The 105165-nt window shown below is 70.3% G+C and carries 125 protein-coding genes and 2 tRNA genes (1 of these 127 only partly in view); 68 read left to right on the plus strand and 59 right to left on the minus strand.

Going from position 1 to position 105165, the window contains the following annotated elements:
- Positions 1-94: 94 nt before the first annotated feature.
- Complete coding sequence (locus B4V06_RS13660; RefSeq protein ID WP_498170226.1) at positions 95-1450, minus strand: putative ATP-dependent zinc protease; 1356 nt, start codon at positions 1448-1450, stop codon at positions 95-97.
- A gap of 144 nt (positions 1451-1594) precedes the next feature.
- Between B4V06_RS13660 and B4V06_RS13665 the strand changes: the two genes are divergently transcribed.
- From B4V06_RS13665 to B4V06_RS13690, 6 genes are all read left to right on the plus strand, one after another.
- Positions 1595-2878, plus strand: coding sequence for an eIF2B alpha/beta/delta subunit family protein (locus tag B4V06_RS13665; RefSeq protein WP_498170227.1), 1284 nt, complete (start codon positions 1595-1597; stop codon positions 2876-2878).
- A gap of 95 nt (positions 2879-2973) precedes the next feature.
- A complete protein-coding gene (locus B4V06_RS13670) occupies positions 2974-4011 on the plus strand; it encodes a succinylglutamate desuccinylase/aspartoacylase family protein (protein ID WP_498170228.1) in 1038 nt (345 codons plus the stop codon).
- 87 nt (positions 4012-4098) lie between these two features.
- A complete protein-coding gene (locus B4V06_RS13675; RefSeq protein ID WP_498170229.1) occupies positions 4099-4554 on the plus strand; it encodes a YbhB/YbcL family Raf kinase inhibitor-like protein in 456 nt (151 codons plus the stop codon).
- 109 nt (positions 4555-4663) lie between these two features.
- Complete coding sequence (locus B4V06_RS13680; protein ID WP_498170231.1) at positions 4664-5524, plus strand: TatD family hydrolase; 861 nt, start codon at positions 4664-4666, stop codon at positions 5522-5524.
- On the plus strand, positions 5521-6684 hold the full coding sequence (locus B4V06_RS13685) for an SDR family oxidoreductase (protein WP_123112555.1): 1164 nt from the start codon (positions 5521-5523) through the stop codon (positions 6682-6684). Before B4V06_RS13680 ends, B4V06_RS13685 begins: the two co-directional genes overlap by 4 nt.
- Before the next feature lie 104 nt (positions 6685-6788).
- A complete protein-coding gene (locus B4V06_RS13690) occupies positions 6789-7370 on the plus strand; it encodes a DUF2150 family protein (RefSeq protein WP_123112556.1) in 582 nt (193 codons plus the stop codon).
- A 75-nt stretch (positions 7371-7445) separates the two neighbouring features.
- Here B4V06_RS13690 and B4V06_RS13695 read toward each other — a convergent pair whose 3' ends face one another.
- The gene (locus tag B4V06_RS13695) at positions 7446-8336 is read right to left on the minus strand and encodes a universal stress protein (RefSeq protein ID WP_498170234.1); all 891 of its coding nucleotides are present in this window, start codon (positions 8334-8336) and stop codon (positions 7446-7448) included.
- 142 nt (positions 8337-8478) lie between these two features.
- Here B4V06_RS13695 and B4V06_RS13700 point away from each other — a divergent pair, with 142 nt between their 5' ends.
- Positions 8479-8898, plus strand: coding sequence for a universal stress protein (locus B4V06_RS13700; RefSeq protein ID WP_123112558.1), 420 nt, complete (start codon positions 8479-8481; stop codon positions 8896-8898).
- A 97-nt stretch (positions 8899-8995) separates the two neighbouring features.
- Entirely contained in the window at positions 8996-9478 is a 483-nt protein-coding gene (locus tag B4V06_RS13705; protein WP_498170236.1) for a DUF456 domain-containing protein, read from the plus strand.
- A 94-nt stretch (positions 9479-9572) separates the two neighbouring features.
- Here B4V06_RS13705 and B4V06_RS13710 read toward each other — a convergent pair whose 3' ends face one another.
- The 5 genes from B4V06_RS13710 to B4V06_RS13730 all read right to left on the minus strand — a co-directional run bounded on the left by B4V06_RS13710 (position 9573) and on the right by B4V06_RS13730 (position 12759).
- The gene (locus B4V06_RS13710) at positions 9573-10388 is read right to left on the minus strand and encodes a DUF63 family protein (RefSeq protein ID WP_498170238.1); all 816 of its coding nucleotides are present in this window, start codon (positions 10386-10388) and stop codon (positions 9573-9575) included.
- The gene (locus B4V06_RS13715; protein WP_123112561.1) at positions 10388-10837 is read right to left on the minus strand and encodes a universal stress protein; all 450 of its coding nucleotides are present in this window, start codon (positions 10835-10837) and stop codon (positions 10388-10390) included. The genes B4V06_RS13710 and B4V06_RS13715 overlap by 1 nt, the downstream gene beginning before the upstream one ends.
- 86 nt (positions 10838-10923) lie before the next feature.
- Positions 10924-11844 (minus strand): DNA adenine methylase, encoded by a 921-nt coding sequence (locus B4V06_RS13720; protein ID WP_498170241.1) that lies wholly within the window; start codon positions 11842-11844, stop codon positions 10924-10926.
- A 44-nt stretch (positions 11845-11888) separates the two neighbouring features.
- Positions 11889-12191: a DUF7344 domain-containing protein gene (locus tag B4V06_RS13725; protein WP_123112563.1), complete on the minus strand. Its 303-nt coding sequence runs from the start codon at positions 12189-12191 to the stop codon at positions 11889-11891.
- Positions 12192-12354: 163 nt separating this feature from the next.
- The gene (locus tag B4V06_RS13730; RefSeq protein ID WP_123112564.1) at positions 12355-12759 is read right to left on the minus strand and encodes an abortive infection protein; all 405 of its coding nucleotides are present in this window, start codon (positions 12757-12759) and stop codon (positions 12355-12357) included.
- 263 nt (positions 12760-13022) lie between these two features.
- Here B4V06_RS13730 and B4V06_RS13735 point away from each other — a divergent pair, with 263 nt between their 5' ends.
- Positions 13023-13301, plus strand: a complete 279-nt coding sequence (locus B4V06_RS13735) for a hypothetical protein (protein WP_321169503.1) — start codon at positions 13023-13025, stop codon at positions 13299-13301.
- A gap of 102 nt (positions 13302-13403) precedes the next feature.
- Here B4V06_RS13735 and B4V06_RS13740 read toward each other — a convergent pair whose 3' ends face one another.
- Both B4V06_RS13740 and B4V06_RS13745 read right to left on the minus strand, forming a co-directional pair.
- Positions 13404-14441 carry an NAD(P)/FAD-dependent oxidoreductase gene (locus B4V06_RS13740; RefSeq protein WP_498170244.1) on the minus strand — a complete coding sequence of 346 codons (1038 nt, stop codon included), beginning with the start codon at positions 14439-14441 and terminating at the stop codon, positions 13404-13406.
- 85 nt (positions 14442-14526) lie between these two features.
- Positions 14527-15162, minus strand: coding sequence for a universal stress protein (locus B4V06_RS13745; protein WP_255212502.1), 636 nt, complete (start codon positions 15160-15162; stop codon positions 14527-14529).
- A gap of 431 nt (positions 15163-15593) precedes the next feature.
- On the opposite strand from B4V06_RS13745, the gene B4V06_RS13750 reads away from it, so the two are divergent.
- From B4V06_RS13750 to B4V06_RS13765, 4 genes are all read left to right on the plus strand, one after another.
- The gene (locus tag B4V06_RS13750) at positions 15594-17330 is read left to right on the plus strand and encodes an L-lactate permease (RefSeq protein WP_255212501.1); all 1737 of its coding nucleotides are present in this window, start codon (positions 15594-15596) and stop codon (positions 17328-17330) included.
- 1 nt (position 17331) lies between these two features.
- Entirely contained in the window at positions 17332-17514 is a 183-nt protein-coding gene (locus B4V06_RS13755) for a hypothetical protein (protein ID WP_123112568.1), read from the plus strand.
- A gap of 180 nt (positions 17515-17694) precedes the next feature.
- Positions 17695-19107, plus strand: a complete 1413-nt coding sequence (locus B4V06_RS13760; protein WP_123112569.1) for an OFA family MFS transporter — start codon at positions 17695-17697, stop codon at positions 19105-19107.
- Positions 19108-19159: 52 nt separating this feature from the next.
- Positions 19160-19939, plus strand: a complete 780-nt coding sequence (locus B4V06_RS13765) for a pirin family protein (protein WP_498170247.1) — start codon at positions 19160-19162, stop codon at positions 19937-19939.
- An 84-nt stretch (positions 19940-20023) separates the two neighbouring features.
- On the opposite strand, the gene B4V06_RS13770 is transcribed toward B4V06_RS13765, so the two are convergent.
- From B4V06_RS13770 to B4V06_RS13780, 3 genes are all read right to left on the minus strand, one after another.
- The gene (locus B4V06_RS13770; RefSeq protein WP_123112571.1) at positions 20024-20869 is read right to left on the minus strand and encodes a DUF7260 family protein; all 846 of its coding nucleotides are present in this window, start codon (positions 20867-20869) and stop codon (positions 20024-20026) included.
- A gap of 107 nt (positions 20870-20976) precedes the next feature.
- On the minus strand, positions 20977-21348 hold the full coding sequence (locus B4V06_RS13775) for a hypothetical protein (protein ID WP_123112572.1): 372 nt from the start codon (positions 21346-21348) through the stop codon (positions 20977-20979).
- A 56-nt stretch (positions 21349-21404) separates the two neighbouring features.
- On the minus strand, positions 21405-23864 hold the full coding sequence (locus tag B4V06_RS13780) for a penicillin acylase family protein (protein ID WP_498170249.1): 2460 nt from the start codon (positions 23862-23864) through the stop codon (positions 21405-21407).
- Between the two features lie 111 nt (positions 23865-23975).
- Here B4V06_RS13780 and B4V06_RS13785 point away from each other — a divergent pair, with 111 nt between their 5' ends.
- Complete coding sequence (locus tag B4V06_RS13785; protein WP_123112574.1) at positions 23976-24719, plus strand: competence/damage-inducible protein A; 744 nt, start codon at positions 23976-23978, stop codon at positions 24717-24719.
- A gap of 58 nt (positions 24720-24777) precedes the next feature.
- Here B4V06_RS13785 and B4V06_RS13790 read toward each other — a convergent pair whose 3' ends face one another.
- The 3 genes from B4V06_RS13790 to B4V06_RS13800 all read right to left on the minus strand — a co-directional run bounded on the left by B4V06_RS13790 (position 24778) and on the right by B4V06_RS13800 (position 27761).
- Positions 24778-25845 carry a DUF4350 domain-containing protein gene (locus B4V06_RS13790; protein ID WP_498170250.1) on the minus strand — a complete coding sequence of 356 codons (1068 nt, stop codon included), beginning with the start codon at positions 25843-25845 and terminating at the stop codon, positions 24778-24780.
- Positions 25842-26825: a S49 family peptidase gene (locus tag B4V06_RS13795; protein ID WP_498170252.1), complete on the minus strand. Its 984-nt coding sequence runs from the start codon at positions 26823-26825 to the stop codon at positions 25842-25844. The genes B4V06_RS13790 and B4V06_RS13795 overlap by 4 nt, the downstream gene beginning before the upstream one ends.
- Before the next feature lie 150 nt (positions 26826-26975).
- On the minus strand, positions 26976-27761 hold the full coding sequence (locus B4V06_RS13800; protein ID WP_123112577.1) for a TSUP family transporter: 786 nt from the start codon (positions 27759-27761) through the stop codon (positions 26976-26978).
- 151 nt (positions 27762-27912) lie between these two features.
- Between B4V06_RS13800 and B4V06_RS13805 the strand changes: the two genes are divergently transcribed.
- From B4V06_RS13805 to B4V06_RS13825, 5 genes are all read left to right on the plus strand, one after another.
- A complete protein-coding gene (locus tag B4V06_RS13805) occupies positions 27913-28428 on the plus strand; it encodes a redoxin domain-containing protein (protein ID WP_498170253.1) in 516 nt (171 codons plus the stop codon).
- 124 nt (positions 28429-28552) lie between these two features.
- A complete protein-coding gene (locus B4V06_RS13810; RefSeq protein WP_498170645.1) occupies positions 28553-30013 on the plus strand; it encodes a dihydrolipoyl dehydrogenase in 1461 nt (486 codons plus the stop codon).
- A gap of 146 nt (positions 30014-30159) precedes the next feature.
- A complete protein-coding gene (locus B4V06_RS13815) occupies positions 30160-31872 on the plus strand; it encodes a hypothetical protein (RefSeq protein WP_123112580.1) in 1713 nt (570 codons plus the stop codon).
- A 43-nt stretch (positions 31873-31915) separates the two neighbouring features.
- Positions 31916-32488 (plus strand): twin-arginine translocation signal domain-containing protein, encoded by a 573-nt coding sequence (locus B4V06_RS13820; protein ID WP_123112581.1) that lies wholly within the window; start codon positions 31916-31918, stop codon positions 32486-32488.
- A gap of 118 nt (positions 32489-32606) precedes the next feature.
- A complete protein-coding gene (locus tag B4V06_RS13825; protein ID WP_498170256.1) occupies positions 32607-32963 on the plus strand; it encodes a DsrE family protein in 357 nt (118 codons plus the stop codon).
- A gap of 42 nt (positions 32964-33005) precedes the next feature.
- Here the strand turns inward: B4V06_RS13825 and B4V06_RS13830 are convergent, their stop codons facing one another.
- Positions 33006-33290, minus strand: a complete 285-nt coding sequence (locus B4V06_RS13830) for a DUF5789 family protein (protein WP_498170257.1) — start codon at positions 33288-33290, stop codon at positions 33006-33008.
- Between the two features lie 124 nt (positions 33291-33414).
- Here B4V06_RS13830 and B4V06_RS13835 point away from each other — a divergent pair, with 124 nt between their 5' ends.
- From B4V06_RS13835 to B4V06_RS13845, 3 genes are all read left to right on the plus strand, one after another.
- Entirely contained in the window at positions 33415-33855 is a 441-nt protein-coding gene (locus tag B4V06_RS13835; protein WP_255212500.1) for a hypothetical protein, read from the plus strand.
- A gap of 173 nt (positions 33856-34028) precedes the next feature.
- Positions 34029-34283, plus strand: coding sequence for a hypothetical protein (locus B4V06_RS13840; RefSeq protein WP_123112585.1), 255 nt, complete (start codon positions 34029-34031; stop codon positions 34281-34283).
- Between the two features lie 70 nt (positions 34284-34353).
- Positions 34354-34659, plus strand: a complete 306-nt coding sequence (locus B4V06_RS13845; protein ID WP_498170259.1) for a putative quinol monooxygenase — start codon at positions 34354-34356, stop codon at positions 34657-34659.
- A 21-nt stretch (positions 34660-34680) separates the two neighbouring features.
- On the opposite strand, the gene B4V06_RS13850 is transcribed toward B4V06_RS13845, so the two are convergent.
- The 4 genes from B4V06_RS13850 to B4V06_RS13865 all read right to left on the minus strand — a co-directional run bounded on the left by B4V06_RS13850 (position 34681) and on the right by B4V06_RS13865 (position 38926).
- A complete protein-coding gene (locus tag B4V06_RS13850; RefSeq protein ID WP_498170260.1) occupies positions 34681-35400 on the minus strand; it encodes an SDR family NAD(P)-dependent oxidoreductase in 720 nt (239 codons plus the stop codon).
- A gap of 68 nt (positions 35401-35468) precedes the next feature.
- Positions 35469-36965 carry a carotenoid oxygenase family protein gene (locus B4V06_RS13855; RefSeq protein ID WP_498170262.1) on the minus strand — a complete coding sequence of 499 codons (1497 nt, stop codon included), beginning with the start codon at positions 36963-36965 and terminating at the stop codon, positions 35469-35471.
- 154 nt (positions 36966-37119) lie between these two features.
- Entirely contained in the window at positions 37120-37548 is a 429-nt protein-coding gene (locus tag B4V06_RS13860; RefSeq protein ID WP_498170264.1) for a dCTP deaminase/dUTPase family protein, read from the minus strand.
- An 88-nt stretch (positions 37549-37636) separates the two neighbouring features.
- Positions 37637-38926, minus strand: coding sequence for an MFS transporter (locus B4V06_RS13865; RefSeq protein ID WP_176329411.1), 1290 nt, complete (start codon positions 38924-38926; stop codon positions 37637-37639).
- A gap of 386 nt (positions 38927-39312) precedes the next feature.
- Here B4V06_RS13865 and B4V06_RS13870 point away from each other — a divergent pair, with 386 nt between their 5' ends.
- Positions 39313-39573 (plus strand): HalOD1 output domain-containing protein, encoded by a 261-nt coding sequence (locus B4V06_RS13870; RefSeq protein ID WP_123112590.1) that lies wholly within the window; start codon positions 39313-39315, stop codon positions 39571-39573.
- Positions 39574-39914: 341 nt separating this feature from the next.
- Here B4V06_RS13870 and B4V06_RS13875 read toward each other — a convergent pair.
- The 7 genes from B4V06_RS13875 to B4V06_RS13905 all read right to left on the minus strand — a co-directional run bounded on the left by B4V06_RS13875 (position 39915) and on the right by B4V06_RS13905 (position 42978).
- Positions 39915-39989 (minus strand) — tRNA-Val (locus B4V06_RS13875).
- A gap of 205 nt (positions 39990-40194) precedes the next feature.
- Positions 40195-40473, minus strand: coding sequence for a DUF7553 family protein (locus B4V06_RS13880; RefSeq protein ID WP_123112591.1), 279 nt, complete (start codon positions 40471-40473; stop codon positions 40195-40197).
- A gap of 133 nt (positions 40474-40606) precedes the next feature.
- A complete protein-coding gene (locus B4V06_RS13885) occupies positions 40607-41140 on the minus strand; it encodes a cob(I)yrinic acid a,c-diamide adenosyltransferase (RefSeq protein WP_498170266.1) in 534 nt (177 codons plus the stop codon).
- The gene (locus B4V06_RS13890) at positions 41137-41376 is read right to left on the minus strand and encodes a glutaredoxin family protein (protein ID WP_123112593.1); all 240 of its coding nucleotides are present in this window, start codon (positions 41374-41376) and stop codon (positions 41137-41139) included. The genes B4V06_RS13885 and B4V06_RS13890 overlap by 4 nt, the downstream gene beginning before the upstream one ends.
- A gap of 121 nt (positions 41377-41497) precedes the next feature.
- Positions 41498-41896 carry an acyl-CoA thioesterase gene (locus tag B4V06_RS13895; protein WP_123112594.1) on the minus strand — a complete coding sequence of 133 codons (399 nt, stop codon included), beginning with the start codon at positions 41894-41896 and terminating at the stop codon, positions 41498-41500.
- Between the two features lie 107 nt (positions 41897-42003).
- A complete protein-coding gene (gene phoU / locus B4V06_RS13900; RefSeq protein ID WP_123112595.1) occupies positions 42004-42678 on the minus strand; it encodes a phosphate signaling complex protein PhoU in 675 nt (224 codons plus the stop codon).
- A 225-nt stretch (positions 42679-42903) separates the two neighbouring features.
- A tRNA-Val gene (locus B4V06_RS13905) sits at positions 42904-42978 on the minus strand.
- 239 nt (positions 42979-43217) lie between these two features.
- Here B4V06_RS13905 and B4V06_RS13910 point away from each other — a divergent pair.
- Positions 43218-44339: a M24 family metallopeptidase gene (locus tag B4V06_RS13910; protein ID WP_498170268.1), complete on the plus strand. Its 1122-nt coding sequence runs from the start codon at positions 43218-43220 to the stop codon at positions 44337-44339.
- Positions 44340-44388: 49 nt separating this feature from the next.
- Here the strand turns inward: B4V06_RS13910 and B4V06_RS13915 are convergent, their stop codons facing one another.
- Positions 44389-45810, minus strand: coding sequence for an NAD(P)/FAD-dependent oxidoreductase (locus B4V06_RS13915; RefSeq protein ID WP_498170270.1), 1422 nt, complete (start codon positions 45808-45810; stop codon positions 44389-44391).
- Positions 45811-46010: 200 nt separating this feature from the next.
- On the opposite strand from B4V06_RS13915, the gene B4V06_RS13920 reads away from it, so the two are divergent.
- Positions 46011-47366, plus strand: a complete 1356-nt coding sequence (locus B4V06_RS13920; protein ID WP_123112598.1) for a sodium-dependent transporter — start codon at positions 46011-46013, stop codon at positions 47364-47366.
- 61 nt (positions 47367-47427) lie between these two features.
- Here the strand turns inward: B4V06_RS13920 and B4V06_RS13925 are convergent, their stop codons facing one another.
- The 6 genes from B4V06_RS13925 to B4V06_RS13950 form a co-directional block, all read right to left on the minus strand.
- Positions 47428-48291 (minus strand): glycerophosphodiester phosphodiesterase, encoded by an 864-nt coding sequence (locus B4V06_RS13925; RefSeq protein ID WP_123112599.1) that lies wholly within the window; start codon positions 48289-48291, stop codon positions 47428-47430.
- Positions 48288-48437, minus strand: coding sequence for a hypothetical protein (locus B4V06_RS13930; RefSeq protein ID WP_158606059.1), 150 nt, complete (start codon positions 48435-48437; stop codon positions 48288-48290). The genes B4V06_RS13925 and B4V06_RS13930 overlap by 4 nt, the downstream gene beginning before the upstream one ends.
- A gap of 15 nt (positions 48438-48452) precedes the next feature.
- Positions 48453-49109 (minus strand): AIM24 family protein, encoded by a 657-nt coding sequence (locus tag B4V06_RS13935; RefSeq protein WP_123112600.1) that lies wholly within the window; start codon positions 49107-49109, stop codon positions 48453-48455.
- 206 nt (positions 49110-49315) lie between these two features.
- Positions 49316-49981, minus strand: coding sequence for a cytochrome c biogenesis protein CcdA (locus B4V06_RS13940; protein ID WP_123112601.1), 666 nt, complete (start codon positions 49979-49981; stop codon positions 49316-49318).
- 16 nt (positions 49982-49997) lie between these two features.
- Positions 49998-50543: a TlpA family protein disulfide reductase gene (locus B4V06_RS13945; protein WP_498170274.1), complete on the minus strand. Its 546-nt coding sequence runs from the start codon at positions 50541-50543 to the stop codon at positions 49998-50000.
- On the minus strand, positions 50540-51235 hold the full coding sequence (locus B4V06_RS13950) for an SCO family protein (protein ID WP_123112603.1): 696 nt from the start codon (positions 51233-51235) through the stop codon (positions 50540-50542). The genes B4V06_RS13945 and B4V06_RS13950 overlap by 4 nt, the downstream gene beginning before the upstream one ends.
- Positions 51236-51416: 181 nt before the next feature.
- On the opposite strand from B4V06_RS13950, the gene B4V06_RS13955 reads away from it, so the two are divergent.
- Both B4V06_RS13955 and radB read left to right on the plus strand, forming a co-directional pair.
- Entirely contained in the window at positions 51417-51623 is a 207-nt protein-coding gene (locus tag B4V06_RS13955) for a cold-shock protein (RefSeq protein WP_004046191.1), read from the plus strand.
- 207 nt (positions 51624-51830) lie between these two features.
- Positions 51831-52538: a DNA repair and recombination protein RadB gene (gene radB / locus B4V06_RS13960; protein WP_498170276.1), complete on the plus strand. Its 708-nt coding sequence runs from the start codon at positions 51831-51833 to the stop codon at positions 52536-52538.
- 99 nt (positions 52539-52637) lie between these two features.
- Here the strand turns inward: radB and B4V06_RS13965 are convergent, their stop codons facing one another.
- Positions 52638-53777, minus strand: coding sequence for a CBS domain-containing protein (locus tag B4V06_RS13965; protein ID WP_123112605.1), 1140 nt, complete (start codon positions 53775-53777; stop codon positions 52638-52640).
- Positions 53778-53898: 121 nt separating this feature from the next.
- On the opposite strand from B4V06_RS13965, the gene B4V06_RS13970 reads away from it, so the two are divergent.
- The 4 genes from B4V06_RS13970 to B4V06_RS13985 all read left to right on the plus strand — a co-directional run bounded on the left by B4V06_RS13970 (position 53899) and on the right by B4V06_RS13985 (position 56742).
- Positions 53899-54039 carry a hypothetical protein gene (locus tag B4V06_RS13970; protein ID WP_176329410.1) on the plus strand — a complete coding sequence of 47 codons (141 nt, stop codon included), beginning with the start codon at positions 53899-53901 and terminating at the stop codon, positions 54037-54039.
- A 102-nt stretch (positions 54040-54141) separates the two neighbouring features.
- Positions 54142-54831, plus strand: coding sequence for an HAD family hydrolase (locus B4V06_RS13975; RefSeq protein ID WP_123112606.1), 690 nt, complete (start codon positions 54142-54144; stop codon positions 54829-54831).
- Positions 54832-54890: 59 nt separating this feature from the next.
- Positions 54891-55715: an aldo/keto reductase gene (locus B4V06_RS13980; RefSeq protein ID WP_123112607.1), complete on the plus strand. Its 825-nt coding sequence runs from the start codon at positions 54891-54893 to the stop codon at positions 55713-55715.
- Between the two features lie 106 nt (positions 55716-55821).
- Positions 55822-56742: a bifunctional methylenetetrahydrofolate dehydrogenase/methenyltetrahydrofolate cyclohydrolase gene (locus tag B4V06_RS13985; protein WP_123112608.1), complete on the plus strand. Its 921-nt coding sequence runs from the start codon at positions 55822-55824 to the stop codon at positions 56740-56742.
- A gap of 556 nt (positions 56743-57298) precedes the next feature.
- On the opposite strand, the gene B4V06_RS13990 is transcribed toward B4V06_RS13985, so the two are convergent.
- Positions 57299-58792 (minus strand): bifunctional metallophosphatase/5'-nucleotidase, encoded by a 1494-nt coding sequence (locus B4V06_RS13990; protein ID WP_498170280.1) that lies wholly within the window; start codon positions 58790-58792, stop codon positions 57299-57301.
- A gap of 228 nt (positions 58793-59020) precedes the next feature.
- On the opposite strand from B4V06_RS13990, the gene rpl7ae reads away from it, so the two are divergent.
- The 4 genes from rpl7ae to ndk are packed head-to-tail and all read left to right on the plus strand — an operon-like array spanning position 59021 to position 60286.
- Positions 59021-59383 carry a 50S ribosomal protein L7Ae gene (gene rpl7ae / locus B4V06_RS13995; protein WP_123112610.1) on the plus strand — a complete coding sequence of 121 codons (363 nt, stop codon included), beginning with the start codon at positions 59021-59023 and terminating at the stop codon, positions 59381-59383.
- Positions 59384-59389: 6 nt separating this feature from the next.
- Positions 59390-59614 (plus strand): 30S ribosomal protein S28e, encoded by a 225-nt coding sequence (locus B4V06_RS14000; protein WP_004046478.1) that lies wholly within the window; start codon positions 59390-59392, stop codon positions 59612-59614.
- A 3-nt stretch (positions 59615-59617) separates the two neighbouring features.
- On the plus strand, positions 59618-59806 hold the full coding sequence (locus tag B4V06_RS14005; RefSeq protein ID WP_050024967.1) for a 50S ribosomal protein L24e: 189 nt from the start codon (positions 59618-59620) through the stop codon (positions 59804-59806).
- Complete coding sequence (ndk, locus tag B4V06_RS14010; RefSeq protein WP_123112611.1) at positions 59807-60286, plus strand: nucleoside-diphosphate kinase; 480 nt, start codon at positions 59807-59809, stop codon at positions 60284-60286. It begins immediately after the preceding gene.
- A 167-nt stretch (positions 60287-60453) separates the two neighbouring features.
- Here ndk and B4V06_RS14015 read toward each other — a convergent pair whose 3' ends face one another.
- The 3 genes from B4V06_RS14015 to B4V06_RS14025 form a co-directional block, all read right to left on the minus strand.
- Positions 60454-61728 (minus strand): outer membrane protein assembly factor BamB family protein, encoded by a 1275-nt coding sequence (locus B4V06_RS14015; protein ID WP_498170282.1) that lies wholly within the window; start codon positions 61726-61728, stop codon positions 60454-60456.
- 83 nt (positions 61729-61811) lie between these two features.
- On the minus strand, positions 61812-62498 hold the full coding sequence (locus tag B4V06_RS14020; protein WP_123112613.1) for a carbonic anhydrase: 687 nt from the start codon (positions 62496-62498) through the stop codon (positions 61812-61814).
- Positions 62499-62615: 117 nt separating this feature from the next.
- On the minus strand, positions 62616-62750 hold the full coding sequence (locus B4V06_RS14025) for a hypothetical protein (RefSeq protein WP_255212498.1): 135 nt from the start codon (positions 62748-62750) through the stop codon (positions 62616-62618).
- 184 nt (positions 62751-62934) lie between these two features.
- Here B4V06_RS14025 and eif1A point away from each other — a divergent pair, with 184 nt between their 5' ends.
- From eif1A to B4V06_RS14040, 3 genes are all read left to right on the plus strand, one after another.
- Complete coding sequence (gene eif1A / locus B4V06_RS14030) at positions 62935-63219, plus strand: translation initiation factor eIF-1A (RefSeq protein ID WP_123112614.1); 285 nt, start codon at positions 62935-62937, stop codon at positions 63217-63219.
- A 106-nt stretch (positions 63220-63325) separates the two neighbouring features.
- Entirely contained in the window at positions 63326-64057 is a 732-nt protein-coding gene (locus B4V06_RS14035; protein WP_498170285.1) for a helix-turn-helix domain-containing protein, read from the plus strand.
- 77 nt (positions 64058-64134) lie between these two features.
- The gene (locus tag B4V06_RS14040; RefSeq protein ID WP_123112616.1) at positions 64135-64326 is read left to right on the plus strand and encodes a hypothetical protein; all 192 of its coding nucleotides are present in this window, start codon (positions 64135-64137) and stop codon (positions 64324-64326) included.
- A 34-nt stretch (positions 64327-64360) separates the two neighbouring features.
- Here B4V06_RS14040 and B4V06_RS14045 read toward each other — a convergent pair whose 3' ends face one another.
- The 3 genes from B4V06_RS14045 to B4V06_RS14055 form a co-directional block, all read right to left on the minus strand.
- Positions 64361-65743, minus strand: coding sequence for a M28 family peptidase (locus B4V06_RS14045; RefSeq protein WP_498170287.1), 1383 nt, complete (start codon positions 65741-65743; stop codon positions 64361-64363).
- Positions 65744-65820: 77 nt separating this feature from the next.
- Positions 65821-66528 (minus strand): DUF2270 domain-containing protein, encoded by a 708-nt coding sequence (locus tag B4V06_RS14050; protein ID WP_123112618.1) that lies wholly within the window; start codon positions 66526-66528, stop codon positions 65821-65823.
- A gap of 129 nt (positions 66529-66657) precedes the next feature.
- Positions 66658-66993, minus strand: a complete 336-nt coding sequence (locus B4V06_RS14055) for a DUF7113 family protein (RefSeq protein WP_498170289.1) — start codon at positions 66991-66993, stop codon at positions 66658-66660.
- Between the two features lie 135 nt (positions 66994-67128).
- On the opposite strand from B4V06_RS14055, the gene B4V06_RS14060 reads away from it, so the two are divergent.
- Both B4V06_RS14060 and B4V06_RS14065 read left to right on the plus strand, forming a co-directional pair.
- On the plus strand, positions 67129-69024 hold the full coding sequence (locus tag B4V06_RS14060) for an ATP-binding protein (protein ID WP_123112620.1): 1896 nt from the start codon (positions 67129-67131) through the stop codon (positions 69022-69024).
- A gap of 81 nt (positions 69025-69105) precedes the next feature.
- A complete protein-coding gene (locus B4V06_RS14065; protein ID WP_123112621.1) occupies positions 69106-69567 on the plus strand; it encodes a universal stress protein in 462 nt (153 codons plus the stop codon).
- 54 nt (positions 69568-69621) lie between these two features.
- Here the strand turns inward: B4V06_RS14065 and B4V06_RS14070 are convergent, their stop codons facing one another.
- The 5 genes from B4V06_RS14070 to B4V06_RS14090 form a co-directional block, all read right to left on the minus strand.
- The gene (locus B4V06_RS14070) at positions 69622-69909 is read right to left on the minus strand and encodes a DUF8072 family protein (RefSeq protein ID WP_123112622.1); all 288 of its coding nucleotides are present in this window, start codon (positions 69907-69909) and stop codon (positions 69622-69624) included.
- A gap of 138 nt (positions 69910-70047) precedes the next feature.
- The gene (locus B4V06_RS14075) at positions 70048-70524 is read right to left on the minus strand and encodes a 50S ribosomal protein L11 (protein ID WP_123112623.1); all 477 of its coding nucleotides are present in this window, start codon (positions 70522-70524) and stop codon (positions 70048-70050) included.
- Positions 70525-70601: 77 nt separating this feature from the next.
- Complete coding sequence (locus B4V06_RS14080; RefSeq protein ID WP_498170291.1) at positions 70602-71978, minus strand: MFS transporter; 1377 nt, start codon at positions 71976-71978, stop codon at positions 70602-70604.
- Between the two features lie 54 nt (positions 71979-72032).
- Positions 72033-72848: a TetR/AcrR family transcriptional regulator gene (locus B4V06_RS14085; RefSeq protein ID WP_498170293.1), complete on the minus strand. Its 816-nt coding sequence runs from the start codon at positions 72846-72848 to the stop codon at positions 72033-72035.
- A gap of 251 nt (positions 72849-73099) precedes the next feature.
- Positions 73100-73294 (minus strand): cold-shock protein, encoded by a 195-nt coding sequence (locus tag B4V06_RS14090; protein ID WP_004046659.1) that lies wholly within the window; start codon positions 73292-73294, stop codon positions 73100-73102.
- A gap of 152 nt (positions 73295-73446) precedes the next feature.
- On the opposite strand from B4V06_RS14090, the gene sdhC reads away from it, so the two are divergent.
- The 6 genes from sdhC (at position 73447) to B4V06_RS14120 (ending at position 78215) form a co-directional block, all read left to right on the plus strand.
- Complete coding sequence (gene sdhC / locus B4V06_RS14095; RefSeq protein ID WP_123112626.1) at positions 73447-73872, plus strand: succinate dehydrogenase, cytochrome b556 subunit; 426 nt, start codon at positions 73447-73449, stop codon at positions 73870-73872.
- Position 73873: 1 nt separating this feature from the next.
- Positions 73874-74245 carry a succinate dehydrogenase/fumarate reductase transmembrane subunit gene (locus B4V06_RS14100; RefSeq protein WP_123112627.1) on the plus strand — a complete coding sequence of 124 codons (372 nt, stop codon included), beginning with the start codon at positions 73874-73876 and terminating at the stop codon, positions 74243-74245.
- A 7-nt stretch (positions 74246-74252) separates the two neighbouring features.
- A complete protein-coding gene (locus tag B4V06_RS14105; protein WP_123112628.1) occupies positions 74253-75143 on the plus strand; it encodes a succinate dehydrogenase/fumarate reductase iron-sulfur subunit in 891 nt (296 codons plus the stop codon).
- Between the two features lie 52 nt (positions 75144-75195).
- A complete protein-coding gene (locus B4V06_RS14110; protein WP_123112629.1) occupies positions 75196-77025 on the plus strand; it encodes an FAD-binding protein in 1830 nt (609 codons plus the stop codon).
- A 251-nt stretch (positions 77026-77276) separates the two neighbouring features.
- A complete protein-coding gene (locus B4V06_RS14115) occupies positions 77277-77495 on the plus strand; it encodes a helix-turn-helix domain-containing protein (RefSeq protein ID WP_123112630.1) in 219 nt (72 codons plus the stop codon).
- Positions 77496-77579: 84 nt separating this feature from the next.
- Positions 77580-78215: a uracil-DNA glycosylase gene (locus B4V06_RS14120; RefSeq protein ID WP_123112631.1), complete on the plus strand. Its 636-nt coding sequence runs from the start codon at positions 77580-77582 to the stop codon at positions 78213-78215.
- A gap of 134 nt (positions 78216-78349) precedes the next feature.
- On the opposite strand, the gene B4V06_RS14125 is transcribed toward B4V06_RS14120, so the two are convergent.
- Positions 78350-79549, minus strand: coding sequence for an NAD-binding protein (locus tag B4V06_RS14125; protein WP_123112632.1), 1200 nt, complete (start codon positions 79547-79549; stop codon positions 78350-78352).
- Positions 79550-79725: 176 nt separating this feature from the next.
- Here B4V06_RS14125 and B4V06_RS14130 point away from each other — a divergent pair, with 176 nt between their 5' ends.
- From B4V06_RS14130 to B4V06_RS14155, 6 genes are all read left to right on the plus strand, one after another.
- On the plus strand, positions 79726-81033 hold the full coding sequence (locus tag B4V06_RS14130; protein ID WP_498170298.1) for a potassium channel family protein: 1308 nt from the start codon (positions 79726-79728) through the stop codon (positions 81031-81033).
- A complete protein-coding gene (locus B4V06_RS14135; RefSeq protein ID WP_498170300.1) occupies positions 81030-82421 on the plus strand; it encodes a DUF8167 domain-containing protein in 1392 nt (463 codons plus the stop codon). The genes B4V06_RS14130 and B4V06_RS14135 overlap by 4 nt, the downstream gene beginning before the upstream one ends.
- A gap of 22 nt (positions 82422-82443) precedes the next feature.
- Entirely contained in the window at positions 82444-82728 is a 285-nt protein-coding gene (locus tag B4V06_RS14140; protein WP_498170302.1) for a ubiquitin-like small modifier protein 1, read from the plus strand.
- 39 nt (positions 82729-82767) lie between these two features.
- The gene (locus B4V06_RS14145; RefSeq protein ID WP_498170304.1) at positions 82768-83817 is read left to right on the plus strand and encodes a deoxyhypusine synthase; all 1050 of its coding nucleotides are present in this window, start codon (positions 82768-82770) and stop codon (positions 83815-83817) included.
- Positions 83818-83878: 61 nt separating this feature from the next.
- The gene (locus B4V06_RS14150; protein WP_123112636.1) at positions 83879-84079 is read left to right on the plus strand and encodes a hypothetical protein; all 201 of its coding nucleotides are present in this window, start codon (positions 83879-83881) and stop codon (positions 84077-84079) included.
- A complete protein-coding gene (locus B4V06_RS14155) occupies positions 84079-84291 on the plus strand; it encodes a DUF8015 family protein (protein WP_241996650.1) in 213 nt (70 codons plus the stop codon). The genes B4V06_RS14150 and B4V06_RS14155 overlap by 1 nt, the downstream gene beginning before the upstream one ends.
- 23 nt (positions 84292-84314) lie before the next feature.
- Here the strand turns inward: B4V06_RS14155 and B4V06_RS14160 are convergent, their stop codons facing one another.
- The 3 genes from B4V06_RS14160 to B4V06_RS14170 form a co-directional block, all read right to left on the minus strand.
- The gene (locus tag B4V06_RS14160; protein WP_498170307.1) at positions 84315-85352 is read right to left on the minus strand and encodes an MsnO8 family LLM class oxidoreductase; all 1038 of its coding nucleotides are present in this window, start codon (positions 85350-85352) and stop codon (positions 84315-84317) included.
- 169 nt (positions 85353-85521) lie between these two features.
- On the minus strand, positions 85522-85698 hold the full coding sequence (locus B4V06_RS14165) for a 50S ribosomal protein L37e (protein ID WP_123112638.1): 177 nt from the start codon (positions 85696-85698) through the stop codon (positions 85522-85524).
- Complete coding sequence (locus B4V06_RS14170; RefSeq protein ID WP_123112639.1) at positions 85695-85937, minus strand: LSM domain-containing protein; 243 nt, start codon at positions 85935-85937, stop codon at positions 85695-85697. Before B4V06_RS14170 ends, B4V06_RS14165 begins: the two co-directional genes overlap by 4 nt.
- A gap of 302 nt (positions 85938-86239) precedes the next feature.
- Between B4V06_RS14170 and B4V06_RS14175 the strand changes: the two genes are divergently transcribed.
- From B4V06_RS14175 to B4V06_RS14190, 4 genes are all read left to right on the plus strand, one after another.
- Entirely contained in the window at positions 86240-87592 is a 1353-nt protein-coding gene (locus B4V06_RS14175) for a ribonuclease J (RefSeq protein WP_123112640.1), read from the plus strand.
- A complete protein-coding gene (idsA3, locus tag B4V06_RS14180; protein WP_498170309.1) occupies positions 87589-88635 on the plus strand; it encodes a geranylfarnesyl diphosphate synthase in 1047 nt (348 codons plus the stop codon). The genes B4V06_RS14175 and idsA3 overlap by 4 nt, the downstream gene beginning before the upstream one ends.
- 94 nt (positions 88636-88729) lie before the next feature.
- Complete coding sequence (locus B4V06_RS14185; protein WP_498170311.1) at positions 88730-89656, plus strand: DMT family transporter; 927 nt, start codon at positions 88730-88732, stop codon at positions 89654-89656.
- 145 nt (positions 89657-89801) lie between these two features.
- A complete protein-coding gene (locus B4V06_RS14190) occupies positions 89802-89981 on the plus strand; it encodes a DUF7987 family protein (RefSeq protein WP_148041743.1) in 180 nt (59 codons plus the stop codon).
- A 24-nt stretch (positions 89982-90005) separates the two neighbouring features.
- Here the strand turns inward: B4V06_RS14190 and B4V06_RS14195 are convergent, their stop codons facing one another.
- Positions 90006-90797, minus strand: coding sequence for a hypothetical protein (locus B4V06_RS14195; RefSeq protein ID WP_498170313.1), 792 nt, complete (start codon positions 90795-90797; stop codon positions 90006-90008).
- A gap of 169 nt (positions 90798-90966) precedes the next feature.
- Positions 90967-91434 (minus strand): thioredoxin-dependent thiol peroxidase, encoded by a 468-nt coding sequence (gene bcp / locus B4V06_RS14200; protein WP_123112645.1) that lies wholly within the window; start codon positions 91432-91434, stop codon positions 90967-90969.
- 132 nt (positions 91435-91566) lie between these two features.
- On the opposite strand from bcp, the gene map reads away from it, so the two are divergent.
- Positions 91567-92475, plus strand: a complete 909-nt coding sequence (map, locus tag B4V06_RS14205; RefSeq protein WP_123112646.1) for a type II methionyl aminopeptidase — start codon at positions 91567-91569, stop codon at positions 92473-92475.
- On the plus strand, positions 92475-93026 hold the full coding sequence (locus tag B4V06_RS14210) for an HIT family protein (protein WP_498170315.1): 552 nt from the start codon (positions 92475-92477) through the stop codon (positions 93024-93026). Before map ends, B4V06_RS14210 begins: the two co-directional genes overlap by 1 nt.
- Before the next feature lie 522 nt (positions 93027-93548).
- Here the strand turns inward: B4V06_RS14210 and B4V06_RS14215 are convergent.
- From B4V06_RS14215 to B4V06_RS14225, 3 genes are read right to left on the minus strand one after another with little or no spacing between them, the layout of a single operon-like run.
- Positions 93549-94313 carry an amino acid ABC transporter ATP-binding protein gene (locus tag B4V06_RS14215; RefSeq protein ID WP_498170317.1) on the minus strand — a complete coding sequence of 255 codons (765 nt, stop codon included), beginning with the start codon at positions 94311-94313 and terminating at the stop codon, positions 93549-93551.
- Positions 94313-95071 carry an ABC transporter permease gene (locus tag B4V06_RS14220; protein ID WP_498170319.1) on the minus strand — a complete coding sequence of 253 codons (759 nt, stop codon included), beginning with the start codon at positions 95069-95071 and terminating at the stop codon, positions 94313-94315. Before B4V06_RS14220 ends, B4V06_RS14215 begins: the two co-directional genes overlap by 1 nt.
- Complete coding sequence (locus tag B4V06_RS14225; protein ID WP_123112649.1) at positions 95068-95997, minus strand: ABC transporter substrate-binding protein; 930 nt, start codon at positions 95995-95997, stop codon at positions 95068-95070. Before B4V06_RS14225 ends, B4V06_RS14220 begins: the two co-directional genes overlap by 4 nt.
- 240 nt (positions 95998-96237) lie before the next feature.
- On the opposite strand from B4V06_RS14225, the gene B4V06_RS14230 reads away from it, so the two are divergent.
- From B4V06_RS14230 to B4V06_RS14240, 3 genes are all read left to right on the plus strand, one after another.
- Positions 96238-97032 (plus strand): TOBE domain-containing protein, encoded by a 795-nt coding sequence (locus tag B4V06_RS14230; RefSeq protein ID WP_498170320.1) that lies wholly within the window; start codon positions 96238-96240, stop codon positions 97030-97032.
- Positions 97033-97110: 78 nt separating this feature from the next.
- Entirely contained in the window at positions 97111-97809 is a 699-nt protein-coding gene (locus B4V06_RS14235; RefSeq protein WP_498170321.1) for an SDR family oxidoreductase, read from the plus strand.
- Positions 97810-97884: 75 nt separating this feature from the next.
- Positions 97885-98010 (plus strand): hypothetical protein, encoded by a 126-nt coding sequence (locus B4V06_RS14240; protein WP_255212496.1) that lies wholly within the window; start codon positions 97885-97887, stop codon positions 98008-98010.
- 19 nt (positions 98011-98029) lie between these two features.
- On the opposite strand, the gene infB is transcribed toward B4V06_RS14240, so the two are convergent.
- The gene (gene infB, locus B4V06_RS14245) at positions 98030-99823 is read right to left on the minus strand and encodes a translation initiation factor IF-2 (protein ID WP_498170322.1); all 1794 of its coding nucleotides are present in this window, start codon (positions 99821-99823) and stop codon (positions 98030-98032) included.
- Positions 99824-100017: 194 nt separating this feature from the next.
- Between infB and B4V06_RS14250 the strand changes: the two genes are divergently transcribed.
- The 3 genes from B4V06_RS14250 (at position 100018) to B4V06_RS14260 (ending at position 101901) form a co-directional block, all read left to right on the plus strand.
- A complete protein-coding gene (locus B4V06_RS14250) occupies positions 100018-100263 on the plus strand; it encodes a PRC-barrel domain-containing protein (RefSeq protein ID WP_123112653.1) in 246 nt (81 codons plus the stop codon).
- On the plus strand, positions 100263-100721 hold the full coding sequence (locus B4V06_RS14255; RefSeq protein ID WP_498170323.1) for an NOB1 family endonuclease: 459 nt from the start codon (positions 100263-100265) through the stop codon (positions 100719-100721). Before B4V06_RS14250 ends, B4V06_RS14255 begins: the two co-directional genes overlap by 1 nt.
- Positions 100722-100800: 79 nt before the next feature.
- Positions 100801-101901, plus strand: coding sequence for a DUF2891 domain-containing protein (locus tag B4V06_RS14260; protein WP_123112655.1), 1101 nt, complete (start codon positions 100801-100803; stop codon positions 101899-101901).
- On the opposite strand, the gene uppS is transcribed toward B4V06_RS14260, so the two are convergent.
- Positions 101898-102869 (minus strand): polyprenyl diphosphate synthase, encoded by a 972-nt coding sequence (gene uppS, locus B4V06_RS14265; RefSeq protein WP_123112656.1) that lies wholly within the window; start codon positions 102867-102869, stop codon positions 101898-101900. The genes B4V06_RS14260 and uppS overlap by 4 nt on opposite strands.
- Positions 102870-102933: 64 nt before the next feature.
- Between uppS and lwrS the strand changes: the two genes are divergently transcribed.
- Both lwrS and B4V06_RS14275 read left to right on the plus strand, forming a co-directional pair.
- Positions 102934-103302, plus strand: a complete 369-nt coding sequence (gene lwrS, locus B4V06_RS14270) for an LWR-salt protein (RefSeq protein WP_498170325.1) — start codon at positions 102934-102936, stop codon at positions 103300-103302.
- A gap of 103 nt (positions 103303-103405) precedes the next feature.
- Entirely contained in the window at positions 103406-104059 is a 654-nt protein-coding gene (locus tag B4V06_RS14275; RefSeq protein ID WP_498170326.1) for an HAD family hydrolase, read from the plus strand.
- Positions 104060-104083: 24 nt separating this feature from the next.
- On the opposite strand, the gene B4V06_RS14280 is transcribed toward B4V06_RS14275, so the two are convergent.
- Positions 104084-104212: a hypothetical protein gene (locus tag B4V06_RS14280; RefSeq protein WP_255212495.1), complete on the minus strand. Its 129-nt coding sequence runs from the start codon at positions 104210-104212 to the stop codon at positions 104084-104086.
- A gap of 229 nt (positions 104213-104441) precedes the next feature.
- Between B4V06_RS14280 and B4V06_RS14285 the strand changes: the two genes are divergently transcribed.
- The gene (locus B4V06_RS14285; RefSeq protein ID WP_498170328.1) at positions 104442-104789 is read left to right on the plus strand and encodes a helix-turn-helix transcriptional regulator; all 348 of its coding nucleotides are present in this window, start codon (positions 104442-104444) and stop codon (positions 104787-104789) included.
- Between the two features lie 25 nt (positions 104790-104814).
- Positions 104815-105165, plus strand: partial view of a CopG family ribbon-helix-helix protein gene (locus B4V06_RS14290; RefSeq protein WP_123112660.1) — the 5' portion only. It continues 141 nt past the right edge of the window; the window shows 351 of its 492 coding nt (coding positions 1-351); the start codon lies at positions 104815-104817; its stop codon lies off the right edge, out of view.

A 105165-nucleotide genomic window follows, 5' to 3' on the forward strand; every position in this document is an offset into this window, starting at 1 on the left:
GCGCCGGCGACCTCGCGGTCTCCTCGCGGCCGCCGAGGGCGGCCGCTCGGAGGCGCGCCGCCGTGATTATTTAAATGGTCGACCGCGAACCCGTCTACTCCTCTTCTTCAAGGATCTCGCCGGCCTCGCCGCGTTCGGCCTCGTCGACGTCCGCGCGCTTGCGCACGTCGACCCGGTAGTCGGTGAGGATGTCGCGGCCGAGGAGGAGCGGGTAGTCCATGTGTCCGCGGTCCTCGACGCTCGCGGTGACGGTGTGCTGGTTCCCGCCGATTCCGATGACGAGGTCGACGACCGGGCGGGCCTTCCCGCCCTTCACGCTGCCCGACTTCACTCGGGTCATGCTCTTGATCGGGCCGGCGCCGATTTCGGCCGCGAGCTGGGTGTCGATGCTCGTCCGCGTCGCGCCCGTGTCCGACTTCCCGAGCGCCTGGGTAGAGCCGGAGGTGCCGGTGACGACGACCTCCTCGATGTAGCCGATGACCGGCTGTTCGGACGGCGTCGGCTTCGGGACGGGCGCACAGGAGGGGCGCGAGTCGTCGAGGGTGGCGGCGATACGCTCGACGTCGTCGTCGTCCACCTCGCCGCCCACCGTCTCGATCGCGAGCCGCGCGATGTGCGGCGCGGGGCTCCTGCCGGTCGCCTCGTAGAGGCCTTTAAAGCCGGCCGTCGGATTCACCTCCAGCACGTACCAGCCGTCGTACCCCTCGACGAGGTCGACGCCGGCGTAGTCGAGGTCCATCACGTCGGCCGCGTACAGCGCCGTCTCGGCGGCCTCCTCGGGCATGTCGTCGGTGGCGTCCTCGACCGCGCCGCCGAGCGCGACGTTGGTGCGCCAGTCGCCCTCCGGCGCGTAGCGGTACATCGAGCCGACGATCTCGTCGCCGACGATGTACACGCGCAGGTCGCGGTGCTTCTCGTCGTCGCGGTCGATGAGCTTCTGGAGGAACGCCTGTCGGTTCCCGACCTTCGGGTTCACGCGCTCCGTGAGGTCGACCTTCCACGTGCCGCCGCCGTGGGTGCCGATCGCGGTCTTGTAGACGCCGACCTCCCCGAAGCGCTCGCGACCCTCGTTGAGCCGGTCGTTCGACAGCGCGAGCAGCGCGTCGGGGACGCGGATGTTCCAGTCGGCGAGCGTCGCCGCCGTCGCGAACTTGTGGATCGACGCGAGCACGGCGTTCGGCTCGTTCAGCATCGGCCGGATGCGCTCGAACGTCGCCGCCAGCCCGAGCAGCTCCGCGGGCTGGTCGGTGTTCGAGAGCAGCAGCCGGTTCGCGATGACGTCCACGGCGGGCTCCACCGAGACGTCGCCGTCGTCGACGCTGATCGCGGCGTTCTCCTCGCGGAGCCACACGGGCTCGTGCCCGAGGTCCTCGACCGCGTTGCAGATCGCCTTCGTTTCCTTGCTGTTGTGCAGCGACAGCACTCCCACCCGGACCGGGTCCGAACTCATGGCCCCACCTGCGTTCCCCCACGTAAAAGGTCGCCCGATCGGCGAGCGCGGCGGCGGCGCCGTCAGGTCCGAGTGGCGGGCCGGAGGTGCCGAGCGGCGGGTCGGGGGAGTACGGTTAATGGCGCGTCGCCCGAACACGGGCCCGTGACCGCAGTCGTCAGGGCGTTCGTGCGACGCCGCTCTCGGGTGTTCGCCCGACCCGGTGTCGGACCGCTCGCCGTCAGTCGCGAGGACCCCGAATCGGCGACTAACCCGCTCGACGCGGTCGTCGGCGACGTGCGCGCGGACGAGGCCGATCCGACCGAGAGCGCGCGGCGGGCGCTGCGAGCGGCAGAGCTGAGCGGCGACTTCGAGCTCGTCCGCTGCGGTGAGCCGCTGTCCGTCTCGGACGGAACGGTCGACCGGACGGTCTACCCGTTCCTGTTCGAGGCCGCGGCCGGCCGCGAGACGAGCGATTCGCCCGCCGTCGAGGGGGAGTGGCTCCCGCCGACAGACTTCCTCACGCGCGACGCGGCTCCGGGGGTGTGGGAGAGTTACCGCCGCGTCGCGCCCGACGTCGACCTGGTTCGGACCGACGAGACCCACGGCGCGTCGTGGCTCTCCCTCCGGGCGCTCGAGGCGGTCCGCGACGCGGCCGGCGCGGTCGCGTTCGGGGCGCGCGACGGGGGGATCGACCGGGTCGCGGCGCTCGCGCGCGAGCTCCGCAGCGCTCGGCCGAGCATGATCGTCGTTCGACACCGGATCGACCGGGCGATGAGCGGGACCGAGCGGACGCCCGAGGCGGTCCACGACCGCGCCGTCGACGCGCTCGACGCCGCGCACGACGCGGACCGGCTGGCGGCGGAGCGGGCGGCGACCCCGATCGCCGACCTGCCCGGGAGCGTCGCGACGCTGTCGCGGTCCGGAACCGTCGCGGCGACGTTGCGGCGGGCCGAGAGCGCGGCCGTCGTCGGCGAGTCGCGCCCGAGTCGCGAGGGGGTCGCCGCGGCCGAGGGGCTCGTCGACGCCGGTCTGGACGTCACGCTCACGACCGACGCCGCGCTTCCCGGACTCGTTCGCGAGGGCGACGTCGGCTGCGTCCTGCTCGGCGCCGATCGGGTCCTGCCGAACGGGGGCGTGGCGAACAAGGTCGGGTCGTATCCGCTCGCGCTGGCCGCGGCCGACGCCGATGTCCCGGTGTACGCGGTCGCCGCCGCCGACAAGATCGCGACGACGGACCGGGTCGTTCGGGAGTCGGGGGAGGCGTCGACCGTGTACGACGGCGACCGCGACGTCGAGGTCGCGAACCCGATATTCGAGCGCGTCCCCGGCGACCTGTTGACCGGGGTGATAACCGAGGAGGGGCGGCTCGATCGGGCGGCGATCTCGGAGCGGGCCCGGGAACACGAGTCCCGGTCCGCGTGGGTGAGCCGGTGGGACCGCGGATAGGGGTCGGGCGCCGCGGGATACTATCCTGTCGGCCGATTCGCGACCGTCGTCGCCGGGTCGCCATATATATTTCCCCCGCGGTGCTCCCGTCAGACATGAGCGACGACCGGGTGTTCACGTACAACGGCGGCGCGGTGCCGCCGGGCGAGACGCAGAACATCCGCTACGGGATCAGCGAGACGTACCTCGGCGACCCCGTCCGGATCCCCGTGACCATCGTCAACGGCGAGCGAGACGGGCCGACGGTGTTCCTCACGGCGGCCGCGCACGGCGACGAGCTCAACGGGATCGAGGTGGTGCGCGAGGTCGCACACGACTGGGACCTCGCCGGCCTCGCCGGGACGCTCGTCTGCCTCCCGGTACTCAACGTCCCCGGGTTCATCGCCCAGCAGCGCTACCTCCCCGTCTACGACCGGGACCTCAACCGGTCGTTCCCCGGCGAGCCCGGTTCGACGAGCTCGAAGCGGATGGCTCACCAGATCTACTCGAACTTCATCGAGCCCTGCGACTTCGGGCTCGACTTCCACACCTCCACCCGCGGGCGGACGAACATGCTCCACGTTCGCGGGGATATGACCGACGACGGCGTCCACCGCCTCGCGATGGCGTTCGGCTCGAAGGTGATCATCGACAGCGAGGGGCCGAGCGGCACCCTCCGCGGCGAGGGGACGGCCGACGGGATCCCCACGATCACGATCGAGATGGGCGAGGCCCACCGCTTCCAGCGCCCGCTCATCGACGACGCGCTCGACGGCGTGCGCTCCGTCTTCGCCGAGTACGGGCTGCTCGAGACGGGGACGGTGCGCTGGCCCGGCTGGCGGACGATCATCGCCGGGGCGGGCGAGAAGACGTGGCTCCGCGCCGACTCCGGGGGAATCGTCGACACGCACTTCGAGAGCGGCTCGCTCGTCCGCGAGGGCGACCGGATCGCGACGATCACCAACCCCTTCAAGGAGGACGCGGTCGCCGTCGAGGCCCCCTTCACCGGACTGCTCATCGGGCTCTTGGAGAACCCCGTCGTCTACCCCGGCAACCCCCTGTGTCACCTCGTCGAGATCGACGAGGCGACGCGCCGGGCGATCGAGACCGGCGACGCGCCGACCCCGGTCGGCCAGCCGGAGTCGGCGGACTGACCCGTCGGAACGGCTTATCCGCGGGAACGCTTTTGGCGTCGACGGGACAACGGCGACGTGTCCGGACGGATCCGGACGGGTGATCCCATGAGTGATCTCAGCCTATCGAGTCCGGCGTTCGGCGACGGCGAGCGCATCCCCGCGGAGCACGGCTACGCGGAGCGAAACGTCAATCCGCCGCTGCGGATCGACGGCGTCCCCGACGAGGCGGCGGCGCTCGTGCTCATCGTCGACGATCCCGATGCGGAAGAGCCGGCGGGAACGGTGTGGGACCACTGGCTGGTCTGGGACATCGCCCCCGGTCGCGAGGAGATCCCGGAGAACTGGTCCCCGACAGGGGCGACCGAGGGACAGAACGACTTCGGCGAGCACGGCTACGGCGGACCGAACCCACCGGACCGCGAGCACACCTACCGCTTCCGGCTGTACGCGGTCGATGAGCCGCTCGACCTTCCGCCGTCGACCGACAAGGAGGGCCTCATCGACGCGATGACGGGACGGACCGTCGGTAAGGCTCGGATCGACGGGACGTACCCGGCGTGATCGGTCGCGAGGCGTCGGACCGCGGCGACTCTGTGATCGGCCTCAAGGCGTCGGACCGCGGCGGCCTCCCGATCGGACCTTATATTTCGCCGCGGGCGAACCACCGACCATGACCGAGGACCTCGACACGCCGGTGCTCGACAACCACCTCCACCTCGATCCGCGACACGGCCGCGGGATCGACGCCGTCGAGGACTTCGTCCGGCTCGGCGGCACCCACCTGCTCGTGGTGAACAAGCCCTCGTGGCACCTCGGCGTCGAGCCCGACGAGCCGGCCGACTTCCGCCCCGTCTTCGAGGAGACGCTCGACGCGGTCGCCGCCGCGACCGAGGTCCTCCCGGGGCGCGCGTGGCCCGTCCTCGGCGTCCACCCCGGCCTGATAAGCCGCCTGGTCGACGAGCGCGGCTTCGCCCCCGAGGACGCCCGCGACCTGATGCAGGGGGGCTTGGAGGTCGCGAGCGAGTTCGTCGCCGACGGCCGGGCGCTCGCGCTGAAGTCCGGCCGCCCGCACTACGACGTGACCGACGCCGTCTGGGACGCCTCGAACGCGGTCACTCGGCGCGCGTTCGAGCTCGGCGCCGCGCTCGACTGCGCCGTCCAGCTCCACACCGAGGCCAGCGAGGACCTCACCGACCTGGCCGCCGTCGCCGAGGAGTCCGGGCTCGATCCGACGAAAGCTGTCAAACACTACGCCGAGGGCCGGCTCGCGGGCCCGACGCCGAGCGTGATGAGCGAGAAGGACCGGCTCGAACGCGCCGCCGAGTCGGGCGAGCCGTTCCTGATGGAGACCGACTTCGTCGACGACCCGGAGAAGCCGGGGATGGTGATGGGCCCCAAGACCGTCCCGCGCCGCGTCCGCTGGCTGCTGGAGGAGGGCCACGACGAGGCGGTCCGACGCGCTCACGTCGAGACGCCCCGAGACGTGTACGGGATCGACACCGAGGCGACGCTGGCGGAGCCGACGTCGTGAGCGACCGCGCCTCTGCGGACAGCGCCGGGGACGGCTCCGCGCCCCCCGAACTCCTCTTCACCGGCTTTCCCGGCTTCCTCGGCTCGGCGCTCCTCCGGCGGGTCCTCGCCCGCGGCGACGGGCCGGTCGCCTGCCTCATTCAGCCCAGGTACCGCGAACTGGCCGAGGATCGCGCTCGGGAGATCGTCGCGGAGGTCGGGAGCGAGGCGGACGGTACCGACTCCGAGTCCGCGCATCCCCCGGCCGTCCACCTCTACGAGGGCGACATCACCGAGCCCGACCTGGGACTCGGCTCGGCGCTCGACGATCCGGACCTGCTGGCGGGCGTCGAGGAAGTGTACCACCTCGCGGCGGTGTACGACCTGAGCGTCGACGCCGACCTCGCTGAGTCGGTCAACGTCCGCGGGACCGAGCACGTTCTTGACGCCGCCGAACGGCTCGCCGTCGACCGGCTCCACTACGTGAGCACCTGCTACGTCAGCGGCCGGTACGACGGCGTCTTCACCCCGGACCGGCTCCGCGAGGGCCAGTCGTTCAACAACCGCTACGAGGCGTCGAAGTACCGCGCCGAGGTCGCGGTGCGGGAGCGGATGGCCGACGGGCTCCCGGCGACCGTCTACCGGCCGGCGATCACGGTCGGCGACAGCGAGACCGGCGAGACCGACAAGCTCGACGGCCCGTACAACCTCCTCCGGCTGCTCTTCGCACAGCCCGCGCGGCTCGCGTTCGCGTTCACCCTCCCCGGCGCCGACGAGACCGAGTTGAACGTCGTGCCGCGCGACTACGTCGTCGACGCGATCGCGGCGCTGAGCGGCCGGCCGGAGACGGTCGGCGAGACGTTTCAGCTCTGCGACCCGGAGCCGCTGACGGTCCCGGAATTCGTCGCGACGCTGAGCGACGCGGCCGGCCGCCGGACGGTGACCGTCCCGACACCGAAGCGGGTCGCGAAGGCGGCGGCCCGCCTGCTCTCGGCCGCGGGAGTCGGCGTGGAGCCGGCGACGATCGACTACTTCGACCACCCGACCCGCTACCGCTGTCCGAACGCGCGGGCGGCGCTGGACGGAACCGGCGTCGAACCCCCGCCGTTCGAGTCGTACGTCGACCGGATCGTGGCGTTCGCCCGCGAGAACCCGTCCGTCGGCGACGACCCGATGACGTGACCGGGGGTGCCGACCCCCGAATCCCGTCATCGACCGGGTGAGACGCCCTCTCTCGGGACGATCGATAGGAAAGGCATTTGAGTAGTCCGGGCGACGTACCGCACATGACCGACGACGACGCCGTTGAAACGTTTTATACCGACGACCGCTGGCAGAACTGGCTCGATCGCTTGAAAGAGGAGGACCTCGACCCCGAGAACGAGGACTCGGCGCGGCTCCTCTTGAACCTCCAGGACGACGCGGCGATCGCCGTCGTGAAGGTGCTCGCGGCGCTCGACGAGGACCGCATCGACGAGGACCGCGCGGTCGAGGAGATCCGCGGCGTGCGCGACATCGTCCTCGCCGACGTCGACTTCGACGACGAGGACAAGGTGATGCTGATCGACGGCGTCCAGACCTCGCTCGTCCCCGTCTTCTACGCGGCCGAGGAGTACGTCGTCGGCGGCGTCGTCGAGGGCGACGTGACCGAGTTCGTGCGCGCGGCCGCCGACGCGGAGGCCGAGGACGACCTCGACGCCGCGCTCGGCTACGTCGTGCAGGCCGGGACCCGCGTCATCGACGGCGAACAGCTCGACATCGACCTCGTCGAGGATCTGGAGTACGGGCTCGTCTCGGAGTGGGTCAACGGGCTCGACTCCCTGCAGTCCGCGATCGAGGACCCCGAAGTCGTCGAGGAAGAGGACTGAGCGCGGCGGTCGGTCCGATTTCGTTTCTCGCGGTGCGTTCCCGTTCGGCGAGCCGTCAGAAAATCGATGAGAGCCTCACCGCATCGGGACGCAACAGACCGGTACAGCCGCGTTGCGTACGACCGTCTCGGTGACGCTTCCGATGAGATGGCGTCTGAGGCCGGATCGGCCGTGCGTTCCCATCACGATGAGGTCGACATCGTGTTCCTCGCCGTACGAGAGGATCGTGCGTGCGGCCGGGCCGGTCGCGATACTGCCCGTGACGCTGACGTCAGCCGCTCGGGAACGTTCGCGGACCGTCTCGAGCGCCTCCCGTCCGGCCTGCCCGAGCGCGTCGTGGATCTCCGCCGACTCCTCAACGCCACCGAACCGACTCGTGTCGACGGAGTAGACGGTGTGCACCGTTGCGCCGTACGCCTCGGCGAGGGTGATCCCCCACTCGATCGCGAGTTCCGCTCCCTCGCTGCCGTCGGTCGGAAGAAGCACGTTTTCGCACGGCTGATCGCCGATATCGTCGATGTCCGCGTCCGGAGTCACCGTGACGACCGGGACGTCCGCGGTCCGGACGGTCTTCTCCGCGACGCTCCCGAGCACGACCCGTTCGAACCCCGTCCGTCCCTGCGTCCCCATCACGATGAGATCGATGTCGCGGGTATCGACGTAGTCGTTGATCGTCTGGACCGGGACCCCCGACTCCACGGCGGTAGTGATTTCCCCGGAGAGATGGGTCCGGGCGAGGTCCGCGACGGAATCCACCGCCCATTCGGCCTCCGCTTCGAGCAGCCGCTCCCGTTCGGCCTGACTGTCGGCGTCCAGACCGGATTCGATTTCGTGGCTGTCGACCACCGACACCGCGTGGAGGTCGGCACCGACCGTGGCGGCGAGATCGACCCCTCGCCGTGCCCCTATCTGCGCCCCGTCGCTGCCGTCGGTCGGCACGAGAATTGAGTCGATCGTCGGGCTCATACCCGCAGATTCGAACGCCGTTGATTTAACGCTACGTTCGGTTCCCACGGCAAGGTAGAGGGGGTACGTGTAGCGGTCGGCGATACGTCGCTCCTCCTGAGACGAGATCACCATTTATCAACACCCTACCCGTAGTTTCCGTATGATATCGCGAGTTCTCGTCCCGATGGACGAGTCGGAGATGGCCCGGAAAGCGCTTGAGTACGCCCTCGAGAATCATCGCGACGCGGAGATCACCGTCTTGCACGTCGCTGGCGGGCCGTCGCCGTGGGGAGGAGCGGCCACGTCACTCGCGCTCGAGGAGGATATCGAAGCGGCGGCCGAAGAGCGTGCGAAGGAGGTGTTCGACGACGCTCGGGAGCTCGCGGCCGAGTACGGTGTCGAAGTCAGTACCGAGGTTCAGTTGGGACATCCGGCTCGGACGATTCTGAATAGAGCCGGCGACTTCGACGCGGTCGTGATCGGGAGCCACGGCGGCTCGCTGGCCGATCGACTGGTCGTCGGGAACGTCGCCCAGAAGGTGTTCCGCAACTCGCCCGTTCCCGTCATCGTCGCTCGGTGAGTGACGGCGACTGCGAGCGACGGTCGGACGCGTCTCGGGTACCCCGGGCGAATAGCGCCGACTGAACTGTTTTGAACGCTCGCGACGTGAGTGCGGTATGGCTCTCCCCGCGGCCGAACTCGCGATCGCGCTGCTCGTCGTCTGGACGGCCAGCTCGTTCGTCCCGTTCGTGCCGAGCGGCGTCCTCGCGGCGCTGACCGTCGTCGGGTACGCGTACACCACAGGCTTCGCCGAGCCCGGTCTCGCCGTGCTGCTCGCGCTCGTCCTCGTCTCGCTCTCGGCCTCCGCGGCGGAGCTACTGTCGGGGTTCGTCTCGGGGAAACTCGGCGGCGCGCCGACGCGGACGGTCGCCGCCGGCACGGTCGCCGGCGTCCTGTTGGTGTTCGTTTTGGGTCCGATCGGTTTCGTCGTCGGACTGGGCGGAACCGTCTTCCTCGCGGGGCTTTACGAGAACGCCGACGAGCCGCGCGCCGCCGCCCGGCAGTCGGTGTACGCGGTGATCGGTGCCCTCGCCAGCTCGCTCATACAGGCGGTTATGCTGGCCAGCGTCGCCGTCGTATTTGCGCTCTCCGTTCTATAAATACTGACGGCGCGGTCCGACGGGACCTCCCGGTAGCGACGTCGAACGGCGCCGTGACACGGACGAGACCCGACGGCCGCGAACGTCCGGTCCGCTATCCGACGACCGCGAACAGGAGGAGGTTGTGCGCGGCCGGCCCGAGGCCGACGGCGGCCACGAACCCGAGCAGGAGGTATCCCTCGGCCGGTCGGTCGCGGACGTACTCCGCGAACAGCCAGACCACACCGCTGGCCACCGCGAGCTTCACCAGCAGGAACACCCACCCCTCGCCGAGCACCGGCACCGTCGGGATCCAGTCGAACCCAAGGAGGATCCGGGAGAGCGGCGTGCGCTCCCCGAAGCCGAGCTGGGTCGTCCCCACCGCGGTCGAGACGCCGTCGAGCGCGTGGCCGAACACCGCGAGCGCGCCCACGCCGCCGGTGACGGCGGTCTCGGGGCGGAGCCGCGTCAGACCGACCCAGACCGCGGCGGCGACCGGCAGGCTCGCGACGAGCGCGACCGTCGACCACCGCGCACCGGCCGGCGAGACCCCGGTCGCGAGCGCGGTCCCGACGACCGGGACGAGGAGGAGCGCGCCGGCGGCGGCGAGGGCGGTCGGGACCCGCTCCGGCGGGCCGGTCGCGATCGCGAGCCACGCCGCGCCCGCGAGCGACCCGACCGTGAGGTACACCGTCGGGGAGCCGGCGAGCGGTGAGAGGACCGGCGGGAGCGCGTCGACGACGTACAGCACGTGAGCCGCGGACCCGAGCGCCATCCACGGCGCGAGCGCGAGCACGTGGCGACCGGTGACCCGCGGGGGGTTCCGGCGGAGTGCGAGGCCGACCGCGCCGGCCGCGAGGAGGACGGCGACGAGGTACGGGAGCGGCGGGAGCGTCGTGCCGGCGGGGAGGAACGGGAGCGCGCCGCCCATCACACCGACAGGACCGGCTGGCTCGCGTAGAGGAGGACGTACTCGGCCGCCTTCCCGAGCACCTCGCCCGGGTCGCCCGTCACGGGCTCGCGCGGGACCACGATGAAGTCCGAGTCCAGCTCCTCGGCCGTGTCGAGCACGACGCTCCCCGGGTGAACCGTTTTCACCGACGTCGAGAAGCCGGCCGCGACGGAGTTGCTGTGGCCCACCCCGGCCGCCTCCGCGCGCCGCGCGACGGACTCTGTGAACGCCTCGGTGTCGTCGGCGACGTCGCTCTCGGCGACCACCCCGTGGTCGATGGCGCGGACCACGTCCTCGTCTAACACGTAGAGTGCGTGGACGCTCGCGTCGTACTCGGTGGCGACCGCGATCGCGTAGTCGACCGCCTCGTGGGACTCCTCGCTACCGTCGACGGGAACGAGGACGAGGTCGATGTCGAGATCGGTCATACGCGAGTCGTCGGCGGGAGAGTTCAAAAAGCCCGCCCAAGACGGTCGGCGGTTCGCATCCCCGCCGCGAGCGATCCCTCGACGGCTCAGAACCCGGAGAGCTCGCGCTGGCCCGCCGTCCGTCGCTCGTCGGGCGGCACGTTCGTCGCGACGATCTCGTCGACGGCGTCCCGGTTGTCGGCGTCGCTGTTGATCGCGCGGGTCGCGTCCTCGCGATCGACGCGGAACCCCGCGTCGGCGTACGGCTCGTACATCACGCCGCTGTTGCTCAACACGACCCGGACGCCCGCCTCGTCCAGCTCGCCAGCGACGTCGAGCAGCCGGCGCTGGTCCTCGCGGTCGAACCCGTCGGCGCCGTACTCGTTGAAGTTCGCGGTCGCGCTCATCGGCTCGTACGGCGGGTCGAAGTAGACGAGGTCGCCGGGCTCGGCGGCGTCGAGGACGTACGCGAAGTCGTCGTTTCGGATCTCGGCGCTCGCGAGCACGTCGCTCGCGCGGCGGATCCGGTCGCGCTGGACCCAGTCCGGGTCGGCGTACCGCCCCACGGGGACGTTGAACCCCCCGTCGGCGTTCTCGCGGTAGAGCCCGTTGTAACAGGTCCGGTTGAGGTACAACAGGAGGGCGGCCTCCTCTAAGGGGTCGAACTCGCCCTCGTAGGGCCGGCGGTTGAACCGCGCGCGCTGCTGGTAGTAGTAGCTCTCCACGTCGCGACCGCGGGGCGTCTCCTCGTGGAACGGGAGCGACGGGTCCGGGTCGGCGTCGGGGTCGTCGAACGCCGCCAGCCGCTCGATGAGCGCCTCCGGCTCGTCGCGCACCCGCTCGTAGAAGTTGATCAGCCGCGGGTTCGCGTCGTTGATCGTCCCGTCCGCGGGCTCCAGATCGAAGAAGAGGGCGCCGCCGCCGACGAACGGCTCGTGGTACCGGCCGTACGAGGCCGGGAACCGAGCGTATAGCTCGTCGAGCAGCTGGCGCTTGCCGCCGGCCCACTTCAGGATCGGCTCGGCCATGCGATGTCGAGACTCCCCCGCGGCGGCGTATAAACGTCTCGGGCTCAGTCGTCGGCCGGCTCGACGGTGGGGATGGGGAGGTCGGCGACGTGGGCGGCGGCCTCGTCGAAGTTCGGCCCCGGCGAGATCGTCCCCGACTCGCGGTCCCAGTCGATATACCCCGCCTCCTCCAGCGCGGGGAGGTGGGTCTCGCGGAGCTCGTCGGCGATCTCGTCCGCGCGGCCGCGGACCCGGAGGTCGGCGAGCGTCTCGACCGTTCCGTCGGCGAGCGCGGCGACCGTCCGCCGCGCCTGCGCCGCGTCGAGCGCCGTCGGTTGCGTGGTGGGAGCGTCGTGTGTCGTTGACATGGCTGTTCGTATCTATGGATAGATCTGCGACGAAATAAAAGTACGGACGGCGCGACGGAGCGGAGTGAGCGGACGGGGTCCGGAATCGGCGGATCGGATCGCGTCGGGCCCGACGGTGACAGTTACCGCCCACGCCGTCGGCCGTCGCCCACGCCGTCGTCGACTAGCGCACTCGCAGCGTCCGGTGGAGCGTGTAGCCGGCGACGAGGAGGAACACGAACGGGAGCCCCGTGAGCGGGTGCGCCAGCAGCGAGCCGGCCGCGAGGATGAGATACCCCTTGTCGGGCGGCGACCACGCGGTCCGGCTCCGCATCGTCGCCAGCTCGGTCGCGAAGGCGTAGAGGAACCCGCCCGCGACGGGGAGCCACAGCGCCGCGGCCAAGACCGTCCCGAGCGGCGACCCCGCGACATCGACGACCGAACGGGGGACCGGCTCGACCGCGGCCGCGTACTCCGGGTCGACGAGCGCGCGGGCCGCGATCGACACCGGGAGGTACAGCGCCGCGACCGCGACCGTCGTCCAAAAGGGGGCGTTCGAGCGCGACCGCGAACCCGGCGTGCGGACCATACGGACCCCTAGTCAGCGAGCGAGAGAAACCCACCGATCCGGCCGCACCCGCCGCTTGCTCGCTCGGCGATCGGCCTCTCGAAGGACCCGACTTCACCGAAACGTTCCACTTTTTCGAGAAGTGTACGAACGAGTACCATGTTACTCGTTACACTCCGTTAACAATCGTTTCAGACCCTCTGAATGAGTGATCCGTGGTAACGATACTCAAAACTTATCCGAAATATGAAAGGTATTTACTTCCGGGTGACGTACGGGTAGATATGCAACCGATGAACGACGGATACACGGCGCGGGCGGTCGCGGCCGGATCCGACAGTCCGCCCAACGGCGGCCTCGGCGTATCGCTCGCGTTCCTGGCGCTGATCATGCTCCCCCTGCTGATCGCCTCCTACCCGCTCGTCTCCGCGGGGCTGCTCGCCGGGGGAATCGCCGTCGTCGCGCTGGGCCGCTCGATCGCCCGCCACGTCGACCGCGGCACGGTCCGGAAGATCAGCCTCCCCGGTCTCGGCACGGTCGAGTACCGCTTCACGCGGAGCTAAGTCGACCGGCCGGGTCGCGGCCATGCGGGTCGCAACCATGCGGATCGAAAACGAGAGCGGACCCCCTGTCTTTTAAATATCAACCGACGTGTCGAGCGCCGACTACAGCCCGTAGACGACGCGCTCGCCCGTATCGAGTCCGTTCGCGAGAGCGGCGTGCAGTCGCCCCTCGCCGGCGACCCAGTCACCGAGCAGGTAGAGACCCTCCTGCCGGGCGGAGTCGATCGGGCCCCGGTCGACGCCGTCGTCGGGGAGCGCGTAGCGCCACCCCTGATGGTCGGTCCACGCCGGGTCCGCCAGCCGGTCGTCGCCCACGATCGAGGCGGCGTAGTCGGCGAGATCGGCGACGTTCGCGGCCGGGTCGTCGTCGTAGCGCTCGGCCGACCACTCGGGACCCGCCTGAACGATAAGCACCGTCTCGCCGTCCGGGACGTGGCCCGCCTTGCACTCCTCGCGGGAGATCCAGCCGACGGCGTGCTCGTCGTCGGTGTTGACGAGGCCGTAGTAGGGCACGTCGACCGCGAACGGGTAGTGCAACACCGCCGTCCACACCGACCGGTACGCCACGTCGCCCGCGGCGTCGACGAGCGACCCGCGGACCGGCGACTCCCACTCGGCGTCTCGGAGGAGCTCGGCCGTCTGCGGCGCCGGCGGGTTCATGAGAATCGCGTCGAACGGCCCCCACGTCTCGCCGTCGCCGTCGTCGACCGCCCAGCGCTCGCCGACCCGGCGGACGGTCTCGACGCGAGTCCGCCGGTGGACCGTCGCGTCGGTCCGACCGAACAGCCGCTTCGCGACCTGCGTGAGCCCGCGCCGGTAGCTCCACTTGTGCTCGTCGGCGTCGCGACCGGGCGACACCTCGCCGTCGGCGTCGAAGGTGTACACCGGCTCGGTGACGTCGACGAGCCCCTCGTCGTCGAGCGTCTCGGTGATCAGCTCGACGACGCGCTCGTCGTCGGACTTCAGGTAGTTCGCGCCGTAGTCGTACGTGAGCTCGTCGCGGCGCCGGGTCGCCGCGCGGCCGCAGAGCCCGCCGGACTTCTCGAGGACGGTCACGTCCGCGTCGGGTGCCGCCTCGTCGATGACGAACGCCGCCGCCGCGGCGCCCGCGCCGGCGCCGACGATGCCGATTTCGGTCATACCGATCGTAGGCGACGCGGTCACTTAACCGGTCGTCTCGCGGAGCGCGAGGCGCGGTGCGGAGCGCGAGGAGGATTAAAAGAGCTCAGTCGTCGGCGCCGACGACCATCACCGGCGCGGAGGCGCCGCGCTGGACCCGAGTGGGGAGCGTCTCGGGGTGGACGAGCCGGTCGAGTCCGGTGCGGCGCGCGGAGCCGACCACGATCAGATCGGCGCCGTGGGCGTCGGCGAAGTCGAGCACCTCCTCGTGGGGGGTGCCGTACCGGAACCGCTTCTCCACGTCGACGCCGACGGCCTCGCCGCGGGCCGCGGCGTCCTCGACGAGCGCCTCGCCCGTCCGCTCGCGGCGCTCGACGACCATGTCCCAGTGTTCGCTGGTGTCGACGACGTACAGCGCGTCGACCGTCGCGCCGTGGGCGGCGGCGACGTCGAGCCCCGCGTCGACCGCGGCGCGGCCGGCCTCGTCGTCGCCGGTGACGACGAGCACGCGCTCGAAGACGGAGGGGCTCCGCGCCGACCCGGTCGAGCCGGGCGCGCTGCGCGTCGAATCGGTCGCGTCGTCGACCGCGTTCGGGACGGCGGTCTCCCCGGTGGCGGTCGGATCGGCGGTGCCGGCGGCGGCGACGTCGGTGGTCTCGATGTCGGCGGTGTTGGTGTCGGCGGACATGGTGGGTAGTGCCGGAATCGCCCGTTCTCGGACGCCGGTCGTGTTCGATACCACCTTCGAGCGGCCTCCTCTTAACAATTTTCGACAGTATAGACGATTATCATTATCTATCCGGTAGCGATCCGCGGATCGATCTGTGTTTCTAACGATCTATCCGGATTTTAGTACACGAATGGCCACGGAAGCGACACGCAGACCGCCACGAAAGCGACACGCTGAATCGGAACCGTGCTCGCGGGACTGAGTTCAGAATAGTTCTCGTTTGTTACGCGATCTGTATTTTAACTGGACGTATAATAGGTGTTTGCACATTTATTACTCGTCTCATGTCGACACACGTGTATTATGAGTATGTTTTTACTATTCTATCGGAATTCGATCGTGTCGTCAATATATGATGGAGAAACACGTCGTAGTGCGGGGGAGTACGGAGAGAAAGGCAACGGATGAAACTAAACGCGGCAGTCGGGCGTCCGAGAAACGGCGTGACGGGGGAGCTTTCCGGGGGGGAGGCCGTGCTGCCAGTTAACCCGATCTACGCGGGGCTGGCGGCGCTGCCGCTGCTGTTGCTGCTGTTCACGCTCGTGGTGTTGCGGTGGCGCGCCCACGAGGCGGCGTCGGTCGGGATGTTCTCGGCGGCCGCGGTCGCGCTGACCGCGTACGGGATGCCGGTCGAGGCGCTCTCGGTGGCGAGCGCGAAAGGGGTGTGGGACGCGGTGTTCGTCCTCTACGTGATCCTCCCGGCGCTGGTGTTCTACCACGTCATCGAGCGGGCGGACGGCTTCGAGGCGCTGCGCACCCGAATCAAGTCGTTCACCGACAACGAGCTGTTCTTAGTGCTCGCGTTCGGCTGGGTGTTCGTCTCGTTCATGCAGTCGATCTCCGGGTTCGGGACGCCGATCGTCGTCGTCGCGCCGCTGCTGCTCGCGCTCGGCGTGAAGCCGGTGTACTCGGTCGCGATCCCGCTGATCGGCCACGCGTGGGCGAACACCTTCGGCACGCTCGGGGTGGCGTGGCTGGCGCTGGTACAGGTGACGGAGATGCAGAGCGTCGCGGTCACGGCGCTCGCGCTCGCCGTCCTGCTGTGGATCCCGAACCTGATCGCCGGCTTCTCGATCGCCTGGATCTACGGCCGGACGGACGCGGTGCGGTACGCCGCCCCGATGATCCTGATCGTCTCGCTGATCCACGGCGGCGGCCAGCTCGCCGCGGTCACCGTCATCCCGCCGGAGTTCGCGAACTTCTTCGCGGCGACGGTGGGGCTGCTCGCGCTCGGGCCGCTCGCGATGTGGGACCGGTACGCGACCGCGACCGACGCGATCGGGGAGCGGCTCGTGATGACCGAGGACCTGAGTCCCGCCGCGGGCGCCGACGGCGACGGGACCGGGGCGGTCGCCGACGGCGGCGTGGCGACGCCCGCCGACGCGGCCGCTCCCGACGACGACCTGATGAGCCTCAAACTCGCGGCGTTACCGTTCGCCGTGCTCGCCGCGATCGCGTTCGTCACCGCGGTCGTGACCCCGCTCGGTAACGCGCTCGGGAGCCTCAAAGTCGGCCTGAGCTTCCCCGAGATCGCGACCGGGCTCGGCGTCGTGACCGAGGCGGCGGCGCCGTACTCGCCGTTCGCGCCGCTGTCGCACCCGGGGACGTTCCTGCTCGTCAGCGCGCTGGCCGCGTTCCTCGCGTACCGTCGCGGCGGCTACTACGAGATCGCCGCGTCGCGGGCCGACGGGGACCGCTCGGCGTTCACGCGGGCGGTCCTCGCGACCGCGGTCCCGGCGTCGATCGCGGTGATCTCCTTCCTCGTCATGGCGAAGCTGATGGACCACAGCGGGCAGGTGCTCGTCCTCGCGGAGGGGACCGCGAGCGTCGCGACGCCGAGCTCCTACGGGTTCCTCTCGCCGCTCATCGGCTCGCTCGGCGCGTTCATGACGTCGAGCAACACGGCGTCGAACATCCTGTTCGGCGGGCTCCAACAGCAGACGGCCGCCCAGCTCGGCGGGATCTCGGAGGCGCTGATCCTCGCCGGCCAGAGCGCCGGCGGCGCCATCGGGAACGCGATCTCGCCGGGCAACGTCATCCTGGGGACGACCGCGGCCGGCATCGTCGGCCGCGAGGGCGACGTGCTCCGGGTCACCATCCCGTGGGTCGCCGCCGTCGCCGCGCTCGTCGGGCTCGCCATCGTCCTGCTGAACGCCGCGGGGCTGCTGGGGGTGGCCTGAGATGGGCGTCCTCGACCGATTCACGCTGGCGTTCGTCCTGATGGCGCTCTCGCTTCCACTGATCAGCTACGGCGCGACCGCCGGGCTCGCGGCGCTCTGGGCGGTCGGCCTGGCGATGCTCGCCGCCGGGGGGCTGATCCCGCCGGCGGTGCGGTTCACCGCGGCGGACCCGGACGCGCTGTAGCTACCCTCTCCTCCCGTCGGGGTCGAGGAGGCAAGAACGACCCCAACGACGCGTTTTAATCGGCGAGTCCGAACAGTACCGGTACGGACGCGACCGCCGCGGCGGCTCCGTCCCCCGCGGCGCGGCCGGAGACACACGACATGACACCGAACACCACCACGCAGTCGACGGACGGCAACGATGGGTGACGGCGACGAGGGCTCCGGGACCGACGCCGAGACCGGGAGGAGCGCCGCCGGCGACGGCTCCGAGTCGGACCCCGTCGGCGACGGAGACGTCGACCTCGACGAGGCCGACGGCGGCGTCGATTACGCCGGTCGGGCGTCGTCGATCCTCGGGTTCTCCCGGTGGTGGCAGATCGTCGCCGCCGCGGGGATGATGGCCGCGGTCAGCCCCTACCAGTACGTCTGGTCGTCTATCGAGCAGCCGCTCGCTCAGGGGCTCGACATCGCGCTGCCGGCGCTCGGCGCGGTGTTCTCGTTTTACGTCGTCTTCCAGTCGCTCTCGCAGTTCCCCGCCGGCAAGTGGCGCGACAGCCGCGGTCCGGGCGCGCTCACCTTCGTCGCGGCGCTTTTGGCCGGGGGCGGGTACATCGGGCTGGCGTACGCGACGGCCGTCTGGCAGCTCTACCTGCTGTACTCGCTCGGCGCGATCGGCGTGGGGATCGTGTACACGGTCGCGGTGAACACAGCGGTCAAGTGGTTCCCCGACCGGACGGGGCTCACGACCGGCATCGGGACGATGGCGTTCGCGGGCGGGAGCGCCCTCGTGGTGCCGTACGTGCGGGCGAACGCGACCGTGTCGGCGTACAGCGACGTGCTCCGGAACGTCGGCCTCGCCATCCTCGTCGTCACGCTCGTCGGCGCGTTCCTCCTGCGGGACCCCCCGGAGGACTGGCTCGGGTTGGAGGACGGAGACGACCGGGGAGGCGGGAACGGGAGCGACGACGGCCTCGCGGCCTCGCTCCGCGGGCGGGCGTACACGACCCGCGAGATGCTGTCGACCTGGCAGTTCTGGCTGCTGTACGCGATGTTCGTCGCGATGGCCGGCGCCGACCTGATCGTCATCGCCAACGTCGTGCGGTTCGCCGAGCAGTTCGGATTGGCGGCGGTCGTCGCGACCGCGGCGGCGACCCTGCTGCCCGTCGCCGCCGGCGTCTCGCGGATGATCCTCGGGGAGGCATCGGACCGCTTCGACCGGAAGAAGGTGATGGCGGCCTCGTTCGTGCTCGCCGGGGTGTTCCGGCTCGCGCTGATCGCCGCCGGGCGCGCCGAGGCCGGGATCGCCTTCGTGGGGCTGGTGATGGCGGCGATGTTCTTCTCCTCGCCGCTGTTCGTCTACTTCCCGTCGGTGATCGCCGACTACTACGGCGCCAAGAACTCCTCCGGCAACTACGCCGTCCTCTACACAGCGAAGGTCGGCGGCGGCGTCTTCGCGGGGACGGTCACCGGATACCTCGTCGCGTCGTTCGGCTGGGTCCCGACGTTCGCGCTCGGGGGCGGCCTCGCGATCGCCGCCGGGCTGGCGGCGCTCGTCCTCCGCCCGCCGAGCGGCTCCGGGATGGAGACCGAGACGCCGGCGCCGGCAGACTAACCGGACCGCCGACACCCCTCGCCTTTTGTCCGAGCCCGCCGTACGGAGGCTAATGGAACACGCGACCGAGTCCGAGCCCGACCTCCACAAGGCCCCGGTGACGACCGCCTCCCGGGACCAGGGCGCGTTCAGGACGAACTTCAACTTCCCCGGCCGGAACCGGCCGGACCACGAGGACCACGGGTACGGCCCGCTGTCGACCGTCGTCGAGTCGTTCATGGACCCCGGGACGCTGATCCCGATGCATCAGCACCGCGACGAGGAGATCGTCTCGTGGGTGCCGGCGGGCGTCATGCGCCACGACGACGGCGAGGGCAACCGGCTCGTCACCGACGCCGACCACCTCATGGTCATGAACGCCGGCGGCGGGTTCCGGCACTCCGAGGAGACGCTCGCCGACGACCCGCCGCTCCGGATGCTCCAGATCTTCGTCCGGCCGCACGACCTCGACCTCGAACCGGGGATCCAACACGAGCCCCTGCCGGATCCGGTCGCGAACGAGTGGCGGCACCTGTTCGCGCCGGCCGCGACGGACCACCCGCTGACCGTCCGCAACGCCGTCCACTGCTACGACCTCCGACTCGACGCGGGCGAGGGAGTCGCGCTTCCGGGGGACGGCGAGTCGACGGGCGACACCGACGGCTGGGACGTCTACTTCTACGTGTTCGAGGGCGCGGTCGAGGCCGCGGGGCAGACGTTCGACCGCGCCGAGAGCGGGCTCTGGACCGGCGGCCCGGCGCCGACGCTGACCGCGACCGAGGACGCGGTCGTCGTCGCCTTCCGACTCGATCCCGAGGCGCCGATCACGCGACAGGGCACGATCGGGCGGTAGCGAGCGATCGGGCCAGGAGACGCGATCGGGCCAAGAGACGCGATCTAGCGAGAGGTGACCGCTCGTCGGGTTCGAGAGTCGTCCTCATCCCGATCGCGCCATCGCGCGCTCGATCCGCCGCCTGAGGTCGTCGAGCCGGTCCCCGACCGACCCGACCGCCGCGAGGACGGGGTACGTCGCGGAGGTCCCCTGATAGAGGTACGCCGGGAGGTCGGGAGCGTCGTCGTCGAGCCGGAGCTCGCGCTCGTGTTCCGCCAGCACGCGCTGTCGGCGCGCGGCGATCCGGTCGCAGTCCTCGACGAGGACGCCGGCGCGAGCCCGACACGCGTCGAGCGCGCCGAACCCCCCTTCCGGGACCGCCGCGTCGAGCGACACGATTTCGCGGCGGACCGCCGCGAGACGGGAGCCGGCGCGGTCGAGCGAGTCCGACTCGACTCGGATCCGCTTTAGAAGCCGCTCGCGCTCCTCGATCGCGGCGTCGACGGCGTCGAACAGGGCGGACTCGTACCCGGCGTGGTACCCCGCGGTCCGCGTGAGCGCGTACGCCAGTTCGGGCCCGAACTCCGCGGCGAGACTGCGCTCGTAGGTGTCGTCGTACTCCGCCTCGTAGTGGGGCACCGACATCACGGTCTCGGCGTACGCGTCCCTGACGGCAGCGAGCCCCGACCCCGGCGGCGCCGCGGGCCCACGGACTCCCGCGTCGGTTGCGGGGCCGGAACCGCCCGCGGGACTCGAGAAGTCGGCCGAGCCCGCCGACGCGGGCGACCCGCCGGACGAGACCGTCGCCGTCGGGACGGAGTCGAGCCGGCCGCGGAACGCCCGGAACGCCTCGCGCCCGTCGACGGTGCGGCGCCGCTCGACCCGGAGCGCCTCCCGCGCGTCGTCGATGACCGCACGGGAGTCGTCCGGGTCGTCGGTAGTCGTTGCCATGTCTCACCCCTGTCGAGAGCCCCTCGTAAACGCTTATATGAGTGGTACCAATCCCCCGAGAGCGGTCCCGAGCCCTCAATAGCGCTCCCGAGACGGCGAGCGGGGTCTTAAATAACCCACCTCGCCAGCGACCCGAGCAGGGGGAGGCCGAGCGCGGCGGCGACCGCGACGTAGATCACGGGCCGCATCCCGGGGAGGACGCCGGCCGCCGGCCCGAGCGAGACCGCGAACGCGACGAGCGCGAGAACGCCGACGCCGAGCGCGTACGCGACGCCTCGGCGAGCGGTCGGCGCGACGAGCGAGGCCGCCGCGCCGGCCGCGACGAGGCCGAGCCAGTGGACCGACGCCAGCGCGAGCCCGACCGCGACGGCGACCGCGAGAGCGACGAGGCGGCGGCGGGGTTCGCGCCGGACCCGGGTGAGCGCGGTCGACGGAGCGGGCGCAGAGGACGGGGAGGACGCGGCGGGCGAGGAGGACACGGCGGGCGGAGAGGATGCGGAGGACGACGCGGAACCTTCCCCGTCGCCGTCGTCGCTCACGACGACTCACCCCGGAAACTGACGGTCTCGCCGTCGGCGGCGTCGTCGACCTCGGGGTCGAGCGCCATCGGCTTCTGGTCGTTCGCCAGCCAGTCGCGGAGCTGGTCGTCGTAGTGCTCGGAGAAGTAGTCGCCCGAGTTGCCGCCGGGGATCACCGCCGTGGCGTCCTCGCCGGGCCGGACCACCATCCGCCAGCTCGACCCGACCGCGTCGTCGACCCGGAAGTTCATCACGGTCGCCGGGGAGCCGTCCGCGGGGAGCGCCGGGTAGTTCAGGAAGGGCGCCTCGCCGCCGAGCGGGTGAGCGATCGCGGCCGTCGAGTTCCGGTCGCCGTACGTCTCCCACCCCGACTCGTCGATCTCGTCGAGGGCGCCCTCCAGCGCCGCGACCATCGCCGCGGCCCGCGAGCGATCGGCGAACAGGGGGTCGTCGGCCGGCAGCGTCGCGAGCACCCAGTCGTTCGGGTAGTACGCCTCGCCGAGGTCGACCGCCTCGAAGGCAGGCGCGAAGACCAGCCGCCGGAAGCGGTCGACCCACCGGTCGAAGATCAGCGCGCCGCGGGAGTCGGCGGCCATTCGGCGGTCCCACGCGTCGAGCGCCGCGGCCGCGTCCCGCACGCGCTCGGCGGTCTCCGGCGCGTCGCCGTCCGTCCGATCTTCCACCGCCGCCACGAGGTCCGGCACGAGCTGGACCGCCCGCCCGTCGCGCACGTCGCGCTGGAGCTCGCGGTGGAAATCGGGGTCGACCGGCTCGTCGCCGGCCACCGCGGCGTCGAGGCGCTCGGCGATGCGCGCGCCGCGGTAGGGGGTCGCGTAGTCGACGCCGACGTAGTGGGTCGGGTCGTCGGTCACGCGCTGGTTGGCCGTCGAGAGCACGTCGGGGTCGATCGCGTGCGGCTTCTCCTCGAAGGGGACGAATCCCGCCCACGAGGACCGGCCGAACGGCTCGAACCCCTCCCACTCCCCCTCGCCGGCGGAGCCGTCGAACACCCGGTCGCCCGCGACCGCCTCGCCCTCGATCCGCCGGATCGGGAGCTGTCCCGTCGCGTAGTACATCGTGCGGCCGTCGGCGTCGGCGTACACGAGGTTCTGCGTCGGCAGGTCGAACTTCCGGGTCGCCGCCAGCGCGTCCTCGAACCCGTCGGCGCGGCCCAACTCGTCGATGGCGAGCGTCGTGCGCGTCGCGGTGTGGCCGGTCCACGTGACGCCGACGTGGCGTCCCTCGCGCTCGATGAACGGGCCGTGGACCGTGCGCTTGGTCTCCAGCGTCCGGTCCTCGCCGTCGGCGACGGGGATCTCCCGCGTCTCGGTCTCGAACTCGCGCCACTCCCCCTCGTAGCGGTAGCGCTCGCCCGACTCGTCGACCTCGTAGCGGTAGCAGTCGAGCACGTCGGCGCCGACGTTGGTGAACGACCAGGTCGCGCGGTCGCTCGCGCCGGCGATGACGAAGGGGACGCCGGGGAACGTCGCGCCCCGGACGGAGCGCTCGGGCGTCTCGACGCGCTGCTCGTACCACAGCGGCGGCGCCATCAGCGAGAGGTGCGGGTCGTACGCCACCGTCGGCGTCCCGCTCGCCGTGTACTCGCCGGCGACGACCCAGCTGTTCGACCCCACGCCCGTCGGCGACTCGAACCCGGAGAGCCAGTCGGTCAGCTCGGGGGCGATCGGGTCCGGACGGTCCGCGGCGGTGACGCGGTCGCCCCAACGGGCCCGCCGACTGTACGTGCCGAGCCGCTCCTCGTCGCCGCCCAGCCGCGTCTCGTCGCCGTCGAGGATCGGGACGTCGTGGTCCAGCCGCCGGGGGAACAGCTCCGCGGCGCGGTCCGCGCCGAGCCGGTCCGTAACCAGCGCCCGGCGGAGCCCGGCGAAGCTCCCCGTGAGCGTCCACGAGATCTGCTTCTCCATCAGCAGCGTGTCGACGGGGGTCCACGGCGCCGGCTCGTAGCCGAGCAGCTCGAACTCGATCGGCAGCGTCTCGGCCTCCATCGCGGCGTTGACGCCCTCCGCGTACGCCTCGACGAGGGGGCCGGTCTCCGTCTCGCTCACGAGTTCCCACGTCGCCTCGGCGGCCGCGGAAAAGCCCATCGCGACGTTGAACTCGTCGCTCTCGACGGTCGCCTCGCCGACGACCTCTGAGAGCCGCCCGCGCATGACCCGCCGCTGGAGGTCCATCGGGAACAGGCGGTGGAACGCCTGCAGGTAGCCGACCGCGAAGTACGCCGCGGCCTCGTCGTCGGCCTCGACGTGGGGGACCCCGTGGCCGTCGATCCGGACGGTCGCGTCGCCGTGGGGGCTCTCGACGGTCTCCGGGGGCGACCGGTCCGCGGCGGCCCACGCGTCGCCGGAGAGCGGCGCGAACGAGTCGAGGAGGGCGGCGGCCTCGGAGCGCGCCAGCCCGGCGGTGCCGGCCGCGAGCGCCGCGGCGAGGACGGCCCGGCGCGTGGTGTCGTTCGTCACCTTGTGACAGAGCCGCGGGTCCCCTATGATTTTTCGGGTCGATCACGGCGTCGCTCGGGTCAGGTCCGCGGCGGGAAACGTACATCCGTCGGCCGGTCTAAAGGGCGTCCGATGGAAGTCGCGCTGGTCACGGTCGGCGACGAACTGCTCTCGGGCGACACGGTGAACACGAACGCCAACTGGCTCGCCGACGAGCTGAGCGACCGCGGCGTCGCCGTGCCGCGGATCCTCTCGGTGCCCGACGACCGGACGGCGATCGCCGATCACGTGCGCGAGTACGCGGAGACCTTCGACGCCGTGATCGTCACCGGGGGGATCGGCAGCACCCCGGACGACGTGACGATGGAGGCGGTCGCGGACGCGTTCGACCGCGAGATGGCCGTCACCGACCTCACGCGCGAGTCGGTCGAGCGCCGGCTGGCCGCGATCCGCGAGCGCGTCCCCGACCGCGAGTTCGACATCGACGTGGAGGCGGAGGCGGCGATCCCCGAGGGGAGCCGTCCGCTCATGACCGAGGCTGGGCTCGCCCCCGGCTGCGAGATCGAGGACGTCTACGTGCTGCCCGGCATCCCGGACGAGCTGAAGGCGACCTTCGCGACTATCGCCGACGAGTTCGCCGGCGACCGGCGCTCGCGGTTCCTCTACACGGTGGAGCCCGAGTCGAACATCGTCCCCGCCCTCGAGGAGGCGATGGAGCGGTTCGACGTCGTCGTCGGCTGTTACCCCGACCGCGAGGCCGACCACAACCGACTGAAGGTGACCGCGACCGACGACGGCGCGCTCGATGACGCCGCGGCGTGGCTGCTGGCGAACGTGAACGCGAGCCAGACGCCGGTGCGACGCAACTGGGACTGATAAAAAGCGACGCGGGGGCGATGAGACCGATCGACGTCGCCGGCGAGGGAGACGCGGCTCAGCCGGCCGTCTCGTTCCCCGAGGGCTGTCGCGGCTCGGAGGGCTGTCCGGGCTCGGTGGGTCCAGTCGGGCCGGTCGGCGACTGCTGACCGCCCGGTCCCGGCGGCGTCCGGTCGTTCGTCACGAGGAAGTCGGCGAGGTTCCCGATCAGCGCGTCGTTGTCGGCGCGCGCGGCGTTCTCTGGCGAGAGGAAGTCGCTGTCGCCCACCATCACCACGCCGTCGGTCCGAACGAGCAGCGGCGCCTCGGTCGACGCGCGGGTCGTCGACAGCTCGCTCCCTTCGACGGGACGGAGCACGTCGCTGCCGGCGATCGTCGTCCCGACCGGCGTCGCCGACGGCAGGACGGCGCGGTCGACGCCCTCGGTCAGCGCGGCGTCGGATTCCTCGGTCGGCTCCGCGTAGACGCGCTGGTAGTTCAGGTCGTTCTCCTCCATGTTGTACACGTAGCCGGGCTCCGTGGTGACGTCGAGCGTCGCGTCGAGCCCGACCGCCCCGGGCTGATCGAACGCCGCGTCGGGCTCAGTCGCCACGACCACGTGGCCGCCCGACTCGACGAACGACTCGATCTCGTCGAGCTCGGCCTCGTCGTAGTCGGTCCGGAACGTCACGAACGCGTCCGCCTCGGCGAGCCGCTCGCCGAGCTGGGTCGGCCCCTGCTCGGCGCCGGGAGGCACCGCCCGACGCTGCCGCTCCGGGTCCGGCACGTAGACGCCGACGTCGTGGCCGTTCTCGATGAGGGCGTTCGCCAGCGGCCGGACGTCGCGGTCGGCGACCTCCGGGCCGCCGAAGCCGAGCAGGGCGAGCGGGCTCACCGGAACGGCGCCGGTCGGTTCGACGCCGGGGTCGACGAGCACCGTCTGCGACCGCGCCGCGGACTCCATCTCGACGTCCATCCGGCCCGGCGTGTCGTTCGCGACCGCGTCGCCGTCGACGTAGTGCTCGTTCTGGATCTCGGGCGCGGGGGCGGCGCCGTCGGCGGTCACGAAGCCCGTGAGCGCCGCGCCGCCGGTGATCGTCGCCAGCGTTACGACGAAGGCGGCAGCCAGCGTCCGGAGGTCGCTCACGCGCCGACACCTCCGGTGAGCCGCGCCGTCTCGTTGCCAGTCGCACCCGTGCCGGCCGCCGCCCCGCCGCGGTCGAGGTCGCTCTCGGAGAAGCGCTCGACCGTATCGACGTGCGGGACGGCTTCCAGGTGGACGTAGGTGAGCCCCATCGGCTTCACCTCTCCGTAACCGGGGTCGTTCGCGTAGACGGCGACGACCTGCGTATCGGTGCGGAGCAGGAACGGGAAGCGGGTGTCCGGCCCGGTCTCCCGGGTGTCGACCTCGTACTCGCCGAGGTTCTCCGCGGTCGCGGCGGCGTGGATCGCCTCGTTGAGCGAGCCGATCTCGTCGGCGTAGCCGTTCTGCACCGCCTCGGTGCCGAGGTACACGTCGGCCTGCGCGACCTCCTCGCGCGGCATCTGGAACTCGTCGCCGCGCTCCGCCATCATCGCGTCGACGAAGGTGTCCGCGAGGGTCTGCTGTTCGGCCCACGCCTGGATCTCGTTGCCGCCGGCCTTGTCCGGGCCGCTGGGACCCTGCACCGGGGCGGTGTTCCGCGGCGCGGGCGCGTTCAGGCCGATGCTGCCGACCGTCGAGGTCGGGAGCACGTAGATCTCGTCCGCGGGCGCCATGGCGTAGTAGCCGCCGGAGGCGCTCATCGACTGCACGCTGGCGATCACGGTCATCTGTTCGCTCGTCCGCTGGACCGCCTTGTACATCCGCTCGGAGGCGACTGGCGCGCCGCCCGGCGTGTCCAGCTTGAGGACCACCGCGCCGACGGAGTCGTTGGCGCGGATGTCCGCGAGCTCGCTCTCGACGTCGTCCGCGAGGGCCGAAGTGACGGGACCTTCGATCTCGACGACGGCGACGGTATCGTCCGGGTCGTTGGTCGCCGCGTACACGCTGGGCGCGAGCACGGCGCCGACCACCGCCGCGGCCACCACGACGACGGCGAGCTGCTGCCGCGACGTGAGGGCCGTGGAGGGCTGTTTGGTTGACATGACCGGGTAGATCCAGCGGCAATCAATTGATAAAAATTACGGAAACGAACGCTGCGAAACCGGCACAAGGCGGCAACCCTTACTTAAACGAGTCGGGGCCGTGATCATCCTGCCACGCGAAGGCGTAGCGATGTCGGGTCGCCACCCGCCTCAGAGGGCGCCCGCGCCGCCGAGCACCAGTCGGACGCCGATGACCGTCAGCAGGCCGAGGACGACGCCTCGACGCAGCCGTTCGCTCACGCGACCGCGGAGCCGCTTCCCGACCTCGACCCCGGCGACCGCGGGGACCGCGGCCGCCGCCGACGCGAGGGCGAACCCCGCGTCGGGATAGAGGCCGAGCGCGCCGGCGGCGCCGACGCGCAGGCCGTTGATGCCGACGAACACCAGCGCCACGACGCCCACGAACACCCCGTGCGAGAGGTCGAAGCTCCGGACGAACGCGACGAGCTGGACGCCGACGTTGGTCGCGCCGAAGAGGACGCCGGAGACGGCGCCGACGGCGGCCATGACGAGCGGCCTCCCGGCCAGGTCGCGGTCGGTCCCGATCGACGGCGTCGGCAGCGGGAGGGCGCGCTGGGCGGTCGCCGCGAAGCCGAGCGAGACGAGCCCGAGCAGGACGCGCAGCGGCCCCTCGGGGAGCCGGTCGAGCAGGGCCATCCCCGCGATCGTGCCGACGAGCGCGGCGACGAGCAGCGGCGCGAACCGGCTCCCGCACGTGCGGAGCTCCTCGCGGGTGAGGTCGCCGACGAGCGCGACGTTCACGGCGAACATCGGGAGGATCATGAACGCGACGGCGGTCGCGGGGTCGAGCGTCGACGCGAGCACCATCGTTCCGACGACGGCGAAGCCGAACCCCGCCACCCCGTTGACGGCGCCCGCGACCGCGACGACGAGGACGATCGTCGCCGCCAGTTCGGCCGAGAGCGCGAGGGTCATACGGCCGGGAGGCGGCGAGCGTTGATAAATGACTGTTGGGTGTGCGGCGCGAGGGCACGCTCGCCGGTCCCAGCAGAAGCGCTTTCGAATGTGTGTGTCTATCTCGCACGATCGGCCGAGACTCATCCCGCTCCGCCACCGCTATTTAAATATGCTTCAACCCGGGCAACAGGCGCCGACGTTCGAGCTCCCCGGCGCGGGGGGCGGGCGGATAGACGCGCACGGACTGACGGAGTACGCAGACAACGGGTGGGCGGTCGTGGTGGTGTTCTACCCGTTCGACTTCCACCCGGTGTGTACCTCGCAGATGTGCACGCTGCGGGACAGCGAGGCGCTGTCGCTGCTGGAGGACACCGTCGTCCTCGGGATCTCGACGGACGGCGTCTACAGCCACCGCGCGTTCGCGGAGAAACACCGGATCGACTTCCCGCTGCTCTCCGACAGCGACGGGCGCGTCGCCGAGGCGTACGGCGTGCGCGCCGACGAGCTGGACGACCACCGCGGCGTCGCGCGGTCGGCGATGTTCGTGGTCGACCCCGACCGAACGGTGCAGTACGCCTGGCGGAGCGAGGAGACCGCCGACGAACCCGACCTCGAGGCCGTCGAGCACGCCGCGCAGTGTCACGGCGACGAGTGCGAACTCCCGGACGGGAAATCGTATTTATAAACCCCGCACGGTCCCCCGCCGGCCGTTACCGGCCGATAACCCGTCTCGGTTCGCTGCCGCGATCGTGTGCGGCTCGCGCCACGGCGGACGGGCCTTGATGACCGTGGCCCTCGTCGGCCGACCCATGCAGGAGTTCGACTTCCTCGTGATCGGGTCCGGGTCAGGGTTGGACGTGGCGAACGCGATGGCCGGCCGCGGCAACTCGGTGGCGGTCGTCGAGGAGGGGCGGCTCGGCGGGACCTGTCTCAACCGCGGCTGCATCCCCTCGAAACAGCTCCTCTACCACGCCGACGTGATGGAGACGATCGAAGGCGCCGGCGCGTTCGAGATCGACACCGAGGTGCGCGACGTCGACTTCGCGGAGATCGTCCGGAAAGTGAACGAGGACGTCGCCGGGAGCTCCGAGTCGATCCGGCGGGGCCTCACCTCCTCGGACGCCCACGACCTGTTCTCGGGGACCGGGCGGTTCGTCGACGACCGGACGGTGGAGATCTTCGACGGCGACGACGCGGGCGCGACGCTCCGCGCCGACACGGTGCTCGTCGCCACCGGCAGCCGTCCCTCGATCCCCCCGATCGACGGGATCGAGGACGTCGACTACCTCACGAGCACGGAGGCCCTCAGACTGGAGACGGCGCCGGACCGCCTCGTGATCGTCGGCGGCGGGTACATCGCAGCCGAGCTCGGCCACTTCTTCGGGACGTTCGGCAGCGACGTGACGATCGTCGGCCGCCGCGAGCACCTCCTCCCGGAGGCGGACGCGGAGGTCGGCGAGGCGTTCACCGACCGCTACGCCGACCGGTTCGACGTGTACACGGGTTACGAGGCTGTCGCCGCCGACGCGGCCGACGGCGAGGTGACCGTCGAGGCCCGCCCGTACCCCGAGGCCGACTCGGTCCGCGCGAGCGGGGAGATGGTCGGCGCGCCCGACGAGGCGGAGTCCGTGACCGTCTCGGGCGACGAACTGCTCGTCGCCGCGGGGCGCCGCCCGAACACGGACATGCTCGACCTCGACGCGACCGGCGTGGAGACCGACGAGCGGGGGTTCGTCGAGACCGACGAGTACCTCCGGACGGACGCCGAAGGGGTGTGGGCGCTCGGCGACGCGGTCGGCGAGTACCTGCTCAAACACAGCGCGAACCACGAGGCGAAGGCCGTGGTCCGGAACCTGCTGGGTGACGAGCCGGAACCCGTCGACTACTCGGCGATGCCGTTCGCCGTCTTCGCGTCGCCCGAGGTCGCGGGCGTCGGGGCGCGCGAGCAGGACCTCCGCGAGGCTAATGTCGAGTACGCCACCAACACATACGCGTACGACGAGACGGCCCGCGGGAGCGCGATGCACGCCGACGGCTTCGTGAAGGTCCTCATCGACCTCGACGGCGAGATCCTCGGCTGTCACATCGTCGGCCCGGAGGCGTCGAACCTGATCGAGGAGGTCGTCGTCGCGATGACGGCGGGGTCGGGGACGGTGGCGGACATCCGCGACGCGGTCCACATCCACCCCGCGCTCTCCGAGGTCGTCGACCGGGCCTTCTCGGGGCAGTTCTCGCGTGGCGGCGGACACGACCACCAGCACGGACACTGAGCGGTCGCCGCGCCCGGCGGGCGTCGCCACGCTCCCGCTCGGGCACCACGCCCGACCGGCGTCGCCGAACGCTCCCTCGGGTCGCCGCGAGAGCGCCCCGAAGGCGAGCGTTTACGTCGGTCCGTCCCAACCTCGAACCAACACACATGGTATCCAGCGACACGCGCTCGGTCGGCGAGCTCGAACGGCGCGTCGAGGCGTTCGACGCGGCGGCGCCGGGCGAGATGGAGGCGGACGACCGCGCACGCCTGACCGACGCGCTCGTCGCGCTCGCCGACGCGTACGGCGACCGCGGTGAGTTCGACGCCGAGGCCGAGATGATCGCGCGGCTGGACCGGCTGCGCCGCGCCGGGGACGACGGCGGCGACGTCGACGTCCACCTCGCGAACGCCCTCGCGAACGCGACGAGCGTGCGGGACCGCGACGACGTCTACGAGACCGCGATCGACCCCGACCGGATCGAGGAGTACCGGGAGCGGATCGAGGAGCTGTACGGTCGCCGCCCGGAGCCGGCGATCGCGGCGCCGCTGGCCCGGGCGACGGCCGAGACGATCCACGCGAACGGGAAGGCCGGTCGCCGCGACCGGATCGGACCGCTCCTGGACCGGCTCGAAGCGGTGTACGACGCCCACTCCGAGCCGGACGTCGCCGCCTCGCTGCTGCGGGCCTATGCCCACGCGGAGCTTTACCTCGACGCGGACCTCGAAGGCGGCGACGCCGCCGACGTGACCCTCGGAAGCGACGAGTCGGACCCCGAAACCGTCCCGGCCGAGCGCGACGCCCGAGGCGACCGCGTCGCCCGCGCCGAGGAGCTGTTCCGGGCCCACCCCGACGGGGAGGTCGCCGCGGGGCTGGCCGGGGTCCTCGCCGGGCGCACGAACGCCGACGCCGAGCGGACGGACGTGGAGGCGATCGAGGAGCGGATCGGCCGGATCGAGGCGCTCGCGGACCGATACCCGGCACAGGAGGAGTCGATCGTCCGTTGGCTCCCGGTCGCGACGGCGAACGCCGCGCGCGCCGGCTTCGAGGCGGCGGACGTCGCCCGAGTCGAACACTGGGCCGGCGAGACCGTCGACCGCCACGAGCGGCTCTCGACCCCGTCGAGCGCGACGTGGGCGGCGGTGGCGACGTTCTTCTCCGCGCGGGCGTCCTTCTTCGACGGCGACGTGGAGGCGGGCGAGGCGAAGCTCGAACGCCTCGAGGCGCTCGAACGGGGGTACGACAACCCTGTGTTCGAACACTGGCTCGGCCGGGCGATGTTCGACGCCGCCCGGAGCTACGTGGAGACGGATCGCCCGGATCGCGCGCGGGCCATGGTCGAGGACCTCGCCGAGTTCGCGGTCGGCCACGAGGACCGCGAGGAGATCGAGGCGGGGCTGGAGGCGCTCCGCTCGCACGCGCCGCACCTGTTCGACGAGTCCGGCGGATCGGTGGACGAGCCCGGTGATTCGGCGGAGGGAGCGGGCGACTCGATCGACGTTGCCACCGGGCGGACCGACCCCTCGGGCGCCGCGGACGGAACGCCGCCGACGGCGACCGCGGACGCCGCCGGGTCCGCCGTCGGCGATCCGGCCGAGCACTCGAGCCCGGAGGGCCTCGACGCGCCGGAGGCCGCCGGCTCGACGGCTACGGAAGAGCGGGACGCGGCCGGCGACGACGCCGACGCGGACCTCCCCGGCTGCGGGAACTGCGGCGAGGACGGCTGCGGGAACTGCGGGAGCGGCGACGACCTGAAGCCCCCGGCGTCCGGGCCGGTGCTCGCCGCCGCCGGGGCGGCCGTCGTCCTCGTCGGCCTCTCGGTCGCGTACACGCTCTACCGGGCCCAGCGCGCCCTCCGGAACGCGATCGGACAGTCGTGACGCGGGCGAAGACGTATTGCGGCTCGCCGTCGAACCGAGACGCATGGCCGACCTCCCGAGCGTCTCCCGCCGTCGAGTTCTGACCGCGTCCGCCGCCGGCGGCGCGCTGGCCGCGCTCGCGGGCTGCGCGGACGACGCGGGACCGGACCCCGCAGACGGCGGTGCTTCCGACGGGACGGACGAAGGCGACGCGGACGAGGCGGACAAAAGCGACGCGGACGCCGGATCGGGAGCCATCGACGCCGAGCTCGACCTCCGAGAGGCGAACGTCGTCGACGTGGCGTTCGAGCCGGCCGACGCCGGGTACGCGTTCGACGTGACGCTCCACCACGACGACGACGGCGAGGACGGGTACGCGGACTGGTGGCAGGTCGAGCGGCTCGACGGCACGCGGCTCGGCCGGCGCGACCTGCTCCACGCGCACTCGGAGCAGCCGTTCACGCGGCTCGAGACGGTCGCCGTCCCCGACGACGCGACCTGCGTCGTCGTCCGCGGACACGATCAGACGCACGGGTACGGCGGGGTCGCCGCCCTGGTCGACCTCGACGCGGAGGCGGTACGCGGGGTCGATCAGGGGTCAGACCCGCGCTCGTTCGACGCGACGGACTGCCCGTGAGGCGCCCGGCCGCTGGCGGCGCCCGGCCGCCGGTGATACGTTATCTCATACCGAGTCGGTATCACGGACACACATCCGCGGATGGGTTTTGTATGAACCTCATTTATAACTGAGCACGATGGCAAACGCAGCAGTCGTGATTCTCGCCGGCAACGAATCGCACGCCGACTACGGCCGCCTCGCGAACGCGCTCGAAGCGGCCAAGGAGTTCGCCGAGAACGACGACGACGAGTTGGAACTGATCTTCGACGGCGCCGGGACCCAGTGGATCCCGGAACTGGAGGACGAGGAGAGCGATTACCACGAGCTCTACCAGGCGGTCCGCGACGACGCCGCGGTCTGTGACTTCTGTTCCGGCGCGTTCGGCGTCGAGGACGCCGTGGCCGACTCCGGGCTCGTCACGCTCGACGAGTACGACGGGCACCCGAGCATCCGCTCGCTCGTCGACGACGACTACGAGATCATCACGTTCTGAACGGCCGGAGGCGTCGACGGCCGCGTCGGCGTCTCGGAGCGGTCAGAACGAGGTCGCGTCAGACTCGGTGGCGGCGCTCCCGCGGTCGTCGTATCCCTTCCGTCCGACCGCGTCCTCGGGGAGCAGCGAGGTGACGAACTTCTCCAGTTCCGCTTCCGACTGGAAGGCGTCGGGGTCGTCGTCGACGACGTCGAGGATGTCCTCCAGCGGCATCGACTCCCCGTTCGCGAACTCGACGACGCCCTCGTCGCACTCTTCGACGACGGTGTCGAACGCGACGGGGTACTGGTGGTCACAGACGTCGGTCAAGGCCGTCTCGATATCCATATTTAATTTTTGTGAAGGATACTGAAAAGGCTGATGCAGGACGCGCTCGCCGACGATCGGAGTCGCTCTCATCTTCGGAGAATCTCCTCGCACAGCTTTGCTGTCTCACGGCGGAGATACGCGGATGGGACTCATGCTCACGTCGGAAGCGGGACCGATCCGACCGCGGGCGTTTCTGTACCCGCTGGGCGTCTGGGCGGTGATGGCGGTCGTCGCCGTCCTCAACGGCGGGTTCCGAGAGGTCGTTCTCATTCCCCGCCTCGGCGACTACCCCGGACACGTGGTGAGTACGGCGCTCCTAGTGGCCGCGATACTCCTCGTCTCGCTGGCCTACTTCTCGCGGACGCCGATCGAGTACGGACCGGCCGAGCTCGTCGGTATCGGAGTGCTCTGGACGGTGCTCACCGTCGGGTTCGAGTTCGTCGTCGGGTACGTCGAAGGAACGCCGGTGTCGGTCACGGTCGGTCAGTACAACGTGTTCGCGGGACAGGTCTGGATCGCGGTCCCGATCGCGCTGCTCGTCTCCCCGCTGCTTTTCGGCTGGGTCCTCGTTCGGATCGACTGATCGTCGACGACCCGGTCCCGGGCGTGGCGCGGTTCGGAGCCGCCCGTGACGGCACGGTTCGGAGCCGCCCGTGACGGCGCCGTCGGGAGCCCGACTTTGTGCCGTGTGGCAACGTGAGACATAACGGCAGGTGTCGGGTGCGACTTAACTCCGTTCGGGTACAAGTGATACAGATGACAACGAAATCTCAAGACCGAGCGCTCGGACTCACGGTACTCGCGTTCCTCGTCGCGATCAGCGGTGAGCTACTGGGGGTGTCGCTCCTCGTCACCATCGGCGTGACGGGGTTCTTCCTCGCCGTGGCGGGGCTGTTAGCGCTCATGACCATCTCGCTGATAGTCGGCGTCAGTCACATCTCCGGGCCCGACATGCGTGACTCGGTCCTCAGCGATCGGGACCCGTTATCGGCACCGCACCGCAAGCAGTGATTCCGTCGAGTCGAACGGAACGGCAATCGAGCCTCCTTTTATTACTCGCGGTCGACCAACGACGACCGCGATGATAGTTCTCCACGCCGTCTTCCCGCTCGACCCCGACAAGCGCGACGAGGCGCTCGATCTGATCGCCGAGCTCGCCGAGAAGTCTCGCGCCGAGCCCGGGATGGTCGAGTACCGACCGACCACCGACGTCGACGACCCCAACGTGGTGCGGTTCTTCGAGCGGTACGAGGACGAGGCCGCCTTCGAGGCGCACTCCAAGACCGACCACTTCCAAGCGTTCGAGGCGGCGCTCCCCGACCTCCTCGCCGGTGAGCCGGAGGTCACTCGGTTCGAGGTCGAGTCGGCGGACGAACTGGAGCTCTGACGGAGGGCTCGCGGCCCTTTTTTAAATAAACTCCGAGGGGTTCGGCCCGTTCGTGACGTGGACCTCGAACGGCTGCGTCCCGACGTCGTCCCGCTCGACCAGGTGCCAGTACGTCTCGGCCAGCTCGTCGGGATCGAGGAACGTCTCCGCCTCGCGGTCCGGGTCGCGCTCGCGGGCGCCCGGCGAGTCGATCTGGCCGTCGATGACGACGTGCGCGACGTGCACGCCGTCGCCGCCGAACTCCTGCGCGATGTCCATCGCCATCCCGCGGGCGGCGAACTTCGCGGCCGTGAACCCGATCGCGCCGCCGCGGCTCCGGACCGCCGAGGTCGCGCCGGTGAAGATCACCGTGCCGCCGCCGGTCTCGAGCATGTCGTCGACGGCCTCCTGCGAGCAGACGAACGCGCCGCGCCCGTTGACCGCCCACGCCTCCTCGAACTCCTCGACGCTCGTGTCCATGAGCCCGGTCCACGACGCGGCGCTCGCGTGGTTGACGAGGACGTCCACCGGTCCGAACGCCTCGCGCACCGTCTCGAAACCGTTCCGAATCGCCCTGACGTCGGTCAGGTCGGTCGTGACCGCCAGCCCCTCACCGGGGTCGGGGAGGTCGGCCGCGAGCTCCTCGATGTACTCCGTCGAGCGGGCGAAGAGGGCCACCCGACAGCCCTCCGCCGCGAACTTCCGCGCGAGCGATTCCCCGAGTCCGGGACCGACCCCGGCGACGACTGCCGTGCGAGTCATACCCGCGCTACGGACCGCCGGGTGAAAACGGTGGTCGCTCCGGCGGCGGGCGTCACCGCGGTCCGACCTCACCCGCCCGACGCCGCGCGGAGTTCCGGGAAATACCGGCCGTGGAAGTCGAACGGGAGCGCGTGCGGCAGCGTCGCTCGGGCGCGCTCCGCGAACGTCTCGCCGTCGAGGACGAGCAGGCGCGAGCGCTCGGCGTCGACGTCGAGCGCGACCGTCAGCACGACGCCGTCGTCCTCGCGCTCGCCGTCGGGCGCCGGCACGAATATCGGCTCGCCGAAGTAGTCGCCCCCGTCATCGAAGGTTCGGACGGTCCCCGCCTCGGCGTCCAGCTTCACGACGCGTCGGGCCCACTCGGTGACCGGGGTGTCCATGCCCATCGCGTAGACGTACCGGTGCTCGCGACACCACCGCGCGGGCGACGCGGTCGGCAGCGCGCTGCCGTCGTCGTAGAGGGTCTCGCGGGAGACCGTCGCGTCGCCGCCCGCGTACCTCCCCGCTCCGGTCGTCGTCCCGAGATCGACGATGAACCGGTCGATCCGACCGGCCATGGCGCCCATCTCGCCGGCGCGGACGTTTTCCAGGTACAGCGAGTCGATCGCGGTCGCGTCCGGGATCGTCTCCAGGTCGAAGACGATCTCCACCCCGCCCTTCCGTTCGAAGGCGTTGACGTGGTGGAAGCCGAAGAAGGGGGCAGCGGTCGGCTCCGCGACGACGTCGCCGGTCGTCCGGTCCAGCACGACGATCCGAGTCCCGCGCTCGGGCTCCCACTCGAACTGCTCGATGAACGGTGGCTGCCGGCCCGGCTTCAGGAACCGGCGCGGGTCGAGCCGGAGCGGGAACTCGGTCAACACGACGTACCGCGGCGTGAGCGCGAAGCTGTGCATGTACGCCGGCCGGTCGGTGTCGACGCTGCCGACGTGGCGCCGGTCCCCCTCCGGGGTCCACGCGGTGACGTGGTACCGGCTCGTGCGCCCGAACTCGGTGTCGACGGTGACGAGCGCGCCCGTCGCCGGGTCGCGCTTGAAGTGCGCACACGAGAGCTGGCCGCTCGGGGCGTCGCCGTCGCGGTCGACGTGCCCCGTCGTTTCGAGCGTGTTCGGATCGAAGCCGACGCCGCGCGGCGATTCGGTCAGCGCGACGTACTCGCCGCCGATCCGCTCGGCGACGATGTTCGCGTTGTCGTACGGCTCGGCGAGGAAGGTGGACAGCCGCGAGCGGAGGGTGGTCTCGCCGGTGGCGAACCCGCCCTCGAACTCGCCGCTCGTCGCCGCCTCGTACGCGTCAGAACGGAGGAAGCGGTTGCGGTAGTGGACGACGTCGGTGTCGCCGTCGCCTCCCGTTACCGAGCCGGCGCCGTCTCCCGGGTCGAACGTGAACCGGTACAGCATCGCCAGCCCGTCGAACCAGTGGTCGACGTCGCTCCCGTCCGGGAACGAGAACGCCCCGGGACCGTTCCGGATCAGGCTCCCCCGAAGCCACGCGGGCAGGTTGCCGCGCACCGGAAGCGACGCGGCGGTCTCCTCGCGGAGCGAGTGGAATCCGGTGTGCGAGTCCATGGCAGATCCCGCGGGCGCGGCGGGCTAAGGTCTGACGGCGGCGCGAGGCGGATCGAGCCGCCGACGCCGGCGTGGACGGCTCACGTCGGGTCGCCGTCGACGGTGACGCGGACGACTCGCGCCGGCGCGGACGACTCACGCTGGCGCGGACGGCTCACGCCGGGTCGGCGTCGACGACGGTCGAGATGCGAGCGTTCTCCTTGATGCGGATCCCGTCCCCGCCGACCGACAGGGGGACCCGCGGGAGCGACGTGACGTGAAGCGTCGGGTGGAACGCGCCCCGCTCCAGCAGGGCGTCCCGCGTCTGGACGGTGAGCCGCAGGTCGCCCCCGGCGATCGACTCGTTGTACTCGACGAGGTACGTGCCGGGGTCGAGCGACCACCACCCGTACTCGTCGTCCGGGGAGCGCTTCTCGCGCTCGTGCGGCTCGGTGGCGGCGGCCTCGAGCTCGCCCCCGCCGAAGTCGACGCGTCCCGGTCCGGTGAGCTCGTACACCTCGGCGACCGTCAGGTCGACGCCGTCGCCCTCGGTCTGGGTCTGTTCGTGCACGAGCCCGTCGACGTATGTGGCGTATCCCGACATCGGGGAGCCGGTAGGCCGCGAAGTCCCTAAATACCGGTGGCCGCCCCGGCGGGGCGCTCGGCGACGCGGGAGCGACGCCCCGCGGGGCTCAGTCGGCGGTCCGGCCCGCCGGGACCCCCGTCGCGGCCGCGCGGCGGGCCTGGAGAACGAACAGCGTCGTCGCGAAGGCGATGAACCCGGCCGCGAGCAGGAACCCGGTCTCCGTGGTCGTGAAGTCCATCGTGGTCCCGACGATGACGGGGCCGACGACCTGTCCCACCTTCCAGGAGATGGAGCGCAGCGACATGGCGCTCGCGACCGAGTCGCGGCGCTCGCCCTCATCGACGAACAGCGACATGCTCGCCGGCAGGCGGATCGAGTCGGCGACGCCGAGCAGCGAGTAGGCGCCGAACAGCGCGAAGAAGGCGCCCCCGAGCGTCTGCGAGTCGCCGAGGTACGACACCGTCACCGGCGTCACCGTCCCCTCGAAGTACGCCGCGAGCGGAACCGCCGCGGTGCCGACGCCGTACAGCAGCGCGCCGAGCGCGACGAACCCGTGGCGGCGGCCGTACCGGTCGGTGAGCCCGCCGACGAATCCCTGCGTGACCGCCTTCGTCGCCTTCCCGCCGGCCATGATCCAGCCGATGGCGAACGCCGAGATGCCGAACGCCGTCCGCGCGTAGATGGGGAGGAAGATGATCACGGCCATCTTGCCGACGCTGAACGTGAACCGGAAGACGACCAGCGACCGGAGCATCGGGAGCGCGAGCAGCGACCGGAACGTCTCGACCCCGCCGGCCTCCGCCGGGTCCGTCCGCCCGCCGGGGTTGTCGCGCAGAAAGCGCCACACCAGCAGGAACGCGCCGAGCGTGAACAGCGAGAGGACCGCGTACGCCTCGGTGAACCCGTAGGCGTACAGGAGGTATCCCCCGAGCAGGTCGCCCGCGAGCGACGAAACGGAGGCGAACTGGTTGTACGAGCCGAGCCAGAGCCCCTGGTCGTCGTCGGGGCTGATCTCGCCGATGACCGTCGTGCCCGTGATCCACAGCAGGCTCGCGCCGAGGCCCTGCACCATCCGGACCAGGATCACGTGGACCGGACTGCTCACGAACGCGAAGCCGACGAAGACGGCGACGTTGACCAAGAAGCCGGCGAGCAGGTACCGCTTCGCGTTCCCGGTGTCGACCGCGCGCCCGAGCGGGAGCACGACGACCAGCTGGACGACCGCGAAGGCGGTGCCGAACAGGCCCTCGACGAACCCGGTGGTGCCGAACAGATCCGCGTACAGCGCCAGCGCGATGAGGATCGTCGAGTACGCCTGACTGCGCGCGAAGGCGGTGCCGGCCAGCGACGCGAACTCCGCGTCGCGCAGGAGGCGCACCGAGTTGCCGAGGGCCATGGCCCGAGCGGGTCGGTGTTAGCAGACACGCGTATAAAAGGCCGAGAGACCCGGCGGGGGCTGCTGGATTCGACGGGGGGCGGCCCGAATCGAGACCGCCTCGGCGCGCTCCGCAGCGGTCTCGCCGCGACGCCGCGGGCTCACCCTCTGGTGCCGTCGCTGATCAGCCGGAGATCGCTCTCAATCTCCCCACCGATCACCGGAAACGCGACCCTGCCCGATCACCCGGTCCCCGTCGTCCCGGGCAGGGTCGACTACCGACGGGAATCCTCGAAGATCAAGCCGGATCCGTCAAACCTATGTTCGACTAATTTCAATTACACCTATTATGAGACGAATTACGCGCAGATTGGCAGTTTCCCCGTCCGGATCGACCGATCAATAACATGAGCAGCAGCCCTCTCGTCAGCAGACGATACGACTGGAGCGACGTATCTCCCGTGGTCGGTGTCATTAAGGCGGTGAGCGACGCCGAAGACGTCGATACGGACGAGATTCCGATCCTCGCCGAGACGGTCGACCCGGAGTCGCTCAACGACCTCTGTATGAGCGCATCCGACTCGAGTCCGGTGACGGTTTCGTTCGCCCACGTGGGCTACGACGTGACCGTCCGTAGCGACGGGTGCGTCATCGTCGACGACGCGTGACGACGCCTTCCGATAGGCAGCCGGGGCGGCCTAGAAGGGAGCGCCCTCGCCCCGCGGATCGAGGGCGGTCGGCAGGGAGACGTCGATAGCGGACGGCGGGCGCGTATGCCCGCATCGGCGGCCGTTTTTGGTATCGACCGGATACCCCGTCGTTGCAGTCGGCGGCGAACGTCGGACTGGAAGTCGCCGGTGACTTAGCGAATTACCGAGTGGGCAAGGCGAGAACCTCCCCGCCATGGGCGTTACCACTTCACACGAACGCGGTGGGCGTCTGGGTTGGGGCGGATTCGAACCGCGGTCGCTCGGCTCGCTGTCGCTCGCGATTGCGGCGTCGACAGAAATGGGCTGGGGCGGATTCGAACCGCCGGCCTGCTCCGTGTGAAGGAGCCGTCATAACCTAGCTAGACCACCAGCCCGCTCGTGTCGAGGTATCCGATGTCGGGACTTAAGGGTTACTTTGTCGCGGGGCTTCGTCGGCCGAGCGCGTCACGGCCCGCCCGTGACCCACAGGCCGTCCCCGCTGGCCGTTCGAGCCGGAAGGGATCGACGGCGCCGTGGTGTCGGCCGCCGAGCGCGTCGCTACCGGGAGGGAGAGCGGGAGACCGGAGGGGAACTGAGCGCCTATTCCTCGGCGGCGTCGTGGCCGCGGTACTCTTTCACGCGCGCTCGGGCCGAGGCGACCGCCTCGCGTGCCTCGCCCTCCGCGCGCTCCTCAAGCTTCTTCAGGTCGGCTTGGAGCTTGTCGAGTCGCGACGCCTCGGGCTCCGGCTCGTCCTCGCCGCGGCCGACGAGCTCTTTCACGCGCGCCTCGACCGGCTCCAGCTCCTCTTTCACGCCCGCCTTCGCGTGTTCCGCCGCGCGTCCGAGGTAGTACCGTGCGTCTTCGAAGTGCTTACTCATATCTGTCCTTTGGAAGGGGACGGATATATTCTTTGTGGCTGCGCCGCGACGACAGGATCGGAGCGTCACCACTCGCTGGGCGCCGCTCACCGTTCGATTTGCGGGACGAGTCGGAGAAAGCCGCGGATGCGCGTCAGTACGAGGGCGACTCCTCGGGCTCGCCGTCGCGCGCGTTCGCGACCCGGCCGAGGGTAAAGAGCAGGTCGGAGAGGCGGTTGAGATAGGAGACGACCGTCTCGTTGATCGGCTCGGAGCGCGCGAGCTCGACGACCCGGCGCTCCGCACGGCGAGTCACCGTCCGGGCGTGGTGGAGGCGCGCGCCCGACTCGCCGCCGCCGGGCAGGACGAACGACGTCAGCGACTCCAGCTCCTCGTCGAAGGCGTCGATCCGGTTTTCGAGGGCCTCGACCAGCTCGGGCTCGACCTGCGGGTCGTCCGGGTCCGGGTCCGGGTTCGCGAGGTCCGCCTGCACCACGTGGAGGTGGTTCTGGACCGTCTCCAGCAGCTCGTCGAGATCGTCGTGACCCGTGGGGCGCACGGTCCCGATCAGCGCGTTCGCCTCGTCGACGGTCCCGTACGCCTCGATCCGCGGGCTGGACTTCGACACGCGGCTCATGTCTCGGAGGTCGGTGTCGCCCTCGTCGCCGCGTCCGGTGTAGATGGTCATGCGAGGGTCCGCTCGACGTACTTCACGATGTTGGCGCTCTCGGACATCGTCACGCCGCGGTCCTCGTCGATCAGGACCGGAACGCCGCGCTGGCCGCTGACCCGCTTCACCTCGTCGCGGTCGGAGTGGAGCGCGTCGACCCACTCGGTCTCGTACTCGATCCCGGCCTCGTCGAGCGCGTCGGACGCCTTCTCGCACCACGGACACCCGTCGAGCGCGTAGAGTCGGACTGCCATACGCGACCGATCGGCGCGCGGCGGCAAGAAGGTACGGTGTCGCTGACGGCTCGCTCGCCGATCGAGTGGCAGACGGACAGGCGAGCGGCCGCCGTTCGCGACGTGCGCGGCCCGCGAGACGCTACAACTCGTGGTACGACGCCATCCCCTCGCGGAACGCGGGCGGGACCGGCGCGGGCTCCCCGGAGTCGGGGTCGAGGCTGACCAGCGTCGCCTCGCCCTCGGCGACGAGCTCCCCGTCGACGCGGAGCTCGTGGGTCATGGTCACGCTGGAGCGACCGAGCTCCGCGACGTCGAGCTTGACCGCGACGGCCCCGTCCGTCAGCTCGACCGGTCGCCGGAAGTCGAGCGAGAGCGACGCCAACACCGTCGACACCCGCGAGAGGTCGGCGTCGAGGACGTCTCGGAAGTACTCCGTCCGGGCCTGTTCGACGTACGTCGCGTAGACGGCGTTGTTGACGTGGCCCATCGCGTCGATGTCGCGGAACCGGATGTCGATCTCGGTCGTGTACGTGCTCATGTACGGGTCTCCGCGGGAGGCGGTATGTAGGCGTCGGGATCGGCCGCGCCTCCCGGCGGCGGGATAGGTCGCGTCCCCGCGGCGGTTTTTAAAAGGAGGGGACGCCGTCAGTACAGCAGCTCGTCGTCGTTCTCGATCATGTACAGCGAGCGCGCCGCGATGTTGACGGCGTGGTCGCCGACGCGTTCGAGGTCACGGATAGTGAGGAGGAGCCGCGAGACGTTCTGCATCGTCCCCTCCACGTCCGCCTCCTCGCGGAGCTCGTCGCGCTCGATGAGGTCGCGGACGACGAGGTCGCTCGCGGCCTCGCAGGCGGCGTCGATCTCGTCGTCGGCCTCGGCGACGGCGTGACACAGCTCGGGGTCGGACTCCGCGTACGCCTGCATCGCTTCCTCTAACATCGCCAGCGTGTCGTCGCCGATGCGCTGGACGTCGACGTCGGGGAACACCTCGCGGTCGGCCTGCTTCGCGTACTCCCCGAGGTTCGTCGCCAGGTCCGCGATCCGTTCGAGGTCGGTGATGATCTTGAACGAGGCCGCGATGAAGCGCAGGTCGCCCGCCACCGGCTGCTGGAGCGCGATGAGGTCGGTGCACTGGCCCTCCAGCTCGAGGTAGAGGTCGTTGATCTCGGCGTCGCCGGTGATGACCTCCTCGCCCAGCTCGCCGTCCTGCCGCTCCAAGGCGTCGAGTCCCATCTTGAGCCGCTCCGCGACCACTTCGCTCATGTAGAGCACGTCGTCGCGGAGCTTCTCCAGCTTCGACTGGTACTGTTCTCGTGGCATCGTCTTAGCGGATCCGCCTCACCGGACGTATAAAAACACGTCGCCGACCGATCGGTCGGTTTCGACGCTATCGCACGTCACAAAAAACCCGAATGGGCAGTCTCACCGCGGGACGCTGGGCGGCCGACGAAGACGCCGAGCGGTCGAGCCGATCACTTATAAATCGATCCCAGACCGAGTCGGTCGCTCCGCTCGCTGTCCATCGTCGGTGCGAGAAGTCAGAAGTGGGTTGGGGCGGATTTGAACCGCCGGCCTCCTCCATGTCAAGGAGGTGTCATAACCGGACTAGACTACCAACCCGAGGGGGCTTACTGACGCATCTCGTCGTATCCGGGGGATATAATTGAACCTTTCGTTTCGGACGGCGGCGGGACGCGGTCCCTCGATCGACCGACGCTCGCGTGCGGCGATTACGGGCCGTGCAGTGACCGACCCCGCCGGCTGCGACGGGCCGCACGGTGACCGAGCGCGACGGCCGCGACGCGTCCCTCGCGGCGGCCTTTCGACCGCTTTTACTTGATGGACGAGAGCCGATCGGTATGGTCGATCTCGCCGCCCGCACCGACAGACTCGACGCGTACCTCGACGAGCGCGGGCTCGAAGCGGTCTGGTTCGCTAAGCCGAACGGGTTCGCGTGGCTCACCGGCGGCGACAACGTCGTCGACGCCGACACCGACGTCGGGGTGGCCGCGGCCGGCTACGACGGCGCGCTCCGCGTGATCACGGACAACGTCGAAGCGGAACGGCTCGCCGACGAGGAGCTGCCGGACGCGATCGCCGTCGAATCGTTCTCATGGCACGCCGACTCGCTGGCTACGGCCGTCGCCGAGCGCTCGCCTGCCCCCGCCGCCGCCGACTTCGACGTGCCGGGGTTCGAGCGCGTCGACGGGAGCCGGCTGCGCCAGCCGCTCACCGACGACGACGTCGAACGCTACCGCGAGCTGGGACGCGAGGCCGCCGCCGCCGTCGAGACCGTCTGCCGCAACCTCGAGCCCGAGGACCCCGAGTACGAGGTCGCCGCCGGGATCGACATCTCGCTCGCCTCCCGCGACGTCGACACCCCGGTCGTGCTCGTCGGCGGCGCGGATCGCGCGCAGCGGTTCCGCCACTACACGCCGAGCGACGCGACCCTGGGCGACTACGCGCTCGTCTCCGTCACCGCCGAGCGGGCGGGGCTGTACGCCTCCCTGACTCGGACCGTCGCCTTCGATGCTCCCGACTGGTTGGAGGAGCGCCACCGCGCCGCGGCCCGCGTCGAGGCGACCGCGCTCGCGGCGACCGAGGCCGCGGCGGAAGGCGATCTCGCGGGCGGAGACGATCCCGACACCGCCGGCGACGTCTTCGACGCGATCCGCGAGGCGTACGACGCCGTCGGCTTCGCCGACGAGTGGCGGGAGCACCACCAGGGCGGCGCGGCGGGGTTCGCGGGCCGCGAGTGGTTCGCCGCGCCCGGCGGCGACGAGCCGGTCCGACGACCGATGGGCTACGCGTGGAATCCGACCGTGCGGGGGACCAAAAGCGAGGACACCCACCTCGTCGCGCCCGACTTCACCGAGACGCTGACGAAAACCGGCCAATGGCCGACCCACGAGGTGGAGCCGGTCGACGTCGCGGGGATCCCGACGGAGACGCGGGAGCTGACGGCGCCGGTCATCCGGTGAGCCGGAGCAACCCCGCCCGAAAAAAAGCGCGGGCGCCGAACGCGCGGCGTCAGTAGACGTACTCGCTCTCGTCGATGCCGACGTAGTCCTTCTTGACGCGCCGCTTGTTCCACTTGTAGCCGAGCAGGAGCTTCACCGACTCCCACCCCGAGCGATACGGCTGCGCGAGGAGGCCGTCGCCCGTCTCGGCCGCCAGCATGGCGTCCGCGGCGCCGATGATCCGGTTCCAGTCGGCCGGCTCGTAGTCGGCGACCATGTCGGCCATCGTGACGTTGCGGACGATCTCGTCGCCGATCGCCTCCTTCCAGCGCCGGTTGTACGGGGCCATGTCGCCCGCGGCGGCCAGTTCGCCGGCGATGGCCCCGGTTCTGACCGCGACGTGGTCGCCGCCCTCGTGGAAGGCGGAGGTCGTCCCCATCGCGCCGCCGACGACCGCGACGCCGGCGTCCGTCGGCGAGTCGATCGGGCGGGTCGAGGAGATGGGGTACGTCTCCGTCCCGTTCCGCTTGCCCGCGTCCTCGACGAGCGGGAAGTCGTCCTCCACGTCGTACTCGTCGCCGTACTGCCATTCTAGGAGGCGCCGGATGTACTCGCCGCCCTGCGGGATCGACTCGTCGTCGGAGTCGAGCAGGGCGTAGGCGTCCCGGTCGAACTCGTCGATATCGAGCCCGATGGGCATCGTCAGCCCGATCCGGCAGACGCGGTCGGCGTTCGGGAAGATCCACGGGTACGCCGTCTCGCCGGGCATCACGCCCCACCAGAAGACGAGCGCGTCGTTCACCTGCTCGTACACCTCTTCGGGGACGCGCCGGTACTCCTGGTAGGCGATGTGGTTCGCCGTGCGCGACGCGAGGCGGTCGGAGGCGGCCGCATCCGCGGGGAGGTACTCGTCGAGCACGCGGTTCGTCACGGTGCGTTGGGGACCGTCGGCGAGCACAACGAAGTCGGCGCCGACCGACTCGCCCGAGGCGAGCTCGACGACGTGGCGGGGGTCGCCGCGACCGCCCGGGCCGGCGTCCCCGTTCGGTCCGTCGCTCGGGTCCACCGAGAGGTCGGTGTCGACGCCGCGGACCGACACGCCGGTCCGGTACTCCGCGCCGGCGTCCTCGGCGCGGTCGCGGAGCCAGTCGTCGAAGCGGGCGCGCTGGAAGGTGTAGCCGAACCCGTCGTACGACGACTCGATGCCGGTGGAGGTGAGCGTCGCCGCCTCGTCGGGCCCGCGAAACTCCGCGCGGTTCAGCTCGCGCTGGACGACGCCGTCGTCGAACTCGTCGGGGTGGATCCCCATGATGTCGACCCAGTAGTCCAAGATCCCCGCGGCGTCCGTCGAGTCCGGGCCGAGCCGGTCGCGGTCGGCCCGGGGGACCCCCTTCTCGAGGACGAGGGCGTCGGCGCCGCCGGTCGCGGCCGCGTGCGCTGCGGAGGCGCCGGCCGGACCGCCCCCAACGATAGCGACGTCTACGCGTTCCATATCCCGTGAGGTAACCCTCCGGCTATTAAATTCACGGTCCCCGACCGATCGAACGGAACGCGGCGGCCGTGGCGACCGCGCCCTCGTCGCCGAGCGCCCTCGGTCCCGTATCGCCCCGCCGAACCATCACGGACGTTGACAATAGTCTCAGCGGCGGAAAGACACGTTTTTAGACCGCAACGGAATTTCTCCGGTCACAGATGGCACGCGAGACATGGGCGACGCGGGCGGGATTCATCCTCGCCGCGGTCGGCAGCGCCGTGGGGCTCGGGAATATCTGGCGGTTCCCGTTCATCACCGGCCAGTACGGCGGATCGTCGTTTCTGATTACCTACTTGGCGTTCGTCGCGCTGATCGGGTTCCCGGCGATCCTCGTCGAGTTCGTGATCGGCCGTCGGACCGAACGGAATCCCGTCGGCGCGCTGCGGAAACTCGGTAGCGGCGCGTGGTCGTACGCCGGCTGGCTGTTCGTCGTCACCGGCTTCATCATCCTGTCCTACTACAGCGTCGTCGCCGGCTGGTTCCTCCGGTACACCCTCATCGGACTCACCGACGGGTTCACCATCACCGACCCGGCCGAGGCGGAGGCGTTGTTCGGAACGGTCTCCACCGGTCTCGACACGCTCCTCTTTCACGCCGTGTTCATGGCGCTCGTCATCGGGATCATCGCCGCCGGCGTCAGGCGCGGCATCGAGCTGAGCGTGAAGGTGATGGTGCCCGCGATCCTCGTGTTGCTGCTGGGGCTGGCCGCCTACGGATTCACCCTCGACGGCGCGAGCGCGGCGTACAGCTACTACCTCTCGCCGGACTTCGGAACGATCGCGGCGAACTGGACCGAGATCCTGCCCGCCGCCGCTGGACAGGCCTTCTTCACCCTCTCGCTCGGGATGGGCGTGATGATCACCTACGCCTCGTACCTCGGCGAGGACCGGAATCTGGCGTCGGACGCCGGCGTTATCGCCGCACTCGACACGCTCGTCGCCGTCCTCGTCGGATTCGTCGTCTTCCCCGTTCTGTTCACGGTCGGGATCGAACCGGGAACGGGCGGCCCCGGTGCGATCTTCGTGAGTCTCACCTCGGCGTTCGCCGGGATCCCCGGCGGCCGCGTCATCGGGGTCGTGTTCTTCGCGATGGTCGGGATCGCGGCGCTCTCCTCCGCGATCAGCATCCTCGAAGTGCTCGTCTCCTACCTGATCGACGAACTCGGCGTCGCTCGGATCCCGGCGTCGGTCGCGCTCGGCGTCGCCGTCTTCCTCCTCGGCGTGCCGGTCACGATCGACCTGATCTTCCTCAGCCTGTACGACCTGCTCGCTGACGGGATACTGCTCGTCCTCGGCTCGCTGCTGCTCGCGCTGTTCGTCGGCTGGGTCATTCCGGACATCGCCCGCGAGGAACTACGAGAGGGGATCGCCGACATCGGCGGCCTCGGCGACGCGTGGATCTGGGCGGTCCGGATCCCGATCGTTATCGTCGTGATCGTCTCGCTGTACCTCGGGATCGTCGACTACGCCGGGTTCCTCACCGGCGACTTCGCCGAGTGGCTGGCCGCGCGATAAGCGAGTCGCACCGGACCGTCGAACGCTTTTTTAATTATCGACCGCCGTCTCGGCGGGCGACTCAGTCGCGCAGCAGCGTCGAGTAGTCGGCGATGACCCCGTCGACGCCCGCCGCCGCGAGCCGGTCGGCCTGATACCACGTCGCGACGGTCCAGACGTTCACGGCGCGCCCCTCGTCGTGCGCGGCGGCGACGATGTCCGGCGCTCCGTTCTCGGGCGACTCGCCGAACCGCTCCGCGTCGAAGAACGGCGTGCCGCGGATCGCGTCGACCGGCGGGTGAACCGCCGCCGCGTCGTGCTCGCGGGCGATCGCGAGCCCGTCCGCGATCGACGCTCCGAACAGCGGGGCGACCGGCCGCGACGACAGCTCCCGCACCGCCGCGAGCGCCCCCTCGCAGAACGACGAGAACAGCAGGTCGTTCCCGTGTCCCGCGACCGCGTCGAGCGCGCGCTCCGCGAACGGCCGCCACGCATCCGTCCGCGCCGCGAGCGCGTCCCCCGCGAGCTTCTCGCCCTGACGGAGGTCGCGCCGGCCGGGGTTCTTGAGTTCGACGTTCACGCCGACGTCCGGGGGGACCGCGTCGAGCACGTCGGCGAGGAGCGGGACGGTCTCGCCGCTGTCGAGCACCTCGGCGCCGGTGACGGTCGCGGTGTCCGTCTCCCAGACGACGCCCGTCGCGTCGGTGAGCCCGCGGCCGTCACGCCCGGAGAGCTCCGCGTCGTGGATGACGACCACGTCGCCGTCGGCGGTGGGCACCGCGTCGACCTCGATCCAGTCGGCCCGGCGGCCGGCGGGGCCGTCGGCGCCCTCCGCACTCCCGACCCCAGCGGCCCGCTCGACCGCTGCCACGGTGTTCTCGGGGCTCTCGCCGGCGAACCCGCGGTGGGCGATCAGGGTCGGTTCGGAGCGCGCGGAGTCGGTCATAGCGCGTCGAGCACGGCGTCGACGACGAGACCCACCGCCTCGGTGAGCGCGGTCTTGCCCCGCGCGAGCGGGCCGGTCGGGTCCGCGTCGTCAGCGCGCTCGCTCTCGGTCGCATCGCCCGCCGGCTCGCCGTCGCCTTCGGCCATCGTCGACACGCTCGGTCAGACGTGCTCCTCGTACGGTTGCACGACCACGAATCCGCCGGAGTCGTCGAAGCGCATCTGGTACCGCTCGCCGGACTCCTGCCCGATCATGTCGGAGAGGCTGCGGTTGACCTCCACGTTCGGGGAGGTCCCGCCCCACGCGACGGTCGCGCTGGGGTCCGTCGCGACCGGCGGCTCCAAGACGATCGGGTCGCCGTGAGTGGTGATCGCGACGTAGCCGGGCCCCTCGAGGTAGACGTTGCTGAAGCCGCCGGCGAGCGAGCCGGCGAGGCTGTCGATGGTGCTGATCTCGTAGGAGAGCGATTCCTCGAAGGCGAGCACGTCCTCGCCGTTGACCGTGATCGACTCGCCGGCGTCGAGCTCGACGACCTGCACCTTCTTGCCGCCGTCGGCGAAGTAGACGTGACCCTGCCCCTCGACGGCCATGATCGGCGTCCCCTCGCCGGTGGCCGCCTCCTTGAGGAAGCCGGTGAGCCCGCCCTCCGCGGACGCCTTCCCGGTGAACGAGACGTCGCCGGTGTACGCTATCATCGACCCGGCCTTCGCCATCACCGTGCCGTCGACGTCAACGTCGAGGGTGTAGCTGTTCTCGCGCTGGAACGGTTCCGCGCTCTCCGTCGGTGCGTTCTCGGCTGTAAACTGATCGAGATTCATGAGCGGGGACCGAACCCTTATAGACGGCCGTTCGCCGTCCGGTTCGGCTGGGTGACACTTCCTCGCTATCGGATATGAATGTTCATGGTCTCGACTCGTAGAGCGGCCCGGCCACTCGCTCGGTGGGCGTCTGTCGCCACCTCAACGCGTCTCTACTACCCCCTCGGCGTGCGCCTCCCACCCTCTCGCCGACCGTCGGTCGATCCTCAGTAGACGACGAGCGAGAGGTACAGCTGGCCGATCCCGGCGACGATCATCACCGCGCCGGCGACGCGCTTCAGGGTCCCGGCGTGGGTCATCACCCGGTTGGCGTTGCTGATCAGCCCCACGCCGGTCGCGACGGTCGTCGCGGCCATCAGGACCGCGACGACGCCGGCGTACACCGAGAGGACGAGGAGGGCGGCCTCGTCGGGGAGCGCGATGGCGCGCGCGACGACGGCGAGGAAGATGGGGGCGACGCAGCCCGCGCCGGCGAGCGCGTACCCCGCCCCGAAGAGGCCGAACCCGAAGACGCTCGTCCGGCGCTTCGGCAGCGAGACGGAGACCGAGGGCGCCCGTCCGGCGACGACGAGCAGTCCGAAGACGACCAGCAGCCCGCCGACGAGCGTCTCGAAGACGGTGATGTTCGACAGCGTCGACTGCCCGACTCGGACCGTCGCGCCCGCGAGCAACGTGAACGTCGCCAGCACGCCGACCGCGGCCGCGAGGCCGCGAACCCCGGCCCCGGTCACCGAGGCCTCGTCGGCGTCGACGGAGTTCACGTAGAAGCCGACGTACCCCGGCAAGAGCGGGTACGCGCACGGCGAGAAGAACGTCGCGACTCCCGCGGTCACGGCGAACGGGACGTTGGTCGCGAGCGAGACGTCGGTCATCGGTCGACAGGTCCCGTCATCGGTCGAGCGCCCGTTGGATTCCCTCGACGAACTCCTCCGTCGTGTGGGTCCCGGACGTCGCCCAGCGGACGCGCCCCGTCGCGTCGATGGCTCGCGCGCTCGGGTAGCCGCCGACGCTGAGCCGCGCCGCAAGTTCGGCCGAGACATCCGCTGCGACAAGCCAGTCACCGTCGTGTTTACGCCACCAATCCACTACCTTGTCCTCGCTAATCCTCTCGCCAACGGGCTCTGTCGTCACGGAGACGAACAGCGCCTCGTCGCCGATCCGGTCGTGGGCCTCCGCGAGGGCCGGCATCTGCTCGGCGCACGGTGGACACCACGTGCCGAAGAAGTCGACGAACGTCGGGCGGTCGGGGGCCGGGAGCGTCACCTCGCCGTCGCGGCTCCCGGGCGCCTCGATCGTGTCGAGCGTCACCGGCTCGATCGGCTCCGGCGCGTCGCCGCCGCCGAGCGCGTCGGGGACGCCGCCGGTCGCGACGGCGCCGGCCCCGCCGAGGGCGCCGACGCTCGCGAGCCCGGCGAGGAGGTGGCGGCGCCTCACGCGGTGACCACCCGCTCGAAGTCGTCGACGATCCGCTCGACGTCCGTCTGGGGACCCCTCGGGTACACCCGCTCGACGATCCCGTCCTCGTTGGCGAGGAGGATGATACCGACGTGGGGGAACCGGTACTCGATGTTCTGGTACTCGTCCGCGTCCCGCTTCTCGATCACGAGCCCGAACTCCTCGTCCATCAGCTCCTGTCCCCGCTCGTAGCTCTCCGGGCGAAGGAAGTGCCAGTTGCCGGCGCCGAGGTCGACGCCGCGCTGGCCGGCGTACTCGCGGAGCACCTCGGCGGTGTCGCGCTCGGGGTCGAACGTGAGCGCGAGGAACGCCGCCTCGTCGCCGAACCCCTGCTCGGCGGCGTACTCCTGTGCGCGCCGCAGCCGGAGGATGAGCGCGGGACAGACGCCGTCGGGGCAGTTGGTGTAAAACGAGGTCCACAGGACGGCGCGCTCGCCTTCGAGGCCCTCGGTGGACACCTCCTCGCCCGTGATCGGATCGGGAACCGTGATGTGTGGCATCTCGTCGCCGTAGCTCGGGTGCGACGCCTCGCTGAGGTCCCGCTCCGGCGGGCCGAGGACGGTCCCCTCGGCGCCGCCCGCGCCGAGGACGCCGAGACAGCCGGCGGTCGCGGTGGTGGTGGTGGCGGCGCCGGTCGCGGCGAGCGACCGCAGGTAGGTGCGACGATCCATGTGTATGTTCGTCCTACGCGGACGCTCGTAAATGAACCTCGCGACTGATGGCACGCGATGAGTACAGGCGGCCCGTACCCGAGAGAGTCACAGCGGTCGCCGGCGGCCGACCGGCCGGGACGGTCATGGTACCACGACCCTCGCAAGCGTTATCCCCGAAAGGCCTGTACGTTTGGTTGCAATGGCAAACGGTAAGGTTGACTTCTTCAACGACACTGGCGGCTACGGTTTCATTTCGACTGACGACGGCGATCTCGACGACGACGAGGACGTGTTCTTCCACATGGAAGACGTCGGCGGCCCGGACCTCGAGGAGGGCCAGGAGGTCGAGTTCGACATCGAGTCGTCCCCCAAGGGACCCCGCGCGACGAACCTGACGCGCAACTAACGATTCTACCGCGGACGCCGCGTCCGCACGCACTACCGGACCCCGTCGCCGGTCACCGAGACCGGCGACCGTTCCGTTCTTTCACGCTTATTTCACCCCGACGAGCGACGCGCCTGGACAGTTAACTACAGTCACGCGCTCCCGGTCGCCGACCGCGAGCCGCGGCGATCGACCGTTTAAATACGAGCGCGGGCAAGGCGACTCACAGTGAGCGATCCGATCCCGACCGGCTGTCGGCCGGTCGACGACCTGTTGGGCGGCGGGTTCGAGCGCGGCGTCGTCACGCAGGTGTACGGCCCGCCCGCGGCGGGGAAGACGAACCTCGCGCTGGCCGCGGCGGTCGAGGTCGCCGGCCGCGGCGACCGCGCCCTCTACATCGACACCGAGGGGCTCTCTATCGACCGGTTCGAGCAGCTGGCCGCGGGGAGAGCCGACGACCCCGCCGTCGACGACACGGTCGAGGAGATCGCGTCGCGGCTGGTGATCTCGGAGGCGTACGACTTCGACGACCAGCGCGAGGCGGTCCGCGACGCCGAGGAGCTCGCCGAGGAGGTCGAGCTGATCGTGTTGGACTCCGCGACCGGCTTCTACCGGCTGGAGCGCGCCGGCGACACGGAGGGCGGCGAGTCCCTCCGGAAGGTCGCCAAGCAGGTGACGCACCTCCTCTCGCTGGCCCGGCGTCACGACGTCGCCGTCGTGATCACGAACCAGGTGTTCACCGATCCCGACTCCGACCGCGACCGCGCGCTCGGCGGCAACACGCTCAACCACTGGACCGGCGCAATCGTCCGCGTCGACCGCTTTCGCGGCGGAAACCGCCGGGCGACGCTGGAGAAGCACCGCTCGAAGCCCGCCGGCGACTCCGCCACCTTCCGGATCGTCGCCGACGGGCTCTCCGAGGGCACCGAGGCGTAGTCCGGAAGCCGGAGATCAGCCACTCTCGGACGGTTTTAGCGGGAGAGTGACGAGAAGACGCGTTAAAAAGCCGGAGCCGTCGAGCGCCGTCCTACCGGCTCACAGCTCGCCGAGCTTGCGGAGCAGCTGGCCGCGGTACTCCTCGTCGGCGTTGACGCCCTTGATTTCGAGGACGTTGCGCTCCAGCTTGTCGAGCGCGACGTGGAAGGCGTGTTCGGCGCCGTACCCCTCGCCGGAGCCGCCGACCTGGCCCTCGTTGGTCCGGAGACGGATCTGACACTGGATCAGTGGCGTGCCGCGGAGCTTCTCCTTGTGCGCGTGGAGCCGGACGTGGGCGTGGATGACGTGCATCGCGGCGTACTTGTCGGCGACCTGCTCGATCGACTCGACGATGTGCTCGCGGGTGGTCGTGTCAAGCAGCTCGACGTTGGTGATCTGAACGTCCATCGAGTCCTGCTCGGTGAACGTGAGCGCGCGGAGCACGTCGGTCTTCGTCACCATCCCGGCGACGGTCTCGGCGTCGCCCGGCGTGACGACGAGCCCGGAGATGTCGTTGTCGAACATCCGTTCGACGACGGCCTCCGCGGTCTCGTCGGCCGTCGCGGTGACGACGGGGCTCGACATGATGTCGTACACCGGGATGTCGAGCATCCGGTCGATGTCGCCGGCGCGGTCGCCGCTGCCCTGCCGCTCGTGGTCGCGGACGACGAACTCGACGATGTCGTTGGTGGTGACGACGCCGACCAGCCGGCCGTCTTCGTCGAGGACCGGGAGCCGGGAGATCCCGTTCTCGCGCAGGCGGTTGATCGCGCGGCCAACGCTGTCCTTCTCGTTGATCCCGATGACGTCCTCGGTCACGACCTGCCCGACGGTGATCGCGTCGAGGCTCTCGAGGACGGCCTCGAGGATCTGGTCGACCGTGACGATCCCGTAGAGCTTCTCGCCCTCGTAGACGGGGGCGATCTTCACGTCGCCCTCGACGAGGAGGCGGGCCGTTTCGCGAACGTCCTCGTGGCGGTCGACGGAGGGCGCGGGCTTCATGACGGCCGACACCTTGGTGTCGTCCTCCATGCGCGAGCGCATGAGCTGTTTTTCCCCGACCACGCCGGCGTACTCGCCGTCGTCGGTGACGATGATCCCCTTCGGATTCTCGCGCTCGAAGATGGACCGGACCTTGGCGAGTCGCTCATCGACGTCGACCTCGACGTACTCCGGCACCGCGATATCAACAATATTCATGGTCCAGTTCGGACGTTCGACGCGCCGGGTATTGAAAGTGCGGGAGGCGTGCTCGATGCTGAGATCGGGTCCCTCGTCAGTCAAGCTGAACCCATTTCCGTGCGGCCGACGAGAAAAGCGTATGCGACTCTCCACGGCGCTGATCGCGATCGGAGTCCTGCTCATCGTGATCCCGGTACCGATTCCGATCCCGTTCATCGGCCTATTCACCGGGACGATCGCCCTGATCGCCGGCGCCGTCCTCCGGCTGCTGGGCGCGTGAGACCGCGCGAGCCGCCCGGCTCCGAGGGCTCTCGGTCGGGTGGCCGGTCGCCGCGGCAGAGCCGGTGAAACCTTTTTGCCGGTTACCCACCGAGGGTGAGACGTGTACGACGCCGTCGTCCTCGACAACGACGGAGTGCTCGTCGGACGGACCTCGTTCGACACGCTCCGGGAGGCCGCCTGGGACGCGTTCGTGAGCCTCGGCGTCGAGGACCCCGACCTCGCCCACGTGGACGACGTCGCCGTCGGCGTGGACCCCGCGACCCTCACCGACATCTGCGAGCGCTATGGGGTCGACCCGGGGGAGTTCTGGCGCGTTCGCGACGAGCTGGCCTCGGCCGCCCAGATCGACGCGGCCCGGAAGGGACGGAAGACGCCGTACGAGGACGTCGACACGCTCCGGTTCCTCGACACCCCGCTCGGCGTTGTCTCCTCGAACCAACAGGCGACCGTCGACGCAATCCTGAGCCACTTCGGCCTCGCGGGGCAGTTCGATGTGGCGTACGGGCGCGAGCCGTCGATCGCCAGCCTCTCGCGGAAGAAGCCGTCGCCGTACTACCTCGAACGCGCTCTGGAGGACCTCGGGGCCGAGACGGCGCTGTTCGTCGGCGACAACGAGTCGGACGTACGCGCCGCCGACAACGCCGGGATCGACTCCGCGTTCGTGCGGCGACCGCACCGGCGCTCGACCGAGCTCTCATGCCAGCCGACCTACGAGATCGACGACCTCCACGACCTCGTGAGCATCTGCGGACGGGCGCCGGTGGACGCGGAGCGCGGCGGTCCGGTCTGATCCGCCCTCAGCCGGGCGAAGCCGGACGCTTTTTGTTTCGCTCGGGCCCAGCGTCGGGCATGGACCTCCCGCCCGTCGGTCTCGGCACGATGGGGATCGACGACCCCGACGCGGTCGCGACCGCGCTCGCCCTCGGCTACCGTCACCTCGACACCGCGCGGATCTACGGCAACGAGGCGGTCGTCGGCGAGGGGCTCGCCGACGGGCTCGCCGCGAGCGACGCGAACGGCGACGGCGTCGCCGGCGGCGAAGATCTCGCCCGCGGCGGCGTGCGTCGCGAGGACGTGACCGTCGCGACGAAGCTGTGGATCGACGACCTCGCCGGCGACGACGTGGGGCCGGCGGCCCGCGAGAGCGCCGATCGGCTCGGCGTCGGGGCGATCGACCTGCTGTACGTCCACCGCCCGCGGGGCGACTACGGCCCGGAGGCGACGCTGCCCGCGCTCGACCGGCTGGTCGAGGAGGGGCTCGTCCGGAACGTCGGGGTCTCGAACTTCGAACTCGACCAGCTGGACCGCGCGATCGAGGTCCTCGACGCGCCGCTTGCGGCCCACCAGACCGAGCTGCACCCGCTGTTTTATAAGCCCGAGCTGCTGGAGCACGCCCGGGAACACGGCTACACCGTGGTCGCCTACTCGCCGCTGGCCGGCGGGCGAGTGAGCGAGATCGACGCCGTGATCGAGGTCGCGGAGGCGCGCGACGCGACGCCTGAGGCGGTCGCGATCGCGTGGGCGACCGCGAAGGAACCGGTCGTGACGATCCCGAAGGCGTCGAGCGAGCGCCACCTCCGCGCGAACCTCGCGGCCGCGGAGCTAGAGCTGACCGCGGAGGAGATCGCCGCGATCGACGCGGTCGAGCGCGAGGAAGAGCTGTTCCCGGAGTAGCCCGCGACGCCGGTGTGTACAGCTTCGTGTATAAAAATCGCGGCAGGAGCGCCGAGATCGACACGATCCCGCGTCACTTTTGTATCGGCTCGCCCTCGGTTCGAGTATGAGTGAAGGCACCGACGACGCGGACGCGACGACGATCATCGACGGCGAGGCCGTCGCGGCCGACGTGCGCGCCGACGTGACCGAGCACGTCGAGACGCTGGAGGCGGCGGGCGTGACCCCGGGGCTCGCCACCGTGTTGATGAGCGACGACCCGGCCAGCGAGACGTACGTCTCGATGAAGCAGCGCGACTGCGAGGAGGTCGGTATCGAGAGCGTCCACGTCGAGATCGACGCCGACGCGCCCGCCGAGGAACTGTACGACACCATCGACGACCTCAACGAGCGCGAGGACGTCCACGGCATCCTCGTCCAGCTGCCGGTCCCCGACCACGTCGACAGGCGGAGCGTCCTCCGGCGGATCGCCCCGGAGAAGGACGTTGACGGCTTCCACCCGGAGAACGTCGGCCGGCTCGTCGCGGGCGACGCCCGATTTAAACCTTGTACCCCGCACGGCGTCCAGAAGCTCCTCGCGGCGTACGACGTGGAGACGGAGGGCGCCGACGCGGTCGTCGTCGGCCGGTCAGATATCGTCGGGAAGCCGATGGCGAACCTCCTGATCCAGAAGGCGCCGACCGGGAACGCGACCACGACGGTCTGTCACTCCCGGACCGAGGACCTGGAAGGGAAGCTCGCGGACGCGGACCTCGTGATCGCCGCCGCCGGCATCCCGGAGTTCGTCGACGGTTCGATGCTGAAGGAAGGGGCGACGGTGATCGACGTGGGGATCAATCGGGTCGACGCGGACACCGAGAAGGGGTACGAGCTGGTGGGCGACGTGGAGTACGAGTCGGCGAGCGAAGTGGCGGGGGCGATCACGCCGGTTCCCGGCGGCGTCGGGCCGATGACGCGCGCGATGCTCCTTTATAATACGGTGAAGGCGGCCGGGCTCCAGCACGACGTCGACGTGGATCTGGACTGAGGCGGAGAGGCGGCGGGCTCGGTGGATTGCTGCAGTTGGTGTTTGTACGTGGTTGACGGTCAGTTATAAATAGCCGAGTACGGGTCAGCGATGATTTCTCCCAAAACCTCAGCCGCTCGGTTAAAAAACGTCTGCTGCAGAACCGACGGTGAACACCGCCAAAGCCCCAGCCGCTCGGCGATACGTGACTGGTCTCTTTGCGGTGAACACCGCCAAAGCCCCAGCCGCTCGGCGATACGTGACTGGTCTCTTTGCGGTGAACACCTCCAAAGCCCCAGCCGCGAGGGCTCGCGCGGCTCGCTGCGGTCCTCGGTCAGTCGCTTCGCTCCTTCCCTGCGGTCCTTGCGTCGCCGTGCTTCGCCCTCACGGCTGCCCCTTTGATTCCCTCCCACCGCAACCGCACCGCGCCTCATACCTCCCCAGCCTCGTCGGTCGCCCCTCCGCGTTGCTCCGGGCGACCGACTCCCTCGCGCGCGCTGCTCGCGGGCTTACAGCCCGCTCGCAGGCACGCGCCGCCGCGTCTATTTATAAATAGGCCGTCGTCGTCGCGGTCTCGTCAGTCGTCGTCGGCCGTGGCGGCCCGGTTCCGGATCTCGATGCGCCCCTCGACCGCGGGGTCGATCCCGTGTTCGCGGGCGTAGGCGGCGAGCACCTCGTACTGGATGTCGGCCTCGTCGATCCGGTGGCGCTGCGCCAGCGTCGGGAACTCGTGTTCGGAGTGGAGCAGGTACTCCGAGACGGCGACGGTGTAGCGCGCCTCGGGGTCGATCGGCTCGCCGCCGACGGTGGCCTCGAGGACGAGCTCGGCGTCGGCGTCCCAGACGACCTCGGCGTTCGAGACGTGGCCGTGCCACCAGTCGTCCTCGCCGAAGTCCACGTCGGGCGCGGCCATCTCGCGGAACACGTCGTGCAGCTCCGCGCCGGTGACCGACGCGAGCGCCACGGGCTCCTCGAACGGGATCAGGCTGATCAGGTCGGCCTTCGTCACCGCGCCCGCCCACGGGTCGCCCTGTCGCAGCCCGCCGGCGTTCGAGAGCCCCACGTCGGCGTCGAGGGCCCACCGGAACGCGTCCGCGACGAAGTTCCCGACGCGGCACTCCCCGCCGTGGACCACGTCGCCCGTGCGCTCGATGGGATCGTCGACGACGTCGATGGTCTCGTCGAGGTCGGCCGCGGCCATCCGCTCCGCGAGGGCGGCCTCGAGCCCCGGCGCGGGATCCGCGCCGTCGGGCTCGTGGAGGGTCGCGGCCGGGACGTGACTTCCGGCGTCGTTCGTCGCGCCGTCGCCCGACCCGTCGGCCATCGCGTCGCTCGAAGCGCCCCCGCCGAACGCCACCTCGGCGACCGTCTCGCCGTTGACGCCGGGCCGAACGATCCGGGTGCCGGCGACGACCTCGTTGCGCCGGCTGTGGACGTGACCGCCGAGGATCGCGTCGACGTCGAGCGCGCGGGCGAGGTCGTCGTCGCCCGCGCCGAGATGCGAGAGGATAACCGCGTAGTCGAGCCCGGGGGCGGCCGCGCCGGTGCCTCCGCTCTCGCCGCGCTCGGCGACCGCGGTCCGCATCTCGGCGAGCGCGTCGCGCGCGGCGGCGACCGGGTCGTCGAAGGAGAGCTCGGCGGCCATGGGGTTCAGCGAGTCGGTTGCGGGGTCAGTGACGCCGACGAACCCGACCGTCGCGCCGTCGATCTCGAGGGTCGTCCACGGGACGACGCCCTCGTCGCGGCCGAAGGGCTCGCCCGCCTCGTCGCGGACGTTCGCGGAGACGAAGGTCGCGGGCGCGTCGGCGACGAGCCCGCGGAGCGCGTCCGGCCCGTAGTCGAACTCGTGGTTGCCGAACGTGTCGAGCCGGGTGTCCGTGGCCGCGTAGAAGTCGAGGACCTGCCGCCCGCTCGCGACCAGCGAGAGGACGCCCGGCGCGGTCGTGTCGCCGGTGGCGACCACCGCGGCGTCGGGGCCCGAGAGCGCCCGGATCCGACCGGCGAGGCGGGCGGCTCGCGCGGGCGCGTCGAAGACGTTCTCGATGTCGGAGTAGTGGACGAGTCGGACCATTCGATGTGCGGGCCGAGGGGCGAGCGACGCTTAAGAAACGCGGAGTCCGACGGGGCCGATTCCCACCCGTGACTCCCGCTCGCACACGCGAGGCATATTGAAAGCGCTTTTATGGACGTCCGGACTACGTCGGGTCACAGCCTCTGTGGGGTTGATGATGTGCCGTTCCGTTAGGGACCGACCACGGGACGGACACGCGAGCCCGCACGGAGGATAGGTGAACAACATATGCCCGTTTACGTAGACTACGAAACCCCAGCCGACCTCGCCGAGCGATCGCTCGAAGCGCTCGAGGTCGCCCGAGACACAGGCACCGTGAAGAAAGGAACCAACGAGACCACCAAGGCCGTCGAGCGCGGCAACGCCGACCTCGTCATCGTCGCGGAGGACGTCTCCCCCGAGGAGATCGTCATGCACCTCCCCGAGCTCGCCGACGAGAAGGGAATCCCGGTCGTCTTCGTCGACACGCAGGACGACGTCGGCCACGCCGCCGGCCTCGAAGTCGGCTCGGCCGCCGCCGCCGTCGTCGACGCCGGCGACGCCGACGACGACGTCGAGGACATCGGCGAGAAGGTCGCGGAGCTCCGATAACCACCCATGAGCGCAGAAGAGGGCACCGGCGACTCGACCACCGCCGAGGTGATCGAGGTCGTCGGCAAGACCGGGATGCACGGCGAGGCCATGCAGGTCAAATGCCGCATCCAAGAGGGATCGAACCAGGGCCGGATCATCACCCGGAACGTCCTGGGCCCCGTCCGCATGGGCGACGTGCTCCAGCTCCGTGAGACCCAGCGCGACGCCGACTCCATCGGAGGGCGATAACCAATGGTCGAGACACGCACCTGCGACTACACCGGCGAGGAGATCGAGCCCGGCACGGGCACGATGTACGTCAAGAAGAACGGACAGATCCTCCACTTCGTCGACTCGAAGGCGGAGAAGAACTACTTCCTCGGCCGCGAGGCGCGCGACCTCGAGTGGACCGAGGAAGGGCGCGAACAGGGTGGCGAGTAGATGAGCCACCACGACGAGCGCACCTTCGTGATGGTGAAGCCCGACGGCGTCCAGCGCGGCCTCATCGGGGAGATCGTCTCCCGCTTCGAGGAGCGCGGGCTGAAGCTCGTCGGCGGGAAGTTCATGCGGATCGACGAGGACCTCGCCCACGAGCACTACGGCGAGCACGAGGGGAAGCCGTTCTTCGACGGCCTCGTCGACTTCATCACCTCCGGCCCCGTCTTCGCGATGGTGTGGGAGGGAGCCGACGCGACCCGACAGGTCCGCGCGATGGTCGGCGAGACCGACCCCGCCGAGTCCGCCCCGGGCACGATCCGCGGCGACTTCGGCTTAGACCTCGGCCACAACGTGATCCACGCGTCGGACCACGAGGACGAGGGCGCGAACGAGCGCGAGATCGACCTGTTCTTCGACGAGGACGAGCTCGTCGACTACGGCCTCGACACCGCCGCGTGGGTGTACGAGGACGAGCAGCACTGACCGCGCGCCTTCTTTCCCGTTTATTGCCGCCCGCGAAGAGCGGAGAGCGACCGCACCGTTGACACACCGCGTTTCCGGTGAACGATCATCACTGAACGGGCGTTGTCGGGCGGTTTTCCTGTCAAAGAGGTATATAAACTCCGCACCCGCGACGCGAAACGGCCCCCTCAGTCGTCGAGCGCCACGATGCGACCGTCCTCGGTGACGACGAGGACCTCGTCGGTCCCGTCGCCGGTCACGTCGGCGAACAGCGGGCCCGCGTACACCACGGCGGCGCCGACGTCGCCCCGGGCGATCGCCTCGCCGCTGGGGTTCAACGCGAGCACGTCGCCCTCTCGATTCACCGCGACCGGACCGGTGCCGGCGTCCGCGCTGACGGTGCCGACGCCCGGGGCGTTCACTCGGGTGTCGCCCCCGTACTGCTGTTTCCAGACGACCTCTCCGTCGAGGAGGTCGACCGCCCACACGCTGCGCACGCCGCCGACGTGGATCCGACCGCGGTCGGCCTCGCCCACGGTGACGGGGAGGTCCTGGAGTCCGACCTCGTACCTGCTGGAGCCGTCGGCGACCTCGATCGCCTCCAGGTTCCCGTTCGTTCCGCCGAGCGCGATGACGGGGCCCCTCCGCGTGTCGGCCGCGTTCCAGCTCAGCGGTGTGACCGACGGTGTCGCCGTCCAGCGAGCGTCGCCGTTCGCGTCGAGCAGGCGCACCGTCGTCTCCTCGCCGCCGACGGTCGCGACCGCGATTCCCCGGGCGTCGGCCGCCGCATCGCCGGACTCGTCGCCTCCGGAGCCGACGATCAGCGGCCGTCGGTCGACGGGCTCGCCGAGAGACGTATCGAACACGGTGTCACCGCCGTCGGCGACGGCGACGACGCGGCCGTCGGCCGTGGCCGCGGCGACCTCGCTGCCGCCGTCGGCGTCGAGGTCGCCGATCGCCGGCCGGATCCCGCCCGGTCCGTCGAGGTCGACGGTAAACCGCGTCGAGCCGTCGGCCGCGTCGAGGACGACGAGCGATCCGGGCGCCGTCGTGAACGCGACGACCGACTCGCCGTCGAGCGTCCCCGCGACGAGGCGGCTGGTCCCGGGCGGGTCGTCGGCTCCCCCGGCGTCGCCGGATCCCGTATCGCCGTCGCCGCCGGCGGCGTCGCCCGCGGCGATCGCGGAGAGCGGTGTCCGCCACGCGACGTCACCGCCGACCGCGGTCGCGCGGACGACGCGCTCGCCGTCGGCGGTCGTCGACTGGACGACGACCGGGTCACCGTCCATCGTGGCGACGACCGCGCCGCTGCCGTCGTCGCCCTCGACGGGGTCGGTCTCCCACACGATCTCGGCGTCGACCGCGCCCTCGTCGATACCGACGAACGCGAAGAGGGCGACCCCGACGCCGGTCGCACCGCCGGCGAGGAGGATCAGGCTCGCGAACAGAACGCGACGGTCCATTAGCCGTCCCTTCGGGCGTCGCGGTCATACGACTGTCGGATGCGGTGGGGCGGCACCTCGGGACGACGGCGAACGAGAGCGGGCTACAGCAGGCTGGCGACGCTGTCGACGCGGTCCGGGCCGACGAGCTCCCGGAGCGCCTCCGGGTCGCGATCGCCGTTCGCGTTCACGAGGTAGACGGCGCCGTCGCGGTCGCCGTAGGCGCCGTGGAAGTCGTAGACGAATCCGTACACGTCGGCGTCGGCCGCGGTCTCGGTCCCGCGGGCGATCGCGACCTGCTCGTGGACGTTGTACTCGACGAGCCGGTTGCGGAGGCTCGCGGCGGTGCCGTCGTCCTCGTCGATCGCCGCGAGCCCCGCCTCGACGATCGGGGCGAGCTCCGCCACGTCCGCCCGGACGCCCGGCTCCTCGGGGACGGCGCCGTCGCGGACCGCGGCGAGCGCGGCACCGACCGCGCCGCAGCCGGTGTGACCGACGACCGCGAGCACGTCCGTGTCGGTGTGGCCCAGCGGATAGGCGACGCTCCCGGAGAGCACGCGCTCGCCGTCGACGACGCTGCTCACGCGGTTCCCGATGTTGCCCGCGGTGAAGAGGAAGCCCGGCCGGTCGACCGCCCACATACCCTCCTGTGACACGCGCGAGTCCGAACAGCAGACGGAGACGACGGGCGGGCGCTGCCCGTCGCGCCGGGCGGCGAGGTCGGCGGCGGCCGCGGAACCGACGTGCTCCCCGTTGCGGTCGAGCAGGTCGGCGAGGAGTTCGCGGGTCATACCCGAAGGCTCGGCGCCCGGGGGCGAAAACGGAGGCGGACCCGGCGAGTTTCGTGTCCGTCGGCGCGCGTCCGGAGGGTCGACGCGTGCGGCGCGTCCGCCAACATGGCCGGGTGGTCAGATCACCAGTCCGACGATCTGGATCAGAAACCCGAAGACGAACACGGCGAGCAGCGCGATCGTCGCGACCACGACGGCCGGGGCGAGCGCCTCCTCGTTCTCGTCGAGGACGATGCTTTCCATGTCTTGCATACGAAGCGCCTCGTCGCCGCGGGGTTTGAACGCTTCGCTCGCGTCCCGGCGCCGGGACGCCGCCCGCGGCGGTCGTGGCCGATCCGGCTCCGGGGACGAGACCCCGCTCCGTGCTATCGATTGGCACGTGCAACGCACACACGCGTCTCCCATCACTTATACCGACGAACGCACTACTGACTGTATGAGCGAAGAATCCGGGCGTCGGAACCTCCGAATGCCCTCGGACGACGAAGTGTTCGCCGTGGTGACCGAGCACCTCGGCGGGAACCACGTCCGCCTGCGCTGCGTCGACGGCGAGACGCGACTGGGCCGGATCCCCGGCCGCATGAAGTACCGGACGTGGATCAGCGAGGGCGACGTCGTGCTCGCCGAGCCGTGGGACTGGCAGGACGAGAAGGCGAACGTCGAGTGGCGCTACGACGACGACGACGCGGACCAGCTGCGGCGCGAAGGACACATCCAGTAGTCGCTTCTGAGCGGCCCGTGACCGCGTTCTGCAACGCTCCCGTTCCGGCGAGTGGCGACGCGATCGCTCCCGGAAACCGTTTGAACGTCGATGACCTAGGTATACCATGCGCGAAGTGACCCTCCGAATCCGCCATCGGGGAGGGCCGGAGTCCGAGGTGAGCGCCCGTCACCCGGAGGTGACGTTTCGGTCGGTGTCGTCGATGACCGGGCGGGGAAGCGAGCGGAAGCGGATCATGGAGCTGCGCGGGCCGACGGCCGAGATAGAGTCGTTCGTCGAGGAGTTCCGCGCGGCCGACGACGTCGTGAAGGCGGATCCGATCTCGCCGGTCACCGGGACCCACGCGTACGTCGCGGTGGTGATCGACAGCGAGGGCTGGGAGGGGATCCGCGAGCGGCTCTCGGAGATGGGGATCCACTACCGGACGGGGACGAGCATCTCTGCCGGGATCGAGCGCTGGACCGTATATATCGAGGCCGACGACGACCTCGCAGCGGTGATCCGCGAGCTTGAGCGCGGGGGCAACGAGGTCGAACTCGCGCGCAACGTCGAGCTGGCGTCGATCGAGCGACCGCCGGCGTTGCCGGCCTCCGGCATCCTGGACGGGCTCACGTCGAGACAGCGAGAGGTGCTCGCGACGGCCATCGCGGTCGGCTACTACGACCACGGCGGCGGCGTCGGGGTCGAGGACGTCGCCGACGAGATCGGGCTCGGCTCGACGACGGTGTGGGAGCACCTCTCGCGGGCGGAGTCGACGGTGATGAACGCTCTCTTCGACCGGTTCGAGGGGCAGGCCGCTCCGGGCCGTCGCGAGCGCGAGGCGGCGGAGGGCGAGTGAGTCGGCGGGCGACAAGCGAGTCGGCCGGTGGTGATGCCCGAACAACGCTTTTGTAGCTACGGCGACCAGCGACAGGTATGACAGAGGGTTCGGTGTCCGTTCCGGCCGAGCAGTACGAGCGGCTCGCGGCGCTCGCGGCCGCCCGCGGCGTGACGCCCGAGACCCAGCTCGCCCGCCTGATCGACGACGCCTACGAGGGGCTCGACGGCGACGTTGAGCCGCCGGAGACGCTTCCGCTCGGCGTCTGCGACGCGGACGAAGAGGAATAGGCGGCCGCGGTCGGTCCGCGGCCGGCCGCGAGCGTCACTCGTCGTACGGCCAGCGACCGCCGGTCTTGAGCTCCGTGACGTAGCCGTCGGCGATCGACTCGCGGATCGCCGACCGCGACCGATGCGTGACCTCCGTGCCGCCGGCCGCGCCGCCGCCGTCGGTCGCGAAGCGGTAGGTCGCCGCCGCGACCAGCGTCGCCACCTCGCGCAGATCGCGCGGATCGAGCTTGTCGAGCGTGTCGGCGTGGGTGTGCCCCCAGCCGCGACCGGACTGGTCGGAGCTCGTCGACGCCATGACCGCCGGGATCCCCTTCTGAACGAACGCCCACTGATCGCCGTGCGGGGAGATCGTCTCGCCGGTCGCGAGCGGGGCGTCGAACGCCTCGGCGACCGCCTCGAAGACCGCGCCCATCCCGTCGAAGCCGTTGGTCCCGACCCTGAGGTCCCGGGAGTTACAGGCGCCGTCGAGGTTGATCACGCAGGCGATCTCGTCGCGCGGCGTCGTCTCGGCGGCGTGGTACGCGCCCCACAGACCGATCTCCTCCGCGCCGAACGTGACGAGGCGGACGCGGGTGTCGAGGTCGTCCTCGACGGTAGCGAGGAGCCGACCGACCTCGGCGACGATCGCCGACCCGGCGCCGTTGTCGTTCGCGCCGTCGCTCACGTCGTGGGCGTCGACGTGCGCGGTGAGGAACACCGCCTCGTCGGTGTCGGGCCCCACCTCGGCGACCGCGTTGACCGAGGTCGTCGGCTCGTTCCGGCAGTCGACCTCGATCGAGAGCTCGACCGGGTCGTCGCCCTCGCCGTCGCCTCCGGCGAGCCGCACCAGCCGCTCGCCAACCTCCTTCGAGACGCCGACCGCAGGGATCGGCCCCGGCCGGTTGTGGTACCCGATCTCGCCGGTGGGCGGGAGCGCGCCCTCGATGTGGTTCCGGAAGACGAAGCCGACCGCACCGTGCTCGGCGGCGGTGACGTATTTCTCCATGCGGTGGATCCAGCGGTCGTGGGCGTCCGGCGTCCGCGAGGAGGCCATCGCGATCGCGCCGTCGAGCTCGTCGCTCGCCGCCTCGAACGCCTCGTCGGTCCCGTCGCCGACGTCGACGAGCGGGGCGCTCACATCGCCCGAGGGCGTCCCGGGGAGCGCGATGACCTCGTGAGAGCCCTCGTGTCGGCGCTCGACCGGCCCGGCGAGATCGATCGCGGAGTCCCCGCGCCACCAGCCGGGGATCTCGAACTCGTCGAGGCCGGCGTTCCGGAGGCCGACCTCGTCGAAGGCCGCGACGACTCGCTCCGCCCCGCGCCGCTCGCCGACGGACCCCGCCATCCGGTTCCCGATGTCGGTCAGGTCCGTGAGGAGGTCCCAGCCGAAGTCGCTCGTGCGCGCGTCGCCGACGACGCGGTCCGGTAGCGCTGTCATAGGACCCGATTGGACCGCGGGCGAAAAGGGGTTGCGGGACGCGGAACCGCGGGCCGCGGCCCGCGGTCGCGACCGGCTCACTTCCACTCCTCGGCGTCGTCCGTGGACCCGAGTTCGCCCTTCGCCCGCCTCGGTGGCCGGCGCATCGTCAGCGCCAGCACGGCGAGGTAGAAGCACCCGACGACCGCGATCACGAGCGCGCCCGGGATCGCGCCGACCGCCGCGGTCGCGACGACGCCGTTCTCGGACGACGTGAACACCGTGAGCCGAACGAGCCACGCGGCGATGAGAACGGTGAGGAGCGGGGCGTACAGCCGACGGAGACGCCGCGACATCGCCTCGACGGTGGGCGTCTTGATCGTCGGCTCACGGAGGTCCTCGCTGAGGAGCGTCCGCCAGTTCGACTGCTTGACGCCCTCCGGGTCGAGCGCGTTCGCGAACACGTTCTCTTCTAAGAGTCGCACCCGGGACCGCCAGACGTCGAACATGCGGTAGCGGCGCGTCTCGATGCCGAGGAAGACGCTGAGCATCACGAGTCCGATGAGCAGCACGTAGTGGGGGCGCGACTCGCTGGAGAAGGTCCACGTGAGCAGCGACGCCGTCAGCACGACCGCCCAGTTGGTCGTCCGGTCGATGCGGGTCCGCCACGAACTCATCCGTCCGAGCTCGCCGCGGTAGGTGTGGCCCATGAGCGAGAGCAGGTCGGAGCGGTCCCCCGCCGCCTCGGCGGCGACCTCGCGCTCCTCCCGGGATCCGGAATCGAAGTCCTCCGGCGGTTCCGACATACCCCCCGTACCGTGCCCGAACGGGTAAACCCCGGCGGGTGGCGGGGCCGGTGCGTGGCGTGACCGGCGCGTAGCGGGACCGCCGCGTGGCGGGGCCGGCTCGGAGGCGACGGACGCCCCGTCGACGGCTCAGGCCGGGTCCGCCTTCGTCACCTCGACCTCGACGTCGTCGGCGTCGACGCCGATCCGGGCGAACTGCGTGCGGACGTGCTCCTCGGCCGCGTCGAGCGCCGCCGACTTGGTGTCGAACCCGCGGGGCATCGGCTCCTCGAAGGCGACGCGGATCTCCTCGCCGCCGACGGTGAGCGCCGAGCCGCCGCTCTCGACCTGATAGAAGGAGTCGCACACCCAGACGTAGGGGGCGTCCTCGTCGGGCGCGCCCTTGTACGTCGGCGGGTCCTCGCCGCGCTCGAACACCGTCCCGGTGAGGTCGGTCCCCCCGCCGCTGCCGCGAACCAGTATCATACCGACGGTAGGGGCCCGACGCGGAAAAGGGGCCCGCGACGGGCGCGAGACGCCCGAGACGGCGGCGGCACCCGCGACGCCCCGAGGCGACGCGGAGGGGGAAACGCTTTCGGCGTGGCGGCCGCTGATTCGCTCATGACGCTGGAGGACTTCACCGAGTTCACCGACGACGATGGCGACGGCGGGGGCGACGCCGCCGGCTCGCCCGCCGACCGCGACACCGACGACGCGCCCGGAGCGGAGGGAGCGGCTTCGGGAGGCGCGGCGACCGGCGACGGCGGTCGCGCGGCGTCCGCGGGGGCCACGGGTGACGAGGCGGACGACGACGCGTTCGCCGCGTACGACGTGGAGCCGGCCGGCGAGGACGCGGGGCTCGGGGTCGTCTCCGTCTCGCAGGGACTCCGCGTGGCGGAGGAGGCAGAGGAGACGACGCTGCGGGCGTTCGTCACGACGGGGAACCGCGAGTCGGTCCGGCTCGGGAAGTACCTCCTCGTCCCGTACCCGGACGGCGAGCGGCTGTTCTGTCGGATCACGGGGCTGGAGTACGCCCAGGAGTTCCGCTCGGACGACGCCACCGAGATCCACGCCCGCCGCCAGATGCGCCGGGACGACTTCGCCGAGCGCGACTACAAGTTCATGGCCGAGCTGGAGCCGATGTCCGTCGTCTACGGCGCCGGCGACGACATGAAACGGCGGATGACCGACCGGGTGCCGAAGCCGGGGGCGGTCGTCGAGGAGGCCTCCGACGACGCCGAGATCAAGACCGGACTGAAGATCCCCGAGGACGGCGTCTTCCTCGGCCATCTCTCGGTCGGCGGCGAGAAGGTGCGGACGGCGGCGGAGCCGCCCACCGTCGACTACCGGGTGAAGGACGACTACGCCGACGGCGACCCGCTCGCGTTCCGGCACACCCTCGTCGCCGGCGGGACCGGGTCGGGGAAGACGCACGCCTCCAAGAACGTCCTCCGGCAGTACCTCGACTCGGACCGCACCTACCCGACCGGCGACGGCCGGGAGTCGCGCATGGCGGTCGTCCAGTTCGACCCGCAGGACGAGTACGCGCAGATGCACGACGATAACCCGGACCTCGATGCCGACTTCGCGCGGCGGCTCGACCGGGAGGGGATCGCGCACGGCGGCCACGACGACACGGTCGCGCTGGTGCCCCGGGCGGCGAACGCGACGTACCCCGGCGAGGGGCACCGCGCCGAGCGCGTCGAGTTCACCATCCCGTTCTCGCTGGCGAACGACATGCCGTGGCTCGTCGCCGGCTCCGGGCTCAACGACAACCAGTACCCCGCCCTGCTGACCCTGCTCAACCGGTTCTTCGGCGACTACGGCGACTCGGGCACCTACAGCCAGTTCCTCTCGTACCTCGACGACCCGGCGCTCAAAGCGGAGCTCGACGAGAGCGGCCGGGTCCACGAGGCGACGTTCGACGCCGTGAAGCGGCGGGTGCGCGCGGTCCCCGGCGGCGTGTTCGACCAGGACGCGAAACCGATCACGGAGCTCGACCACACCCTCGTCCGGCCCGGCGGGCTCTCCGTGGTGCCGACGTACCACCTCCCGACCTCCCGGCAGAAGGAGATCGTCGTGCTCGCGGTCGCGGGCCTCCTCGTCGACGACAAGCTCTCGAACGACCCCGACAGCGACCGGATCGAGGAGACGCCGCTGCTCATCGGCATGGACGAGGCGCACAACTTCCTCGCTGACGCCGACAACGTGCAGGCGCGGAAGGTCGTCCAGAAGTTCACGGAGGCCGCGAAGCAGGGCCGGAAGGAGCGGCTCGGCCTCTTCCTGATCACGCAGGACCCACAGGACGTCGCGGAGTCGGTTTTTAAACAGGTGAACACGAAGATCGTCCTCAACCTCGGCGACGAGGACGCCATCTCCAGCGTGAACATCCCCTCGAACCTCGCGGGCAAGGTCCCGTACATGGAGAAGGGACAGATGGTGGTGTACTCGCCGGACAACTCGGAGCCGGTGGAGCTGATCGGGCTCTCGAAGTGCGTGACCCGCCACGGCGACTGAGCCGACCGGGCGAGCGGACGCGTTTCCGCGCGGCCGGAGCCGCCATCGCCCTTTTTAAACCGAGCGGGTGAAGCGCCGCGTATGACCAAACGGATCCTGGTGGCGGTCGACGGCTCGGAGGAATCGACCGAGGCGCTCCGCTTCGCGGCCGAGGAGTGGCCCGACGCCGAGATAACGGCGCTGCACGTGATCAACCCGGCCGACTCGACGACCGGGGCGGAGGGGGGCTTCCCCGGCGCCGTCGACCAGTGGTACGACAGCGCGAAGGGGCGCGGCGAGCGGATCCTCCGCGAGACCGCGAGGGCGGTCGACCGCGACGTCGACACCAGACTGGAGGTCGGCCGGCCGACCGCGACGATCCTCACGGTCGCCGGCGGCGACGCCGCGGTCGGCGACGATGACGGGGCGGAGGGGACCGCGGAGCCGTTCGACCACGTCGTGCTCGCGAGCCGCGGCCGGACCGGACTCTCGCGGATCCTGCTCGGGAGCGTCGCCGAGGGGGTCGTCCGCCGCGCCGAGGTGCCGGTGACGGTCGTGCGGTAGCGGGTGACGAGAGCTCGGTGCGGTCGCCCGACTACGCGGCCGAGCGCGTCGCCGTCACTCCGCGGCGCGCTCGGCCTCGACGATCTCGCCGACGACGGTCCAGCCCTCCGCGTCCGGTCCCGACCGGCCCAGCAGCACCGACTCGTAGTCGTCGTCGGTGATCAGCCGGAACTCGGCGTCGCGGTCGGCGTCGGTGCGGACGCCCTCGCCGCGGAACTCGCGCTGGAAGAACTCTGTGGAGGAGAACTCGAAGACGCCGGTCTCGCCGTCGTCGAGGGTGAGCCGGACGGGTCGCGGCTGGACGTTGTGGATCCGCTTCGCGATCGGGTGGAGATCAGGCATGGACGCGAGTCGGCGCGTCGCGGATAAAAAGCGACGGGTCGGGCCGCGCGGGGGCCGGCGGGGACGGGCGCGCCGCTACGAGGGCAGTGACACGGTGCCGTCGCGAAAACGCCGCCGCAAAAGGCCGCGAGAACCGAATCAGGCGTCGAGGACGTCGTCGTAGTCGCCGGCGTCGACGCGGTCGTCGAACGTCCGAGCGTCCTCGCCCTCGATGGTGACGCCGAGGGAGGCGCAGGTGCCGCCGACCTCCTTGGCGGCGTTTTTCACGTCGTACGAGAGCAGGTCGGTCGACTTCTGCTCGGCGACCTTCTTCACCTGTTCGATCGACATGTCCGCGACGAAGTCCGTCTGGGGCTCGCCGGAGCCCGTTTCGAACCCGGCCTCGTCTTTGATCAGCTCGGCCGTCGGCGGGACGCCGACCTCGATGGTGAACGAGCCGTCGTCGTCGTACTCCACCGTGACGGGGACTTCCATCCCGTCGAACGCGGCGGTCTCATCGTTGATCTGCCCCACGACGTCCTGAACGTCCACCGGCGTCGGCCCGAGCTCCGGACCGAGCGGCGGGCCGGGGGTGGCCTGCCCGCCGGGGACGAGCGCTTCGATAGTTCCAGCCATATCCGTACGAACCCGGTGACGACTTTTAACGGTTGTTCTTTCGGGTAGGGGGAGCCAGCGGTTCGCACACGGCCGACCTACGGCTCGGCGCCGGTCGCGTCGCCCGCGCCGCCGGCGTCGTCGGCGGCCCGCCCCGGCAGGAACGTCCCGGTCTCTCGCCGGACGCCGAGGAGCAGCGCGACGCCCGCCGCGAGCGGCAGGACCGCGCAGGCGGCGTAGACGGGCGCGAAGCCGACCGCCTCGATCAGCGGTAACGACACCATCGGGCCGAGCCCGCCGCCGATGTCGCCGAACACGTTGTTCGTCCCGGAGGCCCGCCCCATGCGCTCGTCGGGGGTCAGGTCGGCGAGCAGCGCCATCATCGGACCGCTCGTGCCGCCCTGCCCGGCGCCGATGAAGACGCAGGCGAGCGCGAGGTCGACGACCGACCCCGACCGGGCGAGCAGCAGGAACCCGACGAACGAGACGACGAGGAACGTCAATAGGATCGGGGTACGCGAGTCCCGGGTGTCCGAGATCCGCCCGCCGACGAGCATGAAGAACGACGCCGAGAGGACGGTGCCGGCCATGAACAGCCCGGAGGTCCCCTGCGGGGCGAGCCCGAACAGCGAGATGTCGTTCTCGCCGAGGAACAGCACGAGCGTGGAGAACAGCGCGCCGATGTACGCGAACAGCAGCCCGAAGTTGACCAGTCCGACCGTGAGGGCGGGGACGGCGGTGTCGACGTCCCACGGCTTGATCGAGTCGCCCGAGCGGTCGCCCGTGACGTGCGTCTCGGGGACGTACCGGTAGGCGACCACGCTGGCGGTGAGCGCGAACGCGGCGGCGACGACGAAGGCGGCGGCGTTGCCGGCCACCGAGGAGACGATCCCGCCGAGCACCAGCCCGGCCGGGAACCCCAGCGTGATGCCGCCGCGGACGACGCCCATGTTCGTCCCGCGCGACCCGCTGTCGGAGAGGTCGGCGGCGATGGTGTACGCGGTCGCGAACACCGCCGCGGAGCCGAGCCCCCAGACCACCCGCGCGAGGAGGAACCACGTCTCCGGCGCGACGGCGACCGAGATCGGTGCGAACCACCAGTCGGGTCCGACGGCGAGGGAGCCGACCGCGAACCGCGGGAGCGACGCCGCGAGGGGCCGGAGCGACTCGGCCGGCGGCATCGCGAGCGCCACGACGTAGCCGAGCGTCGCGATCCCCTCGACTAAGAGCCCGAGAACGAACGGCTTGCGGGTCCCGTACTTGTCGACGAGGGCGCCGGCCGGCGCGTTCGCGACGAGCCGCACCCAGCGGTTCGCCGAGAGGATGACGCCGACCATGAACGCCGAGATCCCGAGGACCGCGCCGAGGTTCGGCAGGATCGGGAAGACGACCCCGCCCCCGAAGCCGACGAAGAAGGTGCTGGCGATCACCGCGAGCAGCACGGCCGGCGGGCGGTCGAAGCCGAACCACCCCATCTCAGGGCCCCCGGCGAGAGGCCGACGCCGTTCCGCGCCTCGTCAGGCGTTCGGTCATTCCGTCTCGCCGTCGCGGGTCATTACGTCGATGTCGCTCGTCAGCGACGGCAGTTCCACGCCCTCGGCGAGCAGCGGCTCGACGATACGCTGGAGCGTCGCCTCGGCGACCCGACGGGTGTACGTCGGCTCGGGAAGGCCGCGAGCGGTCGCGCCGTCTTCGCCGGTCGCTCCGTCGGTTCTGTCGTCCTCGCCGGTCGCGTCTTCCACGTCGTCCTCGCCTGTCGCGTCCGTGCCGGTGTCCGTCCCCCCTGACTCGTCGAGGTCTGCTGTCCCGTCGGTTCCCTCCGCCCCGCCGGTGAGGGTGATCTGTCGGGTCCGCGCGCCGTCGAGGGTGGCGACGATCAGCGCCGCCGTCTCCTCGACGTCGACCTCGCGGAACGTTCCCTCCTCGATCCCCGATTCGAGGATGTCGGCGACGGTCCCGCGGAGGAGTCGGTCGCTCCTGACCAGCTGCTCGCGGATGCGGTCGTTGAACGGACCCTGCGTGCGGAGCTCGAGGAGGGCGATGTGGAACGCCTCGCGGTCGGCAGCGTCGGCCTCGAAGACGAACCAGCCGACGAACCCCGCGAGCCGCTCGGCCGGCGGGTCGTCGGCGTGGGCGCGGATCCGGGCCTCTGAGTCGGTGATGACGTAGTCGAGGAACGCGACGAGCAGGTCCTCTTTCGTGTCGTAGTGGTAGTGGAGCAGCGACTTGCTCTTCGAGCACTCGTCGGCGATGTCCTGCATCGTCACGTCGGCGTAGCCGTGTGCGCGGAGCGCGCGGTAGACCCCGTCCATGATCTCGTCGGCCGCGCTCGGCTGGTCGCTCATCTGACTGACCGGTCAGTCAGCAACTGATAAATCCCTATCGGTCGGGGTTCGAACGGCCGGTTCGATCGGCCGATTCGACGACCACGCCGATCTCCGAGACAAATCCCCGTCCCACGGTCGCCGCCGACCCGGACCTCGAACCGGCCACGTCCCGAGAAGGTATCTGACCGACCGCGTCCCGAGAGTGTAGCCGTCGCTCACGGGCGTAGAACAGTCGAAAAGCCGATACAACCGTGGAACGTCGTCGACTGTTACAGACGGGTGACGTTCGTCGCGCGCGGACCCTTGTCCGCCTCCTCGATGTCGAACTCGACTTCCTGACCCTCTTCCAGGTCCGGGCCGCCGACGTCCTCCATGTGGAAGAACACGTCCTCGTCCGCGTCGTCAGTCTCGATAAATCCGTAGCCGCCAGTGTCGTTGAAGAAGTCAACTTCGCCTTTCGCCATTGCGTCCGTAAGAGCGGGGGGAATACATAAAAGGCTTCCGCGAGCGAGTCCGGCGTGGCAAGGCGGATCACACCCGAACGCGACGGGGGAGCGTCGGGGTGGATCCCGCCGTGTTAGTAACTACTATACGACCCCGGTGGAAAGCGGTAGGTATGAGTCAGTCGTACAATCGAGGCCTCATCGAGGACTTCAGTCGGTGGCGGGAGTTCGAGGCGGGGATGTGGGCCTGGATCTTCCATAAGTTCACGGGGTGGGTGCTCATCGGCTACCTGTTCACCCACATCGCCGTGTTGAGCACCGGGATCCCGGCGGCGGGCGCGGGTGAAGCCGCGATCATGGCGGGAGAGGACGTGTACACCCAGACGATCGTCAGCCTCGAGAGCCTGCTTCTGGTGCGGCTCCTCGAGGTCGGCCTGCTCGCGGTGGCCGTCTTCCACATGCTCAACGGCGCCCGGCTCCTCCTCGTCGACCTCGGCGTCGGCCTGGACGCACAGGACAAGAGCTTCTACGCGTCGCTCATCCTGACCGGCGCGATCACCGTCGCGTCGGTGCCGACGTTCATCGCGGGGGCGTTCTGAGATGGCGGAGCGCTACTCCTCGTTCGAGTCGGGCGGCCGGATGTGGCTGCTCCAGCGGATCACGGCGGCGTTCCTGCTGGTCGTGCTGGCGTTCCACTTCTTCCTGCTCCACTTCGTCCACCACGCGGACGAGGTCTCGTTCCTCGCCAGCTCGGGGCGGATGGAGTCGCTGAGCTACTACTCGCTGATGATCCTCTTCCTCGTGACCGCGACGTTCCACGGGGTCAACGGCGTGTACAACGCCCTCGTCAATCAGGGACTGACCGGCACCAAACGCACCGTTATCAAGTGGACCCTCGTCGCCGCGAGCACAGTCCTGATCGTGCAGGGCGTGCGCACCGCGAACGCGTGGGCGGGCATCGGACTCTACTGAACCGACCATGAGCACACAGATACCCAAGCAGACCGAGGAATCGACCGAGACCGAGACCGAGGCCGACGTCGCCTCCAAGGGCGACGAACGCCGGGCCGAGAAGCGTCGGCGGGCCGCGGAGGAGCGCGCGCGGCGACAGGAGGAGGAGGCCGAGAAGGCCGCGGCCGACGAGGACACGATCGAGCTGAAGGTGTTCCGGTACGACCCCGAAGTGGAGGGGAAACAGGAGCCCCGGTTCGACACGTTCCACGTCCCGTTCACCAAGGGGATGACCGTCCTCGACGCGCTGATGTACTCGCGGGACAACTACGACTCCTCGCTCACGTTCCGCCACTCCTGCCGGCAGGCGGTGTGCGGCTCTGACGCCATGTTCGTCAACGGCGGCCAGAAGCTGGCGTGTAAGACCCAGATTGTCGACCTCGAAGAGCCGATCCGCGTCGAACCGCTCCCGCACGCCGAGGTTCAGAAGGACCTCGTCGTCGACATGGAGCACTTCTACGACCAGATGGAGGCCGTCGAGCCGTACTTCCAGACGAACGAGTACCCCGACGGGGAGCTGGAGGAACAGCGCCAGACGCGGGAGAACCGCGAGAAGGTGAAGATGTCGACGCGCTGCATCTGGTGTGGCGCGTGCATGTCCTCGTGTAACATCGCCGCCGGCGACAACGAGTACCTCGGGCCCGCCGCGATCAACAAGGCGTACCGGTTCGCCATGGACGAGCGCGAGGGCGAGGACATCAAGCAGAAGCGGCTGGAAATCATCGAGCAGGAGCACGGCGTCTGGCGGTGTCAGACCCAGTTCTCCTGTACCGAGGTGTGCCCGAAGGACATCCCGCTCACCGAGCACATCCAGGAGCTGAAGCGCGAAGCGGTGAAGAACAACCTGAAGTTCTGGTAACGGCGGGAGACACGCTCAAGGGCATTCGGAACCAACGAAACACCATATCACAATGCACGAACACGACGTCATCGTTGTCGGCGCCGGGGGGGCCGGACTCCGGGCGGCGATCGCGGCACAGGAAGCCGGGGCCGACGTGGCCATCGTCTCGAAACTGCACCCGGTCCGCTCGCACACGGGCGCGGCCGAGGGCGGCATCAACGCGGCGCTGCGCGACGCCGACTCCTGGCAGGACCACGCGTACGACACCATGAAGGGGTCGGACTACCTCGGCGACGCGCCGGCGGTCGAGGCCCTCTGTCAGGAGAGCCCGGAGGAGGTCATCCAGCTCGAACACTGGGGAATGCCGTTCTCCCGCGAGGAGGACGGCCGCGTCTCCCAGCGGCCGTTCGGCGGGCTCTCCTTCCCCCGGACGACGTACGCCGGCGCCGAGACCGGTCACCAGATGCTCCACACGATGTACGAGCAGGTGGTCAAACGCGGCGTCACGGTGTACGACGAGTGGCACGTGATGGACCTGGCCGTCACCGACGAGGAGGACCCGGCCGACCGCACCTGCCACGGCGTCGTCGCCTACGACATCCAGAGCGGCGAGGTCAGCGGCTTCCGCGCCGACAACGGCGTCATCCTCGCGACCGGCGGGATGGGGCAGGTGTTCGACCACACCACGAACGCGGTCGCGAACACCGGCGACGGCGTCGCGATGGCGTACCGCGCTGGCGTCCCGATGGAGGACATGGAGTTCATCCAGTTCCACCCGACGACGCTGCCGTCGACGGGCGTCCTGATCTCCGAGGGCGTCCGCGGTGAGGGGGGCATCCTCTACAACAGCGAGGGCGAGCGCTTCATGTTCGAACACGGCTACGCCAACAACGACGGCGAGCTCGCCTCCCGCGACGTCGTCTCCCGCGCCGAGCTGACGGAGGTCAACGAGGGACGCGGCATCGAGGACGAGTACGTCCACCTCGACATGCGGCATTTAGGCGAGGAGCGCATCCTCGACCGGCTGGAGAACATCCTCCACCTCGCGGAGGACTTCGAGGGCGCCGACGGGCTCACGGAGCCGATGCCGGTCAAGCCGGGCCAGCACTACGCGATGGGCGGCATCGAGACGAACGAGTTCGGCGAGACCGTCATCGGCGGACTGTACGCCGCCGGCGAGTGCGCCTGCGCGTCGGTCCACGGCGCGAACCGCCTCGGCGGCAACGCCCTCCCCGAGCTCATCGTCTTCGGCAAGCGCGCCGGTCGCCACGCGGCCGGTGAGGACATGGGCGAGGCCGAGATCACGACCGGCAAGGACGGCGAGTGGGAGGCCGCGGACTACGAGTTCGAGGTCGAGGTCGGCGACACGGGCGGGCGGGACCCGGCCGCGGCCGACGGCGGCGCGGTGGCGACGGACGGCGAGAGCGTGCTCGAAGCGGAGGTCGACCGCGCCAAGGACCGCGTCGACGAGCTCCTCGCGCGAAAGGGGCGCAACCACGCGGAGATCCGGTCACAGGTCCAAGAGACGATGACAGACAACGTCAACGTGTTCCGCGAGGAGGGCCGGCTCGAGGAGACGCTCGGCGACCTCCGGGAGGCGCGCGAGGCGTACAAGGACGTCGCCGTCTCCGACCCGTCCCGGACGTTCAACACCGACCTGATCCACACGATGGAGACGCGGAACATCCTCGACATCGCCGAGGCGCTCACGATGGGCGCGCTCGCGCGCAAGGAGTTCCGCGGCGCCCACTGGCGGAAGGAACACCAAGAACGGAAGGACGACGAGTGGCTCAAACACACGCTCGTCTCGTGGAACGACGGCGAGCCAGAGCTCTGGTATAAGCCGACGATCCTCGAGGGCGAGAACAAGACGTACGAGCCGAAGAGCCGCTCGTACTGAGGCGCCGGGGGCGACCGCCTCGCCCCGACGCGACCGCTCCGTCAGGATCGTTCCGGATCGTTCACGGTTTCCTATCCGTCATCGGTCGAAAGGTCCCGCCGTTCTGCCGTCGCCTCCGTTCAGTCGCGGAGTTCTGCCGTTCCGGTTCGACGCTGTTGGCGCGAGAGATGCCGGTTCCGGGCCGTTCTGGAGTATTTCGACGATCGTTGAATGGGGGATTTATCATCGTCGAAGTCTTGGCTTCGAATAAGATGATAGAGACACGCACCGCGGCGCCGGCCCTGCCGCCGGAGCTGCAGTCGCCGCGCGCGAAGCTCGTGTACCTGTACCTGACGACGAACGGCGACGCCACCGTCTCGGAGATGGGCGAGTCGCTCGGGATGAAGAAGCTCTCGCTGTACAGCATCCTGAAGACCCTCAAGCGCGAGGGGATGGTCGACTGCGACGGCGACACCTACGTGCTGAATTGACTCCCCGCTAGCGAGGTCGTTCTCGGCGCCTGACCTGCTCCCCGCCAGCGGAGCGTTTAGGGGCTCGCGGATCCCAGTAGGCCCGTGGACGCGAACCAACAGGAGTTCCGGAACCCGTTCGGGATGGACACGGCGTGCGAGAACTGTCCCGAGCTGTGCGGCGAGCGAGAGCGCGTCGTCCACGGCTACGGCGACGTGGGCGCCGAGTTCCTCGTCGTCGGGACCCGGCCGACGGCGGCCGCCGAGGCGAACGGCGTGCCCTTCACCGGGGCGGACGGGGGCGAGCGGGTCCAGTCGATCTTCGCCGACCTCGGGTTCGTCCGGTCCCCGCCCGACGCGGCGGAGCCGGACGTCCAGAACGTCTTCTTCACGAGCCTGACGCGCTGTCGACACCCGGACCGCGAGCCGACCGACCGCGAGGTCGACACCTGCGAGCCGTTCCTCAACGCGGAGATCCGGATGATCAACCCGCAGATTATCGTCCCCGTCGGGGAACGTCCCCTCCGCGAGCTCGCGGTGGAGTACACGACGCGGCGGCCCGACTCCTTCGACGTCGACGCCGAACACGCGACGACGATCCGCGGGCGCGGGTTCGAGCTGGTCCCGATGAAAGAGCCCACCGAGATGACCGACGCAGAGGCCGACGCCTTCCGCGAGCACATGCGGGAGAACGTGTTGAGCCGGGACTACCGACAGACGAAGGGCCGGCAGAGTCGGTGACGCAGCGGCGGCGACGGGACCGGTGATGCTGCGACGGCGACGGGGTCCGAGACGCCGCCGAAGCGAGGGGTACTCGATTCGGTCTCTCGGGCGGTCGGGCGGTCAGTCGCTCGGACGGTCAGTCGCTCGGACGGTCAGTCGCTCGTGTCGTCGACGTCTTCCACGTCGTCGATCACGTCGCCGAGGAGGTCCGTCGTCGCGTCGCCGCTGTCCGCGCCGAACGCGCAGTCGACGATGATGTGTCCGCCGAGCGTCGCGGGCGAGATCACCTGGTCGGCGCCGGCCCGCCGGAGCTTGTCGATGTTCTCCCGCTGCGTCACCGCCGCGACGATCCGCACGTCCGGGTTGAGCTGGCGGGCGGTGAGGATGGCGAGCGCGTCGCGCGCGTCGTCCTCGGTCGCGGCGACGACCGCGCGGGCGCCGGCGAGGTTCACCCGTTCGAGCGGCTCGACGTCGCTGGGGTCCGCGGTGTACACCGGGACGTCGCGGTCGGCGAGCCGCCGGGCGGCCGTCTCGTCGGGCGTCACGACCGCGTACTCGACGCCGTCGCGGGCGGCGAGCTCTTCGAGTATCGGTTCCGTCAGGTCCCCGTAGCCGAGCACGAGGACGTGGTCGTCGAGGAGGTCGATCTGTCTGTCAGTCATTTTCCCGAGCGCCTTGGAGAGCTGCGCCTCGATGGCGGGCGTGAGGAGGACCCCGAGCGCCACCGCGAAGGCGGCAACGTTCATCACGAGCGAGGAGAGCACGAACAGCTGAGCGATGTCGGCCGATGCGCCGGCCTGCGGGGTCACGTCCCCGTAGCCGACCGTGGAGGCGGTGACGACGGTGAAGTAGAAGGCGTCGACGATCGTCTCTACCCCGTTGAACTGGTCGCGGAGCGCGTACGTCCCGACCGTGCCGTACGAGATGGCGGTCACGAGCGCGGTGCCCGCCGCGAGTTGGGTCGGCGACGGGGAGAAGTCCCGGTCGAACCGTCCGCGGTTGTAGGCGAGCGCGGGCATCGAGAGGACCGACAGCGCCACCAGCGGGAACGACAGCACCGACGCCTGCATCAGGCCTTGTATCGCGGTCAGCGGCAGCAGGATCGCGGTGGAGTACCAGCCGATCCGGTAGCCGGTCCGCAGCGCGAAGCCGCTCCCGAGCATCGCGAAGCCGGTGATCGTCCCCGTGAAGCCGACCGTCTGCCGCACGACCGCGGGGACGGAGGATGCGAGCGGTCCGTCGACGCCGAGCCCGCCGATCTGGGCGAGGCCGGCGAGGATCGACAGGACCGCGACCGCGAACGTCAGGGCGATCGACGCCCGCACGGTCACCCATTCGCGGGTCAGCTCCATATCGACCCGTCAGCGAGGGCCGACTTAAACCCCGCGAGGGCGGAGCGGCGGCGACGGATTCGACGAATTTGACGGAGCTTCGACGGCGACACCGACGCGATCCGCGCCGACGCGACCCGCACCGACGCGACCCCCGCGCCGACAGCGGTTTAACCGCGCCGCCGAGTGTGAGGCGTATGTCACTGCCCGTCGAGATCGTCTTCGGGATCTACCTCGGGATCATCACCGGGATCCTCCCCGCGTTGGTCTCCGGGGTCCTCGGCTTCGTATTTAAATACGTCACCGGCGTGACGATTCCCGGACTCGGGGTCGTCGTCCTCGCGCTCGCGATCGCGGGGATCAACGGCGGCCTGCTCGCGCTGAACGACCAGACGATCCGGTCCTCGGAGCGCGCGCCGGCGATCCTCACGGCCATCGTAGTCATCCTGATGATCTCGCTGTACGCGCACGCTCAGGGCGACAAGCTCGGCGCCACCGTCCCGAAGCGGCTCTCGCTCAAGCAGCTCCGCGACCGGACGCTCTCGACCGACGTCGTCGAGCTGGTCGGCGGGCGGGGTCGCGTCACCGTCGACGTCGCCGGCGAGGTGAACGACATGGAGGGGTACCCGCCGCTGCCGGCCGAGACCCGCCGCGCGATCGTCGACGGCGAGTGGACGTTCCCGGCCGACCTCCCGCTCGTCGAGCTGGAGGACCGGTTCGCGGAGCGGCTCCGGACCGAGCTCGACCTGGCGGACGTCGCCGTGCGGATCGACGAGCGCGCCAACGCCACGGTGGCCGCGGCGCCGCCGACCGGCGCGCTGTCGAAGCGGGTCCCCCAGGGGAAGCGCGCGGTGTCGGTGCCGGCGCTCGTTCCGACCGGGGTCGCCCGCGGGGACGTCGTGCGCGTGCTCGCGTCAGGTCTCAGCGTGGACGGAACCGTGCTGGCCGCCCGGACGAGCGGGAAGCCGGAGCCGGGTGCCGCGAAGCCGACGGACGGTGGCGCACAGCCTGAAGGCGACCTCCCCGGGACTGAACGGAACGACGCCGAGCCGCGCGGGGACGGCGACGCCAGGACCGATGGCGGTGGGGCGTCCGCGGACGCTCCGCCGACCCCGCCGGCGTCGAGCGCGCCCACGACGACCGGCGGGGAAGGGCGGGTGACTGTCGCCGTCGACCGGTCGGAGGCGACGGCGCTCCTGGGCGCCGGGCGGGGGCGCGTCCTCGTCCTCTCCCGCGGCACGCGCCGGGAGTACGAGCTGACGACGCTGCTTCGCCGCGCCGGGAAGCGGTTCCGCAAGGTGTCGGTCGTCCCCGGCGGCCCCCTCGACGGCCACACCATCGGCGAGGTGAGCGTCCGCGAGACGTACGACGTCGCCGTCCTCGCGGCGCGCCACGACGAGTGGACGATCGCCCCGAGCGGGTCGCAGCTCCTGTCCGCCGGAGACGAGCTGTTCGTCGTCGGGGGACGCGACGCGCTCGACCGGTTCACGGAGGCCGCGCGATGACCGCGGCGGCGGGAGCGGTCGCGGAAATCGCCGCGGACGCCGGGAACCTCTGGCGGCTCGTCGTCGCTATCGGACCGCCGGTCGCCGTCGGACCCCCCGTCGACGTCGGCTTCGAGCGCCCCCGGCAGGCGGCGGTCACGCTCGCCACGTTCGCGGTCCTCTCCGTCCTCGTCGCGGGCGCGGCGGCGCTGACGTACCGGTGGTACTTCCGCGACGAGATACCCGAAGGGGTCACCGTCCTGCTCGGCGTCTCCGTCGTCGCCCTCTACCTCAACACGACCTCGCTCGGCGCGATCGCGGTCGGCGAGAGCCCGGCGCTGCTCGAGCCGCAGAGCGTCTTCTTCAACGTCGTCTCGCTCGGCGTCGCGGCGGTCATCGCCCCGGGCGGCCGGTACGTCGGCGACCGGCTCGCGGTCGACGTGTTCGCGCTCTCGGGGGCCAGACAGCTGGAGGGAGAGCTGAGCGGTATCGTCCGGGCGGTCGGGCGGTTCACGGCCGTCACGCTCCCCCCGGCCGAGGAGATCGGGGACATGGACACCTACGACCCGGTGTCGCCGGAGAAGAAGGCGGAGATGGCCGGGAAGACGCTGCTGTTCGCGCGGAAGCTCTCCGGCGAGGAGCTCCGCGAGCGGCTCGTCGCGCGGGTGAAAACCGACCACGGCGTCGGCCACGTCGACGTCGACGTGACCGACGACGGCGCGATCGACTACTTCGCGGTCGGCTCCCGCGCGGCGGGGCTCGGCCCGACGCTCGCGCCCGGGTCGGCCGCGGTCGCCGTGGCCGCGGACCCCCCGAACAACGCGACCGCCGGCGACGCGGTCCAGCTGTGGCGGACTGACCCCGAGCCGAAGCGCGTCGCCAGCGGCGAGCTCCGGGGCGTCGCCGGCGACGCGGCGACCGTCGCGCTCGACGAGTCGGACGCGGAGCGACTCGCCGAGGAGGAGTCGTACCGGATCGTGACGCTCCCGTCGGAGCCGCAGGCCGACCGGGAGTTCGCCTCGCTGCTCCGCACCGCCGACGAGACGATGGCGGCGATCACGGTCGGCGCCGGCAGCGCCTTGGAGGGGAGCACGGTCGGCGACGTGGCGGTCGTCGTCGCGGCCGTCCGGCCCGAGGACGGGTCGGTGCAGCCGATCCCGCCACGATCGTACGCCTTCGACCCCGGCGACCTGGTGTACCTCGTCGGACGGCCCGACGCGCTCCGTCGGTTCGAGGCCGACGCCGGCGGGGAGCGGGCGGAGCCGGCTGTCGCCGCGCCGACGGACGCGGAAGTCGACTCCGGCACCGAATCGGGCGACGAGTCGGAAGTCGACTCCGGCACCGGATCGGGCGATGAATCGGAGGCCGGCGCCGGCACCGAATCGGACGAGGGGACGCAACGCTCTTGAGGCGGCCGTGCGGGGTTCACGTATGGAGTGGAAGCTGTTCGCGGACCTCGCGGAGATCGCCGGCGGCCGCGCCGTCGAGGTGGAGGCGTCGCCGGGCGACACGGTCGGCGACGCGCTCGACGCCCTGCTCGACGCGCACCCCGACCTCCGGGAGCGCGTGCTCGAAGACGGGGAGGTGGCCGACCACATCAACGTCCTCCGGAACGGTCGGAGCGTCCGCAACGACGAGGGAGTCGAGACGACCCTGCAGTCGGGCGACGAGCTGGCGCTGTTCCCGCCGGTGAGCGGGGGTTCGGTCGGCCGCTAGATCGGTCGTTTCAAACGGTCGCCCGCCGCATCACCCGACATGAGCGACGGCGACGAACACGACGGAGAGCATGGGGACGGACACCACGACGACGGCCCGCACCGCGAGGAGTTCCACGAGGACCCGGTCGGGCACACGCGCGCGACGGCCGACATGACCGTCGGCCAGCTCGTCGAGGGGTACGGCGACGCCGGCATCGGCGCGGCGTCGGTCAACGAGGCGGGCGACGTGCTCGCGGAGATGTTCGCGAACGAGGACTGCACCGTCTTCCTCTCGCTCGCGGGCGCGATGGTCCCCGCCGGGATGCGCCGGATCGTCTCCGACCTGATCCGCGACGGCTACGTCGACGCCCTCGTGACCACGGGCGCGAACCTCACGCACGACGCGATCGAGGCGATCGGCGGGAAACACCACCACGGGCGGACTCACGACCCGGAGGAGAGCCTCCGCGAGCACGACGAGGGGCTCCGCGACGAGGGCGTCGACCGGATATACAACGTCTACCTCCCGCAGGAGCATTTCGCCGCGTTCGAGGGGCACCTCCGCGAGGAGGTGTTCCCGGATCTTGAGGGAGACGCTCCCGTCTCCATCGCCGACCTCACGCGCGAGCTCGGCCGCGCGAACGCCGCGGTCAACGAGCGCGACGACGTGAGCGAGGACCCCGGCGTCGCCGCCGCGGCCTACGACTGCGACGTCCCCGTCTACTGCCCCGCGGTGCAGGACTCCGTGCTGGGGCTGCAGGCGTGGATGTACGCGCAGACGGCCGACTTCACGCTCGACGCCCTCGACGACATGACCGAACTGACCGACCTCGCGTTCGAGGCCGACGACGCCGGCTGCCTGCTCGTCGGCGGCGGCGTCCCGAAGAACTTCACCCTGCAGACGATGCTCGTCACCCCCCGGGCGTACGACTACGCGGTCCAGATCACGATGGACCCGGAGGCGACCGGCGGGCTCTCCGGCGCGACCTTAGAGGAGGCCCGCTCGTGGGGGAAACTGGAGAAGGACGCGCGCAACGCCTCCGTCTACGGCGACGCGACCGTGATGCTGCCGATGCTGATCGCCGCGGCCCGCGAGCGCGTGGAGTAAGGCTCGCAGTCGTAATTACATGTAATTAGATTTTTCACCCCGGAGCGACTCCTCCGGCGTAATGAGCGAGTACACCACGATCTCACTGCGGAAAGAGTTCGTCGCGGACGTAGAGGAGTACATCGAAGACGAACCGTTCGGCTCCGTGAAGGAGTTCGTGAAACACGTCGTCGTTCAGGAGATGGAGTCGGACGACGAGATCAGCGAGGCGGAGGCCCGTCGGATCGGACAGCGGCTTCGAGATCTGGGGTACGTGGAGTGATGAGCGTGGCCGACGGCAGCGCGGTCGACCTGCCCGATCGGGTGACGCGGGCGGACGCGATCCTCGCGGGCATGCCGCTGCTGTTCGCCGGCGGGTACGGCGTCGGCGCGGCGGTGTTCGGCGGGTGGGTGGCCGCCACCGCGAACGCGTCGCTGGCGTGCGCGGTGCTGATGCTCGACGCGATCGTGCGGAATCCGCCGCGCGCTCAGTGATCGGGGGCGGCGACGCGGGGACGTCACTCGCTTCTCGACTCCAGCCCGACCGCCTCGGCCAGCAGCGCGTGCGACGCCAGCGCGTCGTCGTGATCGGGCACCGTGTGTTGGATCATCACGTCGTCGACGCCGACGCGGTCGGCGAACTGTTCGAGCAGCCCCTCGATCGTCTCCGGGCTCCCGGAGACCGACCGCGGCCACTCGTCGGCGTCGAGCGTCGCGGGGGTCGGCTCCGGGACGCCGCCGAGCTCGTCGATCGCCTCCTCCACGCTCGGCGTCGAGTCGCCGAGCTCGCCGCGTTGCATCCGCCTGAAGGTCGCCTCCGCGGGGGCTCGTCGTCGCGCCGCGGCCGCGTCGGTCTCGGCGGCGACGGCGTTGACCGCGACCATCCCGGTCGGCTCGTCGGGTCCGCCGGGGAGCGCCCCCGGGTCGAACGCGTCCCGGTAGGCCGCGAACGCGCGCTCCGCAAATCCGGGGCGGATGAAGCCGGCGAAGCAGTACCGGAGCCCGAGTTTGCCGGCGATCTCACCGCTGGCCGGGCTCGATCCGAGCACCCACGGGACCGGTGGGCCGTCCCCCGAGCGCGGGACGCCGAGGTCGGCGTACTCGTGCCCCTCCGGGTAGTCGTCGTAGAGGTGGCTCACGAGCGAGCGGATCCGCTCCTCGTGGTCCTCGTTCGGACTCTCGACGCGGCGGCTCGTCCCGAGCGCGCGGTCGGCGGCCGGCGGGCCGTTCGCCCGGCCGAGGCCGACGTCGACGCGGCCCGGCGCGAGCCCGTCGAGCGTCCCGAACGCCTCCGCGACCTTGAACGGGCTGTAGTGGTTGAGCAGGACGGCGCCGCTACCGAGTCGGATCGCGTCGGTCGCCGCCGCCAGCCGCCCGAGCAGCACCTCAGGGGTCGTCCCCGCGAGGCGGTCGGTCCGACCGTGATGCTCGGCGACCCAGAACCGCGAGTAGCCGAGCCGCTCGGCCTGCTCGACGGCCGCGACCGTGTTCGCGAAGGCGTCGGTGGCGGTCCCGTCAGCGGGGACCGGTGAGAGATCGACGACGGAGAGGTCCATGCCCGCGCTCGGCGACGCCCGGTGGTAAGGGTTGGGCCGGCGGCGGGCACGTGGGGGTTCGCTGCGGCGGGTACGCGGGGTTCAGATCGGGCGGACGGACCAGTAGAGGCCCGAGAAGAGCGGTCGCTGCGAGGTCAGGGTGGAAACGAAAGAGCAGAGAGAGCCGTCGTCAGTGGTCGCCGTTCTTCGACTGCCACGAGTAGTCGCGGCGCTTCGCGGACTTCCCGAAGCCGCAGGAGGAGCAGCGCTCCTTTTTGATGTGGTAGGACTTCTCGCCGCAGCGGCGGCACTTCACGTGAACCGTTTTGTTCTTTTTCCCCTGAGAGGGCGTTCCGGAGCCGGTCATGCTTTGATGGTGACGACGTTATCGCCGCGTATAATCGTTGTGTCTTCGATCGCGACGGCGAACTCGCCGTCGAGATCGTCGTCGACGCGGTCGCCCACGTCGTCCTCCGGCTCGATGACGACGTTCATGTGCTGGTCGTAGCCGGCCAGAATTCCGTAGTAGGTCGTCCCGTCTTTCAGGTGTACCGTCACCGGATCCTCGAGCGACGCTTCGAGCACGTCGAGGGGTCGTCCACTCATTACACGTATCGCCTCCCGTCGCGCTATTAAAAATACCGGGACGCGAAGGGGACGAATCGGGGGCAAACGAGGCGAACCGACCGGCGACCGCCGTGTTACCGGCCGGCTCGGCCGCGACCGAACCCCGGTGTTTTTAAGACGGGCACCTGTATCTCCGGATACCACACTCCCGCGGGACACGGTGAGCCACTGTCGGCTCGGCCGTAGCGGGGCCTCAACGACGCGCGGTCGGACGAAGCGCTGACGGCTCCTTGCGGGGTTTCAGTGATGAACGCCGTGCAGGCGTTCGATATACACAAACCATGGAAATCGAAATTGCGACACTCGGCGGTTACGAAGAGGTCGGTCGACAGATGACGGCGGTGCGGGCGGGCGACGACATCGTCATCTTCGACATGGGCCTGAACCTCAGTAAGGTCCTCATCCACGACAACGTGGAGACCGAGAGCATGCACAGCCTCGACCTGATCGACATGGGCGCGATCCCGGACGACCGCGTCATGAGCGAGCTGGAGGGCGACGTCCAGGCGATCGTCCCCACCCACGGCCACCTCGACCACATCGCGGCGATCCCGAAGCTCGCCCACCGGTACGACGCCCCGATCGTCGCGGCGCCGTACACGATCGAGCTGGTCAAACAGCAGATCGCGGACGAGGGGAAGTTCCAGGTCGACAACGACCTCGTGAAGATGGAGGCCGGCGGCACGATGGCCATCGGCGACTCCGAGCAGGTCGAGATGGAGTTCGTCAACGTCACCCACTCGATCATCGACGCGATCAACCCGGTCCTCCACACGCCCGAGGGCGCCATCGTCTACGGCCTCGACAAGCGGCTGGACCACACGCCCGTCATCGGCGACCCGATCGACATGGACCGGTTCCGCGAGATCGGCCGCCAGGACGAGGGCGTCCTCGCGTACATCGAGGACTGCACGAACGCCGGCCGCAAGGGCCGGACTCCCTCCGAGTCGTACGCGAAGAAGCACGTCGAGGACACGCTGACCTCGATGGAGGACTACTCGGGCGGCATCGTCGCCACGACGTTCTCCTCCCACATCGCCCGCGTGAAGACCCTCGTCGAGTACGCCCGCGAGATCGGCCGCCAGCCGGTCCTGCTCGGGCGCTCGATGGAGAAGTACTCCGGCACGGCCGAGCGGCTCGACTTCGTCGACTTCCAGGGCGACGTCGGCATGTACGGCCACCGCAAGTCCGTCGACCGCGCGTTCAAGCGGATCATGAAGGAGGGGAAGGGGAACTTCCTCCCGATCGTGACGGGCCACCAGGGCGAGCCGCGCGCGATGCTCACCCGGATGGGCCGCGGCGAGACGCCGTACGAAATCGACGACGGCGACAAGATCGTCTTCAGCGCCAGCGTCATCCCGGAGCCGACCAACGAGGGGCAGCGCTACCAGTCCGAGCAGCTCCTCCGGATGCAGGGCGCCCGGATCTACGACGACATCCACGTCTCCGGTCACCTCCGCGAGGAGGGCCACTACGAGATGCTCGACGCGCTCCAGCCGCAGCACGTCATCCCCGGCCACCAGACGCTGGAGGGCCGTTCGCCGTACGTGAACCTCGCGACGTCGCAGGGGTACAAGCTCGGTCGTGACGTCCACGTCACGCAGAACGGCGGCGTCATCCAGCTGGTCGAATGACGAACGAGACGAAGGAGGCGCGGGTGCTCGACGCCATCCGCGAGCGGCGTGACCTGGTCAACGCCGCTATCGACGAGGAGTTGCCGGTACAGCACCCGGAGCGCCTCTACGAGGCGACGCGCTACATCCTCGAAGCGGGCGGGAAGCGGCTCAGGCCGACGGTGGCGACGCTCGCCGCCGAGGCCGTCACGGGCACCGAGCCCATGGGCGCCGACTTCCGCGAGTTCTCGGCGCTCGACGGGACCGAGGTGGACGTGATGCGCGCGGCGGTCGCCATCGAGGTGATCCAGTCGTTCACCCTGATCCACGACGACATCATGGACGAGGACGAGCTCCGGCGCGGCGTCCCCGCCGTCCACGAGCAGTACGACACCTCGACGGCGATCCTCGCCGGCGACACCCTCTACTCGAAGGCGTTCGAGTTCATGACGGAGACGGGCGCGGCTCCACAGAACGGGCTGGAGGCGATGCGTATGCTCGCGTCCACCTGCACGGAGATCTGCGAGGGGCAGGCGCTCGACGTCGCCTTCGAGTCCCGCGACGACATCCTCCCGGAGGAGTACTTAGAGATGGTCGAGCTGAAGACCGCGGTCCTGTACGGGGCGTCGGCGGCGACGCCGGCGGTCCTGCTCGGCGCCGACGACGATATCGTCGACGCGCTGTACCAGTACGGGATCGACTCCGGGCGGGCGTTCCAGATCCAGGACGACGTGCTCGACCTGACGGTCCCCTCCGAGGAGCTCGGGAAGCAGCGCGGCTCCGACCTCGTCGAGGGGAAGGAGACGCTGATCACCCTCCACGCGCGGCAGGAGGGCGTCGACGTCGACGGGCTCGTCGACGTCGACGCCCCGGCCGAGGTGACGGAGTCGGCCATCGAGGAGGCGGTGGCCGCCTTGGAGGAGGCCGGCTCGATCGCGTACGCCCGCGAGACGGCCGAGGACCTCACCGAGCGGTCGAAAGAACACCTCGAACTGCTCCCGGAGAGCGGCTCCCGGAGCCTCCTCGAGGACCTCGCGGACTACCTGATCGTCCGCGGCTACTGAGCGGACCGGCGGACGCGAGGTCTGCGGGGACCTCGATCCGGCGGCGCCGTCCGCAACGGACACCGCTTTATTCCCGGTCGCCGTTCTCCCGTTCGTGTCCCGGTACCGAGACGTCGTCCTGTTCTTCACGCTCGCCCTGCTGTGGGGCGGCTCCTTCGTCGCCATCGAGGTCGGCTTGGATTACTACCCGCCCGTGCTGTACGCCGCCTACCGGTTCGACGTGGCGGCGCTGGTGTTGGTCTCGTACGTCCTCCTCACCGAATCGAGTCCGCTCCCGACCACGCGGGGAGATCTGGCCGCGATCGGCTTCAGCGGCGGGCTCTCCGTCGCCGCCAACAACTCGCTTTTGTTCGTCGGCCAGCAGTACACGACCAGCGGCATCGCCTCGATCACCTACAGCCTCGTACCGATCGCGACGGCTGCGGTCGCGGCCGCCTGGATCGGCGGGTCCGACCTCGACGCGCGCGGCACCCTCGGCGTGGTGCTCGCGTTCGTCGGCGTCGGGCTCGTCGCCCAGCCGGACCCCGCGAACCTCGCCGGCGGCGTCACCATCGGCGTGGGACTCATCTCGATCGGCGTGCTCGCGGTCGCGGTCGGCAGCGTCGGGCTCCGCACCGTGGAGACGAGCTTCTCCAGCATCGCGCTCACGGGGTGGGCGATGCTGTTCGGCGCCCTGTTGATCCACGGGCTGAGCGCCGGGCTGGGCGAGACGCAACAGCTCCCGGTCGCGGAGCTGCCGGCGGTCGGGTCGCTTTTGTTCCTCGGTGTGCTCTCCTCGGCGGTCGCGTACACCATCTACTTCACCCTGCTCGACCGGCTGGGCGCGTTCGAGATCAACCTCGTCTCCTACGTCGTCCCGGTGGTCGCGACCGTCGCCGGTGCGGTGCTCCTCGCCGAGCCGGTGACGCCGCTGACCGTCGCCGGCTTCGCCGTCATCGTCGTCGGCTTCGCGCTGCTGAAGCGGCACGCGATCGCCGACGAGGTGCCGAGACTCCTCTCGCGGGTCGGCGGATTATTTTAGCCCGTGCCGAACGTCCGGCCGTCAGGTTCGTTCCGGTTTGAAACAGCCGTTCGCCGACGGTCGGGAGTTGATCGGTCGCTTCCGGTCCTTCGACCGCCACTTCGTTTCAAAAAATCATACTACGGCTGCGACGACGCCTCAGACCATGGCCTCTCGGAAGAACGAGGTGGTGTTCGCGTGCGCTATTCTGGGGGTCGTTCTAGCCGTGCTCGTCGCTGACGGATTCGACGCGCCACCGCTCGTGTCGACGAGCGTCCTCGTGTTAGTCGCGGCAGTGCTCCCGATGGTCATCAACAACTATCAAGAGAGCGAGGAAAACGGCTGAAGGCCCGCACGGTCCCGGAAGAGGCTACGAGCCGCTGTCCGTGGAGTTCGCCGCCAACTCTCGGGCCGTGTCCACCCACTCGTGCTCCGGGAACGGGGCCGGCTCCACGCTGTACGCGTAGCGATACGGTCCCCCCTCTGCGTCCCGCGTGAGATCGTACCCGTAGACGAGGCCGTCCTCGACGCCGAGTCGGAGCGTTCCGGTCGCTGGCGGCGCTCGGGAGTCCGGACGTGTCCCGGTCGCCTGATACGTGATGACCGGGACGCCGTGATGAGTCGTCGTGTTGACCGCCTCCCACGTGTACGAGTCGAGTAGCGTCGTATGCCGACCGATGTTCGTGGGAGCGATCTGTCCGTACCGCGGGTCATACCGATAGTACGCGTCGGTCGTGTCGTCGTAGACGAACTGGGGATCCGAATCGAACTGCTCGCGTTGGTGCTCGGGGACGCTCTCCGCGGGCTGGAGGAACGCGTACTCCGTCCCGTTGCGATACACCGTGGCGTCGTGCCAGCGGTCGGCGATGATTTCTCCCGTCGAGGAGTTGATGTAGTACTCGCCCTCCACGAGTCGACGCTCGGGAGGTGCCGTATAGCGAATCGCGTACGAATCCCAGTGGTTCCGTGGCGTGTGCGTGAGGTTGGCGTCGCCGGTACCGAGAGCCGAGAAGTTGATCTGGTCCGCGTCCGCTCCGGGCGGGTACGTCTGATCGGCCCCAAGGGGTCCGGCTGGTGCGGACCACGCCGTGGCGACGGCGAAGGAAGCGACGACTACGGCGGCGACGATCAGCAGGCCAACGGCGAGATCGCGGCGGTCCATGTCGGGTTACACTCTCGCTGTCGTGTTATACGTACGTGACACTCAAACCGGCCTTTGTGTTACGGGGAGACATTTCGTGTTCGACGGTGACAGACGCGTTCCCGTCATCTCGCGGGAGGGCGTTGGGGTGCCGTGAGCGATTCGACGGAAAGTAACGTGGGACGCCGGCTCAGCCGTCCAACGCGGCGATGTCGTCGACGATCTCGACCGCGTGGTCCTCGGGGGAGACGCCCTCGTACGCGAGGACGACGGTGCCGTCGTCGTCGATCACGTACGTGTTCCGGAACACGCCGTCGAAGGTGTTGCCGAACAGCTGCTTCTCGCCGTAGGAGTCGTACGCGCTCGCGACCTCGCCGTCGGGGTCGGAGAGCAGCGTGAACGGGAGGTCGTACTTCTCGGCGAACGGCGCGAGGTCCTCGGCCGGGTCGTCGCTGACCCCGACGACGGCGACGTCGGCCTCCTCGAAGGCGTCCCACTCGTCGCGGAAGCCACACGCCTCGGCGGTACAGCCCGGCGTGTCGGCTCGGGGGTAGAAGTAGACCACCGTGTACCGCGCGTCGGCGGGGTCGACGGTGACCGTGTCGCCGTGCTGGTCGGAGAGCGCGATCGGGGGTGCGGCATCGCCCGGTTCGAGCATAGTTCCCGTCGATTCGGCGGCGCCTTAGTGGGTTCGGTCCGGTCGGTTCGCCGCGGCCCGCCCCCCGCCCCGGACCCGCGCCGTCGCCGGCCCTCCGCAACCTCTTTGCGGTCGCTGGCCGAACCGACGGGCATGAGCCACGGATCCCTGGACGACGACGCGGTCGAGAGCTACCGGGAGGCCGGCGCGGTGTTGGTCGAGGCGACGAACGAGGCCCGCGAGATGGTCGAGCCGGGGCGGACCCACCTGGAGGTCGCGGAGTGGACGGAGGACTTCATCCGCGAGCAGGGGGCCGGGCTCGCGTTCCCCGTCAACATCAGCGTCGACCCGGAGGCGTCGCACGCGACCCCGGGCCGCGACGACGACACCGAGTTCGGCGAGGAGATGGTGTGTCTCGACGTCGGGGTCCACGTCGACGGCTACATCGCCGACGCGGCCGTGACGATCGACCACACGGGCACTCCGGAGCTCGTCGAGGCCGCCGAGATGGCGCTTGAGGCCGCGGTCGACGAGGCCGGCCCGGGCGTCGAGGTCGGCGTCGTCGGGGAAGCGATCGAGGACGTGATCCGCGGGTACGGCTACACGCCCGTCCTGAACCTCTCCGGCCACGGCGTCGAGCGCTACGACGCCCACACCGGCCCGACGGTCCCGAACCGGGGCGTCGAGCGGTCCGTCGAGCTGGAGCCGGGGCAGGCGGTCGCCATCGAGCCGTTCGCCACCGACGGCCGCGGGAAGGTCGGCGAGGGGACCGACGAGGAGATCTTCGAGCGCCAGGGCTCCGGGAGCGTGCGCGATCGCCGAGCCCGGCAGGCCCTCGAGGAGATCGAGGCGTTCGACGACCTCCCGTTCGCGGCGCGGTGGCTCGACGGCGACCGCGTCGGGATGGCGCTGCGCCGGCTGAAGCAGGCGAACGCGGTGAAGGGGTACCCCGTGCTGAAGGAGGCCGACGACGCCCTCGTGAGCCAGGCGGAGCACACCCTCCTGATCACCGAGGACGGCGTCGAGGTGACGACCGCGGGGATCCACGCGTTCGACGACTGATGGACCGGATCTACGCCCCGTGGCGGATCGAGTGGGTCGAGCGCGAGTCGGACCCGATCGACGGCTGCCCGTTCTGCGTCCTGCCCGAGCGCGAGGACGACCGCGAGTCCCGGATCGTCGCCCGCAGCGAGCGCAACTACGTCCTGTTGAACAACGCGCCGTACAACCCGGGCCACGCGATGGTGATTCCGTACGAGCACCGCGAGGACCCGACCGGCCTCGACGACGCGACCCTCCTCGACCACGCGAAGCTGAAGGCGGCGACGCTGGCGGCGATGCGCCGCGACGTCGACCCCGACGGGGTGAACACGGGCCAGAACCTCGGCGGGACCGCCGCCGGCGGCTCGGTCGACCACCTCCACACCCACGTCGTCCCGCGGTGGGACGGCGACACGAACTTCATGCCCGTGACGGGCGAGACGAAGGTGATCGTGGAGGCGGTCGACCGCACCTACGAGCACCTCCACGCCGGCTTCGCCGCCGGCGACGACGTGGTCGATCCGGGCGACGCCGAGGCCGGCGAGGCGGTCGAGCTCGACTTCGACGCCTGAACGATAGGCCGCTGAAGTCCCGGTTCCAGAGCCATTTTCGCTCGAAACGGCTTGCCGCTGAGAGATACCCCTGATCGATACCGGGAGTGGGTATCGCAGATTGGCGGTTGCGATTCGGTATTTAAATAACCCTGAGCGACGGCGACGATCGCTTATAAATGACAGGCGGTGGCGCGCCCCGGTGAGCGGCCCGGAGGGCCGCGAACCGCCGGTGCGAGGGAGTCGCTGGCGGCGATAGCCGCCAGCGACGAGGCTGGGGAGGTGCGAGGTGCGGTGCTGTGCGGTGCGGGGAGGACTCAAAGGGGCAGTCGCTGCGGACGGCGCAGGCGACGTAAGCACCGCAACGAGGGAGCGAAGCGACCGAGTGAGGCGCGCAGCGAGCGTGCGCCGTCCGCAGCGACTGGGGCTTTGGAGGTCTTCACCGCAACGCTGCCGTTCGCTTATAAATAGCCGCCAGCAACATCATCCGAGCGCTTATAAACAACTGCTCCACCGTCTTGCTATACCCACTCCCGATGTGTATCAGTACACCAGCTCGCCCGAGATGAACTTCCGGGTGCGCTCGTCCGACGGGTCGTCGAAGACCCGCTCCGTCGGGCCGACCTCGGTGATGCCGTCGTCGAGCAGCACCGCGACCCGGTCCGCGACGCGCTCGGCCTGGTGCATGTCGTGCGTCGCCACGACGACGCCGATCCCGCGCTCGCGGGCCTTCGCCATCGCGTCCTCGATGACGGCGGTGTTCCGGGGGTCGAGGTCCGAGGTAGGCTCATCCAAGAGGAGGACGTCGGGGTCGTACGCCAGCGCCCGGGCGAACGACACGCGCTGCGCCTCGCCCCCAGAGAGCGAATCCGCCCGCTGGGTCGCCTTCTCGGAGAGCCCCACCACGTCGAGCGCGTCGACGACGGCGTCGACGGGCTCGTGCAGCCCGAGGAGCGAGCGGAGTTGGGCCTGGACCCGGTCCGCCCACGGCCGGCGGATCTGCAGCCCGTACTCGACGTTGCGCGCGACGGGCGCGTCGAAGAGGCTCGCCTCCTGGAACACCATCCCGACCCGCCGTCGCAGAGCGAGCCGATCGGGTTCCGCGGCGGTCCACACGTCGGTGCCGTCGAGCGCGACGGCGCCCTCGTCGGGTTCGAGCGAGAGCGCGAGCGTCCGGAGCAGCGTCGTCTTGCCGACGCCCGAGGGACCGATCACCGCGACGACCTCGCCCTCGTCGACGGCGAGCGAGAGGTCGCGGAACACCGACTCGTTCCCGTACGAGTGAGAGACGTTACGGAGCCGGAGCATCAGCGGCGCACCCCCTGGTCGCCGAGCCGAATCACGACGGCGTTGACCGTGAGGACGAGCGTGACGAGGACGGCGCCGAGGATCATCGCGGTGCCGTACTGTCCCTGTCTGGCCTCCAGTTGGATCGCGGTCGTCAGCGTCCGCGTCTTCGAGATCCCGTCCGCGCCCGTGATGTTGCCGCCGACGATGAGCACTGAGCCGACCTCACTGATGGCGCGGCCGAATCCGGCGAGGATCGCGGTCGCGATGCCGTACCGCGCCTCCTTGAGGACGACGAGCGCCACGTCGACGCGCGTGCCGCCGAGCACGCGGGCGGCGTCCCGGACGCCCTCGTCCACGCCGGAGACGGCCGCGAGGCTGATCGCGGTGATCGGCGGCGTCGCGAGCACGAACTGCGACATGATCATCGCCTCCTTCGTGAAGACGAGCTCGAGGGCACCGAGCGGTCCCTGGTTGGAGACGGCGAACAGCACGAGGAGCCCGACGACGACGCTGGGAAAGCCCATCCCGGTGTTGATGACCGCCTTCGCGAACCCCTTGCCCGGGAATTCGGTGAACCCCATCGCGACGGCGACCGGAATAGAGAACAGCGTGCTCAGCGCCACCGCCGTGAGGCTCACGTACAGGGAGACGTAGATGATGCTCCAGACGTACCCGTCCCTGAACGGGAGGTCGAGGAGGGCCGGAAGGTCAGCGGTAACCGGACTCCCGAGAACGGTCGGCAGCAGCGGTGCGACTGATTCGAGCGGCACGCTCACCCGTCGGTGGAGTTCCCACTCCAACCTTCCGGAACGTACTGCTGGAAGTCGGGGTTCTCGGAGACCGCCTCGGGGAAGAACAGCTGCTCGCCGTTCATCTGGTAGTCGGCGATCGCGTTCTGGGCCCCGGGGCTGGTGATCCAGCCGATGTACGCCATCGCGAGGTCGTAGTTGGCGTTGTCGTGCACGCCGGGGTTGACGGCCATGATTCCGTAGGGATTCGCGAGGATCTCCGGGCCGTCCTCGATGGGGCCCTGCACGAGGATCGTCAGGTCGATCTCCGAGCGCTGCGAGATGAACGTGCCCCGGTCCGCGAGCGTGTACGCGCCCTGCTGGTTGGCGATGTTCAGCGCCTCGCCCATCCCGGTGCCGGTCTCCTGGTACCAGTCGCCGCCGGGCTCGGTCCCCGCGGCCTCCCAGAGGTTCAGCTCCTTGGTGTGGGTCCCGGAGTTGTCCCCGCGGGAGACGAACTGCGCCTGCGCCTCGGCGATGGCGGTGAGCGCCTCGGTGGCCGAGGACGTCCCCTGTATCCCGGCCGGGTCGCTCTCGGGTCCGACGATCACGAAGTCGTTGAACATCAGGTCCCGGCGGTTGATCCCGTACCCGTTCCGCATGAATTCGTCCTCGAGCCCGCGGGCGTGGACCATCACCACGTCGGAGTCGCCGTTCCGGGCCGACTCGAGGGCCGCGCCCGTCCCCTGCGCGACCGCGTCGACGGTGACCCCGTACATCTCCTCGAAGTCGCCGTGGATCGCGTCGAGCAGCCCCGTGTCGTAGGTGCTCGTCGTGGTCGTGAGCGTCAGCGTCTCGCCGGCCACGCCGGCGCCGCCGTCCGACTCCGCCTGACTCCCGCCGGCGCAGCCGGCGGTACTCGCGACAGCCCCTGCACCGAGCGCGGCGACGAACCGTCTTCGATGTATCGGCATAGATACACCGATGGACCGATACCCGATATAGCTTCTGGCTCGCGAGCAACCGCAATAGGTTACCCGCTCAGGCGCGGGAGGGCCGGGGCGAGCGATCGAGGCCGAGACGGTGGCCGATCGCGTCCCGTGTGCGGCCGGGATCGAGCGGATGAACGACCGAAAACGGTTACGTCGACGTCGCGGACGGCGGTTCCGGCCGAGAGGGAAAGCGCCAACACCCCGCGGCCCGACGCCTCCCGTATGGACGAGGGCGGCGACGAGAGCGTCGGAGGACGGGAGAGCGCCGGGGCGGACGCCGCCGGCGCGGGGCGCGGCCGCGCGGCGCTCCTCGAGGGCGACGTCGAGTTCGACGGGCGCGACGCCGCGCTCCTCCGGGCGGTCCACGACGCGGGCTCGGTCGCGGGCGCGACCGCCGAGCTGGGTCGCTCCCGGGCCCGCGCCCTCTCGCGGATAGAGACCTTGGAGGACGCGTTCGGTCGGCTCGTCGAGCGACGGCGCGGCGGTTCGGGCGGCGGCGGCAGCCGGCTCGCCGACGCCGGGCACGCGCTCCTCGACCGCTACGACCGGCTGCAGGCCGTGTTGACCGCGACCGCGAGCGTGCCCGAGACGGTGCTCGACGGGACGGTCGCGCGCGTCGACGGCGAGCTGGCCGACGTCGACACGGCGGTCGGGACGGTCAGAGGGCTCCACGGCGGGCCGAGCGGCGCGGACGACCCCCGCGACGAGGTGGCGGTCGGCGACGCCGTGCAGGTGCGGATCGGCGCCGACGCGGTGACGATTTATAAGGGAGACGTCGGGGTCGACCCCGACGCGACGAGCGCCCGGAACCGCCTGCGCGGCGCGGTGGTCGGGATCGACGCGGGCGAGACCGTCTCGACGGTGCGCGTCGCGGTCGAGGACGTCACTTTCCGGGTGTTGATCACGGCCGAGAGCGCGGACCGGTTGGCCCTGAACGCCGGCGACGAGGTGGCGATCCGCTGGAAGGCGACCGCGACGCGGCTGGTTGGGCACACGGCGGGAGCCGCCCGCGAGTAGCGGACGCCCCCGTCGTGCCGCTGACGGGCCGACCGCCTCGACCCCGACGCTCTTTGCGTTCGACGCCGAAACCCGGACGTGACCACGCACGACGTCGACGCGGTCCTCGTCGCGGGCGCGACGGGCGGAACCGGCCGCGAGGTGCTGCGGCGAGCCGGCTCGCGAGTGGAGACCGTTCGCGCGCTCACTCGGTCGCCGGGGGCCACCGCCGACCTCCGGGCGGCGGGCGCGGACGAGGTCGCGGTAGACGACCTCCTCGACCCGTCGAACCTTGTCGCGGCCGTCGAGGGGATCGACGCCGTCATAAGCGCCGTCGGGACCGCTCCGTCGGCGGTGCGAGACGGGCCGCCGTTCGTCGACGGCGCCGGCAACCGGGCGCTGCTGAACGCGGCGGTCGACGCCGGCGTCGACGCGTTCGTGATGGAGTCGGCGATCGGCGTCGGTCCCGAGCCGGCGAGCCCGCTCGCGTCGGCCTTCGACGCGTTCATCGGCCCGCTCCAGAAGGCCAAGGGGGAGGCGGAGGCGGCGATCCGCGACGCGCCGATCCGCCACACGGTCCTCCGTCCGGGGGTCCTGACGAACGGTCGCCGGACGGGGCTCGTCTCGACGGCCGAACCGGGCGAGAAGCTGTGGGGCACCGTCTCGCGGGCCGACGTGGCGTGGCTCATGACCGCGGCGCCGACGACCGAGGGCGCCGCGAACCGGACGTTCGAAGTCGTCTCAACGCCGCGGTTCCCCGACCGCGGCGTCGACGTGAACTGGACGCTGCCGCGGTGAGCGCGCTCCTCGGGGACGCGCTCGGCGCACCACGGCGGTAACGATTATTACCCAGTATCCGTGTTATCGTAACGCATGACACACGACGTGCCCGGCGACGAGACCGAGGGGCGCCGGTGGTGTGAGAACTGCCGGATCGCGGTCGAGCCGGTCGCGGGCGATTTCGGTCCGGAGTGCCCGAACTGCGGCAGGGTGTTCTGAGGGTCGACGGGGCTTCGACTCACTTCCCCCAGAAGGGGTCGCGCTTCCGCTTGGTGTCGAGATACGCCGAGAGCGCCTCGCGCTCGTCGGCCGTGATCTCCTCTTTCAACTCCTGTTCGAGGATCTTCGCGTGCTTCTCGGGGACCTCGGTCCAGAGGGTATCGCCCTCCTCGATGCCGCGGCCGACCGTGGGCCCGTCGATGGCGATGCTCACGCGCTCGCCGGCGCGCGCCTCGTCGACGTCGTCGCCCTGCTTCTGAATCCCGGAGAGCTGGCCGACGCGCTCGAACTCGTTGCCCTCGAACAGCCCGACGTTGCGGTTGTTCTGGACCGTGCCGGAGATGACCTCGACGCCGACGACGGCGGGGTCGTTCTGTCGGAACGTGTGGTCCGGGAGGATGCGGAAGCGCGCGGGGCGGACGACCTTGTCCAGCACCGTCTCCTGCTGGGCGCGCTGCTTCTCCTCGACGTACGTCTCGTAGTCCTCGATCAGCTGGTAGATGACGTCGTTGGTGAACAGCTTCACGTCGGCGCTCTCCAGCTCCGACTCCGCGTTCGCCAGCAGGTCGACGTTGAAGCCGAGGATGGCCTTGTGCTCGTCCTGGTTCGCGGTCTCGGCCACGGCGATGTCGCGCGGCGCGATGTCGCCGACCTCGGCGCGCAGGATGGGCACCTCCGCCTCGCGGAGCGCGTTCGCCATCGCCTCCAGCGACCCGAGCGTGTCCGCCTTGACGACGACGCCGTTCTCGGCGGTCTCGACCTCGATCTCCGCGAGCTCGGCTTTCACGTCCTCGACGACCTCCGCCTCCGAGCGGTCGCGGACGACTCGGACCGGCGCGCCGGCCATCGCCCGGTCGAGGTCCGGCGCGGCGATCTTCACCCCGGCAGCGGCGCCGACCTCCGCCACCTTCTCGAACTGCTTCTCGGTGCGGATCTCCTCGAGCGGACGCGGCTGCAACAGCGCCCGGATCTCGGTGACGATCGGCTCGTCCTGCCCGCCGACGACGACCTGATCGCCGTTGCGCACCACGCCGTCGTACACCACCGTGTCGATGGTGGCGCCGAAGCCCCGCTCGTCTTTTACCTCGAGGACCGTCCCCTCGCCGGGGCCCTGCACGTCGATCTCCATCTCCTCTTTCATGAACCGCTGGGAGAGCCCCATCAGGACGGTGAGGAGGTCGGGGACGCCCTCGCCCGTGAGCGCCGACAGCGGGACGACGCCGATGTTCTTCTGGAAGTCCTGCACGCGCCAGTAGAGGTCGGCCGAGAAGCCGGCGTCCGACAGCTGCCCGATGATCTCGTAGAGGTTCTCGTTGAGCATCGACTCGGCGCGCTCCGACTGCGCCTCCAGGCTCTTCTGGATCGGCTGGCCCTCCTGCGGGTTCCACCCCGGCGTCGTGTCGACCTTGTTGGCGGCGACGACGAAGGGGGTGCCGGTGCGTCGGAGGATGTCGATCGCCTCCTCGGTCTGGGGCTGGAACCCGTCGTTGACGTCGACGACGAGCACCGCGATGTCGGCGAGCGCGCCGCCGCGGGCGCGCAGCGTCGAGAAGGAGTGGTGGCCCGGCGTGTCGATGAACAGGAGGCCGGGTAAATCGAAGTCGGTCGGGTCGATGAGCTCGCCCGCCATCCCGGAGATGGTGTCGAGCGGGATGTCCGTCGCCCCGATGTGTTGGGTGATCGCGCCGGCCTCGCCCTCGCTGACGGCGGAGCCGCGGATCTTGTCGAGCAGGCTCGTCTTGCCGTGGTCGACGTGACCCAGCACGGCGACGATCGGCGTCCGAAGGGTGTCCGCGTTTGTGTGGTCGGTCATAGGTGATCGCCCCGAGAAAGTCGGTTGTCGTGTCTTCCGCCCGGACGTCAGTTAAGCCTTTCAAAATGCGTTCGGCCGCGAGGGCCCGGATCAGCGGTCGTCGCCCGTCCGTCGTCGGGCTCGGCGGGGTCGGCGTCGGTCGCCCGTCGGACGCCCCCGTGGCGTTTAAGACCGTTGCCCCGGACGATGCGCACATGGTAGACATCCTCGCGGAGAACCTCTCCGGGAAGGCGGTGATGAGCTCGGACGGCACGGAGCTCGGCGACCTGTACAACATCACGATGGACCTGAAGTCGGGCGAGCTGAACGACCTGCTCGTGAGCCCGCACGAGCACCTCAGCCCCGAGCGATCCGGCTTCGACGTCGACGAGATGGGCCGGCTCAAGGTGCCGGTCGGGAACGTGCAGGCGGTGAAAGACTACATCGTCGTCGCCCGCTGATGGAAGTCCTCGACACCTCGGCGTTCATCCACGAGTACACCACCGACGACGACGTCGTCTCGGTGCCCGAAGTGCACGAGGAGCTCACCGGCGAGGGGGCGCTCCGCTTCGACGCGATGGAGGGATCCGGGATGACGATCCACGTCCCGGCCCCGGAGGTCATCGACAACGTCCGGCGCGCGGCCCGCGGGTCCGGCGACGACGCGGAGCTGTCCGACACCGACACGCGGCTGATCGCGACCGCGCTCGAGCTGAGCGCGACGCTCGTGACCGACGACTACGCGATGCAGAACGTCGCCGAGCGGCTCGATCTGGACGTCGAGCCCATCGCGCGGGACGGGATCTCGGAGGAGCGCGAGTGGCGCTTCCAGTGCGTCGGCTGCAACCGCACGTTCGACGAGAACAAGGAGCGGTGCCCGATCTGCGGCAGCGACCTGACGCGGAAGAACCCGGCGTGAGCGGCCCGGAGTGAGCGGGCCGTGCCAGTGCCCCTCACGCGACCGACCGATTGAACAGGCGCCCCGCTGACTCACGGCCATGGACGCCTTCGAGAACGTCTCGCCGGACGCGCTCCGGGCCGGGCGGGCGGACGCGATAGACGACGCGGTCGCGACGGCGCTCGCCGCGCACCCCCTCGACGGGATCGAGACCGAGTACCCGCACTACCAGGGGACGGTGGAGGGGGCCGACGCGCCGTCGCGGCCGTCGGAGAAGCATCCGGTCTTCTACGGCTGTTTCGACTGGCACTCGGCGGTTCACAGCCACTGGGCGCTCGTGCGCGCGCTGCGGCTCGTCCCGGACCACCCGGACGAGGCCGCAATCGCGGAGCGCGTCGACGAGCGGCTGACCCCGGAGAACGTCGCGAGCGAAGTAGAGTACCTCGACGAAAACCCCGGCTTCGAGGAGCCGTACGGCTGGTCGTGGCTGCTGCGGCTCGCCGCAGAGCTTCGCCTGTGGGACGACCCGCGCGCCGACGCGTGGAGCGAGGCGCTCCGTCCCCTCGAGGAGCGGGTCCGACGGGGGACCCGCGAGTCGGTCCTCGACGTCGACCGCCCCCACCGGGTCGGCACCCACGGCAACACCGCCTTCGCGCTCGCGGGGGTCCTCGACTACGCGCGGGTCGTCGACGACGACGACCTCGAAGCGGAGACCGTGACGACGGCCCGCCGGCTCTACGCGGACGACACCGCTGCCGTCGTCGGCGCGGAGCCTCTCGGCTGGGACTTCCTCTCGCCCGCGCTGGCCGAGGCGGACCTCATGCGCCGCGTCCTCGACCCCGGCGCGTTCGCGGCGTGGCTCGACGGGTTCCTCCCCGACCTCGCCGCGCCGCCGCACGACGCGCTGCTGGAGCCCGTCGACGTCGAGCCGGACGACGCCGACGGCGCCGCGATGCACCTGATCGGGCTCAACGTCTCCCGCGCGTGGTGTCTCGCGGGGCTGGCCGACGCGCTGGCGGAGCGGGACGGGGCGGCGGCGGCCCGGCTCCGCGAGCCGCTCGACGCCGCGGCGCGCCGCCACGCCGAGGCGGGGGCCGCGGACGTGCTCACCGACGACTACGCGGGCTCGCACTGGCTCTCCTCGTTCGCGCTGTATCTGCTGACGCGGGCCGAGGGCGGAATCGCGCCGGGCGGCGGTTAGTTCGCGCTCTTCGACTCCCGCGGTTCGTCGTCGACCGGTCCGACCGCGTCGCCGTCGCCGATCCCGAGCGCGTCGTCAGAGATATCGCTGCCGTCGAGCCGCGGGACGCGCTCGCGGAGTCGCCCGGCGACGGCCCGGGCCTCGGCGATCTCCACCTCGGCCACCGCCCGGACGAGCGCGGCGGCCCGCTCAGCGCGGGCGCGCTGCCACGACTCCTCGCGGGACTGGTAGGTGCGGATGGCGCGGAGGAACTCCCGCTGCGAGAACTCCGGCCAGTAGGGCGCACAGAAGTAGACGGCGGCCTCGTTACCGTTCGCGTGCCACGGGAGGAAGTTCGAGGTGCGCTCGTCGCCGCCGGTCCGGACGATGAGATCGACGTCGCGGACCGGCCGGTCGTACAGCCGGTCCTCGACGGTCTCGACGTCGACGTCGGCGGGGTCGAGGTCGCCGGCGTCGACGTCGGCGGCGATGGTCCGGGCGGCGTCGAGCAGCTCGGTCCGGCCGCCGTACGCCAAGGCGACGTTCAGCGTGAACCGGTCGTTCTCCGCGGTGCGGCGCTCGGCGTAGTCGACGGCGTCGCGGACGCGGGGCGGGAGCCGCTCGATATCGCCGATCGCCCGGACGCGCACCCCCTGCTCGTGGACGCGGTCGGCGTCGGCGAACTCCCGGAGCTTGCGCTCCAGCAGGTCGAAGAGGGGCGCCAGCTCCTCGTCGGGACGCTCGAAGTTCTCGGTGGAGAAGGCGTACAGCGTCAGCTCCGCGACGCCGAGGTCCGCGCACCAGTCGAGCACGCGCTCCGTGGTGTCGGCGCCGGCGCGGTGGCCGTCGGGGGCGTCGTCCCCGCGCTCGCGGGCGTACCGCCGGTTCCCGTCCTGAATGATCGCGACGTGGGCCGGCACGTCCTCGATCTCGCGGCGGAGGTGGCGGCGGTAGGCGCGCTCGCCGAGGTCGCGGAGGCGGTGCAACATACATCGGGACCGACACGACGGAGGGATATGTACTTTTACCCTCCGCTCCCGCAGATCGCGACCGATGGACGCCGCCTACGTCTTCGCCGTCGCGTTCCGACTCGATCCGGACGGGGCGACGGTCGATCCCGAGCGGTTCGAGACGACGATGGAAGTCCCCGCGAGCGACCCGGGCACCGACGGCTGGCTGTTCTTCCGCGACCGGCTCTGGCGCGGCGAGATCGGCGACGAACCGTCGTTCCGGACCCTCGCGAGCGACCGCCTCGGCGTCGAGGTCGTCGATGTCGAGTTCCGGGAGCTCCGGACCGACCGCGAGTACCTCGACGCGTTGCGCGCGGCGATCGCCGAGGACCTCGGCCGGTTCAACGCCGACTCGGTCGACGGGGCGATGCACAAGTATCTCGGGTCGTCGGTCCACGTGCGAGAGGAGTGAGCCCGTTCGACGGGGCTCACGCGCGACGGGACCCCCTCACGAGCCGAGAATGTCTTATAAAGTTCACAACGCACTTATAAACGGAGGGCCTACTGAAGCGTCCATGGCCGTCGCCGACTACGACTTCCACCTGTTCGACCTCGACGGCACCCTCGTCGACGCGGAGTGGTCGTACACCCGCGCGGTGTTCGACCGCGTCGGCGACCGGCTCGGGCGGCGCTTCTCCGACCGGGAGGCGCGCGTCCTCTGGCACGGGCTGGGCGGTCCCCGCGGGGACACCCTCCGCGAGATCGGCGTCGACCCGGAGGCCTTCTGGCCGGCGTTCCACGCGGTCGAAGACCCCGTCGCCCGCGCGGAGGCGACGTACCTCCACGACGACGCCGCCCGACTGCTCGACCGCGTCGACGACGCCGGGGGACCGACCGGCCTCGTCACCCACTGCCAGCGGTTCCTCGCCGAGCCCGTCCTCGACCGCGTGGCCCTCGACGGGCGGTTCGACGCGGTGATCTGCTGTACCGACGAGACGGGGTGGAAGCCGGACCCCGGGCCGATCGAGCTGGCGATGCGCGAGCTCGGCGTCGACCCGCGGGCGGACCGCGGCTACTACGCCGGCGACGGCGAGAGCGACGTGGGCGCGGCGTGGAACGCCGGACTCGACGCGGTCCACGTCGAGCGGGTCGGCCACGAGGACCGCGGGCGGTGCGTGCTCGGCGACCGGCGCGTCGACCGGCTCGACGAGCTGGTCGACCCGACGTGAGCGACGCCACGGTCGAGCGCCGACTCAGACGCCGGTGTCCCGCCGAATGCGTTCCTTCCCGCACTTCGTGCACGACTCCACGACCTCGTCCGGGTCGATAACCACCGCTCGGCGCTCGTACTGGTGGCGACAGATCAGGCGTTCGAGGGACATCGTCTATCGACAGACCACCGTCGACTGATAAATAACTTCCGTGAATACACACTAGTATGCATAATAGGAAAACGAATTATCAGTATTCTTCTCAAGAGTGAGTATTCGTCTTGTATTTCTCTGTAATACGTTTGAATCATCACTTCCGATCTTTCGCTGTGTCTGACCCCGCGACGGGCCGGCCGTCCGCGACCGAAACGGTCGTGAGTCGGCGCGCGCTAGCCGGCCCATGACGAAGTGGTTCCACAGCGGTCGCCGGCGCGACCTCTGCGCGCTGCTGTACGAGGCCGACGAGCTGCGGGCGCAGTCGCTGAAAAACCGGCTGGAGTCGCACTACGACGAGCGCATCGACCCCGGCTCCTTCTACGCGACGCTCCGGTCGCTGGTCGAGTCGGGGTTCCTCGACCGCCGGACCGAGGGAATCGCCGACGTGTACGCGCTCACCGACGCCGGCGAGCGCGCCCTCCTCGACCACTACGCGTGGCTCTCCGAACGCGTCGGCGCCGCGGCATCGATTGAGGGGGCGGAAGCGACCGGCGCCTCGGCCTCGACCGAGGGCTCGGACCTCAAGGATTAACAACACAGGCGGTGTGGTTTATTATATGACAGTCGTCAGCGTCTCCATGCCGGAGGAGTTACTGGAACGGATCGACGGCTTCGCGGACGAGCACGGCTACACCGGTCGCAGCGAGGTCGTCCGCGAGGCCTCGCGGAACCTCCTCGGCGAGTTCGAGGACGCGAAACTGGAGGACAGAGCGCTGATGGCGGTGGTGACGGTGTTGTTCGATTACGAAACCACGAGCGTCGAGGAGCGGATGATGCGGCTCCGACACGAGCACGAGGGGCTCGTCGCCTCCAACTTCCACAACCACGTCGGCTCCCGCTACTGCATGGAGCTGTTCGTGCTGGAGGGGCGGCTGGCGGACATCTCGGCGTTCGTCGGGAAGGTCCGG

It is taken from the genome of Halorubrum sp. B53, assembly GCF_059752395.1.

What these genes read in the sequence shown, in the direction of transcription:
- B4V06_RS13660 (WP_498170226.1), bottom strand. Translation starts at nt 1,450, where the DNA reads ATGAGTTCGGACCCGGTCCGGGTGGGAGTGCTGTCGCTGCACAACAGC.
- B4V06_RS13670 (WP_498170228.1), top strand. Translation starts at nt 2,974, where the DNA reads ATGAGCGACGACCGGGTGTTCACGTACAACGGCGGCGCGGTGCCGCCG.
- B4V06_RS13675 (WP_498170229.1), top strand. Translation starts at nt 4,099, where the DNA reads ATGAGTGATCTCAGCCTATCGAGTCCGGCGTTCGGCGACGGCGAGCGC.
- B4V06_RS13680 (WP_498170231.1), top strand. Translation starts at nt 4,664, where the DNA reads ATGACCGAGGACCTCGACACGCCGGTGCTCGACAACCACCTCCACCTC.
- B4V06_RS13690 (WP_123112556.1), top strand. Translation starts at nt 6,789, where the DNA reads ATGACCGACGACGACGCCGTTGAAACGTTTTATACCGACGACCGCTGG.
- B4V06_RS13695 (WP_498170234.1), bottom strand. Translation starts at nt 8,336, where the DNA reads ATGAGCCCGACGATCGACTCAATTCTCGTGCCGACCGACGGCAGCGAC.
- B4V06_RS13700 (WP_123112558.1), top strand. Translation starts at nt 8,479, where the DNA reads ATGATATCGCGAGTTCTCGTCCCGATGGACGAGTCGGAGATGGCCCGG.
- B4V06_RS13705 (WP_498170236.1), top strand. Translation starts at nt 8,996, where the DNA reads ATGGCTCTCCCCGCGGCCGAACTCGCGATCGCGCTGCTCGTCGTCTGG.
- B4V06_RS13710 (WP_498170238.1), bottom strand. Translation starts at nt 10,388, where the DNA reads ATGGGCGGCGCGCTCCCGTTCCTCCCCGCCGGCACGACGCTCCCGCCG.
- B4V06_RS13715 (WP_123112561.1), bottom strand. Translation starts at nt 10,837, where the DNA reads ATGACCGATCTCGACATCGACCTCGTCCTCGTTCCCGTCGACGGTAGC.
- B4V06_RS13720 (WP_498170241.1), bottom strand. Translation starts at nt 11,844, where the DNA reads ATGGCCGAGCCGATCCTGAAGTGGGCCGGCGGCAAGCGCCAGCTGCTC.
- B4V06_RS13725 (WP_123112563.1), bottom strand. Translation starts at nt 12,191, where the DNA reads ATGTCAACGACACACGACGCTCCCACCACGCAACCGACGGCGCTCGAC.
- B4V06_RS13730 (WP_123112564.1), bottom strand. Translation starts at nt 12,759, where the DNA reads ATGGTCCGCACGCCGGGTTCGCGGTCGCGCTCGAACGCCCCCTTTTGG.
- B4V06_RS13735 (WP_321169503.1), top strand. Translation starts at nt 13,023, where the DNA reads ATGCAACCGATGAACGACGGATACACGGCGCGGGCGGTCGCGGCCGGA.
- B4V06_RS13740 (WP_498170244.1), bottom strand. Translation starts at nt 14,441, where the DNA reads ATGACCGAAATCGGCATCGTCGGCGCCGGCGCGGGCGCCGCGGCGGCG.
- B4V06_RS13755 (WP_123112568.1), top strand. Translation starts at nt 17,332, where the DNA reads ATGGGCGTCCTCGACCGATTCACGCTGGCGTTCGTCCTGATGGCGCTC.
- B4V06_RS13760 (WP_123112569.1), top strand. Translation starts at nt 17,695, where the DNA reads ATGGGTGACGGCGACGAGGGCTCCGGGACCGACGCCGAGACCGGGAGG.
- B4V06_RS13765 (WP_498170247.1), top strand. Translation starts at nt 19,160, where the DNA reads ATGGAACACGCGACCGAGTCCGAGCCCGACCTCCACAAGGCCCCGGTG.
- B4V06_RS13770 (WP_123112571.1), bottom strand. Translation starts at nt 20,869, where the DNA reads ATGGCAACGACTACCGACGACCCGGACGACTCCCGTGCGGTCATCGAC.
- B4V06_RS13785 (WP_123112574.1), top strand. Translation starts at nt 23,976, where the DNA reads ATGGAAGTCGCGCTGGTCACGGTCGGCGACGAACTGCTCTCGGGCGAC.
- B4V06_RS13795 (WP_498170252.1), bottom strand. Translation starts at nt 26,825, where the DNA reads ATGTCAACCAAACAGCCCTCCACGGCCCTCACGTCGCGGCAGCAGCTC.
- B4V06_RS13800 (WP_123112577.1), bottom strand. Translation starts at nt 27,761, where the DNA reads ATGACCCTCGCGCTCTCGGCCGAACTGGCGGCGACGATCGTCCTCGTC.
- B4V06_RS13805 (WP_498170253.1), top strand. Translation starts at nt 27,913, where the DNA reads ATGCTTCAACCCGGGCAACAGGCGCCGACGTTCGAGCTCCCCGGCGCG.
- B4V06_RS13810 (WP_498170645.1), top strand. Translation starts at nt 28,553, where the DNA reads ATGCAGGAGTTCGACTTCCTCGTGATCGGGTCCGGGTCAGGGTTGGAC.
- B4V06_RS13815 (WP_123112580.1), top strand. Translation starts at nt 30,160, where the DNA reads ATGGTATCCAGCGACACGCGCTCGGTCGGCGAGCTCGAACGGCGCGTC.
- B4V06_RS13820 (WP_123112581.1), top strand. Translation starts at nt 31,916, where the DNA reads ATGGCCGACCTCCCGAGCGTCTCCCGCCGTCGAGTTCTGACCGCGTCC.
- B4V06_RS13825 (WP_498170256.1), top strand. Translation starts at nt 32,607, where the DNA reads ATGGCAAACGCAGCAGTCGTGATTCTCGCCGGCAACGAATCGCACGCC.
- B4V06_RS13830 (WP_498170257.1), bottom strand. Translation starts at nt 33,290, where the DNA reads ATGGATATCGAGACGGCCTTGACCGACGTCTGTGACCACCAGTACCCC.
- B4V06_RS13835 (WP_255212500.1), top strand. Translation starts at nt 33,415, where the DNA reads ATGGGACTCATGCTCACGTCGGAAGCGGGACCGATCCGACCGCGGGCG.
- B4V06_RS13840 (WP_123112585.1), top strand. Translation starts at nt 34,029, where the DNA reads ATGACAACGAAATCTCAAGACCGAGCGCTCGGACTCACGGTACTCGCG.
- B4V06_RS13845 (WP_498170259.1), top strand. Translation starts at nt 34,354, where the DNA reads ATGATAGTTCTCCACGCCGTCTTCCCGCTCGACCCCGACAAGCGCGAC.
- B4V06_RS13850 (WP_498170260.1), bottom strand. Translation starts at nt 35,400, where the DNA reads ATGACTCGCACGGCAGTCGTCGCCGGGGTCGGTCCCGGACTCGGGGAA.
- B4V06_RS13855 (WP_498170262.1), bottom strand. Translation starts at nt 36,965, where the DNA reads ATGGACTCGCACACCGGATTCCACTCGCTCCGCGAGGAGACCGCCGCG.
- B4V06_RS13860 (WP_498170264.1), bottom strand. Translation starts at nt 37,548, where the DNA reads ATGTCGGGATACGCCACATACGTCGACGGGCTCGTGCACGAACAGACC.
- B4V06_RS13865 (WP_176329411.1), bottom strand. Translation starts at nt 38,926, where the DNA reads ATGGCCCTCGGCAACTCGGTGCGCCTCCTGCGCGACGCGGAGTTCGCG.
- B4V06_RS13870 (WP_123112590.1), top strand. Translation starts at nt 39,313, where the DNA reads ATGAGCAGCAGCCCTCTCGTCAGCAGACGATACGACTGGAGCGACGTA.
- B4V06_RS13880 (WP_123112591.1), bottom strand. Translation starts at nt 40,473, where the DNA reads ATGAGTAAGCACTTCGAAGACGCACGGTACTACCTCGGACGCGCGGCG.
- B4V06_RS13885 (WP_498170266.1), bottom strand. Translation starts at nt 41,140, where the DNA reads ATGACCATCTACACCGGACGCGGCGACGAGGGCGACACCGACCTCCGA.
- B4V06_RS13890 (WP_123112593.1), bottom strand. Translation starts at nt 41,376, where the DNA reads ATGGCAGTCCGACTCTACGCGCTCGACGGGTGTCCGTGGTGCGAGAAG.
- B4V06_RS13895 (WP_123112594.1), bottom strand. Translation starts at nt 41,896, where the DNA reads ATGAGCACGTACACGACCGAGATCGACATCCGGTTCCGCGACATCGAC.
- phoU (WP_123112595.1), bottom strand. Translation starts at nt 42,678, where the DNA reads ATGCCACGAGAACAGTACCAGTCGAAGCTGGAGAAGCTCCGCGACGAC.
- B4V06_RS13910 (WP_498170268.1), top strand. Translation starts at nt 43,218, where the DNA reads ATGGTCGATCTCGCCGCCCGCACCGACAGACTCGACGCGTACCTCGAC.
- B4V06_RS13915 (WP_498170270.1), bottom strand. Translation starts at nt 45,810, where the DNA reads ATGGAACGCGTAGACGTCGCTATCGTTGGGGGCGGTCCGGCCGGCGCC.
- B4V06_RS13920 (WP_123112598.1), top strand. Translation starts at nt 46,011, where the DNA reads ATGGCACGCGAGACATGGGCGACGCGGGCGGGATTCATCCTCGCCGCG.
- B4V06_RS13925 (WP_123112599.1), bottom strand. Translation starts at nt 48,291, where the DNA reads ATGACCGACTCCGCGCGCTCCGAACCGACCCTGATCGCCCACCGCGGG.
- B4V06_RS13930 (WP_158606059.1), bottom strand. Translation starts at nt 48,437, where the DNA reads ATGGCCGAAGGCGACGGCGAGCCGGCGGGCGATGCGACCGAGAGCGAG.
- B4V06_RS13935 (WP_123112600.1), bottom strand. Translation starts at nt 49,109, where the DNA reads ATGAATCTCGATCAGTTTACAGCCGAGAACGCACCGACGGAGAGCGCG.
- B4V06_RS13940 (WP_123112601.1), bottom strand. Translation starts at nt 49,981, where the DNA reads ATGACCGACGTCTCGCTCGCGACCAACGTCCCGTTCGCCGTGACCGCG.
- B4V06_RS13950 (WP_123112603.1), bottom strand. Translation starts at nt 51,235, where the DNA reads ATGGATCGTCGCACCTACCTGCGGTCGCTCGCCGCGACCGGCGCCGCC.
- B4V06_RS13955 (WP_004046191.1), top strand. Translation starts at nt 51,417, where the DNA reads ATGGCAAACGGTAAGGTTGACTTCTTCAACGACACTGGCGGCTACGGT.
- B4V06_RS13965 (WP_123112605.1), bottom strand. Translation starts at nt 53,777, where the DNA reads ATGAATATTGTTGATATCGCGGTGCCGGAGTACGTCGAGGTCGACGTC.
- B4V06_RS13970 (WP_176329410.1), top strand. Translation starts at nt 53,899, where the DNA reads ATGCGACTCTCCACGGCGCTGATCGCGATCGGAGTCCTGCTCATCGTG.
- B4V06_RS13980 (WP_123112607.1), top strand. Translation starts at nt 54,891, where the DNA reads ATGGACCTCCCGCCCGTCGGTCTCGGCACGATGGGGATCGACGACCCC.
- B4V06_RS13985 (WP_123112608.1), top strand. Translation starts at nt 55,822, where the DNA reads ATGAGTGAAGGCACCGACGACGCGGACGCGACGACGATCATCGACGGC.
- B4V06_RS13990 (WP_498170280.1), bottom strand. Translation starts at nt 58,792, where the DNA reads ATGGTCCGACTCGTCCACTACTCCGACATCGAGAACGTCTTCGACGCG.
- rpl7ae (WP_123112610.1), top strand. Translation starts at nt 59,021, where the DNA reads ATGCCCGTTTACGTAGACTACGAAACCCCAGCCGACCTCGCCGAGCGA.
- B4V06_RS14000 (WP_004046478.1), top strand. Translation starts at nt 59,390, where the DNA reads ATGAGCGCAGAAGAGGGCACCGGCGACTCGACCACCGCCGAGGTGATC.
- B4V06_RS14005 (WP_050024967.1), top strand. Translation starts at nt 59,618, where the DNA reads ATGGTCGAGACACGCACCTGCGACTACACCGGCGAGGAGATCGAGCCC.
- ndk (WP_123112611.1), top strand. Translation starts at nt 59,807, where the DNA reads ATGAGCCACCACGACGAGCGCACCTTCGTGATGGTGAAGCCCGACGGC.
- B4V06_RS14015 (WP_498170282.1), bottom strand. Translation starts at nt 61,728, where the DNA reads ATGGACCGTCGCGTTCTGTTCGCGAGCCTGATCCTCCTCGCCGGCGGT.
- B4V06_RS14020 (WP_123112613.1), bottom strand. Translation starts at nt 62,498, where the DNA reads ATGACCCGCGAACTCCTCGCCGACCTGCTCGACCGCAACGGGGAGCAC.
- B4V06_RS14025 (WP_255212498.1), bottom strand. Translation starts at nt 62,750, where the DNA reads ATGCAAGACATGGAAAGCATCGTCCTCGACGAGAACGAGGAGGCGCTC.
- eif1A (WP_123112614.1), top strand. Translation starts at nt 62,935, where the DNA reads ATGAGCGAAGAATCCGGGCGTCGGAACCTCCGAATGCCCTCGGACGAC.
- B4V06_RS14035 (WP_498170285.1), top strand. Translation starts at nt 63,326, where the DNA reads ATGCGCGAAGTGACCCTCCGAATCCGCCATCGGGGAGGGCCGGAGTCC.
- B4V06_RS14040 (WP_123112616.1), top strand. Translation starts at nt 64,135, where the DNA reads ATGACAGAGGGTTCGGTGTCCGTTCCGGCCGAGCAGTACGAGCGGCTC.
- B4V06_RS14045 (WP_498170287.1), bottom strand. Translation starts at nt 65,743, where the DNA reads ATGACAGCGCTACCGGACCGCGTCGTCGGCGACGCGCGCACGAGCGAC.
- B4V06_RS14050 (WP_123112618.1), bottom strand. Translation starts at nt 66,528, where the DNA reads ATGTCGGAACCGCCGGAGGACTTCGATTCCGGATCCCGGGAGGAGCGC.
- B4V06_RS14055 (WP_498170289.1), bottom strand. Translation starts at nt 66,993, where the DNA reads ATGATACTGGTTCGCGGCAGCGGCGGGGGGACCGACCTCACCGGGACG.
- B4V06_RS14060 (WP_123112620.1), top strand. Translation starts at nt 67,129, where the DNA reads ATGACGCTGGAGGACTTCACCGAGTTCACCGACGACGATGGCGACGGC.
- B4V06_RS14065 (WP_123112621.1), top strand. Translation starts at nt 69,106, where the DNA reads ATGACCAAACGGATCCTGGTGGCGGTCGACGGCTCGGAGGAATCGACC.
- B4V06_RS14070 (WP_123112622.1), bottom strand. Translation starts at nt 69,909, where the DNA reads ATGCCTGATCTCCACCCGATCGCGAAGCGGATCCACAACGTCCAGCCG.
- B4V06_RS14075 (WP_123112623.1), bottom strand. Translation starts at nt 70,524, where the DNA reads ATGGCTGGAACTATCGAAGCGCTCGTCCCCGGCGGGCAGGCCACCCCC.
- B4V06_RS14080 (WP_498170291.1), bottom strand. Translation starts at nt 71,978, where the DNA reads ATGGGGTGGTTCGGCTTCGACCGCCCGCCGGCCGTGCTGCTCGCGGTG.
- B4V06_RS14085 (WP_498170293.1), bottom strand. Translation starts at nt 72,848, where the DNA reads ATGAGCGACCAGCCGAGCGCGGCCGACGAGATCATGGACGGGGTCTAC.
- B4V06_RS14090 (WP_004046659.1), bottom strand. Translation starts at nt 73,294, where the DNA reads ATGGCGAAAGGCGAAGTTGACTTCTTCAACGACACTGGCGGCTACGGA.
- sdhC (WP_123112626.1), top strand. Translation starts at nt 73,447, where the DNA reads ATGAGTCAGTCGTACAATCGAGGCCTCATCGAGGACTTCAGTCGGTGG.
- B4V06_RS14100 (WP_123112627.1), top strand. Translation starts at nt 73,874, where the DNA reads ATGGCGGAGCGCTACTCCTCGTTCGAGTCGGGCGGCCGGATGTGGCTG.
- B4V06_RS14105 (WP_123112628.1), top strand. Translation starts at nt 74,253, where the DNA reads ATGAGCACACAGATACCCAAGCAGACCGAGGAATCGACCGAGACCGAG.
- B4V06_RS14110 (WP_123112629.1), top strand. Translation starts at nt 75,196, where the DNA reads ATGCACGAACACGACGTCATCGTTGTCGGCGCCGGGGGGGCCGGACTC.
- B4V06_RS14115 (WP_123112630.1), top strand. Translation starts at nt 77,277, where the DNA reads ATGATAGAGACACGCACCGCGGCGCCGGCCCTGCCGCCGGAGCTGCAG.
- B4V06_RS14125 (WP_123112632.1), bottom strand. Translation starts at nt 79,549, where the DNA reads ATGGAGCTGACCCGCGAATGGGTGACCGTGCGGGCGTCGATCGCCCTG.
- B4V06_RS14130 (WP_498170298.1), top strand. Translation starts at nt 79,726, where the DNA reads ATGTCACTGCCCGTCGAGATCGTCTTCGGGATCTACCTCGGGATCATC.
- B4V06_RS14135 (WP_498170300.1), top strand. Translation starts at nt 81,030, where the DNA reads ATGACCGCGGCGGCGGGAGCGGTCGCGGAAATCGCCGCGGACGCCGGG.
- B4V06_RS14140 (WP_498170302.1), top strand. Translation starts at nt 82,444, where the DNA reads ATGGAGTGGAAGCTGTTCGCGGACCTCGCGGAGATCGCCGGCGGCCGC.
- B4V06_RS14145 (WP_498170304.1), top strand. Translation starts at nt 82,768, where the DNA reads ATGAGCGACGGCGACGAACACGACGGAGAGCATGGGGACGGACACCAC.
- B4V06_RS14150 (WP_123112636.1), top strand. Translation starts at nt 83,879, where the DNA reads ATGAGCGAGTACACCACGATCTCACTGCGGAAAGAGTTCGTCGCGGAC.
- B4V06_RS14155 (WP_241996650.1), top strand. Translation starts at nt 84,079, where the DNA reads ATGAGCGTGGCCGACGGCAGCGCGGTCGACCTGCCCGATCGGGTGACG.
- B4V06_RS14160 (WP_498170307.1), bottom strand. Translation starts at nt 85,352, where the DNA reads ATGGACCTCTCCGTCGTCGATCTCTCACCGGTCCCCGCTGACGGGACC.
- B4V06_RS14165 (WP_123112638.1), bottom strand. Translation starts at nt 85,698, where the DNA reads ATGACCGGCTCCGGAACGCCCTCTCAGGGGAAAAAGAACAAAACGGTT.
- B4V06_RS14170 (WP_123112639.1), bottom strand. Translation starts at nt 85,937, where the DNA reads ATGAGTGGACGACCCCTCGACGTGCTCGAAGCGTCGCTCGAGGATCCG.
- B4V06_RS14175 (WP_123112640.1), top strand. Translation starts at nt 86,240, where the DNA reads ATGGAAATCGAAATTGCGACACTCGGCGGTTACGAAGAGGTCGGTCGA.
- idsA3 (WP_498170309.1), top strand. Translation starts at nt 87,589, where the DNA reads ATGACGAACGAGACGAAGGAGGCGCGGGTGCTCGACGCCATCCGCGAG.
- B4V06_RS14190 (WP_148041743.1), top strand. Translation starts at nt 89,802, where the DNA reads ATGGCCTCTCGGAAGAACGAGGTGGTGTTCGCGTGCGCTATTCTGGGG.
- B4V06_RS14195 (WP_498170313.1), bottom strand. Translation starts at nt 90,797, where the DNA reads ATGGACCGCCGCGATCTCGCCGTTGGCCTGCTGATCGTCGCCGCCGTA.
- bcp (WP_123112645.1), bottom strand. Translation starts at nt 91,434, where the DNA reads ATGCTCGAACCGGGCGATGCCGCACCCCCGATCGCGCTCTCCGACCAG.
- map (WP_123112646.1), top strand. Translation starts at nt 91,567, where the DNA reads ATGAGCCACGGATCCCTGGACGACGACGCGGTCGAGAGCTACCGGGAG.
- B4V06_RS14210 (WP_498170315.1), top strand. Translation starts at nt 92,475, where the DNA reads ATGGACCGGATCTACGCCCCGTGGCGGATCGAGTGGGTCGAGCGCGAG.
- B4V06_RS14215 (WP_498170317.1), bottom strand. Translation starts at nt 94,313, where the DNA reads ATGCTCCGGCTCCGTAACGTCTCTCACTCGTACGGGAACGAGTCGGTG.
- B4V06_RS14225 (WP_123112649.1), bottom strand. Translation starts at nt 95,997, where the DNA reads ATGCCGATACATCGAAGACGGTTCGTCGCCGCGCTCGGTGCAGGGGCT.
- B4V06_RS14230 (WP_498170320.1), top strand. Translation starts at nt 96,238, where the DNA reads ATGGACGAGGGCGGCGACGAGAGCGTCGGAGGACGGGAGAGCGCCGGG.
- B4V06_RS14240 (WP_255212496.1), top strand. Translation starts at nt 97,885, where the DNA reads ATGACACACGACGTGCCCGGCGACGAGACCGAGGGGCGCCGGTGGTGT.
- infB (WP_498170322.1), bottom strand. Translation starts at nt 99,823, where the DNA reads ATGACCGACCACACAAACGCGGACACCCTTCGGACGCCGATCGTCGCC.
- B4V06_RS14250 (WP_123112653.1), top strand. Translation starts at nt 100,018, where the DNA reads ATGGTAGACATCCTCGCGGAGAACCTCTCCGGGAAGGCGGTGATGAGC.
- B4V06_RS14255 (WP_498170323.1), top strand. Translation starts at nt 100,263, where the DNA reads ATGGAAGTCCTCGACACCTCGGCGTTCATCCACGAGTACACCACCGAC.
- B4V06_RS14260 (WP_123112655.1), top strand. Translation starts at nt 100,801, where the DNA reads ATGGACGCCTTCGAGAACGTCTCGCCGGACGCGCTCCGGGCCGGGCGG.
- uppS (WP_123112656.1), bottom strand. Translation starts at nt 102,869, where the DNA reads ATGTTGCACCGCCTCCGCGACCTCGGCGAGCGCGCCTACCGCCGCCAC.
- lwrS (WP_498170325.1), top strand. Translation starts at nt 102,934, where the DNA reads ATGGACGCCGCCTACGTCTTCGCCGTCGCGTTCCGACTCGATCCGGAC.
- B4V06_RS14275 (WP_498170326.1), top strand. Translation starts at nt 103,406, where the DNA reads ATGGCCGTCGCCGACTACGACTTCCACCTGTTCGACCTCGACGGCACC.
- B4V06_RS14280 (WP_255212495.1), bottom strand. Translation starts at nt 104,212, where the DNA reads ATGTCCCTCGAACGCCTGATCTGTCGCCACCAGTACGAGCGCCGAGCG.
- B4V06_RS14285 (WP_498170328.1), top strand. Translation starts at nt 104,442, where the DNA reads ATGACGAAGTGGTTCCACAGCGGTCGCCGGCGCGACCTCTGCGCGCTG.